Raw genomic sequence first — 90,105 nt, 5'->3', positions numbered from 1 at the left:
TCGATCCACTCGTTTGATGGCGTGTTTGGGATAGGCCTTGCCTGACATGAATCGGCCCAATCCTGTCAGCGTTAGACGACGCCCGCGCAGTAACGAACTGACACAACACATCAGTGTTTTTAGGCGACGAGAATGGACAGTGGGAAGTGCTTGAGCGAGCGCGCTGTGTAAGAATCGGATGGCCTGCATGGGATCGGGATCTTGTTTTTGTGTGGTGCAATACAAGCTGCCGACCCATGCAGGTCTCTTCAATTCCCAACTTCTTGATTTCTCGTAGGAAAAAGCGGGGATTTCTCAGGATCCGTCCCCTTACTGTTGTCCCTTACTGTTCCTAACCGCTAATGGCGTCGCTCATATGCCCCCCCAGATGATGTCGTAAATACCGAATCCTTTGTCGCTGGGGATGTCCTCCGCCTTTAGTCCTTCGATTTCCATGGTGACGAAGTGACCCGGCAGCTGGTGTGAGAAGAGTCTGGAGGCATGATCGTAAGCTGCCGGGAGAAATACGCTATGCACAATGGAATCATCCATTGCCCGTAATCTTAGCGCGACACGATCGCTGCCTTTGAGACCGCTGTATTTAAAAGAGACGCTCCGCGCTGCGCCGTTGAATGTAAAGCGCGTATGGGAAAAACAGACAACTAGCATATACGCATCTTCGTTACTTAGTCGTTGAACGCTTGTGTAGTAACCCCCATAGATATTATTTCGGATGGCGGTGACCGTTAATCCACTGTCGAAGGTCTTAGGAACACCGACCGCAAAGTTCTGTGGTTGAACACCAATCCAACGGTGGTGGCCCGAAACCTCGCGGGCTACGGTCAGGGAGCGGGCTGTCGAAGGCTGGTTCGAGCCATAGAGCGCTACGGCAGTGAAGCTGTGTACCGCCACGCTCAGACCCCGCACCTCCTTCTCCCAGATACCGGTTACCGGGTCGGCAGTGGCCTCACCCTTATCGGTGGCGCCGTCGAGAACCTGAACTTTCTGGCCCTTGCTGGCCGTACCGGTCAGCGTCACGCTGGTCTCGACTGTCGTGTCACCGTTGGGGATTTCGACCCCGCTCGGCGAGCCTTTTACTGAGGTGATGTTGGGCTTCTCATCCACCAGTGCCTTGACGGTGTACCGCCGCACGGAAAATCTCACCGCCTTACTTTCATCGGTCCCCTTGTCGAGAGCCGCCGTGAACCACAGCTCAAGGTCACTGCCATCGCCCAGGTCCTTGAGGTAGCTGTAAAGCACCGAAACATCGTAGTACCCCGCATTCAGCCAGGCTTGGTGCACGGCATTGGTCGGATGCCGCAACAGGGTTATGTTGTGTTCCCCTCCGATGGCGTTTTTGCCGCGCAGGTGCAGCCAGACCGGTTGACCAAACGCGATCAGTGGCCAGACCAGGCACCGCACCGTGGCGCCCGGCGTCAGGTTGGAGACGTCCAGTTCTGGTCCGTCGCCGTTGTTGGCGGCCTGAAGAATCTTGGGCGTTGGCAGACGGTCATCTTCATTCGAGATGGGCAGCACCGTCAGCACCAACGGCAACGACTGGGCAATCACCTTCCCGCCTCGAATCAGGTCCCAGCTCAACTCCGGCGCCTTGCCATGCCACAACCCCAAAAACACCACATCCAGAGTGAAGATGGCGAATGTCTGATCCAGCGACAGCTCCGGAAACTGGGGTGAGCCCGGTAATGGATTGCGCAACACCAGTTGCGCCTTGTCACCGGGCTGCGCCTCCGCGAAGTCGACGCGCACGTTGACACCTTGCTCGTGATCCAATGCATCGACGGGAATGGTGGCTGGAGCCAACAGCCTCGGCGCATCGATTTCAATCGTGTTTTCACCCACCACCAACGCCGTCGCCGTTTTCGAACGGCCCACCAAAGTGGCGCCATCGAACAATTCATACATCACCGTCACCGTGCGCCCGGCCAGAACCTTGTCGTTCGGCACCTCCAGCACACAGGTCTTTTTCTGCCCGAACTCGTCCGCCTCAACCGTTCCCGACACTCGCACAACCACATCCGCTTGCCCGGTCAAGGTGGCGGTGTAGACGGCGTTGACGGTGTAACCCACCTGAAAACGCGAATCGGCCGTCAGGATGACCAGCAACAGCGGATTCCCGCGCAGTTTTTCCAGGTCGATGAGGCTCAAGTCATCGCCGGGGTCGTTCAGCTGTTCGCGCAGTAACGCGGCCGGCAACAGGAGGCCCGCGAGGTCTTCATCCACCGTTTGCGTCGCCGACCACACCGCGTCCGTGTCCGGGGTGTTGCCAATCTGGTCGGTGCAGGTGCAGGAAAAATGGAGCTTGCCGCCCGGTCTTACCGCGCTTTGCAGGTAGGCGCGGGTCACGGTGAAACACACGGCGATCGGGTCCGCCGACCCCGGGTTTGGCGGCTGGGGCGCTTCATCCGGGCGAACCTGGTACGTCATGATTTCGCCATTGCACTTCAAGGTGATCGTGTCGTAGGCCCGGCAATACGGGTAAGACACCCACACCTGGGCGCTGACAAAGTCAGGGCCGACGCCGTTCTTGATGTCGTCAGCCAACCGCAGTTCAAGTTCGGAATGGCCGTCGATCTCTGGAAACCGGTCTTTTAGAGCGGGGCGGATCTTGTTGTAGAGCAGGGTCAGATTGGGCTCGGATTTTCCGACGTTCGAACTGCCGCGCGTGATGGTGTAAAACAGCTTGTTGATCTGGTCAGAATAAAGGCGGCCTTTCGGGATGCGCAGACTCGTTTTGGCGTTCACATCGGTAATGAACGCACTGCTCAGGAACGTGGCGTCCCCCACGAGCCATAGCCAAATGACGTCATCCAATTCGACCGTGCCTGCCAACGGCGGATCCACCACGGCCATCGCACCCTCGCCATCGGGGATCAAGTCATAACTTGCCAGGGGGAGGCCGACGTCCGCGTCGACGACCGGCTGGGTGGCGAGTAGCACCCAGGGCGGGTCCATCACGAGGACGCTGTTGTCGGGTGATTCGGGGGTAGTCATGGCTAAGGCTCCGGCACGATTGTGGGCGACTGGAGCAATCAAATAGCAGGACGGAAAATACGGCTACTGTCAGATCTGACAGTAGCGACGAATGGTCATCCGGCTGCCCCTCTCGATGTCTGACTGGGCGAAAGCGTGCAATTGCGCACAAGGTGCAGGTCGCGGAGCGGTTCAAGGTGCTACAGACATTCCTGCGAGAGCGATGTCATGCCCTGCCCCGATAATTCACTTTGCTCCGCACAGGCGTTCTGGTATTTGATTGAGACTTTCCCACCGGTAAAAGGATTTCGTCATGAGCTATCGCACGCTGGGTCATTCGGGTTTACAGGTCTCTACCCTGACGTTGGGCACCATGATGTTCGGCGAACAGACCAGCACCGAAGATTCCCTTCGGATCATCGACAAGGCCTGGGACCAGGGCATCAATTTCATCGACACCGCAGACGTGTACACCGGCGGCCGCTCCGAAGAGATCGTCGGCGAGGCGATCGCCGGTAACCGCCATGAATGGGTGCTGGCGACCAAGGTCGGTTTTGGCCCGGTGGACGGTGTGCCGAACCGCAGCGGTTTGAGTCGCAAGCATATTTTCAATGGCCTCGACGCCAGCCTGACGCGCTTGGGCACTGATTATCTCGACATCTATTACCTGCACCGCGAAGACCACAACACGCCGCTGGACGTGACGGTGTCGGCGATGGGCGATCTGATTCGTCAGGGCAAGGTTCGTTATTGGGGTTTGTCCAACTACCGTGGCTGGCGGATTGCCGAAGTGATTCGGGTGGCGGATCAATTGGGTGTTGATCGCCCGGTGATCAGTCAGCCGCTGTACAACATCGTCAACCGTCAGGCGGAAACCGAGCAGATCACCGCGGCGCAAAATTATGGCCTCGGCGTGGTGCCTTACAGCCCGTTGGCACGCGGCGTGCTCAGCGGCAAATATGCGCCGGACGTGAAACCCGATGCCAACAGCCGTGCCGGCCGCGCCGATAAGCGCATTCTGGAAACCGAGTGGCGGGTCGAATCGTTGCGCATTGCCCAGCAGATTCAGCGCTACACGCAGGAGCGTGGCGTGGGCATTGTCGAGTTTGCGATTGCCTGGGTGCTGAACAATGGCGCCGTCACTTCAGCCATTGTCGGGCCGCGCACCGAGGAACAGTGGGACGCGTATACCAAGGCGCAAGCGGTGAAAATTACAGCGGAGGATGAAGCGTTTATTGATTCGCTGGTGGTGCCTGGGCACTCGTCAACGCCGGGGTTTAATGACGTGAGCCATTTTGTGTCTGGCCGCAAATCCCGCACCAACTGAACAAACACATAACAAATGTGGGAGCGGGCTTGCTCGCGAAGGCGGTATGTCAGTCAACATCACTGTTGAAGATGAAATTGCCTTCGCGAGCAAGCCCGCTCCCACATTTGGACTGTGTTGATTGATCGGACAATATTTGATACGAAAACCACGTATCCTCTGCGCCCCGTTTCACCTTCAACCTCGCGAGGGCAGTTTGTCTAAAGGTATCGCTTTATCGATTTCAGCCTCGGTGCTGTTTGCCGTCATGTATTACTACACGTCGTTGCTCACACCCTTGAGCGGCGTGGAAATTTTCGGCTGGCGCATGCTGCTGACCGTGCCCTGCATGACCGTGTTCATGGTGGTGTCCGGTGAATGGAAGCGCGTGGTCGAGATCGTCCGGCGTGCCAAGGCGAATCCGAAATTGATCGCCGCGCTGATCGCCTCCTCTGCCCTGCTGGGCGTACAGCTCTGGCTGTTCATGTGGGCGCCGCTCAATGGCTACAGCCTGGACGTGTCGCTGGGGTATTTCCTGCTGCCATTGACGATGGTGCTGACCGGGCGCATCGCCTACGGCGAACGTCTGTCCTATCTGCAAAAAGTCGCCGTGGTACTGGCCATCCTCGGCGTGATCAATGAGGTGTATCAGGTCGGTGGTTTTTCCTGGGCGACCTTGCTGGTGTGCATCGGCTATCCGACCTATTTCATCGTGCGCAAGCGCCTGGCCTCGGACAACCTTGGCGGCCTGTGGCTGGACATGGCGTTGACGCTGCCGGTGGCGTTCTGGTTCGTGCAGAGTGGCGAGCAAGGCTTCGGCGTGTTCGATCAACACCCGTGGCTGTCGCTGTTGATCCCGATGCTGGGAGTGATCAGCGCCTCGGCGCTGGTGGTCTATATCATCGCCAGCCGCTTATTGCCGTTCAGTCTTTTCGGGTTGTTGAGTTACGTCGAGCCGGTGTTGTTGCTCGGTGTGGCGTTGCTGCTTGGGGAAAGCATCAAGCCTGGGGAATGGTTGACCTATATTCCGATCTGGTTGGCGGTGGTGGTGCTGGTGTTCGAAGGCTTCAAACACCTGATGCGACAGCGCCGCGCCTAAGCCTTACACAAAACAAATGTGGGAGCGGGCTTGCTCGCGAATGCGATCGTTCATTCAACATTAAAGTTGACTGATCCGACGCCTTCGCGAGCAAGCCCGCTCCCACATTGTTTAGCGGTGTGGCGGGTTACTCGGTAGCGAGCACGCCACGACGAACCTGATCCCGTTCGATCGATTCGAACAACGCCTTGAAGTTGCCTTCGCCAAAACCATCGTCGCCTTTACGCTGGATGAATTCGAAGAACACTGGCCCCATCAGGGTTTCGGAGAAGATCTGCAGCAGCAGACGCTTGTCGCCCGACTCCGACGAACCGTCCAGCAGAATGCCTCGCGCTTGCAGTTGATCAACCGGCTCGCCGTGGTTTGGCAAACGGCCTTCGAGCATTTCGTAATAGGTTTCCGGTGGCGCGGTCATGAAGCGCATGCCGATGCTTTTCAGGTGATCCCAGGTCTTGAGCAGGTCATCGGTCAGGAATGCAACGTGTTGAATGCCCTCGCCGTTGAACTGCATCAGGAACTCTTCGATCTGCCCGGCGCCCTTGGACGATTCTTCGTTCAGCGGGATTTTGATCATGCCGTCAGGCGCGGTCATGGCTTTGGAGGTCAGGCCGGTGTACTCGCCCTTGATGTCGAAGTAGCGAATCTCGCGGAAGTTGAACAGCTTCTCGTAGAAGTTGGCCCAGTAGGCCATGCGACCGCGATACACGTTGTGGGTCAGGTGGTCGATGATCTTCAGGCCGGCGCCGACCGGGTTGCGATCCACACCTTCGATGAACACGAAGTCGATGTCGTAGATCGAGCTGCCTTCACCGAAACGGTCGATCAGGTACAGCGGTGCGCCGCCAATGCCTTTGATCGCCGGCAGATTCAATTCCATCGGACCGGTTTCGATGTGGATCGGCTGGGCGCCGATTTCCAGTGCGCGCTTGTAGGCGAGCTGCGAATCCTTTACGCGGAACGCCATGCCGCACACCGACGGGCCGTGTTCGGCCGCGAAGTACGAAGCAACACTGTGTGGTTCGTTGTTGAGGATCAGGTTGATCGCGCCCTGGCGATACAGGTGCACGTCTTTGGAACGGTGGGTCGCCACCTTGGTGAAGCCCATGATCTCGAAGATCGGCTCCAGGGTGTTCGGGGTTGGCGATGCGAATTCGATGAACTCAAAGCCCATCAGGCCCATTGGGTTTTCGTATAAATCTGCCATTTTGGCGCCTCATCATGCTTTTAGAATTAACAGTTAAAAAGTGTTAGTTGCTAGCAATGCTGAGACCGGCGGGTGGCGCACAGGAGATGCCCCGCACGCTGCGGGCTAGGAAGTCACCGTAGATCAATTGAAACCCAAAACTCTTCATTGTCGACCCAAGGCTCTTGCGGGCGAGGCTTCTGCTGCCAGAAGACGTTTATTATTGTATGCGTAACCCGATTCTACACAGCGTAAATAGGTTTGTCCGCCTTCTGTATCAAATCCCCTTTCCCCCTACTCGCGCAAGGGGTTTATTGCAGAGGAAAATCCCCGCCAGAATCAGCACACCGCCAAGGCACATCGCCAGGGTCAATGGCTCGCCCAGCAACAGTGCGCCGAGGATGACGGCCGTCAGCGGGTTCAAGGCAATGAACACCCCTGAACGCGTCGCGCCGATCTGGCGGATACCGGCGTAATAACCGATGTAGGCCAGCGCCGAACCCAAAACGCCGAGGTACATCAGGCTCAGCCATTGATGCGGACCGAGGCTGATCAGCGCGCTGACACTCAGTTCACCGCGTACGGCACTGGTCGTCCAGAGCATCGCGGTACCCAGCAGAATCGAATAGGTCACCGTCTGCACCGGCCCCAAGGACTGATTCAGCTCTTTGGAGAACAGCGAATAAATGCCCCAGCCGAGCACGCAGCCAAAGATCAGCAAGTCACCGATCCAGGCATCGGCATTGCCGGCCAAAAGCTGCGGATTACGACTGGCAATCACCACGCTCGCCCCGGCAATGCAGATCGCGATGCCGAAGACTTTCGCCCGGCCCAAGCGCTCCTTGAAGATCAGCCATGAGGCGAGGCCGATCACTGCAGGGTTCAGCGCAACAATCAACGAGGCTCGCGAGGCGTTGATGTAATGCAGCCCATAAAAGAAGCACAGGTTATAAAAGAAGATCCCGAAGAACCCCAGCAGCGCCAACCGCAGCCATTGCTGCGGGTTCGGCCGGATCAACGGGATGCGGGCCAGCAGCAGGAACAGCAACAACGCCGCGCTGGCCAGCAAAAATCTGAGGCTGGCGGCGAACAGTGGACTGAGGCTGTCAGCCAGAAAACGTCCGGCAACGAATGTGCCGCCCCAGATCATGGTGACGGCGGCGAGTTTCAGATACACCGAGGTGTGCGAAGTCGTTGTTTGTGCAGACATTGTCATGGAGAGGCAAAGCCAGGCTAAGGAAGATGACGTATCATTCGACTAATGAACGATCATCGTAAAATGAGTAAAAGCTCATGACCCTGACCCAACTCGAGATTTTCTCGCTGGTCGCTGAGCTGCGCGGTTTCACGGCGGCTGCCAATCGCCTGGGAATTTCCCAGTCTGCGGTGTCTCACGCGCTCAAGTCGCTGGAACAGGAACTCGGCGTCGAACTGTTGCGGCGGCATCAGTCCCAGGTCGAACTGAGCGACATCGGCCAACAACTGTTGTTACGCGCCCGGGCGATGCTCGGGCTGGCCAACACCCTGCGCCAGGAAGCGGCCGATGCGCGCGGGATGAAGCGCGGCACGTTGCGCATCGGCTCGTTTGGCCCGACCTCGTCGATCCGCCTGTTGCCGCTGATCCTGCAGCACTTCCGCACGGCGCATCCGGGCATTGAAGTCCACATCGACGAAGGCCCGGATCGCCAGGTGATTCAATGGCTTGAAGAGCGGCGAATCGATATTGGCTTTGTGGTGCTGCCTGATGAGCGCTTCGACACCTTCGCGCTGCTGGAAGACCAGATGGTCGCCCTGCTTCCTGCCGAACACGCACTGGCGGATCGGGACAATCTGAGCTTGAGCGACTTGTGCAACGACCCGTTCGTGCTGACTGAGGCAGGCTCATCAGAGCTGGTGTCGCGGCTGTTCAGCGCCGCCCGCCTCATACCGAACATCCGCTACCGCTGCTCACAATTGCTCAGTACGCTGGACACGGTAAGCCGCGGCGATGCGTTGACGGTCGTGGCTGAAAGTGCGCTGCCCGACAACATCAACAGTCGCTATGTGAAAAAACCACTGTCGCCTCCCGTTATTCGCCAGGTCGGGCTGGCCGTGCTGGACCAGCGTCAGTCGTCACCCGCCACGCTGGCCTTTATCAAACTGGCGCTCGAACTGAACACCCGTTGAGCGGCATAAGCGCCAAGGGCCAACTATCATGGCCCCTACCTGAACTCTTTATGGGAGGCGTGTTGTCGTCCTGCCCGCAGTTGAGAGCCCTGTTTCTGTGTGAGAGATCTCGCGAATGCCATTGAGTGCCAAACGCCGTCGCCCGTTGCGCATCCGCATTATGGTGACCCTGCTGTGTGGATTGCTCCCGGTGATATTGGGCTTTGCCATTCTCTATATGCAGGCTGAACATGTTCTTCAGCAAAGCACGCGGGTGAGCGCGGAAGAAGCCCTGCACCAGTTCGAATTGATGCTGGACAACACGGCGCAATCCGCCATCGAGTTGCTGCCACTGGCCGGGCAAAACTGCAACGACGTCACGCTGGCCCTGCGCGAACAGGTTACTCGCCGCCCGTTTGTGCGCTCGGCCAGTCTGGTGTGGGACGGCAATCTCTATTGCAGTTCGTTGTTCGGCGAATATGAACAGAAGGTCAACCCTGGCGACTATGTAGACGGCAAGTTGTGGCTCATGCACGGCAACCCGGTCACTCCCGATACCGCGTTGCTGGTGTATCGCTTGAGTGAAGGAAAAAAGGCCGCGCTGACAACGCTGGACGGTTACCATTTGAGCAATGTGCTGCGTCTGATTGGTCACAAGACAATACTACTATTGCAAGTAGGCCCGAACTGGTTATCCGTCGACGGCAAAGTCCACGAAGGCGCCCTGCCCACTTTGCCCTTGGCCGAAAGTGAACTCACGTCCTCGCGCTATGCCTTTTCGGTCGTAGCCGGTTTCCCAGAGGGAGAAACCTGGCGCTACATGGCCAGCGAATACCCACCGCTGTTCAGCCTGCTGATTTTTTTTGGCGTGGCAGCGGGCGCCATCGGCCACGTTTTACAAAGACGTTCATGGTCGCCTAATCACGAAATGCAACGCGCCTTGGCGGCGCAAGAGTTTGTACCCTACTTTCAGCCAGTGGTGCATGGCGATACCCGGAAGTGGTCTGGCACTGAAGTGTTGATGCGCTGGAAACACCCCAAGGAAGGTCTGGTACGGCCTGATCTGTTTATCCCGTTCGCCGAAGATTCCGGGTTGATCGTGCCCATGACCCGCTCGTTGATGCGCCAGACTGCGCAGTTACTGGGACCTGTTTCGTCTGCGTTTGCCGGCCCCTTTCACATCGGCATCAATATCACCGCGAGCCACTGCAAGGACCTGGAACTGGTCAAGGACTGTCGCGAGTTTCTCAGTGCCTTCGCCCCCGGTTCTATTTACCTGGTACTGGAATTGACCGAGCGCGAACTGATCAAGCCCAGCGACATTACGCTTGAGTTGTTTCAACAGCTTCAGGCAATGGGCGTGATGATCGCGATAGACGACTTTGGCACCGGGCACTCCAGCCTGGTTTATCTGCGCCAGTTCAATGTGGACTTCCTGAAAATCGACCAGAGTTTCGTGGCCATGATCGGCATCGACGCCTTGTCGCGCCATATCCTGGACACCATCATCGAACTCTCGGTCAAGCTCGACCTGGGGATTGTTGCCGAAGGAGTGGAGACGCAAGAACAAAGTGACTATCTGACCGCCCACGGTGTGAACTTCCTGCAAGGTTATCTCTACGGTCGACCGATGCCCGGCGCAGAATTCATTAACGCATTAACCCACCATTAACTAATTGCATTAAGCGATGAGGCATCCAAATCGCGCACCAAATTGAATCAAAAGACTACCGTTGTTACATGAAGAAAACGTCAGGATTTACTCTTGGCCAATTAACCACTACAATTTTTCATACCTGTGCAAGATAGGCAGGTGAGCTACTATCACCGAGTCGCTTCAAGGCTCTTGGCTTATAGCTTTGTTTGCGGTTGGTATCAGCCAAACACACTATTGGAGTAAAGATATTGTCCAGACTCGCTGAATTTCGTGCAGCTGAAAAGGCCCTTCAGGAGCAGCTCAAGCAGCTGGAATCGCTGAAGAATGATGCCGGGCTCAAGAAAGAAATCGAATTCGAAGAAAAGCTCCAGGGGCTGATGAAAACCTACGGCAAGAGCCTGCGTGACATCATCGCCATCCTCGATCCGAACCCGGCAAAATCCGGTCTGCAACAAGCAAAAACGCCTAAAACCCGCCGCGCTCGCGTGGTCAAGGTCTATCAGAACCCGCACACCGGCGAACTGATTGAAACCAAGGGTGGTAACCACCGAGGCCTGAAGGCCTGGAAGGAACAATACGGTGCAGCCACTGTTGATTCCTGGTTGCGAGGCTAACAGCTTGCGGTTATAAAAAGCCCTGCCAATGCAGGGCTTTTTCATGGATACCTACTAAATGCAACGATCTGCCACGATCAACTCGCAACTTTCCGATTAACTTTGTGCTTAATGCCTTTGGGTATCTAAAAATGTCGGAAGCCAGCCAAATCTTCAGTCACGTAAAACCCCGACACTAAAGTTTCAAGCTGTTACGCAGCAGCTCGATTTCGTCCTGACTTGTCTTGTAAGCCTCGGCCTGTCCCGCGTAGGAAAGAACATAGGCTTTATCGGCATCCACTGCCCCCACCAATGTTTGCGACAGCACGTGTCGCCCGTTCTGGGTAATGGTGCAGGTTGTTTCCAGCGCCGACAGGCGGCTCAATGTCGCGGGATGTATTTTGTTGCAGACACTTTGATAGCCGCTTTGAAAGAAGTCTTTCTGCACCGCCTTGCGCATCTCAAGCAAAACGCCCTGCACATTCACTTGATGACCGCTCTCGACTTGAGTCATCGTCAACTCCATGACCATCACAGGCGTGCCGCTTTGATCGTTTTTGACCGCACGCTGACGGGAAACAGCCGGGTTCGCCCCTTCTTGCGCAAGGTTTTCGACTTCCCAACCACTGGGCCACGGCACTTGCGGCGCCTCTGCATGAGCGCTGGCCACTGCTGAAAAGACACCCAGCAGGACGAACATCGGCTTACAGAATCGAACCATTGCAATAAACACTCACGAATTGAACCGTAAAGTCTGAGCCTCGCCCGCCTGTCAGGCAATAGCAGACCGTTTGGGTTTGGTGATGTCAGAGCCCTTGCGTATCATTGTGACCATTCGTTAGCCCCACTTATTTTCCGGAGGGCCCATGAGCCTGCACGAATTGAACACCTTCCCAGGCGTCACCGCCCAACCTGACACCGCGACCCAGAAGTTCGTCTTCAACCACACCATGCTGCGGGTCAAGGACATCACCACGTCCCTGGATTTCTACACGCGCATCCTCGGTTTCTCACTGGTGGAAAAACGCGATTTCCCGGAAGCGGAATTCAGCCTGTATTTCCTCGCCCTGGTCGACAAGAACCAGATCCCGGCCGACGCCGCCGCTCGCACCGAGTGGATGAAGTCGATTCCCGGCATCCTCGAACTGACCCACAACCACGGCACCGAGAATGACCCTGACTTCGCCTATCACAACGGCAATACCGACCCGCGTGGTTTCGGTCATATCTGCATCTCCGTGCCGGACATCCGCGCGGCGTGCGAGCGTTTTGAAGCGCTGGGCTGCGACTTCCAGAAGCGCTTGAATGACGGGCGCATGAAGAGCCTGGCCTTCATCAAGGACCCGGATGCGTACTGGGTTGAAATCATCCAGCCTGCTCCGCTGTAAGCCCCACTACGAATCAAGTGTGGGAGCGGGCTTGCTCGCGAAAGCGGTGCGTCATTTGGCAAGGATTTTGACTGACACACCGCCTTCGCGAGCAAGCCCGCTCCCACATTTAATCTGTGTGAAGCACAAAAAACCCCATGATCACTCATGGGGTTTTGTGTTTTCAGCGTCAGCGTTTACGCCGGGGCCGAGGTCCGGATCAGGTGATCGAACGCGCTCAGCGAAGCCTTGGCGCCCTCGCCCACCGCAATCACGATCTGCTTGTACGGCACGGTGGTCACGTCACCGGCGGCAAATATGCCCGGCATCGAAGTTTCACCACGAGCATCGACGATGATCTCGCCACGTGGCGACAACTCGATGGTGCCCTTGAGCCAATCGGTGTTGGGCAGCAAACCGATCTGCACGAAGATGCCTTCGAGGTTGACCGTGTTGAACTCACCCGAATCGCGATCCTTATAGACCAGACCGGTCACCTTCTGGCCATCACCCTTCACTTCACTGGTCAGTGCGCTGGTAATGACAGTGACGTTCGGCAAGCTGAACAACTTGCGTTGCAACACCGCATCGGCGCGCAGCTTGCTGTCGAACTCCAGCAACGTGACGTGGCTGACGATACCGGCCAGGTCGATCGCCGCTTCAACACCGGAGTTACCGCCACCGATCACCGCCACACGCTTGCCCTTGAACAACGGGCCGTCACAGTGCGGGCAGAAACAGACGCCCTTGGCTTTGTATTCCTGCTCACCCGGCACGCCCATTTCACGCCAGCGCGCGCCAGTGGCAAGAATCAGCGCCTTGGTTTTCAGGGTGGCGCCGCTTTCGAAACGGACTTCGTGCAATTCGCCGGGATTCTTCGCCGGGATCAGCGCGGTGGCGCGTTGCAGGTTCATGATATCGACGTCGTACTGCTTGACGTGCTCTTCGAGAGCGCTGGCCAGTTTCGGCCCCTCGGTTTCCTGCACGGAGATAAAGTTTTCGATGGCCATGGTGTCGAGCACCTGCCCACCAAAACGCTCCGCCGCCACTCCGGTGCGAATGCCTTTACGTGCGGCGTAGATGGCCGCTGCTGCACCCGCTGGACCACCGCCGACGACCAATACATCGAAGGCTTCTTTGGCGCTGAGCTTTTCAGCTTGACGCTCGATGCCGCTGGTATCGAGCTTGGCGAGGATTTCTTCCAGGCCCATGCGGCCCTGGCCGAAGTTCACGCCGTTCAGGTAAACACTGGGCACCGCCATGATCTGGCGTTCATCGACTTCGGCCTGGAACAGCGCACCGTCAATGGCGACGTGGCGGATGTTGGGGTTCAACACGGCCATCAGGTTCAGCGCCTGGACCACGTCCGGGCAGTTCTGGCAAGACAGCGAGAAGTAAGTCTCGAAGCTGAATTCGCCTTTGAGTGAGCGAATCTGTTCGATCACTTCAACACTGGCCTTCGATGGGTGGCCGCCGACTTGCAGCAGCGCCAACACTAACGAAGTGAACTCGTGGCCCATCGGGAGGCCGGCAAAGCGCAGGCTGATGTCGGCGCCCGGGCGATTGATCGAGAACGATGGCTTGCGTGCATCATCACCGTTATCGAGCAAGGTAATTTGGGTGGAAAGACTCGCAACGTCTTTCAACAGGTCGAGCATTTCCCGGGATTTCGCACCGTCATCGAGGGAAGCAACGATCTCGATCGGCTGGGTGACCCGCTCCAGGTACGATTTCAACTGGGCTTTAAGATTGGCGTCCAACATACGGGCGATTTCCTTTCTGGTATTTCATGAAAAGCAGGCATAAAAAAACGCCCGAGCGAATCTCGCCCGGGCGTTTTTGAGGGCGGTTGCAGCTTACTGAGTAGGTGCGGCGTACCGCCCTGATGAAGCGCTCACAGACTTAGATCTTGCCGACCAGGTCCAGGGACGGAGCCAGAGTGGCCTCGCCTTCTTTCCACTTGGCCGGGCAAACCTGGCCTGGGTGAGCAGCGACGTACTGGGCAGCCTTGATCTTGCGCAGCAGTTCGGAAGCGTCACGGCCAACGCCGCCATCGTTCAGTTCAACGATTTTGATCTGACCTTCAGGGTTGATCACGAAGGTGCCACGGTCAGCCAGGCCTGCGTCTTCGATCAGCACGTCGAAGTTGCGGGAGATGGCGTGAGTCGGGTCGCCGATCATGGTGTACTGGATTTTGCCGATCGCTGGCGAAGTGTTGTGCCAGGCAGCGTGGGCAAAGTGGGTATCGGTGGAAACGCTGTAGATCTCGACGCCCAGTTTCTGGAACGCGTCGTAGTTGTCAGCCAGGTCTTCCAGTTCGGTCGGGCAAACGAAGGTGAAGTCAGCCGGGTAGAAGAAAACGACAGACCACTTGCCTTTCAGGTCAGCGTCCGACACTTTTACGAAGTCGCCATTTTTGAAGGCGTCAGCTTTGAATGGTTTAACGTGGCTGTTGATGATAGGCATCGATGACTCTCCGTCAGGGTTGAAAAGTTGGGTTAACAAGTTGATGGGGTGAATCCTACCCACTCGATCCCCGGATGGCTCATTGGCAAACCTCATGCTGCTGATTTGTTTTCGCTATTAGCCGACGGTATTAATAGAAGAAAACGTGATCTACAGCGCCAATGGCTTTTCCGCGAGCCGGGCCATACCCAGAAACGGGCTCGCTTCAACATAGCGCATAGCGGACTTCATATCCTTCCAGCCCACGTAACTCATCAACGACTTCAAGTCCCAACCACTCTGATGGGCCCAACTGGCAAAGCCACGGCGCAGGGAGTGACTGGTGTAGTGCTCGGCGGGAATGCCGGCACGCTCCAGGGCCTGGCGCAGTAGCGGGATGATGCTGTTGGCGTGTAACCCCTCCTCGCTCAAGTGCCCCCAGCGATCAATACCCCGGAACACCGGTCCGCGAACCAACGCAGCTTCGGTGATCCACTGGATGTAGGCGTTCACCGGGCATAGGCGCTGCAAAGCTGGGGTCTGGTAAGTCTTGCCGAGGTTCTCGCGGTCGCTCTTGGTTCGCGGCAAGTAGAGCGTGATGCCCGAACTGGCGATCGCTTGAACGTGCTCGATCTGAACACGGCACAGCTCATCACTGCGAAACCCGCGCCAAAACCCCAGGAGGATCAGCGCCATGTCGCGCCGAGCCCGCAAGAACGCAGGCTGATCCTGCATTGCCTTGGCTTCTGCCGCTTCCTTCTCCAGCCATGCGACCACTTGCTCCAGATGCTGCAGCTGCAGCGGTTCGGCCTGTTTTTCCTGAGCCGGGTGCAACGCACGAATCCCCTTGAAGACCTTGCGCACCACCGGCGCCTTGGTCGGATCGGGAAATCCCTGGCTGTTGTGCCACTGCGCCAGCGCCGACAAACGCAACTTCAGCGTGTTGATCGACAACGCACCTGCATACGCCACCAGATAGCGTGCGACGCTGTCGGCGGTGGCCGGCAGAAACCCGCCCCACGTGACTTCGAAATGCTCAATGGCAGCCCCGTAACTGCGCCGGGTGTTGTCGCGCGTGGCGGCCTGTAGGTATCGATCCAGCTCGGTCATCAGCTCAACTCTCTAAAACGTACCGCAATGGCGGGTGCAATCGCGCCGTGTGGCTCATCACGCGGGGTAATACCAGTATATCCCGCATGACAAACCGACATCATTTATCTTTATTTTTCAGATGGTACACTGCGTACTTTAGTGGCATGTACCACAGTACGAAATCGTAGGAGAACTCATGGCTCGTGGCGGCGTAAACAAAGCAGTGGTGCAAGCGGCACGGTTGGCGATCCTCGCCCGTGGCGAGAACCCAAGCATCGATGCAGTACGAATCGAAATGGGAAACACAGGCTCGAAAACCACGATTCATCGTTACCTGAAAGAACTGGATGATGGCCGTGAACGCGCCGAGCCTGTGGCAGAACCTATCGATGACGAACTGGCGGACCTGGTTTCACGCCTGGCCCAACGCCTGAAAGAGAAGGCCCAGGAACCTATCGACCAGGCACGCGAGCACTTCGACCAGCAGCGCAAAGCACTCGAAAGCCAGCTCACAGAGGCCCAGGAAGCCAATACCGAACTGCATCAGCAGTACGAGATGCAAAGCCTGGCGCTGACCCAGGAATCCGAATCATTGCAAGAAACCCGCTCCACGCTGCAAACCGAGCAAACCCGCAATGCCGGGCTGAATCAGGCGCTGGCCGGCTTCGAATTACGCTTGCAGGACAAGGACGAGCAGATTCGCTCACTGGAAGAAAAGCACCTGCACGCCCGCGAGGCCTTGGAGCACTACCGCAACGCCGTCAAGGAACAGCGCGAGCAGGAACAAAGCCGCCACGAAAGCCAGGTGCAGCAGATTCAGATGGAGTTACGCCAAGCGCAGCAAAGCGCGATGGTGCGTCAGGACGAGATCACTCAGTTGCACCGCGATAATGAGCGTTTGTTCACCGAAAACCGCGGTGCCCAGAGGGAGCTGAGCCTGTTGCAGGATCAACTCAAACACACCAATAGCCGGCAGGACCAACTGCTGGAACAGGTCAACCGCATCGACAGCGAACGCACCCTCCTCCAGGAACGCTTGCGCGTCGCCCTGCTGGAAAGTCAGTCGCTGAAACAGAGCGTCGACGAGCAGACGCAGGCTAACAAAGTACTGGAAATTGAATTGCTCAAGACTCAGGCGAGCCTCGATGAAAGCGTGCGCCTGGAGACTGCTGTTGTAACAGCGCCAGACGCAGCCAAGGACGATTAACCGGCGACAGGCGTACGCATGGTGACGAACTCTTCGGCGGCCGTCGGGTGCACGCCGATGGTTTCGTCGAAATCGCGCTTGGTCGCCCCTGCCTTCAAGGCAATCGCCAAGCCCTGCACGATCTCGCCGGCATCCGGCCCGACCATGTGGCAGCCCAACACCTTGTCGGTCTTGGCATCCACCACCAGCTTCATCAGCGTGCGCTCCTGACATTCAGTCAGGGTCAGCTTCATTGGTCGGAAGCGGCTTTCGTAGATCACCACCTCGTGGCCGGCTTCGCGAGCGTCTTCCTCGCTCAAACCAACGGTACCGATGTTCGGCAGGCTGAACACGGCGGTCGGGATCATCTTGTAATCCACCGGACGGTACTGCTCTGGCTTGAACAAGCGTCGTGCCACAGCCATGCCTTCGGCCAGGGCGACCGGCGTCAGTTGCACACGACCGATCACATCGCCGAGCGCCAGGATCGACGACTCAGCCGTCTGATACTGCTCATCGACCTCGACAAAGCCTTTCTTGTCGAGTTTGACGCCGGTGTTTTCCAGCCCGAGGTTATCGAGCATCGGACGCCGGCCAGTCGCGTAGAACACGCAATCCGCCTCCAGCTCGCGACCATCCTTGAGCGTCACCTTCAGGCTGCCATCAGGCTGCTTGTCGATACGTTCAATGTCGGAATTGAACTGCAGGTCCATGCCACGCTTGGTCAATTCTTCCTGCAAATGCTTGCGTACCGCACCATCGAAACCACGCAGGAACAACTCACCGCGATACAGCAACGTGGTTTGGGCGCCCAGCCCGTGGAAGATACCGGCGAATTCAACGGCAATGTAACCACCGCCCACTACCAGAACGCGCTTTGGCAGTTCCTTGAGGAAGAACGCCTGGTTCGAACTGATTGCATGCTCGTGCCCCGGGATTTCCGGGATCTGCGGCCAGCCACCGGTCGCTATCAGGATATTTTTAGCGGTGTGGCGTTCGCCATTGATCTCAACGGTGTGCGGATCGACGATTTTGGCGTGGCCTTCATGCAAGGTCACGCCGCTGTTGACCAGCAAGTTGCGGTAAATGCCGTTCAGGCGATTGATCTCACGGTCCTTGTTGGCGATCAGCGTGGCCCAATCAAACTGCGCCTCGCCCAGCATCCAGCCAAAACCGGACGACTGCTCGAAGTCTTCGGCGAAGTGCGCTCCGTAGACCAACAACTTCTTCGGCACACAGCCGACGTTGACACAAGTGCCGCCCAGATAGCGGCTCTCGGCCACGGCCACTTTTGCGCCAAAACCGGCGGAGAATCGCGCAGCTCGCACACCACCAGAACCGGCGCCAATCACATACAAATCAAAATCAAAGGCCATTTTCAATCTCCTCGGCAGGCAACCAGCATACCCGCAGGCGCTTATTGAGCAAGCTTCTACTGTTATACAGATGGACAACACAAACCGTTCGAGCCTTACGCTTTCGATCAATGGCATTCTGCCGGTTGAGCTTTTGGTAACCGCAGCGTGCGCCAGGCGATCAGAATCGCCATCAACGCCAGGCCGAAAGCGACCCACGAAACCAAAGCGATTCCACCTTCAAATGCACCTCCTGCCTGCTGCATCAATTGTTGTGCCTGATCACCCGCCAGACCTGACGCCACATGATGAGCACCAGACAGCGTCTCACTTGCAAGCGTCGTCTGAATGTCGCTCAAAAACGCCGGAAGATGCAGTTCTGCGCGGTAGCAGGCCGTGACCAGGCCGCCAAGCACGGTCGTTCCCAGCACCACGCCTACTTCATAAGCGGTTTCACTGATGGCGGAAGCGGCTCCCGCCTTTGCCGGTGGTGCTGCCGACAAGATCACGTCATTGGAAACCGTCGCAATAGCGCCTACGCCGATGTTCAGCAACGCGAACGCCGCTACCAACACCGCGAGGCTGCTGCCCATGCTGGCCACCAGCAAAAACGCCGCGCCGGCAAAGGCCATCAGCACCGGTATCAACACATGCACGGGTACCCGCTGTGCGACCGGCACGACTGCCATTCCGACCACGATCGCCATGATTTGCCCCGGCACCAACGCCAGACTCGCACTCAAGGGCGACATCTGAAGGACAATCTGCAAGAACTGAGTGGTGAAGAAAACGAAGCCGACGAGGAACGCAAGACTCATCAGGTTGATCAAAACAGACCCGCTGAAGGTGCCGTTGCGAAACAGGGTCATATCCATAAGGGGTACAGGAAGACGCAACTGCCGCCGCACGAACATCCAGCCCGCCAATGCACCGACCAAAAAGGTGCCCAGCACGACCCCGTCAACACCCTCGCTGGCGCCATGTTTGATACCGTAAACGATGCTACCCAGTGCGACCATCGACTGGAGAATGCTGATCGGATCCAGCGGGCCCGACGCATCACGCTGCGATTCCGGGAGCAATAGCGGCCCCAATACCAACAACGGGATCAGGACTGGTACCGCCAACAGAAAAATCGCGCCCCAATCAAAGAACTGCAGCAACACCCCACCCACCAAAGGCCCCAGTGCCGAACCGGCGGTCAACGTCGTTGCCCAGATCGCAACCGCCAGCCTGCGCTCTTCTCGATCTTCAAATACCGAACGTATCAATGCCAATGTGGAAGGCATCAGCATCGCACCGAAAACTCCCATACAAGCCCGCCCAATAATCAGCTGAATGGCCGTCTCGGAGTACGCGGTCAACACCGATACCACAGCAAACCCGAGCGACCCGATAAGCAACAATTTACGGTGCCCGACCCGATCACCCAGGCTACCCATCGACACCAGCAGCCCCGCGAGAACCAACGAATACGCGTCGATCATCCACAATTGTTGGCTGGCAGTCGGACGCAAGGCTTCCGCGATTTTAGGTAATGCGAAACCAAGCACGGTGTTATCAACCGTTACCAGCAGCACTGGCAACATCAATACGCCGAGGCTGAACCAGCGTCTTGATGCAGCTTTGCGGCGGGCAGACTCAATTGTTAAAACCATGGATTAAGGTCCTTATACAGAGGTAATTCCACGGGGCATTTTTCATGTCCCCGCGAAACGTTTTCCTACGGACTTCCCTGCCGTGTATGGATCAGTTCAGCAGTGAAAACACGTGCTGACAATCGACTGCCCCCGAATTCAAACGGCGGCCCAATGCATTTGAAACACCTTGGAGATCACAGCGAAACCCGTCGTAATCTTGGCTGCGAACACTCTCCGTCAAACGCTTCATTCCTTCCGCCAGTGCCTCACGCTGCTTGATGGCGTGGTCGTTTTCCAGCTGAATGTCCCAATAGACTTCGGGCGGATTCACCAGAACGCGAGACAATAATGCCATCATCGTGCGCATTGGCGGCGGCATCACTTCGAGCGCGCTTTCAAGATCCAGTGAGCACTTCGCCAGCGCCAGGCCGAAGCCAAGAATGGCGGCATGAGGCAATGCCTGACAAAGGGCCATCAGCTCGTCGTGGGCAACAGGCGTCATTCGCTTAATCTTTATTCCTGCACCGAGCAGGTATTGCTCGATAAAGGTTGAAGGCGAATCCTCCTCGTCCAGGCAAACAGCAACGGTACGCCCTTGAACAGAAAGCTTGGGCGAAAACATAGGGTTGATCCCGACAAAAGGCTGGCGGGATGAAGCATTCTTCAATGCTCGGTAAAAAGGCTCTTGAACAGAGCAGGTCGGAATAAATACTATCTTGTCCGAAACGGCCCCAAGCACCCATGGGATTGCCCGAATCGCGACACTTTCCGGCAGAGCAAAAACAATCGCCGTCGCCCCTTGAAAAATGTGCCCGGTATTGCTGAACGGGCTGGTGACATCGACCTCATGAAAACTACATTGCTGCTCTGGAGGCCTGCGATCCACAACGCGGACATTACATCCGTATTGGATAAGTATTCGGGTGATGAGGGACCCCACCAGCCCCGCTCCGCCCAACACGACTACCGTGTCATCCATCATGCTTCGCTCCCTGCGACAAAACTGTAATAAGGCACGCTTGCCTTGACCAATGTCTCTTCAAGTTCCTGCTGGGGATCTGAGTGCGCAACGATCGCACCACCGATGCCAAACGTCGCCTCGCCGTCTTGGAGAACAGCTGTGCGTATGACAATACTCAGCTCTGCCGCACCACTGAAAGATAACCAGCCCAACGCGCCAGAATAGATACCTCGTGCCGAGGATTCCAACACGTCAATAATTTCCATAGTGCGCTTCTTGGGTGCCCCGGTCATGGAGCCACCTGGAAAACAGGCGCGAATGGCCTCAAGCGTTGCCACTTCAGAGCGAAGGTGCCCGCGAACGGTGGAAACAAGTTGATGTACCGACGAGAAACTCTCGACCGAGAAAATTTCGGGAACATGTACGCTTCCCGGACGACACACCTGATTCAAATCGTGACGGACCAGATCGACGATCATCAGGTTCTCGGCTCTGTCCTTGGCTGAAACCAGAAGCTCATCGCGCAGCATCTGGTCTTCAGAAATCTGTTTGCTGCGCGGCCTCGTTCCTTTGATCGGCCGGGACTCGATCATTCCGCTGTCATCGATCCTGAGAAAAGTCTCCGGCGATGCACTGAGCACCGAGAACTGCGCAAATGAAAGATAGGCACCATAAGGTACCGGACTAGCCCGACGCATCCGCTTGTATGCACTCAACGGCGCACCGTCGTACGTCATTTTTGCCCGGTTGGTCAGGCAAATCTCATAAGACTCCCCATCAGTAATGTACTTCAAAGACCGGTTGATCTTGGTGATGTAATCATCCGGCCCATCTTCAAGCGATAGGCTCAATTGATCAACAGCACCTGGAACAAAGGCTCTGTCATGTAGCGCGGGCTTATCTTCAAGTTCAGTAACGTCGGGTAGAGTCGGCCAAACGGCCGCTTCTCCGGTGGCAGTGATCATGCACTGATAAGCTTTAGCTTCCTGATGATCAAAGACCAAAAAGTGCGGTGCAAACATAAATGCCGCATCCGGATAACCCGACCGATAGGCCTTATGCCCTCCCGTCAATCCTTTTAACTCATACCCCAGGTAACCGACGAAACCGCCCTTGAAACCGAACGGCAAGTACTGTGGAGTTGCGACCTGAACCGCTTCGAAAATCTGTGCAACCAGAGTGAAGAAGTCACCTTTGATGCTTTTTATGCCCCTGGGTCCTTCAAGCGCCAGGCATTCATCAGTGACATCGTACTCAAATCTGATGGCTCCATGAGTCACCCCACTGCCCATGATCGAGTAACGCGCATTCGGTCTATCCGATTTTTCGCTGTCGAGCCAGAAAGCGAAGCGGTCGCCTGCATAAAGAGATGAAAATACCGCCTGAGGATCCAGGTCCTCGGGGAGTTCACGGTAGGCGAGCTGCATATTCAGCTCGCCGCCCACTGCTACATAGGCGCTTTTTGACGATGCGCACTCTGCACCCGACTCCAGTCGGCGTCTCATACTCACATTGTGTTCAAGTGCCATGCGTATGAAGTTACTTAGCAACGCATGCCCATATTCCGAATGGATGGACTCCGGGTGGAATTGAACGCCCCAGATCGGTCTGGCAACGTGCTCGATTGCCATAACCACACCTTCGGACGTCCAGGCCGTACATTGAAGCTCTGCCGGCAGGCTCGTGCACATCAACGAGTGGTATCTAACCACCTCGAACTGCTCGGGCAAGTCGCGAAAAAGCCCTCTGCCTGAATGCGTGATGCGGCTGCGATAACCATGCACAGGACTGGGAGCATGCCCCACTGACCCGCCAAGAAATTGCGCAATACCCTGATGCCCCAGGCAGATGCCGAGTATCGGCACAGGAGAATGCAAAATGACGTTGCCACAGACACCAAAATCGTCCTCTTCAGCGGGATGTCCCGGTCCAGGCGACAGCACCACTGCATCATACTTTTCGATGCCGAGTTCGCTGTACGAAACAGAGTTTTTAACGATGTCTGCGCACACCCCCGTTACCTCGAACAGATATTGAGCAATGTTCTGGGTAAAGGAATCGAAGTTATCAATCAGCAGTATCTTCATGAGGAAAGGCCCCGGCTCAGACGCTGATTGATCAACAGGTCTTCCTGGGTACAGGTCTCCGCAATAATCAGCTTGAATATCGACTCGGTGTATTCCGGCCTTAGTCCTGAAGCCTGAGATCTGTCCTTAATCATTTCCAGCACATAGGAAATTCTCCCGGGCTGCATCATGGCAATACCATGTGCGGCTTTAAGCTCGGCAATACCCATGCACACCTTCATACGCTCCGAAAGCAGATCGACAACCTGCAGATTTATCGAGTCGAGCCTTTCTCGCAGCGGTTGCAAAATTTTTGACGCTCCTGCCTGTGATAACTGTCCATGTTGTTGCATTCATGCACCTCCATTAGCCAATTTCTGCAAGGTATTCGATAGTCAGACTTAAGCCGGCGCGCAGATAGTGGGTGTCCAAGTCCCATTTCTCGACAACGCTTGCAGGGCAGTCCCTAGCAACCTGATGTCTTGTTCACTGTGGTCGGCCGAAACTGCAAAACGCAGCATTGCCTTGCCTTTGGCGATGATTGGATAGAAAACCGGGAACAGCAGCATGCCTTGGTCCCGCAGGGCTCTCGCAGCCTGCAATCCGGCTTCCTCCGTTTCAAAGAAGGCTCCCCGAACTGGCGACTGGATACCTGCGTTGAGCAGTTGGTTGTCGGTAACCGCGTCTAAAAGGCTCACGTTTTTCCAGAGGCGCCGTTGCAGCACATCAATTTCTTCACTGAGATGAATTTGCGCAGAGGCAACGTTCGCCGCGAGCATCGGCAACATAATCGAATGGCCGAATATCAAAGGATTCGCAGATGTCTGAATGATCGCTACATCCTGTGGATCCGACATCACAACAAAACCACCCGCGCCGCCAAAGGCTTTGGAAAGTGACCCGGCCAAAATGACGTTTGGCGGCAACGAATGATCTACCGCAAAAAACGCATAACCCGCGCCATGTCGGCCGACAATCGAAATACCGTGCGCATCGTCTACATACAGATATCCCTGCGCAGACTCCAACTGCTGGGAAAGCTCGGCGATGGGCACCAAGCCACTCATCGAGCCAATGCCGTCAATCAAGAGCACTGGGGTTTCACCCCTATTCGCGCACCCTTTCAGCGTAACGGCCATCAACTCCGGGTCCGTCGACTCGACCCTGGAAACAGACCCGAATTGCTCCAGAATCCCCCTTAGAACCTGCATCGAAGCATGGGCGGTTTTATCCATCAGCCAATGCACTCTCTTTCTAACGGGATAACCTGACAGTGATCCACTGCCCAACAAGGGCAAAACACCTAGATGAACACTGCTGGTGGAGGTGAACACTGCAACCGCGCTACCTCTATAAACCTGGCCTAGCAGGTCCTCCAGTTGCGGCAGGTAAGCTGGACGCATCGCACTTCGAGAAGAAGACAGATGCAGTCCGCAAGTGTCGAGAGCCCGGTGCGCGGCATCGATCAGTGCAGGATGGGTTTCCAACCCCAAGTACGAACAGGACACAAATTCGGTGTACACACCTCCTTCTTGCAGGGTGAGTTTCTTGCCTACACGACTCGCAACGGTAAAACCTGTCAGCCCTTCCTCATAAGCGTTTGTCAGAGCACCGGTGGTGTTGCCACGACGAATACTCATCCAGTCTTGCTTGACTCGCACATCCATTGCTAAAGCTCCTGTCCAGAAATCACTGAGGTTTGCGGCCGATTGTCATTACCGAGCTGCCCGAGGCATCGGACTCGTTCTTGTCGATCACTGTTTGTATGTCAGTCAGGTCATTGCGCCTGAACAGTTCTCGCACCGCTTCGGCCTGATCTTCGCCGTGCTCCATGACCAACCAGCCATCGCGAACGAGTATCTGATCGGCGAGAGAAATAATCTGCCTGATCAGCTCAAGACCATCGGCCCCGGAGTAAACAGACGCTTGAGGATGATGCTCACCCCATTCAGGCAACAGCTCCTGAGCCTGCGGAACGTAGGGAGGATTAGCCACAATCAGGTCGATCTGATGAGTGAAATGCGCCAACGCCTGATCGTCGCGAATATCTGCCTGCAAGCAACTAGCCTGTACGCCCTTACAGGAAAGTCGATCGATGTTGCGTTTGAGGTACTGAACGGCTATCGGGTCAAACTCTACACAAGTGACGTTGAGATCAGGCCTGCGTCGCGCAATCGCCAGACCGATTGCGCCACTGCCCGCACACAGATCCAGCACCTTTGAGCCTGGCCGCAGCTCCGCACTGCTCTCAATCCATTTGTGAATGACCCTGCTGTGGGGACGCGGAATAAATACCCCGCTTCCGACTTCCAGTGGCATATCGTCAAAGTCGACCGTGCCGACGATATGCCCGAGCGGAATTCGGTTGCATCGCTCCTGGACGGCCAACATGAACTCTTCCAGCGCTCGCCCCTTATCCGCCCGCTCGATAAAGCGATCCACAAGGCAACTTAAGTCATCTTCGAGACTCCAGACTCCGGACTCTTGCAACATAGCCCGCGCCTGATTAATAGCGAGGTATTCGCGATCAGTAAGGCTCATGACCACTCCCGATAATACTGAGAGAGTCTATTCAGGATCGACTCGTAGAGATAAGAGAACGCCACTAATTCCGGTGGAGGACTAAACGCCGGGTGCAAACCATCTATCAACTGTTGATAGTTACGCGACAACCCCTCATCCAACAGCGGAAACCAATAAGGCTTTATATCCCAGCGATACTCATAGCCCGTCGCAAACATTTGCTGCACCGTTTCTTTTACAGTGGCTTCTCGAGTAAATCCGGTTAGCGGAGCGCGCACCGGCGTAAAAGGACTGAGATCAAGACCGATATGTTTCAGGCCGGTCAAGCAATCAGCTATATAGCTTGCCAATAATGGAGACTGATGTAACCCGTCCCGATAAGTGCCTGTTGCGAGCCAGAGCCCCTCTATGCCGCACTCACCAATCAATGGGAAACCGTCTGCGGGGATCGGCCTGTTACCAACCTGGATAGAAATGACGTCGGCGCCGTGAAGATCCAGACTCAACTGATCAACTGCGCAATCAAGCAAGAATTGTACGTCCGAAACCAGCGCATGTTTCTTCGGCTGCTCGGCGATAATATTGGTCGCGCCCAGGTATAAAATCCCATCGCCACGAGGGACGCAGTGCAGGCCACAGGCAAACGCACGGTTCGGCGTGCGAATGACTGAGCTAGGCAGCTCGCTCCCTTCCGGCATTTTCACCAGGATGGACACGCCATAGCCACTGAACAACGGTGGAATTTTCTTTACCACATCGTCGAAATGGCTCAGCAGATCCAGAGAATGGACGCCTGCGGCGACAATCACTTTACGGGCCCAGAGCACCTCCCCACTGCTCAACTCTACGCCCGTAGCTACACCACCCTCCGCCAGTACTCGCTGGGCATTCTCATTTTTCAGAGTGCCCCCTTCAGCGACAAAAGCTGCATCTAGTTTTTCCAGCAGCAAATGGGCGTTCACTGAATGTTCGTTCGGAATGTACAACCCTCGCAGGGGACGAACGAGATGATTGGGCTTGATCCACTCCATCTTGCGTGGATCAATGACTTCGTACGGTTCGCCGTACTCACTCAGGGTGTTTTCGATGGTGTCGTAGTTGACACTGTCAACTTCGTCCATGCCCGCCGTATTGAGCAGAACATGAGTCCCCATCGCGGTGAACAGGGATGTCGCGTTGCCAGAAGAAGTAGCCAGACGCTCTGCCCAAACTGGCCATAATTGCTGAGCCTGTCGATCCATATCCAGCTTCAGTCGGCCAAAGTCACTTGCCAGTAATCCGCTGGTGACCTCACCAAAACATCCGTTCATTGCACCGGCAGCCCTTGACGCTGCGTTTGCACGATCCGTTTCACCGACCCGACAGACATTTAAACCTCGCGATGACAATTCATACGCGATTGAACCGCCAACAGCGCCAGCACCTACAACAATGACGTCGAACTCCATGTCTTGACCTCAAGATATACATACGACCCAAGAGAATTTAATTCCCGCCTTTTAAAAACAAAACATTTCTATAATTTAGTTACATTGCTGTTCAACAGAGCATGTGTTTCATATTGTATCTTTGAAATACTTTCACACATTCAGCCAACCAAAAAGCAACGCAGACCAACAAAGACTGACACTAACTAATCGGTTAGCTCTCGTTACTCAGATCAAAAGTCTCGACGCAAAAAAATCAAAATAAAATTTTAAGTTACAAATAATCAAGAAATAATTAGCTATTAGCCACAACTGCCCTTAGATAGAAAAAATTGAAAATAATTTTCCTTTTTGCACAAACGCAAACGCCCCGAACAAGTCGGGGCGTTTGTTTTATGGCGTCACACGATTCGAACCGTGTGACGAACTTACAACCGGATCAAGCGCTATCAGTAAGCCTTGCCAGTCTTGTAGAAGTTCTCGAAGCAGAAGTTGGTCGCGTCGATGTAGCCTTCAGCGCCACCGCAGTCGAAACGCTTGCCTTTGAACTTGTAGGCCATCACACAGCCGTTCTGGGCTTGTTTCATCAGGGCGTCGGTGATCTGGATTTCACCACCCTTGCCTGGCTCGGTTTGTTCGATCAGGTCAAAGATATCCGGGGTCAGGATGTAGCGACCGATGATCGCCAGGTTCGACGGTGCATCTTCTGGCTTTGGTTTTTCGACCATGCTGTGAACGCGGTAGATATCGTCACGAATCATCTCACCGGCAATAACGCCGTACTTGTGAGTTTCTTGTGGGTCGACTTCCTGAATGGCGACGATCGAGCAGCGGAACTGCTTGTACAGCTTGACCATCTGGGTCAGAACGCCGTCACCTTCAAGGTTTACGCACAAGTCATCCGCCAGCACCACGGCGAACGGTTCGTCGCCGATCAGCGGCCGACCGGTCAGGATCGCGTGACCCAGGCCTTTCATTTCGGTCTGACGGGTGTAAGAGAACGAGCAGTTGTCGAGCAACTTGCGGATACCGACCAGGTATTTCTCTTTGTCGGTGCCCTTGATCTGGTTTTCCAGCTCGTAGCTGATGTCGAAGTGGTCTTCCAGGGCGCGCTTGCCGCGGCCTGTGACGATGGAAATTTCGGTCAAACCAGCGTCCAGAGCTTCTTCGACGCCGTACTGGATCAGTGGCTTGTTTACCACCGGCAGCATTTCTTTGGGCATGGCTTTAGTCGCTGGCAGGAAGCGAGTACCGTAACCGGCTGCTGGGAACAAGCATTTCTTGATCATATAAGTCCTTGAAAGGGCTGTGTGTACGAGTTTCGGCGCAGTCTAATCAGGCGGCGTGCACCTTACAATGCCCCGCGCTGGCTAACCGATGCCAACATAGAGAAATATTCTCGCGGATAGTTCCGCACATCGCTGCACAGATCCTTCGGCAGCTTCTAATTGATAGCAGATAACCCGGAACCTGCACTGGCGATCCGACCAGACATGCAATCGCACCACCATACGCCCATCAGCACTCTCTGGGTGCATTTGGCGCTATCATGGCGCAATTGAACAAGCCAACGAGGCAGATAGATGTCGGAAGCAAAAAGCGTCAACGGGTTCCTGATCAAACAGAAAGACGGCCAATGGTGGATAGAGAACTTCGGCGGCACCGAGACTATCACCGGACCGTTCTCTACCGAAGCAAAGGCGATTGAGGTCGCATCCGTATTGGAGCTTGAACACCCAGCACCCGCCAAACGCCGCGGTAAAGACAAGACTTGATCTGAACCGGTTTTTGACCAGGCCCTGCTTCGTGCAGGGCTTTTTTTGTGATTACACAAAAGGAAGTGGCCCTTCGCTATAACCTTTTAATGCAAGCGCTGTCACAGGCTTAACCTCCCTCATCCTGACGACGACAATGACATGACTAAATTTTTGCCTCTGATTGCAGTATTGGCCTTGAGCGGCTGTGCCACCTCGGAACCGGCTTATCTGAAAAACGGCGAACAGGGGCTGGCCATCGACTGCTCCGGTGAAGCCAACTCGTGGGCCACCTGCTACGAAAAAGCCGATGCCTCTTGCGCTGGCACCGGCTACCGGATCGTCGGGACCGATGGCACGCCGTCAACCAAGGAAAGCGACAAGACCCTTGGCGTCGACGTTGGCAACTTCAAGAACCGCAGCGTCGTGGTGGTCTGCAAGTAAGACCGACACTACATGTGAATTTCAGCAAATTTGATCCCGAGACCGCGCACGGTCTCGATCAAGTCGTCGAGACTACTGAAAGATTCGACTTCGTCGTTATCGTCCACCAGAAAATAACTGCGCCCGGCGCTTTTTTTGAAAAACACGATCCACTCCCCTGGATTCGCCGGATTCTGAATCACATGGGTGGCAGAGATGTGACCCTCTGCATGCCGCTCCCGAACCTGCTCTCGCTTCATGCCTGACTCCAGAAATGACAATGCCGTCAAAGCACAGCCTTGACGGCATCGATGTAGATTGTCGCCAGTGTATCAGCCGGAAATACAGGTATTCGCGGCTTTCTGCACATCCTTGGGGCGTACCGGCACATTGGACATGCGCTCATGCAGCTTGATGCTGCTGCCACTGGAGCGCTCTTCAATGTCAAACACGGCAGCCGGGGCCGACGAGAACTTCGCCGGAACGATCACGCGCACCCCGTCTTTGTGTGGCTCAACTTGCAAAGCTCCACGGCTATCGGCTAGTTGCTCAACCAGGCACTGGGCGTACTCATGGGGCTTCTTGCCTGAGATCACGTTCATGGTCGGCAGCGTCTCGTTGATCTCCGAAACGCTGGCGCAGCCACTCACGACCAACGCCAATGGCAGGACTAACACACCCCACTTCATACAAAACCTCCGATAAAGACCCTCGGACAGCACAAATGCTGATTTTCTCCGAGGCGCACCGCTTTTATCGCCCACAGAATTCCGAATAACTGTTTTTAATTGTCAAAGCGAACCCTGACGACCCGATAATAACCTGTCCGGGCTGATAAACTGCGCCAATCGCCCATGCTATCGTTTTGATTTTGTAGAAAAAGCCCTTCTGGAGGCGCCTCATGAAATTTATCCACCAGCGCGAGCACCTCAATGAAGACGACATCGTCGTCATCCAGTGCTCCCAAATGTGCAACATCCGCTTGATGAACGACGCCAACTTCCGCAGCTTCAAGAATGGTGGTCGTCACACCTACCACGGCGGCGCGTTCGATACTTTCCCGGCCCGGATTACCGCGCCGAGCACCGGTTTCTGGAACATCACCATCGACACGGTCAACCGCCGGCCGATCAGCGTGACCCGCAAGCCGACCCTGACTCACTCGATCAAGATCATTCGTCGCTCCAGCACGAAACTGAGCTGAGCAACGTCCGCACAGGAAACAAGGCAGGTATGACCGTGGCTCAAACGACCAAGTACGTCATCAAATACAAACTCAACGGCGAACGCCGCTTCGAGTTTGCCCAGCTTGAAAAAGGCACCGCCGAAGAAGCCAAGGCCGCGCTCGATGCCATTCATGGCCAGAGCGATGATGTCATTAGCGAAATCAGCGTCAGCAAAGCACTGTAACAGCCCCCGGAGCGACCACATGGATGTCTGCTCCCGTGCCTGAAGTTTGACCGCAAGCGCCGGAGTGTTCGCCCCGCCCTCGCTGCCTAGACTGGCCACCTCAACCTTGGGTTAAGGAGTCAGAACATGCTGGAGCAACAACTCGATCAGGATGGCTGCGCCATTATCAGATCGCTCCTGAGTACCGAAGCCTGCGACGAGATCAGCGCCTTTTACGCGCAAGCCGGGCTTTTTCGTTCACAGGTGATCATGGCTCGTCACGGCTTTGGCCGTGGCGAGTACAAGTACTTCAAATACCCTCTGCCGGATCCCGTCGCTCGATTACGCAACGAGCTCTACCCCGGGCTGGTGCCGATTGCCAATCGCTGGCACGAATGCATGGGCCTGCCAACGCGTTTTCCCGCCACGCACGAAGCCTTTTTGCAGCGCTGCCATGCCGCCGGTCAGGAACGCCCAACACCCTTGTTGCTGCAATATGGCCCGCAGGACTACAACTGCCTGCATCAGGATCTGTACGGCGAACACGTCTTCCCGCTGCAAGTGGCGATTCTTCTGTCAGAGCCCAATGAAGATTTTACCGGCGGTGAGTTCGTGCTGACCGAACAGCGTCCGCGCATGCAGTCACGCCCTCTGGTCATGGACCTGAAGAAAGGCGATGCCTTGATCTTTGCCGTCAGCCAGCGCCCGGTAAAAGGTGTTCGCGGGTATTACCGGGTGAACATGCGCCACGGCGTCAGTCGCCTGCACAGTGGAAAACGGCATACCCTTGGAATCATCTTTCACGATGCGTTATGAGCCATGAGCCCTTTCAACCTGGATTTGTTTGGCGACACGGAACCCGAACAGCCGCCCCGGCGCGAGCAAATCGGTGCGCAGGCCTGCGTCTTGCGCGGCTTTGCCCTGCCCTGGCTGGAATCTTTACTGACTGCACTTGAGGGGGTTTTGACGGTCGCGCCGTTTCGGCAGATGGTCACCCCCGGCGGCTTTACCATGTCGGTAACCCTGAGTAGTTGCGGCGCCCTGGGTTGGACGACCGACCGAAGCGGCTACAAATACACACACAATGACCCGCAGACCGGACAGCCCTGGCCGAGGATGCCTGACGTATTTTTCGAGCTGGCACAAGCGGCGGCACGCGAAGCGGGATTTGCGGATTTTGTTCCTGATTCCTGCCTCATCAACCGCTATGTCCCCGGCGCGAAGATGTCTTTGCACCAGGATAAAGACGAAGGTTCCTACGCAGCACCGATCGTTTCGGTATCGCTAGGGTTACCGGCGACGTTCCTGTTCGGCGGTTTTGAACGCAGTGATAAAAGCCAGCGTGTGCCGTTGTTGCATGGCGATATTGTGGTCTGGGGTGGTGTCGACCGTTTGCGCTATCACGGCGTATTGCCGATCAAGGATGGGCATCATCCGAGGCTGGGCGAACAACGCATCAACTTGACCTTTCGTACGGCCGGATGATGCATTCGAATTTGACCGCAAGACCCGGAGTGCCGCGTCCTTCCCGCCTGATTAATCTGAATGAAACGGGTCAATGGAACTACAGACATGACAACTCATTCGACTAAAACAGCTAACGAAATCGATCCTCGCTGGGCCGCCGTCGTAGCGCGCGATCCGGCCGCAGACGGGCTGTTTGTCTACGCGGTAAAAACCACCGGTATTTATTGTCGTCCGAGCAGCCTGGCGCGCCTGCCGAATCCGCAGAACGTCGAGTTTTTCGATACGCCGGAGCAAGCCCAGGCGGCGGGATATCGCCCCAGCAAGCGGGCGGCAAAAGACCAAAGTGATGTTGCCGCCCAACATACTGCCACCGTGGCCGCCGCCTGCCGGCACATCGAAACCGCCGAAAATCTGCCACCGCTCAATGAACTGGCGGACGCAGCGGGCCTCAGCAGCTTCCACTTTCACCGAGTGTTCAAAGCCGTCACCGGGCTAACCCCCAAGGGTTACGCCACCGCTCATCGCTCGCGCAAGGTGCGTGATCGTCTGGCGGATGGCGGCTCGGTCACCGACGCCTTGTACGACGCCGGTTTCAATTCCAACAGTCGTTTCTATGAAGCGGCGGATAACCTGCTCGGCATGAAGCCGGGCGACTATCGCGCTGCCGGGCAAAACAACGACATCCGCTTTGCCGTTGGCCAGTGCTCCCTGGGGGCCATTCTGGTAGCGCAAAGTGAACGCGGGGTGTGTGCGATTCTGCTGGGGGATGATCCGCATCAGCTGGTCTGCGATCTGCAGGACAAGTTTCGGCGTGCCAATCTGATCGGTGCCGATCATGAGTTCGAGCAGCTGATTGCCCAGGTCGTAGGGTTTATCGAAGCGCCCGCCCTTGGCCTGGATTTGCCACTGGACGTGCGCGGCACCGCATTCCAGGAACGCGTCTGGCAAGCCTTGCGCGAGATTCCCGCTGGCCGCACCGCGAGCTATGCCGAGATCGCCCAGCGCATCGGGTCGCCCAAGGCTGTGCGCGCCGTGGCCCAGGCGTGCGGCGCGAACAGTCTGGCGGTGGCGATCCCTTGCCACCGCGTGGTGCGTAGCGACGGCAATCTGTCGGGCTATCGCTGGGGGGTTGAGCGCAAGCGCCTGTTGCTGGAACGCGAGACGCGCTGATCAGCGATTGACATCGACCACCACGCGCCCGCGCAATTGCCCGGCGAGCAGGCGCGGCGCGGCTTCGATGGCTTCGCTCAAACCGATTTCATGACTGATCAGCGGCAGCAGCGCAAAGTCCAGATCCTTGGCCAGTCGATTCCAGGCCAGTACGCGTTTGGCTTTGGGCTGGGTCACGCTGTTGATCCCGGCCAAGGTCACGCCGCGCAGAATGAAGGGGGCGACTGACGCAGGGAAGTCCATGCCTTGGGCCAGACCACACGCGGCGACCGTGCCGTCGGCCTTGGTGCTGGCGCAGGCATTGGCCAATGTGTGGCTGCCGACCGAGTCAATGACCGCCGCCCAACGCTCCTTGGCCAGCGGTTTGCCAGGCTCGGATAAGGTGGCGCGGTCGATGATTTCACTGGCGCCCAGCTGTTTCAGGTAATCGTGTTCGGAGGTGCGGCCCGTGGAAGCGACGACGCGGTAGCCCAGCTTGCTCAGCAGCGCGATGGCGAAACTGCCGACACCGCCGTTGGCACCGGTGACCAGCACTTCGCCTTGATCCGGTGTCACACCATTATGCTCCAGCGCCAGAATACTCAGCATTGCCGTGTAGCCGGCGGTGCCGATGGCCATCGCTTGGGCGGCGGTAAATTCCTTTGGCAGGGGGATCAGCCAGTCACCCTTCAGGCGCGCCTTCTGCGCCAATCCACCCCAATGCCCTTCGCCCACGCCCCAGCCATTGAGGACGACTTGATCACCGGACTTGTAGTCCGGGTGATCGCTGGTTTCGACCGTGCCTGCCAGATCGATCCCCGGCACCATTGGGAATTTACGCACCACCGGGCTGCTGCCGGTGATTGCCAGGCCATCCTTGAAGTTCAGCGTGCTATACGCCACTCGAACCGTCACATCACCCTCGGGCAGTTGATCGTCATTGATCTCTTGCAGTGTGGCCCGATAACCGCTGTCGTCTTTGTCGATCAAAATACCCTTGAACATCGTCGCCTCTCAATTGAGTCAATCTGCTGGTGGAGCCCATGAAATACCACATGGAAACATCTCGCCATACAAGACTTTAAGCTAGGCGAGCCAAAAGTCGACTGGCCCTGCACCCGTGATAGCTGGTAAAAAAACGGCTCTACCGTCCCTGCCCTGTTTTGATGTCGGAGAACTATTCAAATGAGCCAATGGCCAGACACGCGCATTCTTGACCTGCTCGGGATCGAACTGCCAATCATCCAGGCCCCCATGGCCGGCGCCAATGGCTCGGCCATGGTCATCGCCGCGAGTAACGCCGGTGGACTGGGCTCGATGCCCGCTGCCTTGCTAAGCATCGAGCAATTGCGCGAAGAGCTGAAGACGATTCGCCAGCACAGCCAGCGTCCGTTCAACATCAACTATTTCTGCCATCAACCTCCGGCCCCGGATGAGCAACGCGCCCGGGACTGGAAGAACCTGCTGGAACCTTACTACCGGGAACTGGGCGCCGATTTCGATGCGCCGACTCCCGTTTCAAACCGAGCGCCGTTCGATGCCGCTGCCTGCGAGCTCATCGAAGAGTTTCGCCCTGAAGTGGTCAGTTTTCATTTCGGTCTGCCGGAAAAATCCCTGCTGGACCGGGTAAAAGCCACCGGTGCAAAAATTCTCTCCTCGGCCACCACAGTTGAAGAAGCCGTGTGGCTCGAACAACGTGGCTGTGACGCAATCATCGCCATGGGTTACGAGGCCGGTGGTCACCGCGGGATGTTCCTCAGTACCGATCTAAGCAGCCAGGTGGGGACGTTTGCCTTGGTGCCGCAGATTGTCGATGCGGTGAGCGTGCCGGTGATAGCCGCCGGCGGGATCAGTGATGCGCGTGGCGTTGCGGCGGCCTTCTTGTTAGGCGCTTCGGCAGTGCAGGTGGGCACGGCTTATTTGTTCACGCCGGAAGCCAAGGTCAGCACGTCTCACTACAAAGCCTTGCGCACGGCCAAAGAAAGCGAGACCGCCGTCACCAACCTTTTCACCGGCCGCCCGGCACGTGGCATTCTCAATCGGGTGATGCGTGAAATCGGCCCGATCAGCGATAAAGCGCCGAAATTCCCACTCGCCGGCGGTGCGCTGATGCCGTTGCGAGCCAAGGACGAAGCGGATTTCAGCAACCTCTGGGCCGGGCAGGCGTTCAGGCTGAGCGTTGAAATGACGACAGCAGAATTGACCCGACGCTTGGCGGATGAAGCACTGGCCAAGCTACTGCGTCGATAAGCCCAACCCCTGTAGCAACTGCGTCAGTTGCTACAGGTCCAGATGAAGGCATAAACCAACACATTCCGTTTGCAGGCATTCCGCTATATATTCAGCTATATAGCGTTTCGCCCCTTGCTGCATTTGCCTATGACGGAGCCGTTTCATGACCATTCGTGCCTCACGTTTTTCCCCTACTTGCCTCGCCAGCCTGATCGCCGTATTTGCTTTTAGCTCCGCTCACGCGAACGAAGTCCAGGTCGCTGTCGCCGCCAACTTCACGGCCCCTATCCAGGCCATCGCGACCGATTTCGAGAAAGACACCGGGCACAAACTGGTCGCGGCTTATGGCGCTACCGGCCAGTTCTATACCCAGATCAAGAATGGCGCGCCGTTCGAAGTGTTCCTCTCGGCCGACGACACCACACCGCAAAAACTTGAAACCGAAGGCGACACCGTCAAGGGCTCGCGCTTCACCTACGCCATAGGCACCCTCGCCTTGTGGTCGGCCAAAGAAGGCTACGTCGACGCCAAGGGCAAAGTGCTGAGCGACAACCAGTATCAGCATCTGTCCATTGCCAATCCCAAAGCCGCGCCTTACGGCCTGGCCGCGACTCAGGTTCTGGCCAAGCTGGGCCTGACCGACAAGGTCAAGGACAAGATCGTCGAAGGCCAGAACATTACCCAGGCCTATCAATTCGTCTCTACCGGCAATGCGGAACTTGGCTTCGTAGCCTTGTCGCAGATCTACAAAGACGGCAAAGTCACCGGCGGTTCCGCGTGGATCGTTCCAGCCGAGATGCATGATCCGATCAAACAAGACGCAGTGATCCTCAACAAAGGCAAGGACAACCCGGCCGCCAAGGCACTGGTTGAGTACCTCAAGGGTCCGAAAGCCGCCGCTGTTATCAAATCCTACGGTTACCAACTCTAAATGACGCTGACGAGTGCCGACTTCGCTGCCATCTGGCTGACCCTCAAACTGGCGTCCCTGACGACGGCCATCCTGTTGGTCATCGGCACTCCGATTGCGTTATGGCTGTCGCGCACCCGCTCCTGGTTGCGCGGCCCGGTCGGGGCAATCGTCGCCCTGCCCCTGGTCCTGCCGCCCACAGTGATTGGCTTTTACTTGTTGCTGGCCCTGGGGCCTCACGGCTTTGTCGGCCAGTTCACTCAATCACTGGGGTTCGGCACCCTGACATTCAGTTTTGCGGGGTTGGTCGTCGGTTCAGTGCTTTACTCAATGCCGTTTGTGATTCAACCGCTGCAAAACGCGTTTTCCGCCATCGGCACTCGCCCATTGGAAGTAGCCGCGACCTTGCGCGCCAATCCGTGGGACACCTTCTTCAGCGTGATCCTGCCGCTCGCACGACCGGGTTTTATCACAGCGGCGATTCTCGGCTTCGCCCACACCGTCGGCGAGTTCGGCGTGGTCTTGATGATCGGCGGCAACATCCCGGACAAGACGCGCGTGGTGTCGGTGCAGATCTACGATCACGTCGAAGCCATGGAATACGCCCAGGCCCATTGGCTGGCCGGGGCGATGCTGGTGTTCTCCTTTGCAGTGTTGCTGGCGCTCTACTCCAGCCGTAAAACCAAAACAGGCTGGAGCTGATCGATGATCGATATGCGCCTGAAACTGAGCTATTCGGGGTTCGCCCTGGACGTGGACCTGCAAGTGCCCGGTCGTGGCGTGACCGCGCTCTACGGACATTCGGGTTCGGGCAAGACCACCTGCCTGCGCTGCATCGCTGGTCTGGAGCGAGCCCAACAGGGTTTTATCCAGGTCAATGATGAAGTCTGGCAGGACAGCGAAAAGAAGATTTTCGTACCGCCGCATAAACGTGCGCTGGGTTATGTATTCCAGGAAGCCAGTCTGTTTGCGCATCTGTCGGTATTGGCGAATCTAGAATTCGGCATTAAGCGCATCCCGAAACAGCAGCGCCGGGTCGACATGGGCCATGCCACGGAACTGCTGGGGATTGGGCATCTGCTGGAACGTCATCCGCAGAACCTTTCCGGCGGCGAGCGGCAACGGGTCGGCATCGCCCGCGCGCTGCTCACCAGCCCGAAACTGCTGCTGATGGACGAACCACTGGCGGCGCTGGACAGTCAGCGTAAAAACGAGATCCTGCCTTACCTGCAACGCCTGCACGACGAGCTGGACATCCCCGTACTGTACGTCAGTCACTCCCAAGATGAGGTTGCGCGGCTGGCCGACCACATCGTCTTGCTCAGCGACGGCAAGGCTCTGGCCAGCGGCCCCATCGGCGAAACCCTCGCCCGTCTCGACCTGCCACTGGCGCTGGGCGATGACGCAGGGGTGGTGATCGAAGGCCATGTCAGCGCGTATGACGCCCACTATCAGTTGCTGACCTTGCAGTTGCCCGATACCGATCTGGGCATTCGCGTCGCCCATGCGCCCATGCCCCTGGGCCAGGCACTGCGTTGCAAGGTTCAAGCCCGCGATGTCAGCCTGAGCCTGCGCAGCGTCGAGCAAAGCAGCATCCTCAATCGCTTGCCGGTCACCGTGATCAGTGAAATCGGCGCCGACAACGCCGCCCATGTGCTGATCCGCCTGAACGCAGCCGGCACGCCATTGCTGTCGCGTATCACCCGCTACTCCCGGGACCAGTTGGGCGTGCATCCCGGCCAGCAACTCTGGGCACAAATCAAAGCGGTGGCGGTACTGGCCTAAGTCTTTTGGCACCAACGACAAATGTCTGCGGTCAATGGCTGTACTGACCCCTGATTTGTTGTCGAGGTTGACTCGCCATGTCCGATACCGCGCTGCCCGATGTTCTGCCACCCGACCTGCACTATGTCGATGACACGCAGCCCGGAATCAGCCGGAAGCTGCTGCATGGAAAATTTTGTTACTTTGATCCGGCGGGCCAGCGCATTACTGATCCGGACGAAATCAAACGCCTCAACGCCCTCGCTGTGCCGCCGGCCTATACGAATGTGTGGATTTGCGCCGACCCGTGCGGACATCTGCAAGCCACCGGTCGCGATGCTCGCGGTCGCAAGCAATATCGCTACCACGCACGCTGGCGTGAAGTGCGCGATGCCGACAAATACTCGCGCCTGCGCGACTTTGGCCTGGCGCTGCCGAAATTGCGCAAGCAGCTTGAAACGCTGTTGGACGCGCCCGGCTTCAGCCGAGACAAGGTCATGGCCACCGTCATTACTTTGCTCGATGCAACGCTGATCCGGGTCGGCAACACGCAGTACGCTCGCGACAACCGCTCATACGGCCTGACGACGTTGCGCAGCCGCCACGTTGAAGTCAACGGCAGCGCTATCCGCTTCCAGTTTCGCGGCAAGAGTGGCGTGGAGCACCAGATCACCGTGAGAGATCGACGCTTGGCTCGGATCATCAAGCGCTGCCAGGAAATCCCCGGACAAAACCTGTTTCAGTATCTGGATGAAAACGGCGAACGACACACCGTCAGTTCCGCCGACGTCAACGCCTATCTGCAAACGCTCACCGGGGCCAATTTCACGGCCAAGGATTACCGCACGTGGGCAGGCAGTGTGCTGGCGTTGTCAGTGTTGCGCGAATTGCAGTGGGAGCCTGAGTCGGATGCAAAACGCCAAGTAGTAGAGATGGTCAAGAACGTCGCCCGGCAATTAGGCAACACGCCTGCAGTGTGCCGTAAATGCTACATCCACCCCGCGGTACTCGACGCTTTTATGCTTGGTGCCCTGGCCGAGTTGCCTCGGCCAAGGTTGCGCAAAGGGCTCAGGTCAGAGGAAGTGGGGATGGCCATGTTCCTTGAGCGCATGATCGCCAGCGCTGAAGCGACGAACTGACCTGTCTATTTTTTGCACGATCACAAAGAACTTCTATAGTTGATCTGAATAAGAAATCAGCTGCGGTGACGCCATGGAAGACATTTTCGTTGTGAAGCGTTGCAACAAGATCATCATTCATGGCCGCCGGGCCGGCGAATCCGGTCACGCACCGCCCGACGCCGCCGTCTGGTACCGCATCACCGATACCCGCACGCAGGGTTTCATCGGTGACGGCTTTGATGCTGAAGCAGACGCCAGGCGGGAATGCCAACGGCTGAACGCCACATCGCAGGTGCTGGCCCGACAAGGCTGATGAACATTCACCTGTCTGCTGCGGGTCTATACTGAAAAAAAGCTGAAGGATCAGTGACCCCAACGGCAGAAAGCTCGCACCTGGCGGGCTTTTTTCCGCCATTTGCCAGGTTCTTCAACGGAGGTGTTTTCCATGTCCGAAAAAGAGTCCATCACCACGCTCCTCACCCTGCTCGACTCCCGGCAGGCTCGACTTGCTGCCGCCTGCAAGGAAATAGCCGACTGGGTCGATCATCAAGGGGGGCATCCGACAGCCCTCAGAATTCGTGATCGGCTGAACGACATCGAAAAAGACACGCCGCTGATTCGGAACACGCTGTCGTCGCTAAAACCTGTCGACCGGCCCCTCCCACGGTTCAGATGATTCGGGCCGGGCACGCGACGCGAGAACAGAGCCTGTTTCAGGACGCATGAACGGCGACTTAATCGTCACCGAGATTGTGCCTGTCTGAATATCCGCCGTTACACCACCCACCCGGCCTGGCGCTGGGCTTTTTTTGCGACATTTCTTTCACGTCGCATTCACAACGTACGCCCTACAGTGAGTCACTCCTTTGAAGAATTACCTTGGCCTGCCCGCATGCAGGCCTTTTTTTTGCCTGCCAGGCAGCTAGCGAACGCTGGCGTTTGCGAGGGGTCAAACAATCACACGTCGCGAAGGAGACGTTCCATGGTCACTCACTTCAAAGTCAGCGGGCATCTGGCCTGCGGTCACAAAGGCAGCAACCTCACGTCCACCCAAGAACTGAACCGCGTGAAATGCAGAAGCTGCCGGAACACCGATGCGTACCAGGAAGCGCGCAAGGCCCAGCGCAATGCGACACGCCGTGCCGCACGCAAGGCCAAGGGCACTCACACCGCCAATGACTGGCGCGCAGCCTGGACGGAACGGCTTACCGCCATGACGGGATTGCAAAGACTACCGCGTGGGTTTAGCGGCCAGCCTTTTGTCTAGCAGGCTCATTCGACAGCAGGGTCGACTTCGGTCGACCCACTGCTGATCAACACGTTAGCGGGCGCCATCACCTCGGCGAGCGACATACGCTTGAATGCTTCGAACAGTCGCCGCCCCTCTTCAGGCGCGCAGGTAATGGCCAGACGCATGGTCGCCTCTCCCAGTTGCCAGATCAGAAAAGCGGTATCTGCGACTTGCTGAGTATCACTGCCTGGAAACACCCGAAGCATCGCATCCGCCAGCAACCTCCCCGCCACTCGACTCTCTTCCAGCTCCAGCGCCAGCAGTTGTTTGTCAGCTTGCATCCCCGACCAGATGTCACGCATCACCGGCTCCGCCTGAGCGATGTCGTAATACTGCTCGAGCAGGTTTGAATAGGCCTCGCGTAATCCTTGAGCATCCTGGACCGCCTCCAAAGCCATTTCTATACACCGGCGACTCTCGGCGTTAAAGCGCTCGGCTAGCGTGCGGATCACCGAGCTCTTGTCAGGAAAATACTGATAAAGCGAGCCAATCGAAATCTCCGAGCGTTCGGCAATTTCACTCATCTTTAGCGAATCGCTGCCATTGGTCGCAATCAGCTTCGTCGCCACCGCCAGAATTCGCTCCTGCCGCTCGCGACTGCGCTGCTGCGTGGGATTGCGTCGGGCCGGTTCTGAAACCGTCTGCTCGCGCCCGGTGGTGGTTTTCTTCGGCACTGGTGGGGATCCCGATCAATAACATGACATGCACTCACCTTAGCACCGCCTATCAACACACCCAAGAGGGTGTAGCCGTACGTCGGTTTCCGTTCTTTCGTTGGTTGACGGTAGAACGTGAGCGTTTATCATCTTTTTAACGTGAGTATCACTCACATTAACCCCATGGAGATGAACGCGATGAAGACTTATCAAGACCGCATCCTCATTCTCGGTGCGACCGGTAAGACAGGGAGCAGGATTACTCAACGGCTAAAAACTGCGGGGTTGCCCGTGCGCCTGGGCTCTCGTGGCGCCAATCCACCTTTTGACTGGGAGGATCAAAGCACTTGGGAGGCAGCCCTTGATGGAGTCGCCGCCGTTTACATTTCCTACCAACCGGACCTCGCCGTTCCAGGTGCCGTCGAAACGATTCAGGCGTTTACCGACCTGGCCGTCAAAAGCGGCGTCGGCAAACTGGTGCTGCTGTCCGGGCGTGGAGAAGCTGAAGCGGAACAAGCCGAACGCGTCATACAGAACAGCGGCGTCGACTGGACCATCCTTCGCTGCAGTTGGTTTTTCCAGAACTTCAGTGAGGCGCATTTTCTCGAGCCGATACTTCAGGGGGACGTGGCACTTCCCGTCGGCAATATCGCCGAACCCTTTGTCGATGTGGAGGACATCGCCGAGATTGCTGTCCAGGCATTGACCCGGCCAGGACACTCCGGCCAGCTTTATGAACTGACAGGACCACGGGCGCTGACGTTTGCCGAGGCGGTCGATGAAATTGCTCGAGGGACCGGCCGCGACATCCGCTTCGTTGCGGTACCGCCAGACGCCTATAGAGAGGCGCTGGAACAGGCGCAGCTTCCAGCCGAGTTGATCAATCTGGTGCTGTATCTCTTCACAACGGTGCTCGACGGGCGCAATACCCTTGTCACCGATGGCGTCCAACGTGCACTTGGCCGCCCCGCTCGGGACTTTAGTGATTACGTTCGACGCACCGCGGATACGGGTGTTTGGGCGAATGAAGGTTGAGCTAAAAAACAACTCTAAAATTGCGCTTCAGAAACAAACAAGGGTTTGCATCAGCTTTCGCCCGCAAACCCTTGATTTTTAAGATGGTGCCCGAAGCCGGAATCGAACCGGCACGCCCTTACGAGCGGGGGATTTTAAGTCCCATGCGTCTACCAGTTTCGCCATTCGGGCGGTAGCGCGGTGAAGCAGTCTGAAGGCTGACAAATGACGACCTGGCAGTTCTGACGCTTGTGCAACAGAGGGGGAAATATATACACCCCGCCTCGGTGAAGCAAGTTCGCAGTTGACCTTTTCAAGACAAAATCTTGCAGGGCTGCGGAAATAAAAAAGCTCCGTAAATCATAGATCTACGGAGCTTGTTTATAGTGGAGGCCGAGGTCGGAATCGAACCGGCGTAGGTGGATTTGCAATCCACTGCATAACCATTTTGCTACTCGGCCTCAAACATTTGCTGTCAGTAGCACAACAACAAATGTGTTCAAACTTGGAGCGGGAAACGAGACTCGAACTCGCGACCCCGACCTTGGCAAGGTCGTGCTCTACCAACTGAGCTATTCCCGCGTCTTGGTGTGGCGCATTCTATAGAATCCAGAAGCCCCGTCAACCCCTTGATTCAAAAAAGTTTTATTTCTTTTCAACGTCGGTCTTCAGATGTGGCCAGGCAGCCCGCAAGTACTGGACCATGGACCACAATGTCAGGCCCGCAGACACCAGCAACAAGGCATAACCGATCAAGACCCAGAAGCTAAAGTCTGACGGATTGGCCAGCAGGATCACCAGCGCGAGCATTTGCGCGGCGGTTTTCCATTTACCCAGGTTCGACACCGCGACGTGAGCACGGGCGCCGAGTTCGGCCATCCATTCGCGTAATGCCGAGACGACAATTTCGCGACCGATGATGACGGCGGCCGGCAGCGTGAGCCACAGGTTGCCGTGTTCTTGCACCAGCAAGACCAGTGCGACAGCGACCATCAGCTTGTCAGCCACAGGATCGAGGAACGCCCCGAACGGAGTACTTTGCTCCAGGCGTCGGGCCAGATAACCATCCAGCCAGTCTGTAGCGGCAGCGAATGCGAAGACCGAGGCGGAGGCCACGTAGCTCCATTGGTAAGGCAGGTAGAACAGCAAAATGAAGATCGGGATGAGCAGGACGCGTAGAACGGTAATCAGATTAGGGATATTCATCGGCACAACTGGCTACGAGGTGAGGTGGCATTCTACTCGCTGTGCAGATTTGCATAAATCAACTCTGCGAGCTTTTTACTGATCCCGGGTGCTTTGGCGATCTCTTCGATGCTGGCACGAGACAGCTCCTGCAATCCACCAAAATGTTTCAATAAATCGCGACGCCGTGTCGGCCCGACGCCGGCAACACCCTCAAGCGTGGACGTGCGGCGGGTTTTGCCACGGCGAGCGCGGTGCCCGGTAATGGCGAAACGGTGAGCTTCGTCGCGTATTTGCTGAATCAAATGCAGCGCGGGGGAATCACCGCGCAAGGTGAACTCGTGGGCCGCGTCGTTGAGGTACAAGGTTTCGAAACCGGCCTTGCGCGTCGCCCCTTTGGCCACGCCCAACAGAATCAGGTCCGGCACCGCCAGCTCATTGAGTACGTCACGGGCCATGGACAGCTGACCTTTGCCGCCGTCCACCAATAGAATATCCGGCAGCTTGCCCTCGCCGTCCTTCAGCTTGCTGAAGCGACGGGTCAACGCCTGATGCATCGCGGCGTAGTCATCCCCCGGCGTCACGCCTTCGATGTTGTAGCGGCGATAATCGGATTTGATCGGGCCTTCCGGGCCAAACACCACGCAAGACGCTACGGTGGCTTCGCCGCTGGAATGGCTGATGTCGTAGCACTCCAGACGCTGCGGTGGTTCGTCCAGGTTCAAGACTTCCGCCAGTGCATCGAAACGTGCCGCGACGTGCTGACGGTTCGCCAGACGCGCAATCAAGGCCTGCTCGGCGTTGGTGACCGCCAGTTGCTGCCAGCGCGCTCGCGTGCCACGCACCCGATGACTGATGGTCAGTTCACGCCCGCGCAGCGCATCGATGGCTTCGATCAGCGTCGGGAAGTCTTCATGAACCACGTTGACGATCAGCTCACTCGGCAAGTCGCGCTCGGGGCTGGTGATGAAGTATTGGCCGAGAAACGCGGCCATGACTTCGGAAACGTCTTCGTCGATACCGGTTTGCGGGAAGAAGTTCTTGCTGCCCAGTACCCGGCCGCCGCGCACGCTGATCAAGTGAACACATGCACCGCCCGGATTGACGAAGGCGGCGATCACGTCGATATCGCCGGTGCCGCCCTCCATGCTTTGCTGGTCCTGGACTCGACGCAATAAGGAAATCTGATCGCGCAACTCGGCAGCGCGCTCGAACTCGAGGTTGATCGCCGCCTCTTCCATGCCTGCGGACAACTCATCCGTCAGCGCATTGCTGCGGCCCTCAAGGAACATCACCGAGTGGCGAACGTCTTCGGCATACACCTCGGGCTCGACCAAGCCCACACACGGCGCCTTGCATCGCTTGATCTGATATTGCAGGCAAGGTCGGGTGCGGTTCTTGTAATAGCTGTCTTCGCACTGGCGGACAAAAAAGGTCTTTTGCAAAAGACTCAGGCTTTCGCGAATCGCCCCGGCGCTCGGGTACGGACCAAAGTATTTGCCCTTGGCCTTCTTTGCACCGCGATGAATGCTCAAGCGCGGGAACTGGCCATCCGAGAGAAAGACGTAGGGGTACGATTTGTCATCGCGCAGCAGGATGTTGTACGGCGGGCGCCATTCCTTGATCAGCGTCTGCTCAAGCAGCAGGGCTTCGGTTTCGTTGGCAGTGATGGTGGTTTCGACCTGAGCGATACGCGCCACCAGCGCTGCGGTCTTGGGCGCCAGACCGGATTTGCGAAAGTAACTCGACAGGCGATTTTTCAGGTTCTTGGCTTTGCCTACATACAAAAGGCGCGCATCGCTGTCGAACATGCGATACACACCGGGGCGCCCACTGACCGTCGATAGAAAAGCGCTTGGATCGAAGACTTCAGTCATTGTCAGAGGCTGGCATCGACCATGCCGTGACGAACCGCCAACAGCGTCAGTTCGACATCACTGCTGATCGAAAGCTTTTCGAAAATGCGGTAACGGTAAGTGTTGACCGTTTTGGGCGACAGGCAGAGTTTGTCGGAAATGATCTGGACCTTCTGGCAGCCGACAATCATCAACGCGATCTGGATCTCGCGCTCGGACAACGCATCGAAGGGCGAGTCGTTGGTTGGCTGAAAGGACTTGATCGCCAGTTGCTGGGCGATCTGCGGGCTGATGTAGCGTTGACCGGCAAATACCAGGCGAATCGCCTGGACCATTTCCGGCAGCCCTGCGCCCTTGGTCAGATAGCCGGCGGCGCCAGCCTGCAACAACCGCGTCGGAAACGGATCTTCCTCACAGACGGTGACCGCGACGACTTTGATATCCGGATGACTGCGCAACAGTTTGCGCGTGGCTTCAAGACCACCGATGCCGGGCATCTTGACGTCCATCAACACCACATCGGGTTTCAACTCACGTGCTTTCAGCAGGGATTCTTCCCCTGATTCAGCCTGGCCGACTACTTGCAGGCCATCGATGTCAGCCAGCATTCGTGTAATGCCTGTACGAACGAGATCATGGTCATCGACTACTAGCACCCTAATCAAGCAGACACCTCGCGAATTGGTCTTATTGGGTTGCCGGACACCTTAGCAAAAAGCAACTGGCAGACCTAGCGGCAAGCGTCATATAAAAAGTATCAATACATCTTGAAAGGCTTGTCACCAGCGCGTTTCAGCGATGAAGCCTGTCGATATCACGCTGCATTCTCAGGAAACACTCATCCTGACCGACTACCTTCAGCCCTTTTCGTTCGTAAAGCTTTTTTGCCGGATTATTTTCAAAAACGGTAAGCCGTAACGCCGGACGTCGTTCCTTGCACGCGAACGCGAAGACTTGATCGATCACCCAACCACCTGCGCCCTGCTCTTGAAACGCTGCGAGCACATGCAGTTCGCGGATGTACAAGGCGTTCGCGTCGCGACTCAGGCTGACAAAGCCCAGCACCGCCTCATTGCGCACAATCATGCGGTTCTCGCGCCCCGCCCAGGCAACATCAAACGCCTCATCCAGCCAAAGCAGATCGTGCTGGATGTAATAGCGCAGCATGTTGTCGCAGGTCAGTTTCCGCGCGAAGTCGAGATCGGCGGATGACGCCTGACGCCATTCGAAACTCATTCAAGCCTCCGTAACGTCAACGACAGTGCCGGTCCAGCCATCCGCGTCGCGGCACGCCACCACTATTACGTTCCCCGTACCTGGTGCCGCAACAATCAACGAACCGTCCGACGCCCAGATGGCACTGCGCCCTGCAGTCTCCCAGCCTCCGGTCGCACCGCCGTGGTTGGCCATCAGCACCGTCATTGAGTGCGTGCCAGCGTAACCTTGCAGAAGCGCGGCGTCCGGGGCATAGCCGTTTTCCGTGATCAACACACCGGCGGCATACAGGTCGGCGCCCTGCTCCGCGGCAGTCGCGGCATGACTGGCGTGAGAAAAATCAGCACACACTGCCAACGCGACCGTATCGCCAGCAATCGCCAGCATCGATCCACCTGCGCCCGGTGCAAACGCCACCTCCTCGCCGGGGTGCAGATGCTGCTTGCTGTAGACCCCGAGCGAACCATCAGCCCCCAACACCAGCGCACCGATCAATACCGGCGTATCGTCCGACAGCCGAATAGGTATGCCGACCACACTGGTGACACCGACTTCCCGGGCGAAATCCCGCAACGGCTGCAATACCTCGGCATCCGGTGCGATGGCCAATTCGGCTGCCAAGCCCCGTTCATAGCCGGTCAACGACAATTCCGGAAAAACCAGCAACTGAACGCCCTGCTCCGCGGCAACCTGCATGAAGCGCTGATGCCGGACGATGTTGGCGGCGAGATCACCGGCGACCGAGATCGATTGAGCGGCGGCGATGGTCAATGGCGTCATGGTTCGTCCTTGTGACGTTAGAGGGTGGGAAAAACACAAAGTGTGTCATAAAGCAGCCGGCACTCAAGCGATAGAAAATGCCGTCGACGATCGATAGCATTTTCTGATTGAAACCGCGCACCGGCCTCGAGTAAGCTCGGCGCATTCATCGGAGACAGACCATGTTCAATACCCTCTCACCGCTTCCAACTGCCAGCGCTCAGCGTTCGGTGGCGGCTGCGCGGGTAAATGACGTTTGTGCTCCGGTCAGCTTTTATTTTGGGTATTGGTTTAGCCACTGGCGCGCCTGATACCCACACGGCGCCCACTTTAAACGGGTCGCCGCCAGAGTTTTCCAAACCCCCGGTCGGCCTCCCGACCGGGGGTTTTGTTTTTTCAGCCCCGAACACTTTTGCGACGCACCAGACACTTTGAGGATTCACGACATGAACTACGCCACTTATTACCGTTACGACAGTTTTACCGCCTGGCGATTTACCAGCCTCCGCTCGGGACAGCCTGCCGCCTCCGATCGGTCACCCACAGGTGGCAAGCACACACACGCAGCCAATCCGGCCAATTGTCGAACACCCCAGTAGGGCCGAGCGCGCGGGAACGAACCCGCCGCCAGCCCAGGAAGCCATGCCATGAACTCGTCCGTCTCTGCTCTGCCGCTGTCCACCTTGAACCCTGCGAATGAAGCGCTGACCCTGCGTCTGCCCAGCTCATTGCAACTCAAGCAGCAACTGCCCCTCAGCAACGCCCTGACCCGCCAAGTCGCCGCTCACCGCGACGCGGTCCGCGCAATCCTCAACGGTGAAGACTCCCGTTTGCTGGTGATCGTCGGTCCCTGCTCGATTCATGACCCCCAGTCCGCCCTTGAATACGCCGCCAACCTTGCCCGACTCGCCACCGACGTCAGCGATGAGATGCTGCTGGTGATGCGCGCCTACATCGAAAAACCGCGTACCACAGTCGGCTGGAAGGGCCTGGCCTACGATCCGCATCTGGATGGCAGCGATGACATGGCCGGCGGTTTGACGCTGTCCCGCGAGTTGATGCGCGAAATGCTCCACCTCGGCTTGCCGATTGCCACCGAACTGCTGCAACCCATGGCCGCCGGCTACTTTGACGACTTGCTGAGCTGGGTGGCGATTGGTGCCCGTACCACCGAATCGCAGATCCACCGGGAAATGGCCAGTGGCCTGGGCATGCCGGTCGGGTTCAAGAACGGCACTGATGGCGGCGTGACCGTGGCCAGCGACGCCATGCGTTCGGCCGCTCATCCGCACCGACATTTTGGCGTCGACAGCCAGGGGCATCCGGCAATCATCCAGACGCCTGGCAACCCCGACACGCACCTGGTGCTGCGCGGCGGACACCATGGGCCGAACTACGACCGCGACAGCGTAGGCCAGGTAAACCGCGATTTGACCCGACTGAAGATCCCGGCGCGGATCATGGTCGACTGCAGCCACGCCAACAGTGGCAAAGACCCGGCGCGGCAACCCACGGTGTTTAACGACGTGCTTGAACAACGCCTGCAAGGCGACCGTTCGCTAATCGGGATGATGATCGAGAGTCATCTGTTCGAAGGTTGCCAGCCGTTGAGTCCATCGCTGCGCTACGGCGTTTCGGTGACCGACGGCTGTCTTGGCTGGAGCGGTACAGAAGAATTGTTGCGCCAGGCCGCCGACCGGCTTCGAGCGCAGCGCGGGCAAATGCCAGTCAGCTAGCCTGACACTGAACCTGTGGCGAGGGAGCTTGCTCCCTTGCCACAAGATCACCAGCATAAGACTTCACTGACAGGCAAAACCGTTTCCCGAGTAGGCCATCGCAGGAAAACGCTCTGTTACAGATCAAAAGATGTCGAAACATTCAGAACAAGACCTCAACCACATTCGAACTTTCCTACCTTTTCTATACCTTTTTCATCAGCTTACAGCGGATTCTTCATACATCGCCCAAGCGCCGGGGTGCTTTAGAGTGAGCCCATCTGCACACCTCTGAACGACCGCGAAAAAGGAATCAACATGCTACGGAATGCAACTACCCAGTACCCTATCCTGCTGATCCACGGGCTCTTTGGCTTTGATCGCATCGGCAAAATCGAACTCTTCCATGACGTCAAGCAGTCCCTGCGAAGTGCGGGAGCCAGGGTGTTCATCCCGCACCTGTCGGCTACCCATAGCAACGAAGTACGTGGCGACCAGCTATTGGCACAAATCGAACGGGTGCTGGAAGGAACCGGCGCCAGCAAGGTCAACCTGATCGGCCATAGCCAGGGGGCATTGGCGGCACGCTATGCGGCGGCGATAGCACCCCATGCGGTGGCTTCGGTGACATCGGTCAGTGGCCCAAACCACGGCTCGGAACTGGCCGACTTCCTGCGCAAGGCGCTGACGCCCGGCCGTCTTCCAGAACATGTCGCGGCGACGGTGGCGACGCTGTTTGCTGATTTTGTGTCGTTACTCAGCGGCAACCAGTACTTACCGCAGAACGCTGTCGCCGCGCTCAATGCGCTGACCACCGAAGGCGTAGGGGCTTTCAACGACAAATACCCCCAAGGGTTGCCGAAGACCTGGGGCGGCAAGGGCCGAGAGGTGGTTAACGGCGTGCGTTATTACTCCTGGAGCGGCACGTTACAGGGAACGCTTCTCGACGAGGGCTTGAAAGCGCTCGATCCACTGCACGGATTCCTCCGTGCCTTCTCCCACTACTTCACCACTGAAGCGGAGCAGAATGACGGTTTAGTCGGACGCTACAGCTCCCACCTGGGAAAAGTCATCCGCTCCGACTATCCGCTGGATCACCTGAACAGCCTCGGTCATATCGGCGGTTTGAACCGAAAAGCCATAGATCCCGTGGCGTTGTATGTGCAGCATGCCGAGCGTCTGAGAAACGCGGGCCTATAATCTGTCCGGAACTTTGACGAGAAATAGACCACTGAATCCGGTAGGCTCCGCACTTTACTGAATATTGAAAGGAGAATTTTCCATGGCTAAAGCCACTGCCCGTCACATCCTGGTTGCCTCGGAAGCCAAGTGCAACGAACTCAAGGCCCAGATCGAAGGCGGCGCTGATTTCGCCGAAATCGCCAAAGCCAACTCCACCTGCCCATCCAGCCGTCAAGGCGGCGACCTGGGTTCGTTCGGTCCTGGCCAGATGGTCAAGGAATTTGACACCGTGGTGTTCAGCGCTCCAATCAACGTCGTACAAGGCCCAGTGAAAACCCAGTTCGGTTATCACTTGCTGGAAGTGACCAGTCGTCAGGACTGATCAATCCGCCAGGCTTTACGCATAACGGCCCGCCTTTTGGTGGGCCGTTGTGTTTCGAATACGTTTTTAGACTGGCGAGGGAGGCGCCGCTAGCGTACAAATTGTGCTTTTCGATCCTCCGGCTCTAAGGCTGATAATGCGACTGGCTTTCCCCACTTTATTGTTCACTGCCGTAGCGCTGTTGTTGGGCGCCGCCGGTGTGAATGCCGCACCGCAACAGGCGTTGACCGTGTACGGAGAAGCCGCGAAGTATCCCGCCGGTTTCAGTCATTTTGCTTATACCAACCCACAGGCGCCCAAGGGCGGAACAATGCGTCGCTCGGCGATTGAAATCGGCCATTTCGACCATATGCTGCCGTACATCGACAAGGGCATTGGCGTCACGCAAATCGACGGCTTGCTTTACTCGCCGCTGGCGCAGCGCTCACTGGACGAGCCCTACACCGTGTACGGCCTTGTCGCACAAAAAATGGAGCGCCCGGACGACGGTCTGTTTTTGCGGTTCTATCTCAACCCCAAGGCGCGCTTTGCCGACGGCACGCCGATCACCGCCGAAGACGTGCGCTACACCTACGACCTGCTGATGACCCAGGGCAGTCTGCGCTATCGGACCCAGTTCGCGGACGTCAAAGGTGTGGAAGTTGAATCGCCTCTGGTCGTGCGTTTCGATTTCAAAAGCAACGAAAACCGCACCCTGCCCCTCGACATCGCGACGCTACCGGTGTTTCCCGAACATTGGTGGAAGACCCGCGACTTCGCCAACGGTGGCGGGTACGAGGCGCCTTTGGGCAGCGGCCCTTATAAAGTCGGCAAAGTCGACTCCGGTCGCAGCATCACCTTCGAGCGCGACGCCAATTGGTGGGGCAAGGATTTACCGGTCAGCCGCGGCCTCTACAACTTCGATCACTTCAGTATCGAGTACTTCGGCGACACCGACGTCGCCCGCCAAGTGCTGCGTGGCGGCGCCTATGACTACAACCGCGAATTCTCCGCCACCGGCTATTCCATCGGCTACGAGAGTCCGGCCCTGAGCGATGGCCGCCTGCAAAAGGCACATCTGGCCCAAGACGCACCGCAACCGGCGCAAGGGTTTGTGTTCAATTTGCAGAACCCGATTTTCCAGGACCGCCGAGTGCGTCAGGCCTTGGCCATGCTCTGGGATTTCGAATGGAGCAACCGGCAGATGATGCGAGACATGTACATCCGCCAGCAGAGCTACTTTTCCAACACCGACCTGGCGGCGCGACAACTACCGGATGCGGCGGAGCTGGCCATTCTTGAGCCGTTGCGCGGGCAGATCCCCGACGAGGTGTTCACCCAGGTCTTCGAAGCACCGAAAACCGATGGCAGCGGTGTGATTCGCGACAAGCAGTTGCAAGCACTGGACCTGCTCGAACAGGCCGGATGGAAACCCGATGGCGATCAACTGGTCAACGCCGAGGGCGAGCCGCTGAGCTTTACTTTCCTGGTCAGTCAGAACGGCATGGACCGCTTGCTGTTGCCCTACAAGCGCACCCTGAAACAGATCGGCATCGACCTCAACATCCGCCGTATCGACTCCTCCCAGTACGTGAATCGCCTGATGAGTCGCGACTACGACATGATCGTCACCGGCTACCCGGTCACCACCTCTCCCGGTGGCGAACTGCTCAATTACTTCGGCTCGATCTCGGCCAACGATCCCGGCGCCAACAACTACATGGTGCTGAAGAATCCGGCGGTCGACACACTGATCACCGGCGTAATCCGCGCCACCACCCAGCCCGAGATGCTGCGCTACGCCCACGCGCTCGACCGGGTGTTGCAATGGAACTACTACTGGATTCCCAACTATTACCCGCCGGGCACCTCGACGGTCTGGTGGAACCGCTTCGGTCGACCCAACGAGCAGGCCAGTAATGACGAGGCCATCGAGAGCTGGTGGGAAATAAGCACCACGCCGCTAACCAACCAGCAAATGACCGCCGAGCAAATCAGCCGTGGCAAACCCGGAGGGCCGCATTAATGTGGGCTTACATACTGCGGCGTTTGCTGCTGATTATCCCGACGCTGGTGATCATTCTGTTGGTCAACTTCGTCATCGTCCAGGCAGCACCGGGCGGTCCGGTGGAACAGGCGATTGCGCACTTGCAAGGCATCGGCGGCGCGACAGTCGGCGGCGGTTCCGGCGAAACCATGCACGGCACCTCGCGCGCCAGCCGAGGCCTGGACCCGCAACTGATCAAAGACATCGAAAAACAATACGGCTTCGACAAACCCGCGCATGAACGCCTGTGGCTGATGCTCACCAGTTACGCCCGGCTCGACTTCGGCAAGAGCTTCTTTCGTGGCGCCACAGTCACCGACCTGATCCTCGAAAAAATGCCGGTGACCATTTCCCTCGGGCTGTGGGCGACCCTGATCACCTACCTGGTGTCGATTCCCCTGGGTATCCGCAAGGCCGTGCACCACGGCAGCCATTTCGACATCTGGAGCAGCACCGCGATCATCATCGGCTATGCCATGCCGGCGTTCCTGTTCGCCATGTTCCTGATCGTGGTCTTTGCCGGCGGCACTTCGTTGAACTGGTTCCCGGTGCGCGGGCTGGTCTCGGACAACTTCGATTCTCTGTCCACCGTGGGCAAAATCGCCGACTACTTCTGGCACCTCGTCTTGCCGGTCACGTCGCTGGTGATTGGCGGTTTCGCCACCCTGACCATCCTTACCAAAAACTCGTTCCTCAATGAAATCACCCGCCAATACGTGATCACCGCCCGGGCCAAAGGCATGAGCGAACGCCGGGTGCTGTATGGGCACGTGTTCCGCAATGCGATGTTGTTGGTGGTGTCGGGCATTCCGCAGGCATTCATCAGTGTGTTTTTCGCCGGGTCCTTGCTGATCGAAGTGATTTTCTCCCTCGATGGCCTCGGCCGCATGAGTTACGAAGCTGCCGTCTCGCGAGACTATCCGGTGGTGTTCGGCTCGCTGTTCATCTTCACGCTGTTCGGCCTGCTGATAAAACTTGTCGGCGACCTCTGCTACACCCTGGTCGACCCACGCATCGACTTCGCTGCGAGGAATGCCTGATGTTCAAGCTCTCGCCGTTGGGCCGTCGCCGTTTTGAACGTTTCAAGAAAAATCGTCGGGGCTGGTGGTCGCTGTGGTTATTCATTGGTCTGTTTGTGCTGACCCTGGGTGGCGAGTTGATCGCCAACGACAAACCGTTGGTGGTCAGTTATCAGGGCCAATGGTATTTCCCGGTGTTCAAACGCCACACCGAGCAGGCGTTCGGCGGGCAACTGCCGTTCCAGGCGGATTACCGCAGCGACTATGTACAGAAGCTGATTAGAAAAGACGGCGGCTGGATGCTGTTCCCGCCGATCCCGTTCAGTGACGACACGCCAAACTATGACCTCAACAAACCGGCACCGAGCCCGCCCTCGAATGTGAACTGGCTGGGCACCGACGATCAGGCCCGGGACGTATTGGCCCGGGTAATTTTCGGCGCGCGGGTGTCGATCCTGTTTGCGTTGATGCTGACCTTTGTCAGCGCCCTGATCGGCATTGCCGCCGGCGCCCTACAAGGCTATTACGGCGGCTGGGTCGACCTGATCGGCCAGCGCTTGCTGGAGGTCTGGTCCGGGCTGCCGGTGCTGTACCTGCTGATCATTCTGTCCGGGTTCGTCGAACCGAATTTCTGGTGGTTGCTGGGGATCATGGCACTGTTCACCTGGCTGGCGCTGGTCGACGTAGTGCGCGCCGAGTTCCTGCGCGGGCGCAACCTGGAATACGTCAAAGCCGCCCGGGCGCTGGGCCTGTCGGATAGCAAAGTGATCGTGCGGCACATTCTGCCGAACGCGATGAATGCGACCCTGAGTTACCTGCCGTTCATTCTGACCGGGGCGATTACCACCCTGACAGCCTTGGACTTTCTCGGTTTCGGCATGCCCGCCGGCAGTGCATCCCTGGGCGAACTGATCGGTCAGGGCAAGCAGAACCTGCAAGCGCCATGGCTGGGGCTGACGGCGTTTTTCACCCTGGCGCTGATTCTTTCTTTACTGGTGTTTATCGGCGAGGCATTACGTGATGCTTTCGATCCGAGATCCTGACGCGGACTGTTGATATGAGTACCAACCTGATCGAAATCCGCGACCTCAGCGTCGCCTTCAGCGGCGAAACCGTGGTGCGCAACCTGTGCCTGGATATCCGCCCTGGCGAATGCCTGGCGCTGGTTGGCGAGTCGGGCTCCGGGAAATCGGTGACGGCGCATTCGATCCTGCAATTGCTCCCCGAAATCGGCACCGAATCCACCGGCAGCATCCGTTATCGCGGCAAGGAACTGCTCGGCGCACCCGCCAACGTGTTGCGAGAATTGCGCGGCAACCGGATTGCGATGATTTTTCAGGAGCCGATGACCTCGCTCAACCCGCTGCACAGCATCGAAAAACAGATCGGCGAAACCCTGCTGTTGCACAAAGGCCTGACCGGCAAAGCCGCGCAAGCGCGGATCCTTGAATTGCTGCACCTGGTCGGCATTCAAAAGCCCAAGGAGCGGCTCAAGGCTTACCCCCATCAACTTTCGGGCGGCCAACGTCAGCGGGTGATGATCGCAATGGCCCTGGCCTGCGAGCCTGAGCTGCTGATCGCCGATGAACCGACCACCGCGCTGGACGTCACGGTGCAGCGCAAGATTCTGATCCTGCTCAAATCTCTGCAACAACGGCTCGGCATGTCACTGCTGCTGATCAGCCATGACCTCAATCTGGTGCGCAGCATTGCCCAGCGTGTGTGCGTGATGAAGGCCGGGGAGATCGTCGAGCAGGCCACGTGCGAAACGATCTTCACCGAACCGAAGCACCCTTATAGTCGCGTGCTGTTGAACGCCGAACCGGAAGGTGAAGCCCTGCCCCGAGATGAGCGCGAGAACGTGCTGGAAGTGGACAATCTGCGCGTGCAATTCCCCCTTAGCGGCGGCTTGTTTCAGCGCAAGACGTACCTCACCGCCGTGGACGGCATTAGCCTCAAGATTCAGCGCGGCAAGACGCTGGGCATCGTCGGTGAATCGGGCTCGGGCAAATCGACGCTCGGTCAGGCAATCCTGCGCTTGCTCGACTCCCAAGGCAGCATTCGCTTTCAAGGCGAAGCACTGGATGGCCTGACGCAAAAGCAACTGCGGCCGTGGCGCAAGAAAATGCAGGTGGTGTTCCAGGACCCTTATGGCAGCCTCAGCCCGCGAATGTCGGTGGCGCAGATCATCAGCGAAGGCCTTGAAGTGCATAGCCAACTAACAGATGAACAGTGCAAGGCTGAAGTGATTCGTGCGCTGGAGGAAGTCGGTCTCGACCCGCAAAGCCGTCATCGCTACCCGCACGAATTTTCCGGTGGCCAACGTCAGCGCATCGCCATCGCCCGGGCGCTGGTGCTGAAACCGGCGCTGATCCTGCTGGACGAGCCGACCTCGGCGCTGGACCGCACCGTGCAAAAACAAGTGGTCGCCCTGCTCCGCCAGCTTCAGGAAAAACACGGTCTGACGTATTTGTTTATCAGCCATGACCTGGCGGTGGTGCGTGCCCTGGCCCATGACATGATCGTGATCAAGGATGGCAAAGTGGTGGAAAGCGGTGCCAGCCATGAGGTGTTTGAATCGCCGCAGCATCCGTACACCAAAGAGCTGTTGGCGGCGGCGCATACGCGGTAGGCATAATCCGCGTCAGACAGCTAGACCGCATCATGGCCTTCGCGAGCAAGCCCGCTCCCACATTTGACCGAGTTATCCGGCCGAACGCGATGAAATGTGGGAGCGGGCTTGCTCGCGAAGAGGCCTGCACAGGCAATACACAATCAGGATCCTGCCCATGAACACCACCGAAAGCCTCAAGGATTACCAGCGTGTCCGCCTGCTGGCCATCCGCTCGCTGTTCGAGATCATCGAGCAGTCCAGCGAAGGCACGGTGATTGTCGACCGCGATGCCAACATCGTCTGGATGAACGAGCGCTATGCCCGGCGTTTCGGTCTGGAGTCGGCGGAAGTGGCAATCGGCAAGGCCTGCGAAAGCGTGATCCCCGGCAGCCTGTTGCGTGAAGTGGTGCGCACCGGACGCCCGATTTTGCTCGACATGCAGGACACCCCCAAAGAGCCGCTGGTGGTCATGCGCCTGCCGATCCACGACGATGCCGGCGTGGTCATTGGCGCGATTGGTTTTGCGCTGTTCGACGAATTGCGCAGCCTGTCGCCAATGCTCAAGCGCTACATGAGCATGCAGGAAGAATTGGCGTCCACCCGCTCGCTGCTGCGGGCGCGGCAGACCAAATACAACTTTGCCCACTTCATCGGCACCAGCGCCGCCAGCCTGGAAGTTAAACGGCGTGCCCGGCGCAGCGCCAGCGCCGAGTCGCCGGTGTTGCTGCTCGGTGAAACCGGCACCGGCAAGGAGCTGCTGGCCCAGGCGATTCACAGCGCTTCGCCGCGTGCGCACAAAGCCTTCGTCAGCATCAACAGCGCGGCGATTCCCGAATCGTTGCTGGAAGCGGAATTTTTTGGCACCGCCCCCGGCGCATTCACCGGCGCCGACCGCAAGGGTCGCGCCGGCAAGTTGAAGATCGCCCAGGGCGGCACCTTGTTTCTCGATGAAATCGGCGACATGCCGCTGCCGCTGCAAAGCAAACTGCTGCGGGTTTTACAGGAAAAAGAATTCGAACCGGTTGGCTCCAACGAAGTGATCCAGAGCGATGTGCGGGTGATCGCGGCCACTTCGACCGATCTCGAAGCTGCAATCAAACGCGGCGAGTTTCGTGCGGATTTGTATTACCGCCTGAACGTGTTGCCGATTCACGTGCCGCCGCTGCGTGATCGCCTCGACGACCTGCCGGCGCTCAGTGAAGCCATTCTGGAAGAACTACGCAGTCAGCATGAACTGAACCGCGAGGCGCTGGAGTTATTGGGGCAGCACGCGTGGCCGGGGAATATCCGCGAACTGCGCAACGTCCTCGAGCGGGCGGCATTGCTCAGTGATGATCTGGTGCTGGATGCAGACGAAATTCGTGCGGCGATAGGTACTTTCACGCCGGTCGAGCGCTCGACACCGCTGATAATTGAGCCGGTTGCGCATGAGACGTTTAGCCAGGCTCGGGAGCGGTTTGACCGGCAGTTGATTGAATCCGCCCTCGCGCAATGTGGGGGTAAGGTGATTGAAGCGGCGGCGCTACTGGGGTTGGGACGGTCGACTTTGTACAAGAAAATGGTGGCGTTGGGGATTGCCGAGTCTCCATAACGAGACATATATCTCCATTGTTAGATAGACCATCGCGAGCAGGCTCGCTCCTACAGTTTGACCGAGTCCCCCCTGAGAATGCGTTCCCCTGTAGGAGCGAGCCTGCTCGCGATAAGGCCCCCGCCATCACCAAACGTCTCAAAAAAGAGACAAATAATTAACAATCGCCTCGAATTTTCATAAATATCTTTATATTTCAACCGCTTAACTCTCTGGCACGAATCTCGCTAAAGCCCTCTCCCACAAAAGACCTACCCTACAAAAATAACAATCCAGGAGACACACCATGAGTGTGATCATTGCCTTGGCAGCCCTCGCGCTGTTGATGCTGGCTGCTTACCGTGGCTACAGCGTTATCCTTTTCGCCCCGATTGCCGCACTCGGCGCCGTCCTGCTCACCGACCCTTCCGCCGTCGCCCCCGCCTTCACCGGGGTGTTCATGGAAAAAATGGTCGGCTTCATCAAACTGTATTTCCCGGTGTTTCTGCTCGGTGCCGTGTTCGGCAAGCTGATCGAGTTGTCCGGCTTCTCGCGCTCCATCGTCGCCGCCGCCATTCGCCTGCTCGGCACGCGCCAAGCCATGCTGGTGATCGTGCTGGTGTGCGCGCTGCTCACTTACGGCGGCGTGTCGTTGTTTGTGGTGGTGTTCGCGGTCTATCCGTTTGCCGCTGAAATGTTCCGCCAGAGCAATATCCCCAAGCGCCTGATCCCGGCCACCATCGCTCTGGGCGCGTTCTCGTTCACCATGGACGCCCTGCCCGGCACCCCGCAAATCCAGAACATCATCCCCAGCACCTTCTTCAACACCACCGCCTGGGCGGCACCGTGGCTGGGTGTGATCGGTGCGATTTTCGTGTTTTGCGCCGGCATGCTGTTTCTTCAGCGCCAGCGCAACAAGGCTCAGCTTGCCGGTGAAGGTTATGGCACCGAACTGCGCAACGAGCCGGAAACCTCCGCCGACATCAAACTGCCCAACCCGTGGATCGCCCTGTCGCCGCTGCTGGCCGTGGGCATCATGAACCTGCTGTTCACCCAATGGATTCCGCAGTGGTACGGCAAGACCCACAGCCTAGCGCTGCCGGGCATGGCCACGCCAGTCACTACCGAGATCGCCAAGCTCACCGCGATTTGGGCGGTTCAGGCCGCGCTGCTGGTGGGCATCATCATGGTGCTGGTGTTTGGCTTCCAGGCGATTCGCAGCAAACTCGCCGAAGGCAGCAAAAGTGCGGTGAGTGGCGCGCTGCTCGCGGCGATGAACACCGCGTCTGAATACGGTTTTGGTGCGGTGATTGCTTCGCTGCCAGGCTTCCTGGTGCTGGCCGACTGGCTCAAGAGTATTCCCAACCCACTGGTCAACGAAGCCATTACCGTGACCTTGCTCGCGGGCATTACCGGTTCTGCGTCGGGCGGCATGAGCATCGCGCTGGCGGCCATGGCCAATGACTTCATCGCGGCGGCCCACGCGGCCAACATTCCGCTGGAAGTGCTGCACCGCGTGGCCGCGATGGCCAGCGGCGGCATGGACACCCTGCCGCACAACGGCGCGGTGATTACCTTGCTCGCCGTCACCGGCCTGACGCACCGCGAAGCCTATAAAGACATTTTCTGTATTACGCTGATCAAGACCCTCGCGGTCTTCGTGGTCATCGGCACTTTCTACGCCACTGGCATTGTGTGAGGTATTCATGACGACTCTTACAGGCAAGACCGCACTGGTCACCGGTTCCACCAGCGGCATCGGCCTGGGCATTGCGCTCAGCCTGGCCAAGGCCGGCGCCAACGTGGTGCTCAATGGTTTCGGCGATGCTTCCAAGGTGATTGCCGAGGTCCAGCAGTTCGGCGGCAAGGTCGGTCATCATCCGGCCGATGTCAGCGATCCGGCGCAGATCGCCGAGATGGTTGCCTACGCCGAGCGTGAATTCGGCGGCATCGACATTCTGGTCAACAACGCCGGCATCCAGCACGTGGCGTCGGTGGAGGAGTTTCCGGTGGAGCGCTGGGATTCGATCATCGCGATCAACCTGTCGTCGGTGTTTCACAGCACCCGCCTGTGCCTGCCGCGCATGCGTGCCAAAAATTGGGGGCGGATCATTAACATTGCCTCAGTGCACGGTCAGGTGGGTTCGGTGGGCAAAGCGGCGTACGTCGCGGCCAAGCATGGGGTGATCGGCTTGACCAAAGTGGTGGGCCTGGAAACCGCGACGACGCACGTGACGTGCAACGCGATCTGCCCGGGTTGGGTATTGACGCCGCTGGTGCAGAAGCAGATCGATGACCGCGCGGCGACCGGGATCGATCCGCAGCAGGCGCAGCATGATCTACTGGCCGAGAAGCAGCCGTCACTGGAGTTTGTCACCCCGCCGCAATTGGGTGAATTGGTGCTGTTTTTGTGCAGCGAGGCCGGTAGCCAGGTGCGTGGTGCGGCGTGGAATATTGATGGTGGGTGGTTGGCACAGTAACCCGCCCCCTGACCACAAAAGCCCATGTGTATGCAGATAGAACAAGAGGCAAACCATGTCCGACATCCTCTGGCAACCCAACGCCGAGTGCATCGCCAAGACGCGCATGGAGGCCTTTCGGCGTTCCATCAGTCAGCGCCATCACGTCCACGTCGATGACTACCCGGCCCTGCACCAATGGTCGATCGATCAACGCGAAGACTTCTGGCAGGCCATCGTCGATTTCTTCGACATTCGCTTTCACGACCAGCCTGACGCAGTGCTGGTCGAGGGCGCGCAAATGCCCAGCGCCCAGTGGTTTCCCGGCGCCACCCTGAACTTTGCCGAACACCTGCTGCGCCGCCGCGACGATGCCATCGCGGTGATTGCCATTGGCGAGAACGGCCAGCGCGAACACTTGACCTGGGCGGAGCTGGCCGAGCATGTGGCCGGGTTCCAGCACAGTCTGATCGCGGCCGGCGTCGGCCTCGGCGACCGCGTCGCCGCGTGCATGCCCAACACCTGGCAAACCCTGGTGGCCATGCTCGGCACCACCAGCCTGGGAGCGATCTGGTCGTGTTCGTCGCCGGATTTTGGCACCCAAGGGGTGATCGACCGTTTCGGCCAGATCGAGCCGAAAGTCCTGATCACCTGCGCCGGTTACCACTACGCTGGCAAGGACATCGACCAGACCGGCAAAATCAACGAAATTCTTCAACGCCTGCCGTCGCTGCAACAGTTGATCGTTGTGCCGTATGCACGACCGCAGGCGCACATCGTCGACTTTCATACCCACGCCAACGTGACGTTGTGGGAGGATTTCTACGACGCGGGCGGCGAGCCGGATTTCGTCCCCGTGCCCTTCGCGCATCCGCTGTACATCCTCTACTCCAGCGGCACCACCGGCGTGCCGAAATGCATCATCCACAGCACCGGCGGCGTGTTGCTGCAGCACGTCAAGGAGCATGGGCTGCATTGCGATCTCGGCGCCGGCGACCGTTTGTTCTACTACACCACCTGCGGCTGGATGATGTGGAACTGGCTGGTCTCGGCCCTCGCCGTCGGCAGCGCCGTGGTGCTGTACGACGGCTCGCCTTTTCATCCTGCCGCCGAACGTCTGATCGACTTGATAGACGATGAACAGGTCAGCGTCTTCGGCACCAGCCCCAAATACCTCGCGACCCTGGAAAGCAACGGCGTAAAACCACGCGAAAGCCATGACTTGAGCAGTTTGAAGACCTTGCTCTGCACCGGGTCCGCGCTGTCGCCCCAGAGTTACGACTATGTTTATCGCGACCTCAAGACTGACGTGTGCCTGGCGTCGATGTCCGGCGGCACGGACGTCGTGTCGTGCTTTGTGAACGGCAACCCGTTTCAACCGGTGCGTCGTGGCGAAATACAAGGCAAAAGCCTGGGCATGGCAGTCGAAGTGTGGAACGACGAAGGCCAACCGGTGATCGGTGAGAAAGGCGAACTGGTGTGTATTCGGAACTTCCCGGCGATGCCCATCGGTTTCTGGAATGATCCGCAGCAGGAAAAGCTGCACGCGTCGTATTTCAGCCAGTTCCCCGGTGTCTGGGCCCAGGGCGATTACGCTGAGCAACTGCCGCACGGCGCGATGATGATCCACGGGCGTTCGGACGCGGTGCTCAACCCCGGTGGCGTGCGCATCGGCACGGCGGAGATCTACCGTCAGGTGGAGAAAGTCCCGCAGGTGCTGGACAGCGTGGCCATTGGGCAACAATGGCAGGATGACGTGCGAGTGGTACTGTTTGTGCGCTTGCAGGACGGCGTTGAACTGGATGAAGCCTTGCAGCAGCAGATCCGCCAGGTCATCCGCGCCAACACCACGCCCCGGCATGTGCCGGCTAAGATTGTCGCGGTGACCGATATTCCACGGACCATCAGCGGCAAGGTTGTCGAACTGGCGGTGAGGAATGTGGTGCATGGGCAGAAAGTAAAGAATACCGATGCGCTGGCCAATCCCGAGGCACTGGAACAATTCCGCAACCGCCCCGAACTCCTTGAATGACATTGATCTAGTGTGGGAGCGGGCTTGCTCGCGAAAGCGGTGTGTCAGTCAGCACAATGTTTACTGATAAACCGCTTTCGCGAGCAAGCCCGCTCCCACATTTGGATTTTCGTCAGTCCATGAGGCCCCATTCACCTGAAGTGGACGCTGACGCATCCGCATGCAGCTTCAACCGCAACCGCAGATTGTTCACCGAATCCGCATGTCTCAACGCCTCCTCCTCACTGATCGCCCCTTCCACGACTAACGCATACAGCGCCCCGTCAAACGTCTGCATGCCCAATTCCGTGGACTTCTCCATGATGCCTTTCAACTCCGACAGCTCATTGCGCCGAATCAAATCACCAATGGTCGGCGTGCCCAGCATCACCTCCACCACCGCCCGGCGCTGACCGTCGCGGGTCGGCACCAGACGTTGGGAAACGAACGCCTTGAGGTTGTTGCCCAGGTCATGCAGCAGTTGCGTGTGACGTTCTTCGGGGAAAAAATTGATGATACGGTCCAGCGCCTGATGGGCGTTGTGGGCATGCAACGTGGAAATCACCAGATGACCGGTGTCGGCAAACGCCAGTGCGTGCTCCATGGTTTCGCGATCACGGATTTCGCCGATCAGCACCACGTCCGGCGCCTGGCGCAGGGTATTTTTCAATGCGGCATGAAAACTTCGGGTGTCGACCCCGACTTCGCGCTGGTTGATGATCGACTGCTTGTGCCGGTGGATGTACTCGATCGGGTCTTCAATGGTGACGATATGACCGCTGCTGTGTCGGTTGCGGTAATCGATCAACGCCGCCAGCGATGTCGACTTGCCCGAGTCGGTAGCGCCGACGAACAGCATCAAACCTTGTTTGAGCATCACGGTGTCCAGCAACACGGGCGGCAACTTGAGATCTTCAAAGCGCGGGATGTCGAGTTTGATATTGCGTATGACGATGGACACATCGTTGCGTTGCTTGAACACGTTGACCCGAAAGCGCCCGATTCCCGGCAGCGAGAGGGCCAGGTTCATTTCCAGCTCACGGTCGAACTCAAGACGCTGTTCGGCGTCCATGATATTCGCAGCAATCGCCGCCACTTCACCCGGTTTGAACGGCTGATCGCTCAGGGATTTAAGCGCGCCGTCGAACCGCGCGCTGGGCGGTGCGCCCGTCGACAGGTAAAGATCCGAGCCGTTACCGCTGGCCAGAGTTTTCAACAGTGCATCGATTTCCATGGCAAAAAGCACCCGCGAAGCATTCAATGAAAAAATAATGACCCAAAACGGGTCATCCAGCGTCTACTGCCCTACGAGGATAGTTGACGCCGCCACACCGACTTAAGCGCAGGACCACTTGATGAACGCATCACCCACCGGCAGCGATGCACAGGCCTTGATTGCCCGACTGGACTGGACACAGACCCCTTTGGGCGCTGCCGGCACATGGCCGCAAAGCCTGCGCACCGCCGTCGACATCGTGATTCACTCGCCGATGCCGATGCTGTTGCTGTGGGGGCCGCAGCTGACACAAATCTACAACGACGGCTTCGCCCTGCTCGCCGGCAGCAAACATCCACACGCTTTCGGACAGCCGACGCACCAGATATGGCCAGAACTCCAGGACTTTACCGACCCGATTTACAGCGCCGTCCTACAGGGTCAGGTGCGTACCTACAGCGAACAGCGCTTTACCCTGCAACGTGACGGTGAGGATTCCGACTTCTGGCTGGATTTGACCTACAGCCCGATCCGTGACGAAAGCGCCGAGGTGGCTGGCATTCTGGTCACGGCCATCGAAACCAACGAACGCCGGCGCATCGCCCTCGAACTGGAACAGCGCTCGGCGGCCAGCCTCAAGGCCCAGCGTGAAACCGAACAACGCCTGCAACTGGCCTTGGCGGCGACCGACGCGGTCGGCACCTGGGATTGGGACATTAGCGAAGACCAGTTCCTCGCGGACGCCCATTTCGCCCAGTTGCACGGCGTCGATCCGGCCAAGGCCAACCAGTTACCAATCAGTGAATACCTGCACGGCGTGCACCCGGAAGACCGGGCGATGATTACCCGCAGCATCAAGCACTGCATCACCCATGGCACAGAGTACGCCGAGGAATACCGCCTGCTGCAGCCCGATGGGCAGTTGCGCTGGGTGTTTGCCCGAGGGCGCTGCTACAAGGACCACCACGGCCGGCCGATGCGTTTTCTGGGTGCCGCGCTGGACCTGACCGAGCGCAAACGCACCGAACAGGCCTTGCGCCAGAGCCAGACCGAGCTGCAATTGATCATCAACGCGATGCCGATCCTGATCAGCTACGTCGATAGCGAAGAACGCTTCCGCCTGAACAATTCCGCCTACCTGGATTGGTATGGCCTGACTCCGCAGGAACTGTTTGGCAAAACCATTCGGGAGGTGCTGGGTGAAGAGGCCTATGCCTTGCGCGCAGAACACATTGGCGAGGCGCTCAAGGGCAAACTTTGTTGTTTCAGCATCAGCACGCCACACCGTGACGGCAGCCTGCGGCAGGCGTTGATGAACTACCTGCCGCGCCACGGTGCGGATGGCGCGGTGAATGGGTTCTACATTTTTGTGATCGACGAAACCGAGCGCAAACAGACCGAAGAAGCGCTGCGCAATCTCAACGAAACCCTGGAAGAGCGCGTCGCCGCCCGCACCCAGCAACTGGCTGAAGCCAATCAGCGTTTGCAAAACGAGATGGTCGAACGCGAGCGCGCCGAGGACGCCTTGCGCCATGCTCAGAAAATGGAAGCGGTCGGCCAGCTCACCGGCGGCATCGCCCATGACTTCAACAACATGCTCACCGGGATCATTGGCAGTCTTGACTTGATGCAGCGTTATATCGCCGACGGGCGCACCCACGAAATCGGCCGTTTTACCGAAGCCGCCGTGTCCTCGGCCAACCGCGCCGCCTCGTTGACCCATCGGCTGCTGGCGTTCTCCCGTCGCCAGTCACTGGATCGCAAACCGCTGAACGCCAATGAACTGGTGCGCTCACTGGAGGATCTGTTCAGCCGGACCAAGGGCGACCATATCGAACTCAAGCTGCAACTGGCCGATGAGGTCTGGCCGATCAGCACCGACGTCAGCCAGCTGGAAAACGCCTTGCTCAACCTGGTCATCAACGCCCGCGATGCGATGCCCGATGGCGGCCGACTGCTAATTGAAACGGCCAATGTTTACCTCGACGGCAGCGATATCACCACGCTGGAACCGGTCAAGGCCGGGGATTACGTGATGATTGCCGTCAGTGACAACGGCACCGGCATGACACCCTCGGTACTGGCCAAGGCATTTGACCCGTTCTTTACCACCAAACCCATCGGCCAGGGCACAGGGCTGGGGTTGTCAATGATCTACGGTTTCGCCCAGCAATCGGGTGGGCATGTCAGCCTGTTCAGTCTGCCGGGCAAGGGCACCAGCGTGCGCCTGTATTTGCCGCGCTTGCATGCCATGGAGGCGGAAGACGTGCTGTTGCCGGTCACGGGCGAGGCGCCGGCGGCGATTGCCGGTGAAACCGTGGTGCTGGTGGAGGACGATCCGGCGGTGCGCATGCTGGTGCTCGATTTGCTCAATGAGCTGGGTTACCACGCTCACGAAGCCGAAGACGCGAAGACCGCCCTGCCCTTGCTGGAATCGGATTTGCGTGTTGATTTGCTGGTGACTGATGTCGGCCTGCCTGGCATGAACGGCCGGCAACTGGCGGAGATCGCCCGCCAGCATCGCCCGGATCTCAAAGTGTTGTTCATGACCGGTTACGCGGAAACCGCCGCCGAACGCCAGGGCTTTCTGGAGGAAGGCATGGACATGGTGGCCAAGCCGTTTTCCATCGACCTGCTGGCCAACAAGATTCGCACGATGATCGGCCAACCCGAGTGAGTTGAGGCATAATCGCCCGCCCCGCTGTCAGCACGTTGCAAGGTACGCCCCATGAAAGCTCAAGCCCGCCATATTCTGGTGAAAACCTCGGAAGAAGCCGAGCAGCTCAAACAACGCATCGCCAAGGGCGAAGCCTTCGATGTGCTGGCCAAAAAGTACTCTACCTGCCCGTCCGGCAAGCGCGGAGGTGATTTGGGTGAAGTGCGGCCGGGGCAGATGGTCGGGGTGATTGATGCAGTGATTTTCAAGAAACCACTGCGGGTGGTGCATGGGCCGATCAAGAGCAAGTTCGGGTATCACCTGGTGCAGGTGTTTTACCGGGATTGAGTGGTTGGCTCACCAACATCCCTGGCTAGACTCTTACCTGTGGCGAGGGGGCTTGCCCCCGTTGGGTGGCGAAGCCGCCCCAAAATCTACCTGATGCACCGCGTGCGCAGGAATTGCGACTGCTGCGCAGCCGAACGGGGCGGTGCGGCGTTCCGACAAGCCCCCTCGCCACAGAAACTGCATTTTAATCTTTGGGGATCAGTGCACCGGGAACCTGAATCACCCGACTCGCCAACCGATGCCCCGCCTCAGCCGCTTCAACCGGGCTCCCGCCCTTGAGCCGACTGGCCAGGTACGCCGCACTGAACGAATCCCCCGCCGCCGTCGTATCCACCACGCGCTCGACCTTCTGCGCCGGCACTTCAAACGCCTCGCCGTCACAGCGAATCAGGCACGCGTTCGAACCGCGCTTGAGCACCACTTCCGGCGTACCGATCTGCTCGTAAGCGGCAAACACCGCCTCGCAACTGGAAAAATGAAACAGCGCCTGCTCGTCCTCAACCGTCAGCAACGCCAGGTCCACATACGGCAACACGATGCGATACGCCGCGCGCGCTTCCTCAACCGAAGCCCACAAGCGCGGCCGGTAGTTGTTGTCGAAAACGATCCGCGCATCTCGCTGGCGGGCTTCGATCAGGGTTTCCAGCAACTTTTCCCGACCTTGTACACCGAGCACCGCCAGGGTGATGCCACTGAAATACAGCACGTCGTAATCCGGTAACGCCGCCAGAATCGGCGCGGCCGCTGGGGTGGTGAAACAATCGCGCACGGCCGCTTCGTTGCGCCAGTAAAGGAAGCGGCGCTCGCCCGCGGCGTCGGTCTGGATGCAATACAAGCCGGGCAAACGTCCGGGTAAACGCTGGACCATGCCCAGGCCGATGTTTTCGCTGGCCCAGTTCTGGCACATCGCGTCGCTGAAACTGTCGTCGCCCAGTGCGGTGACGTAATCGACGATGCCGCTCGCGCCCAGTTCACGGGACAGGTAGACAGCGGTGTTCAGGGTGTCGCCGCCGAAGCTTTGTTGCAGGCTGCCGTCCGCGCGTTGTTGCAGCTCGATCATGCATTCGCCGATCAGGGCGATGCGCGGGGTGTTGGGGCCGAGGGTGTTGATGGTGTGCATTGTGTGGGGTCTCTGGTGTTTCTTTGTTTTCTGGGCGGCCGCCTTCGCGAGCAAGCCCGCTCCCACATTAGTCTTGTGAACTCCCGAGATTTAATGTGGGAGCGGGCTTGCTCGCGAAGGCCGCACCTCGGTCTCAAACCTTAGAAACAGGTTTCCATGGTTTCGATGACATTCATCTGATCATCAACCAGACACCCCGTACGCCACTTGTCGAACGTCAGGCACGGGTGCGAGGTACCGAACGAAATGATGTCGCCCACCCGCAACTCAACCCCCGACGCCACGGTCATGAACGCGTGCTGGTCCATTACCGCCGTCACCTTGCAGGCACTGACGTCATCGCCCTTTGCCGGCACCACACCGGCCTTGTAACGCAGCAACGGCACCGGCAAACCGGCGTCGTAGGCGACGTCACGCTTGCCCAGGGCAATCACTGCAAAACCCGGTTCCGGCATCGACTGCACGTGTGCCCAGACTTCCAGCGCCGGGCGCAGGCCTTCATTCAGATCGCTACGGCGGTCGAGCACACAGCATTGCGCTTCCTTGTAGATGCCATGGTCGTGGGCCACATAGCTGCCCGGGCGCAGCACGCTGAGGAAACGCCCGCTAGCGTTCTGTGCTTCGAACTCCTCGGCAATCAAGTCATACCAGGCCGACCCCGATGCGGTGATGATCGGCTTGGCAATCGCAAACGTGCCGCTGTCCTGCAACTGCACGGCCAAACGCACCAACGACCCGGCGAATGCGCGGATGCCGGTGACCGCATGATCACCATGGATCACGCCTTCATAACCTTCGATGCCGGTCAAAGCCAGCGCCGGTTGTGCGTTGATGGCTTTGGCCAGCGCGATGACTTCGTCTTCAGTGCGGCAGCCGCAGCGCCCGCCGACCACGCCATATTCGATCATCACGTTCAGGCGCACGCCGCGTGAGGCGAAGTAGGCGCCGAGGTCAGCGACGTTGTCCGGGTGATCGACCATGCAATGGAAATCGAACGTCGGGTCCGCCAGCAGATCGGCAATCAACGCCATATTTGGCGTACCAACCAATTGGTTGGCCATCAGCACCCGACGCACGCCATGGGCATACGCCGCACGGGTTTGCGTGGCGCTGGCCAGGGTGATGCCCCAGGCGCCAGCGTCCAGTTGGCGGCGAAACAAGGCCGGGGTCATGCTGGTTTTGCCGTGGGGCGCGAGTTCGGCGCCGCTGTTGCTGACAAAGTCCTGCATCCAGCGAATGTTGTGCTCCAGCGCTTCGCGGTGCAGCACCAGCGCCGGCAGGCTGACATCGCGGACCAGGTTGGCGCCGGTCTGGGCAAAACCCTTTTCCACGGCGGCAGTATTGTTGGCAGTAGACATGGTCGAACTCCTCACATTCGCGGCCGCAGGCAGCCGCACTTATTCGTTGATACGCCGGGCCAGGTTGTTGGCGTTGTCGATCAGCACTCGGCGATAGTCGTTGTAATGGGTCTTGGCATCGGCCCGTGGGGCCACGATGCACAGGGTCGCGATGGCCACGCCGCTGGGGTCTTTGACCGGGGCGGCGAAGCAATGGGTAAAGGTGTCAGCGACGCTATCGAAGGAGAAAAACCCATCGATGCCAGCCTGACGGATTTCCGCCAGAAACTGTTCCAGCGGCAGGCGTTCGCCGTTGGGCAGGATGAAATCGTCGTGGTCGATCAGGTCGACGATTTCCTCGTCACTCAAGTGCGCCAATAGCAGACGCCCGGACGCGGTCCAGGGAATCGGCGCGTTTTCGCCGATGTCCGAGGAAATGCGGAAGTGCCGCTCGCCCTCCTTCATCAGCGCCACGGTGTATTTGCGCCCATTGAGCAGGCACATCTGGGCGGTTTCGTGGGTCTGGCTGACGATCTCCTGCAAGGCGTGGTCGGCCTCGCGGGTCAGGTCGAAATGACGCAAATGCGCCTGCCCGAGGAAGTACAACTGACGGCCGAGGTAGACGTGACCGTCCTTGCCCACGGCTTCCAGGATGCGTCGCTCCAGCAGCGACGCGACCAGCTCGTAGACCGTGGATTTCGGGCTGCCGATGCCGCTGGCGATTTCATTCGGGCGCAGGGGTTTGCCGATTTCCTTGAGGAAATCGAGGATATCGAACGCCCGGTCCAGACCGCGAGCCCGGCGCTTGATGGTGTCTTCGGTCATGTCTGTGGTTCCCATACAAAGTGCCGGGAGTTTACCTAGAGTGCGATGCCGACTGTTAGGCCGCCATCGCGGGCAAGCCACGCTCCCACATTTGAAATGCATTCCCCTGTGGGAGCGTGGCTTGCCCGCGATGGGCGCGACTCGGGTCAGGCGTTTTTCTTGTACGCGATGCAGTCAATCTCGACCTTGCAGTCGACCATCATGTTCGCCTGCACGCAGGCACGGGCCGGAGCGTGTTCAGGTTTGAAGTACTCGGAGAAAACCTTGTTGAAACTCGTGAAGTCCCGCGGATCCTCCAGCCACACGCCAGCACGCACCACATCTTCCAGGCCATAACCGGCTTCTTGCAGAATCGCGATCAGATTTTTCATGGTCTGGTGGGTCTGTTCGACGATCCCGCCCGTAATGATCTCGCCATCCAGCGCCGGCACCTGCCCGGAAACGTGCAGCCAGCCATCGGCTTCAACGGCGCGGGCGAAAGGACGAGGCGTACCGCCAGCGGCGCTGCTGCCGGTGCCGTAACGAGTAATGCTCATGAGTGTTTCTCCTGATTGAATTCTGGAAAGTTAAAAGCGCGTATTTTTGAGAAACTCAGCCAGACGCGGTGATTGCGGGCGTTCGAACAGTTCCTTGGGTGGCCCCTGCTCTTCGATGCGCCCCTGATTCATGAATACGATCTTGTCCGAGACTTCGAAGGCAAAACGCATTTCGTGGGTGACCAGCAGCATGGTCATGCCTTCGTCGGCCAGGCCCTTGATCACGTTCAGCACTTCGCCGACCAGTTCCGGGTCGAGGGCCGAAGTGACTTCGTCAAACAGCATCAGGCTGGGGTTCATCGCAATCGCCCGGGCAATCGCCACGCGCTGCTGCTGACCGCCGGACAACTGACCGGGATAGTGATCGCGGCGCTCCAGCAAGCCAACGCGCTCCAGCCATTTTTCCGCCAGCGCCACGGCCTCGTCCTTGTGCAGTTTTTTCACCTTGAGCAAACCCAGGGTGACGTTCTGCAACGCGGTGAGGTGCGGGAAAAGGTTGAATTGCTGGAACGCCATGCCGGTCATTGCACGGTGCCGGGCGATGACTTTTTCCGGGTGGCGTATGCGTTTGCCGTCGACCTCGTCATAACCGATAGACTCGCCGTCGAGCATGATCTGCCCGCCCTGGAATTCTTCGAGCATGTTCACGCAGCGCAGCAAGGTGGTCTTGCCCGAGCCGCTGGAGCCGATCAGCGTGACGACGTTACCGCGCTGCATGCTCAGGTCGACGCCCTTGAGCACTTCGAGCTTGCCGTATTGTTTGTGCAGGCCGCGAATGTCCAGCAGGGCCTGACCGTTTTGAGCTGCTTTTACGTTAGAGAGCGAAGGTTGAGTCATGGCAAGGCCACCCGCTTTTCAATGTGCCGGCCGAGTAATTCGATGGCGTAGTTGATGACGAAAAACAGAAATCCGGCGAACAGGTAAAACTCCAGAGTCATGAAGGTCCGGGCGATGATCTGCTGCGTACTGAGCAGCAACTCGGCCACACCGATCACCGACAACAGCGTCGAGGCCTTGACGATCTCGGTCGACGAGTTGACCCAGGTTGGCAAAATCTGCCGCAATGCCTGAGGCAACAGCACGTAACCGAGGGATTGGTAAAACGTCAGGCCAATCGCCTTGCTCGCTTCCATCTGGCCACTGGGCAATGCTTGCAACGCACCGCGCACGATCTCGGCGACGTGGGAGCCGCAAAACAGTGTCAGCCCCAAGGCACCGGCCTGAAACGCACTGATCTGCCAACCCAGTGCCGGCGCCATATAGAAGCAGGCCAGCACCAATACAAACACTGGCGTGCCGCGAATCAGGTCGACGTAGAAGCGAAACGGCGCGCGCATCCAGAATTTGCCGTAGGTCAGCACCAGGCCGGTGACAATGCCGACCATCGTGCCCAGCAAAATCGCCAGCGCCGACACCTGCACACTGGTCAGGAAGCCTTGCCACAACACTTCGCGGGCAACCCATAACTCATGCAACCAACTGGGGGATTCGTACATGGGGGCTCCTATCGGCGAATCGCCAGACGCTGCTCGAGGTAACGCAGCATCATGGCAATGAGGTAACAGGCCGCTACATAGAGCGCCGTGGTCACCAGCCAGGTTTCAATCACCCGGTAGCTCTCGACATTGATCTTGCGCGCGTAGTAGGTAAGCTCCGGCACCGCGATTGCAGCGGCCAGCGAAGTGTCCTTGAACAGCGAAATGAAGTTATTCGACAAGGCCGGCAGCACATTGCGCAGCATCACCGGGACAGTGACGTACGCCTTGACCTGCCACTCGCCGAGACCGATAGCGAGTCCGGCTTCACGCTGGCCCTTGGGAATACTCAACAAACCGCCACGGAAAACCTCGGTCAGATACGCCCCGGCGTACAGCGACAGGGTGATGATGAACGACGGGATCTTGTCCAGACGAATGCCCAGGCTCGGCAAGGCAAAGTAGATCAACAGAATCAACACCAGAATCGGCGTATTACGGATCACCGTCACATACACCGACGCCAGCACCCGCAATGCGCGATGCTTCGAGAGCAAAGCAAACGCCATCATCAGGCCGATCACGCAGCCGATGGCGATCGACACCAGCGCCAGCTCAAGACCCAGGCCGAGCCCCGCCAGCAAGGTGTCGAAATCGCGCCACACGGCGGCAAAGTTCAACTGATAGTTCATGGTCAGCAGTACCTTGAGCGGGGGCGCGTTATCGGCGCCCCGCTCCTCATTTCACGATTGGAAACGTCGCGAGCGAAGGAAAGACAAGGCGAAAACTGGCGAGAAAGCGGAGTTGACGTCAGTCAATGAGCATTTCGAGCCGGTTTTCAACGCAGTATTTCCGAGCGCAGCAGTTTTCATTTGAATTCGACGGGGAAACCGATGGCTGGGGTAGGCAGATCGACACCGAACCATTGTTTAAAGGACGCCGCGTAGGTCGGGAACTCAACGCCGGTCATGGCTTCATGCAGCGTGGTGTTGACGAAGTTCAGCCAGTCCTGATCGCCGCGTTTAACCGCGCAAGCGTAGGTTTGCGGGCTCCAGGCGTAAGTCGGGCTGCGGTAGCGGCCAGGGTTCTGCACCATCAGGTATTTCACCGACGACTGATCGGTGGCGGCGGCATCGGCACGGCCGGAGTTCACTGCCTGATACATCAAGTCCACGCTGTCGTACTGATCGACCTTGGCCTTGGGCAGCGCCTGATGCACCAGCTCTTCGGCGTATACGTTCTGCAAGACCGCCACGGTCACGCTGTCGTTGGCCGCCTTGAGGTCTTCGATTTCCTTGTACTTGCTATTGGCCGGCAACAGCAGGCCGACGCCTTCGCGGTAGTAAGGCAGGGTGAACGCCACTTGCTGCGCACGACTGGCGGTCACGGTGATGAACTGGCAACTGATGTCGACCTTGTCCGTCAGCAAGTTGGGAATCCGCGCATCGGACGACTGCACCACAAACTCGACCTTGGTCGGATCGTTAAACAGCCCCTTTGCAATCATCCGCCCGATATCGATATCGAACCCCTGCAACTTGCCATCCGCTCCCTGGAAGTGCCATGGCGCATTGGTACTGCCTGTGCCCACGATCAATTTCCCACGGGCCAGCACGCTATCGAGCTTACTGTCCGCGGCCTGGGCCACGCCCATGGCAGCGGCGGTAGCCGCGAGAACAAAAACACACGCTTTTAACAAGGAAGGTCGGCGATGCATGGCAAGCACTCCAGGGTGATGTTTATTCCGCTATACCGGACGTTGGTATGTAACAACGGAATAGACAGCAGAAAGTGTGCCACAGGTTGTGGAGGGAATGGTGGGGAGATTGAAAAACGATTTGAATCAACGGGATGGGGAAAACGCAGGGGGATCTGTTACCAAACGCACGCGAGGGGAAGCGCTACCGTTGGCTACAGCGTGCGGGTATGTGGTTCACAACGGGGCCAATTGGTGAACAAAACCGTGCGGGGCATGAATTGGAAAACAGAAGGAAAGTAATTCAGAAAATCACATCAGCGTGAGGCCGCGTCTTTATAAACTTCACCGCGTTCTCTCTTCCCCACGGCGATTACCGTCACTACCAGGACCTCATCGATCACGCGGTATACCATTCGATACCCAGCGCTTTGTAGCTTGATTTTGTAAGCATTTTCCAAGCCCGCTGAGTCGGTCTGCGGGGACATGCGGGTTTGACAGTCGCTCCTGAAGTTTCTTCTTGAACTGATCCTTCAGACTTGCACCGAGCTTCTTCCATCCCCTCCAGGCTTTTTCGGAGAACTCCAACTCATAGGTCATCAATCGAAACCTTTATCGTCGGGTCGTTTTCCCGCTCTTTACAAAGGGCAATCAATTCCAGGTCTTCCAATCGATTCATCAGCGCTTCGTATTCTTTGGCCGGGACGCAATAGAAGGCCGGCTCATTACGGTTCAGGATTGCCACGGGCATGCCTCCACCGGCAGCGACAGTCCCCCATTGGGTTTTTCTTCAGTTCAGAGATGCTGGCTACCACCTGCGAAAGCACGATATGTGTCATGAACTCGTTCCTCAGAGTGCTTTTAGAAGTGCCAAAAATAGCACTCCAAAGCGTATCTGCCTCAATCCTTTCGGCATATAGGCCATGTTCATCCTGAGCAGGATGCTGCCTATGACTTTTCGCGCTGATTGTGTGCTCCAGGTTTTCACTCATCGACTTCAGCCCATCCCTTTTCAGTCCAATACCCGTCGACATTGACGGAGTAATAAAAAAGTAACACGCAACTCACTTCCAGATTTCCGTACTTCCTGTCAGTTCGATCTTGCGATACGGTAGGCCGCATCGTTTACAGCGTAAGAAAAGGCCACCTGTAATTTCTGACAGTAGACCCGCCCCCTCTCCCTCCTTTAACGTCGACAAACCTCGATGGTCGTTGTGAAAAGGAGTTGTTCAATGAGCTCGACAAGCCCCCTGGAATCGCTGGCCCCGGTCTACCGCAAGGCATTGAAAACATGGCGACCGGTTATCCTGTATTTCGGCAATGAACACTGCCCGGCCTGTGAATGGGCAGAACCGGTCTTTCGCGAAGTTGCCCAGCGCTATCGTCATCAGGCGAATATTTATGTGTTGAACACCGGTGAATCTCCCCGACACCCGAATGTTACCGGCACGCCGACTGTGTTGTTCTTCAAGGACGGAAAATTGCGGAAGAAGCTCAAGGGCATTGGCACCCGAGAGACGCTGGAGGAGTATTTCACCAAACATATTGGCAGGCTCAGGCCGCGATACGTGCCGCATAAACCGAGTCACGATCTGGCGTGGCTGCGCCAGACGTTGCGAAGGTTGTGTACAGTGCCTCGGGCCTTTGAGCGGTTGAGTTGTCGTGGTGGGTGTTAGGCCATGGCAGTGATGGTGCCTGGCTGGGCGCTATCGCTAGCAAGCTCGCTTCCACATTGGATCTCCAGTATTCACAAGACCCGTGTGGGAGCGAGCCTACTCGCGAAGAGGCCCTGATTCCCGGAAAAAATTAGCGGTCGACACACACCAGCAGCACCCGTGTCACCCGCCGCTCTTCAACCGCCACGACTGTCGTTCGCCAGCCCTGCCACTCCAGGCTGTCGCCGATCGCCGGCAATCGATCCAGCAGGCTAACCACCAACCCGGCCAGGGTCTGATAGTCCTCGGTTGGCTCAGCCACAAAACCGGTCCGCTGCCGAACCCGCGTCAGGTTCAACGCGCCGTTGACCAAAAACCCACCTTGCTCCTCCACCACATCCGGGCCTTCGATTTCGCTGGCGTCGGGCAATTCGCCGGCAATCGATTCGAGAATATCGGTCATGGTCAACACACCCACAAAGTCACCGAATTCATTGACCACGAACGCAATGTGCGTCGAGGCCTGGCGCATCTGTTCCAGCGCATTGAGGATCGAGTAGCTGTCCAGCAAGTTAACGGTCTTGCGCGCCAACTGCTCCAGATCCGGTTCGTTGCCGGCCAGGAATTCTTTCAGCAACTCTTTCTTGTGCACGAAGCCCAGCGGCTCGTCCACCGCGCCGTCACGGATCAACGGCAAGCGCGAGTAGGACGAATGCATCAGCCGTGTACGAATGGTCTGCGCATCATCGGCCAGGTCGATGTAATCAACGTCGGCACGCACGGTCATCAACGTGCGGATCGGCCGCTCGGCCAGTTGCAGCACGCCGCTGATCATCACCCGCTCACGGCGGTCGAACAGTGCTTCGCCCGGTGCTTCGCCATTGTCCAGCAGGTCAGCAACCTCCTCGCCGACTTCCTCCGCCGCCATGCTGCGACCGCCAAGCAAACGCAGCACCGCATGGGCCGTGCGCTCACGTATTGGCCGCAGTCCCTGCAGGGACTTCTTGCGGCGAGCGCGGGCAATCTGGTTGAACACTTCGATCAGGATCGAGAAACCGATGGCCGCATACAGATAACCTTTCGGAATGTGGAAACCCAAGCCTTCGGCCGTCAACGCAAAGCCGATCATCATCAAGAAGCCCAGACAGAGCATGATCACGGTCGGGTGCGCGTTGACGAAACGGGTCAACGGCTTGCTGGCAACGATCATCAGGCCGATGGAGATGATCACCGCGATCATCATTACCGCCAGTTCATCAACCATGCCCACAGCGGTAATCACTGCGTCGAGGGAGAACACCGCGTCGAGCACCACAATCTGCGCCACGATCGGCCAGAACATCGCGTACGCGGCGTTGGCAGAGCGCTGGCCGACATGACCTTCGAGTCGCTCGTGCAATTCCATGGTGGCCTTGAACAACAGGAACACACCACCGAACAACATGATCAGGTCGCGGCCGGAGAAGCTCTTGTCGAACACCTCGATCAGCGGCTGCGTCAAGGTGACCAGCCACGAAATACTCGCCAGCAGGCCCAGGCGCATGATCAGCGCCAACGACAAACCAATGATTCGCGCACGGTCGCGCTGCTCGGGCGGCAGTTTGTCCGCAAGGATGGCGATAAACACCAGGTTGTCGATGCCGAGCACCAGCTCCAGCACGATCAACGTCAACAAGCCCAGCCAGGCGGTGGGGTCAGCTAACCATTCCATAAAAACGTCTCGATCTCTTCAGTGAATTCAGAATGCCGGGCACGGCAAGGCGCGGCGCAGAGGCCGTGGGGTTGCAATGACAAGGTGTTTTGAATGACGAAAGACCGGGTGTTTCAAGCGCGCGCATTGGCGCGATGAGGAAGGATAACCGGGAGGCTCCAAGAGGGTGTTCATGCAAGTCCTGAAAGACAAAAGGACTTGAATCGTACAGGCGAAATCGACAAATCCTACAATCGAAATCATTTCAAGATTTGTAGGCAGCGATGCTGCAACACGCAAAAGTACATCATGGCCTGCGTGCATGCGAACGCAAAAAAACTTTCCCCTGAGCCTGGAATAAACCCTGACGGGGCTCGTCGTACTGCCACTGAAATCGTTCAGTAGCCACCACGAGAGCCCCGCCATGAAAAGTCTCCTGTCCGCGCTGTTTCTGATTACCCTGAGCGGCACCGCAGCCGCCGCGTCTGTCGCCACCGCCAGCCATTCGAACGTCGAGGACTACCGCTATTCGAAATCGCTGAACATTGCCAAGGTCGTCAACATCACCAGCGGCGATTATTGCGGCATCGGTCCACGGGAGATGACCTACGTCGACACGATGGGCGCCACTCACGTCCTGCGCTATCAGGCGTTCGGTGATTCGTGCATCGATCAGAACTGATGCTTGAGCGACGCCATCACCCGCTCGGCATTCGCCTCACAGGCTATCCCTTCGGGTCGCGCCTGAATGCCTTCAATCACTCCCAGCAACTTCGCTTTGCTCTGCGCCAGGTGAAGTTGCATTGCTTCAATCTGCTCGACCTTGCGCACCAGACCCGCCAACAATTCTTCGTGCTTGAACTCGCCCGTCACCGTGTCCGGTAACAACGACTTGAGCTCTTCGAGGCTGAACCCGGCTTGCTGCGCACACTGAATGATCATCAGCGTTTGCAGGACTTGTGCGGGATAGCGCCGGTAGCCGTTGGCCGAACGCTCTACCTGACGAATCAAACCCTGAGACTCGTAAAACCGAATGCGCGATGCATTCAACCCGCTCAACTGCGCCAATTCACCAATCTTCATCTCGGCCTCATTTGCCTGCTTGACATTAAAGTTAACTTTAAACTTAGCCTCTGCTCTTTCCTGATGAGGAGTCAAGCATGTCGCCCTTCCAAGCGTTGAATCTGCCCAACGGCCAGACCGTTGGCAATCGTATTGCCAAAGCCGCCATGGAAGAAAATCTCGCCGACACCGGGCAAGCACCGTCAGGCGCATTGTTTCAGCTGTATCAGGCCTGGGCCGAGGGCGAAGCGGGCCTGTTGCTGACCGGCAATGTGATGATCGATCGCCGCGCCATGACCGGCCCCGGCGGCGTGGTGCTGGAAGACGAACGCGATCTGGAACGCTTTCGTCAGTGGGCGACTATTGGCCGATCCGGTGGTGGGCAGTTCTGGATGCAGCTCAATCATCCCGGTCGCCAGACCATGGCAAACCTCGGTCAACAAGCCTGGGCGCCGTCGGCCGTGGCGCTGGACCTCGGAGGGTTTTCGAAGATGTTCGCCGAGCCGAAACCGATGTCCGAGGCCAATATCGCCGAGGTGATCACCCGCTTCGCCACCAGCGCGGCCCTAGCGGAAAAGGCCGGCTTCACCGGCGTGCAGATTCATGCGGCCCACGGTTACCTGATCAGCCAGTTCCTGTCGCCGTTGACCAATCGCCGCACCGACGGTTGGGGCGGATCACTGGAGAACCGCGCGCGTTTGTTACTGGAAGTCGTCAGCGCCGTTCGCAGTGCCGTCTCGCCGCAGTTTTGCGTGGCGGTGAAACTCAACTCCGCCGACTTCCAGCGTGGTGGTTTTGACGCCGACGATGCTCGCCAGGTGATTCAGTGGCTCAACGAGCAACACATCGACCTGCTCGAACTCTCCGGCGGCAGCTATGAAGCCCCGGCCATGCAAGGCGAAGCCCGCGACGGCCGCACATTGGCTCGGGAAGCCTACTTTCTGGAAATGGCCGGTGAACTCGCCAGCGTCGCAAGCATGCCGGTGATGGTGACGGGCGGCATTCGGCGCCTGGCCATCGTCGAACAGGTGCTCGACAGCGGCATCGCCATGGCCGGCATCGGCACGGCGCTGGCGGTTGAACCGCAGTTGGTCAAACACTGGCGCGAAGGTCGCAACAGCCATCCGCAACTGCCGCCGATTCTGTGGAAACGCAAACCCTTGGCCGCATTGGCGACCATGGCGGTGGTGAAGTTCCAGCTGCATCGATTGAGCCGCGGGCGCAAGCCTCGTCCACAGGTGTCAGCGGTGTGGGCGTTGATTCTCGACCAGTTGTACATTGGCAGGCGTACTCGGCAATACCGTCATGCGATGGGTAAATAAACGTAGACCGAGTTGCGCCCATCGCGAGCAAGCTCGCTCCCTCAGGTTTTGTGATCACTGAAGATCTACTGTGGGAGCGGGCTTGCTCGCGAAGGGGTCAGCACAGGCAACCAATAATTCAACCAGAAACCAGCTCATCAATGTGCCGATAATCCGCTTGTAACTCTGCGGCCATCTGCTTCGCCCGCCCCAATCGAATCGGCCCGCGTTCGATATCTATCAGCAGCCCGGGACAGTCCAGAACCGGCAGACTCGACCACTCCTTCAACCGACCATCGGTCAGCAACAACACACGCTGCTGCTCCGCCGGAAAGCGCTTCTGTCGAGCCGCCAACCATCGCCCCGCCTCACCCAGCGCCGCCAACACCGGCGTGCCACCGCTTGCGCCCAATCCATCCAGCCAGGTCCGCAAACCGCTGGACGCTTTCAAGCCTTGCACCTGCCATTTCGGCACGTTGCCGCTGGCCGTCATTAGCGCCAATCGCGCACGCTGGCGGTAGGCATCGTCGAATAGCTGCGCCAGTAAACCTTTGGCATCGCTCAACGCCTGATGACGGCGGGTCGAGGCGGAGGCATCGACGATCACCAGCCACAGTTCGTGGGCAGAGCGCGTGCGCAGATGGAATAGCACATCACTGCGCTGACGAGGCCGGCCGTTGAGCAAGGTGCCGGGCCAGTTGATCGAGCCGCTGCGAGCGGCGTGACGCTTGCCTTGCTTGCCGTTGTCCAGCCGTCCGGCGCGGGGTCTGGCATTCGCCCCCGCGTCAGATCGAGGGCGAATGCCTAGGGCTTTTTTGGCCAGCTCGGCACTTCACGGCGAGCGCCGACCGGCAGCGACTGGGCGGGCATTTCACCCCATTGGCCCTGGCCTTCGCTCGGGGCGGAATTTTGTGGGGATGGCGACTGACTATGCTGCGGCGCTGGCGGTGATTGCTCGCGGCGGCGATGGCGCAAGGCGAACTCGGCAACGGCGTCGATATCATCCTCGCTGATCGTGTTTGCACCGCGCCATGCAGCATGGGCGCGAGCGGCGCGTAACCAGACCAGGTCAGCACGCAAGCCATCGACGCCGGCGGCAAAGCAGCGCTCGGTGATCAGTGCCAAAGCCTGATCGTCGAGGGGGATACTCGCCAGCACGCTACGGGCCTTCTCGCACTGTTCGCGCAGCGACTGCTGCTGGTGTTCCCACTGCGCGCAAAAGCGCTGCGGATCGCTGTCGAAATCCAGGCGCCGACGGATGATCTGGCCTCGTTCGGTCGGTGCTGTGTGACCGCTGAGCGCGACGTTCAGGCCGAAGCGGTCGAGCAATTGTGGACGCAACTCGCCCTCTTCCGGGTTCATGGTGCCGATCAGCACAAACTTCGCCGAATGCCGATGGGAAATACCGTCGCGTTCGATCAGGTTAGTGCCGCTGGCAGCGACGTCGAGCAACAGGTCCACAAGGTGATCGGGCAGCAGGTTGACTTCATCGACATAGAGCACGCCGCCGTCAGCCTTGGCCAGGACGCCGGGTGAGAATTGCGCGCGACCGTCGCTCAGTGCGGCATCGAGGTCGAGGGTGCCGACCAGTCGTTCTTCGGTGGCGCCCAGCGGCAAGGTGACGAATTGACCGCTGGCCAGCAGGTCCGCGAGGCCCCGGGCCAAGGTGGATTTGGCCATGCCGCGCGGGCCTTCGATCAGCACGCCGCCGATTTTCGGATCGATGGCGGTCAGGTACAGAGCAAGCTTCAAGTCGTCGGCGCCGACCACGGCGGATAAGGGGAAATGCGGGGTGTCGGTCATCTTCAATACTCAGTCATGGTCGGTAAGTGCATCAGTGCAATTCACAGGCAAACCTCATACCTGTGGGAGCGATCATGCCCTCATGAATCTTCTTCTATATCCAGCAACAGGTTTTCCAGCGCCTCGCGGTATTCGCCCGGCGCCTTCCACATACCCCGCTGCTGCGCTTCGAGCATCCGTTCGGTCATGTCGCGCAAAGCGTGCGGATTGTGCTCGCGAACGAACTCGCGCGTCGCCGGGTCGAGCAAATAAGCGTCGGCCAGCAACGCGTACTGGTGATCGTCAATCAATTGCGTGGTGGCGTCGAACGCAAACAGGTTATCGACCGTCGCCGCCAGTTCAAACGCGCCTTTGTAGCCGTGACGCTTGACCCCGTCGATCCACTTTGGATTCGCCGCCCGGGAGCGGATCACCCGGTTCAGTTCTTCCTTCAAGGTACGAATCTTCGGCAAATCCGGCTGACTGTGATCGCCGTGGTAACTGGCCGCTGCTTCACCGCTGAGGCTTTCCACGGCAGCAAGCATGCCCCCCTGGAACTGGTAGTAATCGTTGGAATCGAGCAAGTCGTGCTCGCGATTGTCCTGGTTCTGCAGCACCGCTTGCACCTGACTCAGGCGTTGGGCGAATTGTTCGCGGGCAGCGGTGCCCTCGTCGGAACCGCCATAAGCATAGCCGCCCCAGTTCAGGTAAACCTCGGCCAGGTCGTCACGGCTTTGCCACAGACGCCCGTCGATGGCGCCCTGCACCCCGGCGCCATACGCACCGGGTTTGGCACCAAATATTCGCCAACCAGCCTGACGGCTCGCGGCGTCTTCATCCAGACCCGATTGCATCAGCGTTTCACGCTCGGCGCGCACTTTGGCGGCCAAGGGGTTGAGGTCGTCGGGTTCATCCAGCGCCGCGACCGCTTGCACCGCGGCGTCGAACAGGCGGATCAGGTTGGCGAAGGCATCACGGAAGAACCCGGAGACACGCAAGGTCACGTCCACGCGCGGGCGGTCGAGCAGGCTCAGCGGCAGGATTTCGAAATCGTCGACCCGCTGACTGCCCGTGGCCCAGACCGGACGAACGCCCATCAGCGCCATGGCTTGGGCGATGTCGTCGCCGCCGGTGCGCATGGTGGCGGTGCCCCAGACGGACAGGCCGAGCTGGCGCAGGTGATCGCCGTGGTCTTGCAGGTGCCGTTCGAGAATCAGGTTGGCGGATTGGAAGCCGATGCGCCACGCGGTGGTGGTCGGCAGGTTGCGCACATCAACCGAATAGAAGTTGCGCCCGGTCGGCAGCACGTCCAGACGACCGCGACTCGGTGCGCCGCTCGGGCCGGCGGGGACGAAGCGTCCGTTCAGGGCGTCGAGCAGGCCACGCATTTCGGCTGGGCCGCAGGCGTCAAGACGTGGGGCGACGACTTCGCGCAGGTTTTCAATGATCGAATTTACATCAGACCACACCGGTTCCTGTGGGAGCGGGCTTGCTCGCGAAGGCGTCGTGCCAGCCAACATTTCTGTTGCTGATATACCGTATTCGCGAGCAAGCCCGCTCCCACAAGGTTCGTTGAGTGTCAGCTGGATCAACTGAGTGGCGAACAACTCAAGGCGTTCGCGGGTATCACCAGCGGTGCGCCAGACTTCGTCACTGACAGTTTGCAGTTCAATGGGACGCGGACCGTTCCAGGGATCAGCAAGTGCGCAATCCAGCGGATCGAACCCCAACTCGAACGCCTTCGCCAACGCCCGCAGCAAACTCGATTGCGCGCCCCGCCCATCGCCACGAGGAATCCGCAGCAACGCGAGCAAGGTGTCGATGCGCAAGCGCCCGGTCGGTGACTCGCCAAAAATGTGCAGGCCATCGCGAATCTGCGATTCCTTCAAGTCGCACAAATACGTGTCCAGGCGCGGTAACCAGATCGCCGCATCGGCATCGCTGTCGAGTTTTTCGTCGAGTTGCAGCTCGCGATCGATGTGCGTGTCGCGCACCAGTTGCAGGATGTCGCGCTGCAATTCCCGGGCACGACGCGGATCGAGCAGTTGTGCTTCGTAATATTCGTCGGCAAGCAGTTCGAGGTTGCGCAGCGGCCCGTAGGTTTCAGCGCGGGTCAGCGGCGGCATCAGGTGGTCGATGATCACCGCTTGGGTACGACGCTTGGCCTGCGCGCCCTCGCCCGGATCGTTGACGATAAACGGATAGATGTTCGGCAGCGGCCCCAGCAATGCATCCGGCCAGCAGTTTTCCGAGAGCCCGACGCCTTTGCCCGGCAGCCATTCGAGGTTGCCGTGTTTGCCGACGTGGATCACACCGTGGGCGCCATAGGTGTTGCGCAGCCAGAAGTAGAACGCCAGATAACCGTGGGGTGGCACCAGGTCCGGGTCGTGATAGACCGCGCTCGGGTCCACCTGATAGCCGCGCGCCGGTTGAATGCCGACGAAGGTCAGGCCCAAGCGCAGACCGGCAATCATCATCCGTTCGCCACGGTACATCGGATCGTTTTCGGGTGTGCCCCAGCGTTCAAGCACGGCCTCGCGATTGGCCTCGGGCAAGGCGTCGAACATGCGCTGGTAGTCTTCGAGCGCGAGGCTTTGATGACACGGACGCTGATCGAGGGTATCGAGGTCGTTGCTGACGCCGCCAAGCAATTGCTGGATCAACGCGGTGCCGCTGTCCGGCAACTCGGCCGGCAACGGATAACCTTCTTGATGCAGCGCACGCAGGATGTTCAACGCAGCGGCTGGCGTGTCGAGGCCGACACCATTACCGATCCGCCCATCGCGGGTCGGGTAGTTGGCAAGAATCAGGGCGATGCGTTTTTCGCCGTTCGGCACCCGCGCCAGATCGATCCAGCGTCGCGCCAGTTCGGCGACGAAATCCATGCGTTCCGGTTGCGGGCGATAGCACACCACATCGGACTGACTGCGCTCGCTGCGCCATGCCAGGTCCTTGAAGCTGATCGGGCGGCTGATGATTCGCCCGTCCAGCTCCGGCAACGCGATGTGCATTGCCAGGTCGCGCGGGCCGAGACCCTGCTCGCTGGCACGCCAACCGGGTTCGTTGTCCTGGGCACAAATCGCCTGGATCACCGGAATATTGCGGCTAAACGGTCGCAGGTGCGGCGCTTCGGGGCTGGACTGGGCGAAACCGGTGGTGTTCAGAATCACCCCCGCCTCGACTTCATCCAGCCAATCCTCGACCACCGTCAGGCAGCCGGGCTCTTTCAAACTGGCCACGGCAATCGGCAAAGGGTTCAACCCGGCCGCTTGCAAACGCAGGCAGAAAACGTCGATGAAAGCAGTATTGGCCGCCTGCAGATGCGAGCGGTAAAACAGCACCGCCGCCACCGGTTGATCGGCTTGCCAGTCGGCTTGCCAATCGCTCAGTTCAGCGGGGCTTTTTTGTGGGTGGTAAATCGCTGTGCGCGGCAGGACTTGCGGCTCGGCCCAAGCGTAATCGCGGTCCAGCCAGCGAGTGGCGAGGCAGCGGAAAAAATCCAGGGCATTGCCCATGCCGCCCTGACGCAGAAACTGCCAGAGCCGATCACGGTCGCAGGCCTCGACGGTGCTGAGGTCGCTGAGTTCCGGGTCCGGACGATCATCGCCGGGCACCAGAATCAGCTGCACACCCCGTTCGGACAATTGCACCAACCGCTCGACGCCATAACGCCAATAGGCGATACCGCCGTGCAGCGAGATCAAAATCACCTTGGCGTGGCGCAGCACTTCATCGACATACAAATCGACTGAAGCATGATTCTGCACCTGCATCGGGTTGGCCAGGCGCACGCTCGGGTAGTCGTCGGGCAGTTGCTGCGCAGCTTCGGCGAGCAGCGCCAGGCTGGAATCGCCGCTGCACAGGATCACCAGCTCGGCGGGGGTTTGTCCAAGGTCGGCGATGTTGTCATCCGACACGAAACCGCCGGGCTGGGTCCTGAGCAGGTGCATGGCTTAAACGCTGAGCGCGGCGCGCAATTGCGCTTCGAGCTGGACGGCGTCCAGTTCCTGGCCGATCAGCACCAGGCGTGTGGTGCGCGCTTCTTCGGCGCCCCACTGACGGTCGAAGTGCTTGTCGAAGCGCGTGCCCACGCCCTGGATCAGCAAACGCATTGGTTTGTTCGGGATCGCGGCGAAACCTTTGATGCGCAAGATGCCGTGCTTGACCACCAGTTGGGTCAGCGCGTCCATCAGCAGGCTTTCGTCGGCTTGCGGCAGCTCGATGGAGATCGAGTCGAACGCGTCGTGGTCGTGATCATCTTCACCTTCATGGTGATGATCGTGATGGCTGTGACGGCTGTCGATGTGTTCTTCGGAACCGGCGCCGAGGCCGATCAACACGTCCAATGGCACGCGACCGCTGCTGGCTTCGATGACTTTCACCGCGGGCGGCAATTCTTCGGCGACTTCGAGGCGCACGCGGGCCAGGTCTTCAGGGCTGATCAGGTCGGCCTTGTTGAGGATCACCAGGTCGGCGCTGGCCAGTTGGTCGGCGAACAATTCGTGCAGCGGCGATTCATGGTCCAGGTTCGGGTCGAGTTTGCGCTGGGCATCGACTTGATCCGGGAAGGCAGCGAAGGTGCCGGCAGCGACGGCCGGGCTGTCGACCACGGTGATCACCGCATCAACGGTGCAGGCGCTGCGGATTTCCGGCCATTGGAAGGCCTGGACCAGCGGCTTGGGCAGGGCCAGGCCCGAGGTTTCGATGAGGATGTGATCGAGGTCACCGCGACGGGCCACCAGTTCGCGCATCACCGGGAAGAATTCTTCCTGGACGGTGCAGCACAGGCAGCCGTTGGCCAGTTCGTAGACGCGGCCGTTGGCTTCTTCTTCAGTGCAGCCGATGGAGCACTGCTTGAGAATTTCGCCGTCGATGCCCAGCTCGCCGAACTCGTTGACGATCACCGCAATGCGACGGCCCTGAGCGTTGTCAAGCATGTGCCGCAGCAAGGTGGTTTTGCCCGAGCCGAGGAAGCCGGTAACGATGGTGACGGGGAGTTTGGCCAGTGTTTTCATCGGATGCCCTTTGGCAAGGTGGCGGGCATACGGGACGACAACGGGCAACGCGGAGGCGCGTGCCTGAAGAGTTCGCCACCGGATCACCCCGCCCGGTTGAAAGTCAGAATCTGTGTCGAGGCAGGTCTCCTGGCTGACGGTGTGCCAAATACAGATTGGCATTCGCTGCGCCTTCCCGCGAACCCGTTGGACAGGGTTTGCAGTGGCGTGGCAACGAACATCACCGTTCACAGTTGCGGGGGCAGCCGCGGCATTGACCGCGTTCCCTTCTTAGCTTCGGCAAACGCCGAAGAACCTCGAAAGCGCAAGGCTACGCATCGCGCTGGGGCGGGTCAATGTTCACATGACATTGGCGGCGCGCCCTTCGCGAGCAAGCCCGCTCCCACATTCGACCGCATGCCTCTGAAGGAACTCGGTCAAATGTGGGAGCGGGCTTGCTCGCGAAAGGAGCGCCTCGGTCCCAAGTTGAGAACCCTTGCCAATTGACGCGAATCCCCCGCCCATGCTCTCCTACGCACTTTGTTACGGGTGCCCTTCACAGGGTGAAACGGGAAACCGGTGAATCATGTGCTTTACTCAAGGCCATGTCAGTCCGGTGCTGCCCCCGCAACGGTAAGCGAGCGAAGCATCAAATCCACTGTGCCAGCAGTTCGGCATGGGAAGGTGATGCTTGCAGGCCAAGGCGAAAGCCAACGCCCCTCGTGAGCCCGGAGACCGGCCCGCAACACAAAGTGACCGTTTCGATCACTGAACAACAAACCCGCGGTGGGCGGGCGCTGTTTGAACGCCTGCGTGCCCGGCTCGCAGGGGTTTTCCATGCGCTCTATTCACCCGCTGACAGACCAGAGGGATGCGCCATGTCGATCATCAGCAGCACCGGCCACACAACGTCCAGCACCACTTCTACCCTGACTCAACGCCTGACCGCCGCCATCTGCGCGTCGATCCTGGGTGCTAGCCTTGTGTATTTCGCCGGTTTCTCGCACATCGAAGCAGTGCACAACGCCGCGCACGATACCCGTCACAGCTCTGCGTTCCCGTGCCATTGAGAGTTGACGACATGATCAAGCGTATTGCGCAAACCGCAGGGTTCACCGGGCTACTGGCCGCCCTGCTGCTGACCCTGCTGCAAAGCTTCTGGGTCGCACCGCTGATTCTGCAGGCGGAAACCTACGAAAAGGCCGAGCCGGCGGTGGTTCAACCCCATGAACACACCGGCGGCGCCATGGCCGCACACACCCACGACCCCGAAGCCTGGGAGCCGCAAGACGGCTGGCAGCGCGTGCTGTCGACCACTGGCGGCAATCTGGTGGTGGCCGTTGGTTTCGCCCTGATGCTCGCCGGTCTCTACACCCTGCGTGCCCCCAACAGCACCGCTCAAGGCCTGCTGTGGGGTCTGGCCGGTTATGCGACGTTTGTCCTCGCACCGACCCTGGGCCTGCCACCTGAACTGCCGGGCACCGTTGCGGCGGATCTGGCGCAACGGCAGATCTGGTGGATCGGCACCGCTGCTTCCACCGCCGTCGGGATCGCGCTGATCGTGTTCAGCCATCACTGGCTGATGAAAGTGCTGGGCGTGGCAATTCTGGCCGTTCCGCACGTGATCGGCGCACCACAACCGGAAGTGCATTCGATGCTTGCACCGGAAGCCCTGGAAGCTCAATTCAAAATCGCTTCGCAGCTGACCAACGTGGCGTTCTGGCTGGCCTTGGGCCTGATCAGTGCCTGGTTGTTCCGCCGCAAAAGCGATGGCCAATACCCCGCATGACCGATGCCAGCACGGCGCCGACGCTAGTGGTCGGCCTGGGCTGCCAACGCGGCTGCCCCGCCAGCACGCTGCGGGCATTGCTTGATCAGGCATTGCAGGCTCATCAAATAGGGCTTCACGAAATAACGGCACTCGCCAGCATTGACCTGAAGCGCGATGAGCCTGGCCTGATTGAACTCGCGGAACAACTCGCACTGCCGTTGATGTTCTTCAACAGTGAACAATTGGCCGGATATTCCCCCAGACTCAGCCATCATTCGCAGATCGCGTTTGAACGCACCGGTTGCTACGGCGTCGCGGAAAGTGCCGCCCTGGCACTCGCCGAACAGCTGGCTCAGGCGCCGGCAAAACTACTGATCCCCCGACAAAAATATGCGCAAGCAACTCTGGCGTTGGCCGGCGCTGCGTAAAATCCCCGATAATCGCGCTTTCGATCATGAGCAATCTTCATCTGAAGTGTTGCCCAGCCCCTTTTTTCACAGGAAACGACGATGACCGTCTACTTCATTGGCGCAGGTCCCGGCGACCCGGAACTGATCACGGTCAAAGGCCAGCGATTGATTCGCACCTGCCCTGTGATCATCTATGCCGGCTCCCTAGTGCCGGCAGCCGTGTTGGAAGGCCATCGCGCCGATCAGGTGGTCAACAGCGCCGAATTGCACCTGGAACAGATCATAGATCTGATCAAAAACGCTCACGCAAACGGCCAGGACGTGGCGCGGGTGCACTCTGGTGATCCGAGTCTGTATGGCGCGATTGGCGAGCAGATTCGCTACCTGCGCGAGTTGGATATTCCGTTTGAAATCATTCCGGGCGTTACGGCGACGGCGGCGTGTGCGGCGCTTTTAGGCGCGGAGCTGACCTTGCCGGACATTTCACAGAGCGTGATTTTGACCCGCTACGCCGACAAAACCGCCATGCCGGCGGGCGAAGAACTGGGCAGCCTGGCGCAGCATGGGGCGACCATGGCCATTCATTTGGGTGTGAATCATCTGGAGAAAATCCTTGCTGAACTGCTGCCGCATTACGGCGCGGACTGTCCGATTGCGGTGATTCACCGGGCGACGTGGCCGGATCAGGATTGGGTGGTGGGGACGATTGAGGATATTGCCGGGAAGGTTGAAGCCAAAGGGTTTCGGCGCACGGCGTTGATTCTGGTGGGACGGGTGTTGGGGAGTGATCAATTTAGTGAGTCTTCGCTATATCGCGCGGGGCATGCGCATCTCTATCGCCCATAGGGCCTCTTCGCGAGCAAGCCCGCTCCCACATTGAATCCCCTGCGAATACACATGCTGTGTACGACAAAGATCAAATGTGGGAGCGGGCTTGCTCGCGAAGAGGCCGGTGAATTTCACCCATAAAAAAACGGCACTCACGGGTGCCGTTTTTTCATTTCGCAGCGAACACCTTAGTAGTAGGCGTTTTCTTTCTGCGTGTGGTCAGTCACGTCACGTACTCCCTTGAGCTCAGGAATGCGCTCAAGCAACGTGCGCTCGATGCCTTCCCTCAGGGTCACGTCTGCCTGGCCGCAGCCCTGGCAACCACCACCGAACTTCAGCACGGCAATGCCGTCTTCGACCACATCGATCAGGCTGACCTGACCGCCGTGGCTCGCCAGCCCCGGGTTGATCTCGGTTTGCAGGTAGTAGTTGATGCGCTCGTTGACCGGGCTGTCGGCGTTGACCATCGGTACTTTGGCGTTGGGCGCCCTGATGGTCAGCTGGCCGCCCATGCGGTCGGTGGCGTAGTCGACTACCGCGTCGTCCAGGAAGGCTTCGCTGAACGAGTCGATGTAAGCGGTGAAGCTTTTGAGCCCCAGCGCCGTGTCTTCAGGTTTTTCTTCGCCCGGCTTGCAGTAGGCAATGCAGGTTTCGGCGTACTGGGTGCCAGGCTGGGTGATAAAGACGCGGATGCCGATACCCGGGGTGTTCTGCTTGGAGAGCAGGTCAGCCAGGTAATCGTGGGCGGCGTCGGTAATGGTTATAGCGGTCATGGAAACTCCTCGCAGGCTTGGGCGCAGTTTACGCCAATCAACGCGCCGCACAAAGTCCTAGTATTTTTGTCGGGAAAGAAACACTGATCCCTTGTGGGAGCGGGCTTGCTCGCGAAGGCGTCAGATCAATCAACATATTTGCTGAATGTGACGCCCCCTTCGCGAGCAAGCCCGCTTGTGTCTTGCGCAGGAATTAGACTGGTGATGAGAGCGGTGAGTGGCAAGCTGAACGCCCGGAGTGCTTAAAGCACGTGTGGGAGCCCACGCTGCCATTCACCCCTCCACTCTGGTTATTGAGCCCGAACAGTTGAACGAGCCTACCTCGAACAGTTACAAGCGTGGAGCCCAGCCAGAGCGCTCTCACCTTTGAGTGTAAGAGGGTTTGGCTATGTTTTCCTGCGCAGGCATCGACGTTTCTAAAGACAACCTTGAAATCCGGATCAATCCGCAAG

At 58.3% G+C, this 90,105-nt stretch carries 84 protein-coding genes, 3 tRNA genes, 3 pseudogenes and 2 riboswitches; of the genes and pseudogenes, 43 read left to right on the top strand and 47 right to left on the bottom strand.

Features of this window, described 5'->3' with window-relative positions:
• Positions 1-252: pseudogene (locus tag EAH78_RS32505) on the bottom strand (hypothetical protein); the annotation flags it as partial.
• A gap of 99 nt (positions 253-351) precedes the next feature.
• Complete coding sequence (locus EAH78_RS32400; RefSeq protein WP_170219191.1) at positions 352-2,991, bottom strand: hypothetical protein; 2,640 nt, start codon at positions 2,989-2,991, stop codon at positions 352-354.
• A 292-nt stretch (positions 2,992-3,283) separates the two neighbouring features.
• On the opposite strand from EAH78_RS32400, the gene EAH78_RS30335 reads away from it, so the two are divergent.
• Positions 3,284-4,297 carry an aldo/keto reductase gene (locus EAH78_RS30335; RefSeq protein ID WP_140671837.1) on the top strand — a complete coding sequence of 338 codons (1,014 nt, stop codon included), beginning with the start codon at positions 3,284-3,286 and terminating at the stop codon, positions 4,295-4,297.
• A 196-nt stretch (positions 4,298-4,493) separates the two neighbouring features.
• Entirely contained in the window at positions 4,494-5,375 is an 882-nt protein-coding gene (rarD, locus tag EAH78_RS30330) for an EamA family transporter RarD (protein WP_140671835.1), read from the top strand.
• Between the two features lie 127 nt (positions 5,376-5,502).
• Here rarD and hppD read toward each other — a convergent pair whose 3' ends face one another.
• Both hppD and EAH78_RS30320 read right to left on the bottom strand, forming a co-directional pair.
• Positions 5,503-6,579, bottom strand: a complete 1,077-nt coding sequence (gene hppD, locus EAH78_RS30325) for a 4-hydroxyphenylpyruvate dioxygenase (protein WP_123431747.1) — start codon at positions 6,577-6,579, stop codon at positions 5,503-5,505.
• Between the two features lie 256 nt (positions 6,580-6,835).
• Positions 6,836-7,774 (bottom strand): DMT family transporter, encoded by a 939-nt coding sequence (locus EAH78_RS30320; protein WP_140671833.1) that lies wholly within the window; start codon positions 7,772-7,774, stop codon positions 6,836-6,838.
• A 77-nt stretch (positions 7,775-7,851) separates the two neighbouring features.
• Here EAH78_RS30320 and EAH78_RS30315 point away from each other — a divergent pair, with 77 nt between their 5' ends.
• From EAH78_RS30315 to EAH78_RS30305, 3 genes are all read left to right on the top strand, one after another.
• Positions 7,852-8,724 (top strand): LysR family transcriptional regulator, encoded by an 873-nt coding sequence (locus EAH78_RS30315; protein ID WP_140671831.1) that lies wholly within the window; start codon positions 7,852-7,854, stop codon positions 8,722-8,724.
• Between the two features lie 115 nt (positions 8,725-8,839).
• Entirely contained in the window at positions 8,840-10,375 is a 1,536-nt protein-coding gene (locus EAH78_RS30310; RefSeq protein WP_140671829.1) for an EAL domain-containing protein, read from the top strand.
• A 233-nt stretch (positions 10,376-10,608) separates the two neighbouring features.
• The gene (locus tag EAH78_RS30305; RefSeq protein ID WP_027922999.1) at positions 10,609-10,974 is read left to right on the top strand and encodes a histone-like nucleoid-structuring protein, MvaT/MvaU family; all 366 of its coding nucleotides are present in this window, start codon (positions 10,609-10,611) and stop codon (positions 10,972-10,974) included.
• A gap of 175 nt (positions 10,975-11,149) precedes the next feature.
• On the opposite strand, the gene EAH78_RS30300 is transcribed toward EAH78_RS30305, so the two are convergent.
• Positions 11,150-11,674 carry a DUF4946 domain-containing protein gene (locus EAH78_RS30300; protein ID WP_140671839.1) on the bottom strand — a complete coding sequence of 175 codons (525 nt, stop codon included), beginning with the start codon at positions 11,672-11,674 and terminating at the stop codon, positions 11,150-11,152.
• A 145-nt stretch (positions 11,675-11,819) separates the two neighbouring features.
• Here EAH78_RS30300 and gloA point away from each other — a divergent pair, with 145 nt between their 5' ends.
• Positions 11,820-12,341: a lactoylglutathione lyase gene (gloA, locus tag EAH78_RS30295; RefSeq protein ID WP_140671827.1), complete on the top strand. Its 522-nt coding sequence runs from the start codon at positions 11,820-11,822 to the stop codon at positions 12,339-12,341.
• A gap of 176 nt (positions 12,342-12,517) precedes the next feature.
• Here gloA and ahpF read toward each other — a convergent pair whose 3' ends face one another.
• From ahpF to EAH78_RS30280, 3 genes are all read right to left on the bottom strand, one after another.
• The gene (gene ahpF, locus EAH78_RS30290) at positions 12,518-14,083 is read right to left on the bottom strand and encodes an alkyl hydroperoxide reductase subunit F (protein ID WP_140671825.1); all 1,566 of its coding nucleotides are present in this window, start codon (positions 14,081-14,083) and stop codon (positions 12,518-12,520) included.
• 139 nt (positions 14,084-14,222) lie between these two features.
• Positions 14,223-14,786: an alkyl hydroperoxide reductase subunit C gene (gene ahpC / locus EAH78_RS30285; RefSeq protein ID WP_027922996.1), complete on the bottom strand. Its 564-nt coding sequence runs from the start codon at positions 14,784-14,786 to the stop codon at positions 14,223-14,225.
• Between the two features lie 150 nt (positions 14,787-14,936).
• On the bottom strand, positions 14,937-15,875 hold the full coding sequence (locus EAH78_RS30280) for a site-specific integrase (RefSeq protein ID WP_140671823.1): 939 nt from the start codon (positions 15,873-15,875) through the stop codon (positions 14,937-14,939).
• A 178-nt stretch (positions 15,876-16,053) separates the two neighbouring features.
• Between EAH78_RS30280 and EAH78_RS30275 the strand changes: the two genes are divergently transcribed.
• Positions 16,054-17,064, top strand: coding sequence for a DNA-binding protein (locus EAH78_RS30275; protein ID WP_140671821.1), 1,011 nt, complete (start codon positions 16,054-16,056; stop codon positions 17,062-17,064).
• Here EAH78_RS30275 and gorA read toward each other — a convergent pair.
• The 9 genes from gorA to galU form a co-directional block, all read right to left on the bottom strand.
• A complete protein-coding gene (gene gorA, locus EAH78_RS30270) occupies positions 17,061-18,419 on the bottom strand; it encodes a glutathione-disulfide reductase (RefSeq protein ID WP_140671819.1) in 1,359 nt (452 codons plus the stop codon). The genes EAH78_RS30275 and gorA overlap by 4 nt on opposite strands.
• Before the next feature lie 107 nt (positions 18,420-18,526).
• The gene (locus EAH78_RS30265) at positions 18,527-20,056 is read right to left on the bottom strand and encodes an MFS transporter (RefSeq protein ID WP_140671816.1); all 1,530 of its coding nucleotides are present in this window, start codon (positions 20,054-20,056) and stop codon (positions 18,527-18,529) included.
• Between the two features lie 91 nt (positions 20,057-20,147).
• A complete protein-coding gene (locus tag EAH78_RS30260; protein ID WP_140671814.1) occupies positions 20,148-21,020 on the bottom strand; it encodes a prephenate dehydrogenase dimerization domain-containing protein in 873 nt (290 codons plus the stop codon).
• Positions 21,017-23,086, bottom strand: a complete 2,070-nt coding sequence (pabB, locus tag EAH78_RS30255; RefSeq protein ID WP_140671812.1) for an aminodeoxychorismate synthase component I — start codon at positions 23,084-23,086, stop codon at positions 21,017-21,019. Before pabB ends, EAH78_RS30260 begins: the two co-directional genes overlap by 4 nt.
• Positions 23,083-23,418, bottom strand: a complete 336-nt coding sequence (locus tag EAH78_RS30250; protein WP_140671810.1) for a chorismate mutase — start codon at positions 23,416-23,418, stop codon at positions 23,083-23,085. The genes pabB and EAH78_RS30250 overlap by 4 nt, the downstream gene beginning before the upstream one ends.
• A 48-nt stretch (positions 23,419-23,466) precedes the next feature.
• The gene (locus EAH78_RS30245) at positions 23,467-24,732 is read right to left on the bottom strand and encodes an aminotransferase class I/II-fold pyridoxal phosphate-dependent enzyme (RefSeq protein WP_140671807.1); all 1,266 of its coding nucleotides are present in this window, start codon (positions 24,730-24,732) and stop codon (positions 23,467-23,469) included.
• 22 nt (positions 24,733-24,754) lie between these two features.
• Positions 24,755-25,606 carry a HemK/PrmC family methyltransferase gene (locus EAH78_RS30240; protein ID WP_140671805.1) on the bottom strand — a complete coding sequence of 284 codons (852 nt, stop codon included), beginning with the start codon at positions 25,604-25,606 and terminating at the stop codon, positions 24,755-24,757.
• A complete protein-coding gene (locus EAH78_RS30235) occupies positions 25,603-27,036 on the bottom strand; it encodes an NAD(P)/FAD-dependent oxidoreductase (RefSeq protein ID WP_140671803.1) in 1,434 nt (477 codons plus the stop codon). Before EAH78_RS30235 ends, EAH78_RS30240 begins: the two co-directional genes overlap by 4 nt.
• Before the next feature lie 428 nt (positions 27,037-27,464).
• A complete protein-coding gene (gene galU, locus EAH78_RS30230) occupies positions 27,465-28,304 on the bottom strand; it encodes a UTP--glucose-1-phosphate uridylyltransferase GalU (RefSeq protein WP_010460715.1) in 840 nt (279 codons plus the stop codon).
• A 294-nt stretch (positions 28,305-28,598) separates the two neighbouring features.
• Between galU and EAH78_RS30225 the strand changes: the two genes are divergently transcribed.
• Positions 28,599-28,790: a hypothetical protein gene (locus EAH78_RS30225; protein WP_140671801.1), complete on the top strand. Its 192-nt coding sequence runs from the start codon at positions 28,599-28,601 to the stop codon at positions 28,788-28,790.
• Positions 28,791-28,931: 141 nt separating this feature from the next.
• Complete coding sequence (locus EAH78_RS30220; protein ID WP_140671799.1) at positions 28,932-29,213, top strand: hypothetical protein; 282 nt, start codon at positions 28,932-28,934, stop codon at positions 29,211-29,213.
• Positions 29,214-29,221: 8 nt separating this feature from the next.
• Here the strand turns inward: EAH78_RS30220 and EAH78_RS30215 are convergent, their stop codons facing one another.
• Both EAH78_RS30215 and EAH78_RS30210 read right to left on the bottom strand, forming a co-directional pair.
• Complete coding sequence (locus EAH78_RS30215; protein ID WP_140671797.1) at positions 29,222-29,452, bottom strand: hypothetical protein; 231 nt, start codon at positions 29,450-29,452, stop codon at positions 29,222-29,224.
• A gap of 72 nt (positions 29,453-29,524) precedes the next feature.
• Positions 29,525-29,881, bottom strand: a complete 357-nt coding sequence (locus EAH78_RS30210) for a hypothetical protein (protein ID WP_140671795.1) — start codon at positions 29,879-29,881, stop codon at positions 29,525-29,527.
• Between the two features lie 212 nt (positions 29,882-30,093).
• Between EAH78_RS30210 and EAH78_RS30205 the strand changes: the two genes are divergently transcribed.
• The 5 genes from EAH78_RS30205 (at position 30,094) to ada (ending at position 33,218) form a co-directional block, all read left to right on the top strand.
• A complete protein-coding gene (locus EAH78_RS30205; protein ID WP_016984992.1) occupies positions 30,094-30,396 on the top strand; it encodes a DUF1883 domain-containing protein in 303 nt (100 codons plus the stop codon).
• A gap of 29 nt (positions 30,397-30,425) precedes the next feature.
• Complete coding sequence (locus tag EAH78_RS32215; RefSeq protein ID WP_161599713.1) at positions 30,426-30,602, top strand: hypothetical protein; 177 nt, start codon at positions 30,426-30,428, stop codon at positions 30,600-30,602.
• A 126-nt stretch (positions 30,603-30,728) separates the two neighbouring features.
• Positions 30,729-31,397 (top strand): 2OG-Fe(II) oxygenase, encoded by a 669-nt coding sequence (locus tag EAH78_RS30200; RefSeq protein WP_140671793.1) that lies wholly within the window; start codon positions 30,729-30,731, stop codon positions 31,395-31,397.
• A gap of 3 nt (positions 31,398-31,400) precedes the next feature.
• Positions 31,401-32,066, top strand: a complete 666-nt coding sequence (gene alkB, locus EAH78_RS30195; protein ID WP_140671791.1) for a DNA oxidative demethylase AlkB — start codon at positions 31,401-31,403, stop codon at positions 32,064-32,066.
• Between the two features lie 87 nt (positions 32,067-32,153).
• Positions 32,154-33,218, top strand: a complete 1,065-nt coding sequence (ada, locus tag EAH78_RS30190; protein ID WP_140671789.1) for a bifunctional DNA-binding transcriptional regulator/O6-methylguanine-DNA methyltransferase Ada — start codon at positions 32,154-32,156, stop codon at positions 33,216-33,218.
• On the opposite strand, the gene EAH78_RS30185 is transcribed toward ada, so the two are convergent.
• Complete coding sequence (locus tag EAH78_RS30185) at positions 33,219-34,202, bottom strand: MDR family oxidoreductase (protein WP_140671787.1); 984 nt, start codon at positions 34,200-34,202, stop codon at positions 33,219-33,221.
• A gap of 180 nt (positions 34,203-34,382) precedes the next feature.
• Here EAH78_RS30185 and EAH78_RS30180 point away from each other — a divergent pair, with 180 nt between their 5' ends.
• From EAH78_RS30180 to EAH78_RS30145, 8 genes are all read left to right on the top strand, one after another.
• Positions 34,383-35,447, top strand: a complete 1,065-nt coding sequence (locus EAH78_RS30180) for an NAD(P)H-dependent flavin oxidoreductase (RefSeq protein WP_140671784.1) — start codon at positions 34,383-34,385, stop codon at positions 35,445-35,447.
• Positions 35,448-35,592: 145 nt separating this feature from the next.
• Entirely contained in the window at positions 35,593-36,360 is a 768-nt protein-coding gene (modA, locus tag EAH78_RS30175) for a molybdate ABC transporter substrate-binding protein (protein ID WP_140671782.1), read from the top strand.
• Positions 36,361-37,041, top strand: coding sequence for a molybdate ABC transporter permease subunit (gene modB / locus EAH78_RS30170; protein ID WP_140671780.1), 681 nt, complete (start codon positions 36,361-36,363; stop codon positions 37,039-37,041).
• A 3-nt stretch (positions 37,042-37,044) separates the two neighbouring features.
• Positions 37,045-38,124, top strand: coding sequence for a molybdenum ABC transporter ATP-binding protein (gene modC, locus EAH78_RS30165; protein WP_140671778.1), 1,080 nt, complete (start codon positions 37,045-37,047; stop codon positions 38,122-38,124).
• A 77-nt stretch (positions 38,125-38,201) separates the two neighbouring features.
• Complete coding sequence (locus tag EAH78_RS30160) at positions 38,202-39,242, top strand: DNA topoisomerase IB (RefSeq protein WP_140671776.1); 1,041 nt, start codon at positions 38,202-38,204, stop codon at positions 39,240-39,242.
• 73 nt (positions 39,243-39,315) lie between these two features.
• Positions 39,316-39,537: a hypothetical protein gene (locus EAH78_RS30155; protein WP_140671774.1), complete on the top strand. Its 222-nt coding sequence runs from the start codon at positions 39,316-39,318 to the stop codon at positions 39,535-39,537.
• A gap of 132 nt (positions 39,538-39,669) precedes the next feature.
• A complete protein-coding gene (locus tag EAH78_RS30150) occupies positions 39,670-39,900 on the top strand; it encodes a hypothetical protein (protein ID WP_140671772.1) in 231 nt (76 codons plus the stop codon).
• 306 nt (positions 39,901-40,206) lie between these two features.
• A complete protein-coding gene (locus EAH78_RS30145) occupies positions 40,207-40,491 on the top strand; it encodes a hypothetical protein (protein WP_140671770.1) in 285 nt (94 codons plus the stop codon).
• A 5-nt stretch (positions 40,492-40,496) separates the two neighbouring features.
• On the opposite strand, the gene EAH78_RS30140 is transcribed toward EAH78_RS30145, so the two are convergent.
• Positions 40,497-41,189, bottom strand: a complete 693-nt coding sequence (locus tag EAH78_RS30140) for a TetR/AcrR family transcriptional regulator (RefSeq protein WP_140671767.1) — start codon at positions 41,187-41,189, stop codon at positions 40,497-40,499.
• Between the two features lie 180 nt (positions 41,190-41,369).
• Here EAH78_RS30140 and EAH78_RS30135 point away from each other — a divergent pair, with 180 nt between their 5' ends.
• Positions 41,370-42,206 carry an NAD(P)H-binding protein gene (locus EAH78_RS30135; protein WP_140671765.1) on the top strand — a complete coding sequence of 279 codons (837 nt, stop codon included), beginning with the start codon at positions 41,370-41,372 and terminating at the stop codon, positions 42,204-42,206.
• Positions 42,207-42,290: 84 nt separating this feature from the next.
• On the opposite strand, the gene EAH78_RS30130 is transcribed toward EAH78_RS30135, so the two are convergent.
• The 8 genes from EAH78_RS30130 to EAH78_RS30095 form a co-directional block, all read right to left on the bottom strand.
• Positions 42,291-42,377 (bottom strand) — tRNA-Leu (locus tag EAH78_RS30130).
• A gap of 195 nt (positions 42,378-42,572) precedes the next feature.
• Positions 42,573-42,646: transfer RNA gene (locus EAH78_RS30125), tRNA-Cys, on the bottom strand.
• A gap of 45 nt (positions 42,647-42,691) precedes the next feature.
• Positions 42,692-42,767: transfer RNA gene (locus tag EAH78_RS30120), tRNA-Gly, on the bottom strand.
• 63 nt (positions 42,768-42,830) lie between these two features.
• Positions 42,831-43,391 carry a CDP-diacylglycerol--glycerol-3-phosphate 3-phosphatidyltransferase gene (gene pgsA, locus EAH78_RS30115; protein ID WP_027923802.1) on the bottom strand — a complete coding sequence of 187 codons (561 nt, stop codon included), beginning with the start codon at positions 43,389-43,391 and terminating at the stop codon, positions 42,831-42,833.
• A gap of 32 nt (positions 43,392-43,423) precedes the next feature.
• A complete protein-coding gene (uvrC, locus tag EAH78_RS30110; RefSeq protein WP_140671763.1) occupies positions 43,424-45,247 on the bottom strand; it encodes an excinuclease ABC subunit UvrC in 1,824 nt (607 codons plus the stop codon).
• Between the two features lie 2 nt (positions 45,248-45,249).
• Complete coding sequence (gacA, locus tag EAH78_RS30105; RefSeq protein WP_008015884.1) at positions 45,250-45,891, bottom strand: response regulator transcription factor GacA; 642 nt, start codon at positions 45,889-45,891, stop codon at positions 45,250-45,252.
• Positions 45,892-46,018: 127 nt separating this feature from the next.
• Complete coding sequence (locus tag EAH78_RS30100; protein ID WP_140671762.1) at positions 46,019-46,462, bottom strand: GNAT family N-acetyltransferase; 444 nt, start codon at positions 46,460-46,462, stop codon at positions 46,019-46,021.
• Positions 46,463-47,221: a carbon-nitrogen hydrolase family protein gene (locus EAH78_RS30095; protein WP_140671759.1), complete on the bottom strand. Its 759-nt coding sequence runs from the start codon at positions 47,219-47,221 to the stop codon at positions 46,463-46,465. It lies immediately after the preceding gene.
• Positions 47,222-47,847: 626 nt separating this feature from the next.
• On the opposite strand from EAH78_RS30095, the gene EAH78_RS30090 reads away from it, so the two are divergent.
• From EAH78_RS30090 to EAH78_RS30040, 11 genes are all read left to right on the top strand, one after another.
• Positions 47,848-48,936 carry a 3-deoxy-7-phosphoheptulonate synthase gene (locus EAH78_RS30090; protein WP_140671757.1) on the top strand — a complete coding sequence of 363 codons (1,089 nt, stop codon included), beginning with the start codon at positions 47,848-47,850 and terminating at the stop codon, positions 48,934-48,936.
• Between the two features lie 297 nt (positions 48,937-49,233).
• Positions 49,234-50,115, top strand: a complete 882-nt coding sequence (locus EAH78_RS30085; protein WP_140671755.1) for a lipase family alpha/beta hydrolase — start codon at positions 49,234-49,236, stop codon at positions 50,113-50,115.
• 82 nt (positions 50,116-50,197) lie between these two features.
• The gene (locus EAH78_RS30080) at positions 50,198-50,479 is read left to right on the top strand and encodes a peptidylprolyl isomerase (protein WP_027923796.1); all 282 of its coding nucleotides are present in this window, start codon (positions 50,198-50,200) and stop codon (positions 50,477-50,479) included.
• A gap of 136 nt (positions 50,480-50,615) precedes the next feature.
• Positions 50,616-52,484, top strand: a complete 1,869-nt coding sequence (locus tag EAH78_RS30075) for an extracellular solute-binding protein (RefSeq protein ID WP_140671752.1) — start codon at positions 50,616-50,618, stop codon at positions 52,482-52,484.
• Positions 52,484-53,545 (top strand): microcin C ABC transporter permease YejB, encoded by a 1,062-nt coding sequence (locus EAH78_RS30070; RefSeq protein ID WP_059182860.1) that lies wholly within the window; start codon positions 52,484-52,486, stop codon positions 53,543-53,545. The genes EAH78_RS30075 and EAH78_RS30070 overlap by 1 nt, the downstream gene beginning before the upstream one ends.
• Positions 53,545-54,567, top strand: coding sequence for an ABC transporter permease (locus tag EAH78_RS30065; protein WP_140671750.1), 1,023 nt, complete (start codon positions 53,545-53,547; stop codon positions 54,565-54,567). The genes EAH78_RS30070 and EAH78_RS30065 overlap by 1 nt, the downstream gene beginning before the upstream one ends.
• A gap of 14 nt (positions 54,568-54,581) precedes the next feature.
• Positions 54,582-56,156, top strand: a complete 1,575-nt coding sequence (locus EAH78_RS30060; protein WP_140671748.1) for an ABC transporter ATP-binding protein — start codon at positions 54,582-54,584, stop codon at positions 56,154-56,156.
• 157 nt (positions 56,157-56,313) lie between these two features.
• Positions 56,314-57,729 carry a sigma-54 interaction domain-containing protein gene (locus EAH78_RS30055; RefSeq protein WP_140671746.1) on the top strand — a complete coding sequence of 472 codons (1,416 nt, stop codon included), beginning with the start codon at positions 56,314-56,316 and terminating at the stop codon, positions 57,727-57,729.
• Between the two features lie 286 nt (positions 57,730-58,015).
• A complete protein-coding gene (locus EAH78_RS30050) occupies positions 58,016-59,407 on the top strand; it encodes a GntP family permease (RefSeq protein WP_140671744.1) in 1,392 nt (463 codons plus the stop codon).
• Between the two features lie 7 nt (positions 59,408-59,414).
• On the top strand, positions 59,415-60,188 hold the full coding sequence (gene hbdH, locus EAH78_RS30045) for a 3-hydroxybutyrate dehydrogenase (protein ID WP_027923789.1): 774 nt from the start codon (positions 59,415-59,417) through the stop codon (positions 60,186-60,188).
• Between the two features lie 55 nt (positions 60,189-60,243).
• Positions 60,244-62,199, top strand: coding sequence for an acetoacetate--CoA ligase (locus EAH78_RS30040; RefSeq protein WP_140671742.1), 1,956 nt, complete (start codon positions 60,244-60,246; stop codon positions 62,197-62,199).
• Between the two features lie 112 nt (positions 62,200-62,311).
• On the opposite strand, the gene EAH78_RS30035 is transcribed toward EAH78_RS30040, so the two are convergent.
• Positions 62,312-63,412 (bottom strand): PilT/PilU family type 4a pilus ATPase, encoded by a 1,101-nt coding sequence (locus tag EAH78_RS30035; RefSeq protein WP_140671740.1) that lies wholly within the window; start codon positions 63,410-63,412, stop codon positions 62,312-62,314.
• Between the two features lie 121 nt (positions 63,413-63,533).
• Between EAH78_RS30035 and EAH78_RS30030 the strand changes: the two genes are divergently transcribed.
• Complete coding sequence (locus EAH78_RS30030) at positions 63,534-66,071, top strand: PAS domain-containing hybrid sensor histidine kinase/response regulator (protein WP_140671738.1); 2,538 nt, start codon at positions 63,534-63,536, stop codon at positions 66,069-66,071.
• Positions 66,072-66,122: 51 nt separating this feature from the next.
• A complete protein-coding gene (locus EAH78_RS30025) occupies positions 66,123-66,398 on the top strand; it encodes a peptidylprolyl isomerase (protein WP_007898282.1) in 276 nt (91 codons plus the stop codon).
• A 184-nt stretch (positions 66,399-66,582) separates the two neighbouring features.
• Here the strand turns inward: EAH78_RS30025 and EAH78_RS30015 are convergent, their stop codons facing one another.
• The 10 genes and pseudogenes from EAH78_RS30015 to EAH78_RS29965 form a co-directional block, all read right to left on the bottom strand.
• Entirely contained in the window at positions 66,583-67,518 is a 936-nt protein-coding gene (locus tag EAH78_RS30015; protein WP_140671735.1) for a sugar kinase, read from the bottom strand.
• 140 nt (positions 67,519-67,658) lie between these two features.
• A complete protein-coding gene (locus tag EAH78_RS30010) occupies positions 67,659-68,876 on the bottom strand; it encodes an amino acid deaminase (RefSeq protein ID WP_140671733.1) in 1,218 nt (405 codons plus the stop codon).
• 39 nt (positions 68,877-68,915) lie between these two features.
• Complete coding sequence (locus EAH78_RS30005; protein WP_140671731.1) at positions 68,916-69,680, bottom strand: IclR family transcriptional regulator; 765 nt, start codon at positions 69,678-69,680, stop codon at positions 68,916-68,918.
• 146 nt (positions 69,681-69,826) lie between these two features.
• Positions 69,827-70,216: a RidA family protein gene (locus EAH78_RS30000; protein ID WP_140671729.1), complete on the bottom strand. Its 390-nt coding sequence runs from the start codon at positions 70,214-70,216 to the stop codon at positions 69,827-69,829.
• Positions 70,217-70,246: 30 nt separating this feature from the next.
• On the bottom strand, positions 70,247-71,053 hold the full coding sequence (locus tag EAH78_RS29995; RefSeq protein ID WP_140671727.1) for an amino acid ABC transporter ATP-binding protein: 807 nt from the start codon (positions 71,051-71,053) through the stop codon (positions 70,247-70,249).
• Positions 71,050-71,712 (bottom strand): amino acid ABC transporter permease, encoded by a 663-nt coding sequence (locus EAH78_RS29990; RefSeq protein ID WP_140671725.1) that lies wholly within the window; start codon positions 71,710-71,712, stop codon positions 71,050-71,052. Before EAH78_RS29990 ends, EAH78_RS29995 begins: the two co-directional genes overlap by 4 nt.
• Before the next feature lie 8 nt (positions 71,713-71,720).
• The gene (locus EAH78_RS29985) at positions 71,721-72,383 is read right to left on the bottom strand and encodes an amino acid ABC transporter permease (RefSeq protein ID WP_008015908.1); all 663 of its coding nucleotides are present in this window, start codon (positions 72,381-72,383) and stop codon (positions 71,721-71,723) included.
• A gap of 176 nt (positions 72,384-72,559) precedes the next feature.
• A complete protein-coding gene (locus EAH78_RS29975; protein ID WP_027923780.1) occupies positions 72,560-73,408 on the bottom strand; it encodes a transporter substrate-binding domain-containing protein in 849 nt (282 codons plus the stop codon).
• Between the two features lie 296 nt (positions 73,409-73,704).
• Positions 73,705-73,987, bottom strand: a pseudogene (locus tag EAH78_RS29970) (type II toxin-antitoxin system RelE family toxin).
• A pseudogene (locus tag EAH78_RS29965) lies at positions 73,977-74,226 on the bottom strand (type II toxin-antitoxin system Phd/YefM family antitoxin). The pseudogenes EAH78_RS29970 and EAH78_RS29965 overlap by 11 nt, the downstream one beginning before the upstream one ends.
• Positions 74,227-74,619: 393 nt before the next feature.
• Between EAH78_RS29965 and EAH78_RS29960 the strand changes: the two are divergent.
• Positions 74,620-75,063 (top strand): thioredoxin family protein, encoded by a 444-nt coding sequence (locus tag EAH78_RS29960; protein WP_140671720.1) that lies wholly within the window; start codon positions 74,620-74,622, stop codon positions 75,061-75,063.
• 130 nt (positions 75,064-75,193) lie between these two features.
• Here EAH78_RS29960 and EAH78_RS29955 read toward each other — a convergent pair whose 3' ends face one another.
• Positions 75,194-76,753 (bottom strand): TerC family protein, encoded by a 1,560-nt coding sequence (locus EAH78_RS29955; RefSeq protein WP_140671717.1) that lies wholly within the window; start codon positions 76,751-76,753, stop codon positions 75,194-75,196.
• A gap of 403 nt (positions 76,754-77,156) precedes the next feature.
• Here EAH78_RS29955 and EAH78_RS29950 point away from each other — a divergent pair, with 403 nt between their 5' ends.
• The gene (locus EAH78_RS29950) at positions 77,157-77,414 is read left to right on the top strand and encodes a DUF2790 domain-containing protein (protein ID WP_140671714.1); all 258 of its coding nucleotides are present in this window, start codon (positions 77,157-77,159) and stop codon (positions 77,412-77,414) included.
• On the opposite strand, the gene EAH78_RS29945 is transcribed toward EAH78_RS29950, so the two are convergent.
• On the bottom strand, positions 77,405-77,815 hold the full coding sequence (locus EAH78_RS29945) for a MerR family transcriptional regulator (RefSeq protein ID WP_140671712.1): 411 nt from the start codon (positions 77,813-77,815) through the stop codon (positions 77,405-77,407). The genes EAH78_RS29950 and EAH78_RS29945 overlap by 10 nt on opposite strands.
• A gap of 77 nt (positions 77,816-77,892) precedes the next feature.
• On the opposite strand from EAH78_RS29945, the gene EAH78_RS29940 reads away from it, so the two are divergent.
• On the top strand, positions 77,893-79,116 hold the full coding sequence (locus EAH78_RS29940; protein WP_140671709.1) for an NADH:flavin oxidoreductase/NADH oxidase family protein: 1,224 nt from the start codon (positions 77,893-77,895) through the stop codon (positions 79,114-79,116).
• Between the two features lie 118 nt (positions 79,117-79,234).
• On the opposite strand, the gene EAH78_RS29935 is transcribed toward EAH78_RS29940, so the two are convergent.
• The 4 genes from EAH78_RS29935 to cobW form a co-directional block, all read right to left on the bottom strand.
• Complete coding sequence (locus tag EAH78_RS29935; RefSeq protein ID WP_170219190.1) at positions 79,235-79,780, bottom strand: vWA domain-containing protein; 546 nt, start codon at positions 79,778-79,780, stop codon at positions 79,235-79,237.
• A 119-nt stretch (positions 79,781-79,899) separates the two neighbouring features.
• Entirely contained in the window at positions 79,900-80,898 is a 999-nt protein-coding gene (locus tag EAH78_RS29930) for an ATP-binding protein (protein WP_140671704.1), read from the bottom strand.
• An 80-nt stretch (positions 80,899-80,978) separates the two neighbouring features.
• Positions 80,979-84,827 (bottom strand): cobaltochelatase subunit CobN, encoded by a 3,849-nt coding sequence (gene cobN / locus EAH78_RS29925; RefSeq protein WP_140671701.1) that lies wholly within the window; start codon positions 84,825-84,827, stop codon positions 80,979-80,981.
• A 3-nt stretch (positions 84,828-84,830) separates the two neighbouring features.
• Positions 84,831-85,892 (bottom strand): cobalamin biosynthesis protein CobW, encoded by a 1,062-nt coding sequence (gene cobW, locus EAH78_RS29920; protein WP_140671699.1) that lies wholly within the window; start codon positions 85,890-85,892, stop codon positions 84,831-84,833.
• Between the two features lie 102 nt (positions 85,893-85,994).
• Positions 85,995-86,206, bottom strand: a riboswitch (cobalamin riboswitch).
• A gap of 195 nt (positions 86,207-86,401) precedes the next feature.
• A riboswitch (cobalamin riboswitch) is annotated at positions 86,402-86,629 on the top strand.
• 120 nt (positions 86,630-86,749) lie between these two features.
• On the opposite strand from cobW, the gene EAH78_RS29915 reads away from it, so the two are divergent.
• The 4 genes from EAH78_RS29915 (at position 86,750) to cobM (ending at position 88,898) form a co-directional block, all read left to right on the top strand.
• The gene (locus tag EAH78_RS29915) at positions 86,750-86,941 is read left to right on the top strand and encodes a CbtB domain-containing protein (RefSeq protein ID WP_140671696.1); all 192 of its coding nucleotides are present in this window, start codon (positions 86,750-86,752) and stop codon (positions 86,939-86,941) included.
• 11 nt (positions 86,942-86,952) lie between these two features.
• Positions 86,953-87,660 carry a CbtA family protein gene (locus EAH78_RS29910; RefSeq protein ID WP_140671694.1) on the top strand — a complete coding sequence of 236 codons (708 nt, stop codon included), beginning with the start codon at positions 86,953-86,955 and terminating at the stop codon, positions 87,658-87,660.
• Positions 87,657-88,070, top strand: a complete 414-nt coding sequence (locus EAH78_RS29905) for a cobalamin biosynthesis protein (protein WP_140671692.1) — start codon at positions 87,657-87,659, stop codon at positions 88,068-88,070. The genes EAH78_RS29910 and EAH78_RS29905 overlap by 4 nt, the downstream gene beginning before the upstream one ends.
• 81 nt (positions 88,071-88,151) lie before the next feature.
• A complete protein-coding gene (gene cobM, locus EAH78_RS29900) occupies positions 88,152-88,898 on the top strand; it encodes a precorrin-4 C(11)-methyltransferase (protein WP_140671690.1) in 747 nt (248 codons plus the stop codon).
• 170 nt (positions 88,899-89,068) lie between these two features.
• Here the strand turns inward: cobM and nfuA are convergent, their stop codons facing one another.
• The gene (gene nfuA, locus EAH78_RS29895; RefSeq protein ID WP_140671688.1) at positions 89,069-89,653 is read right to left on the bottom strand and encodes a Fe-S biogenesis protein NfuA; all 585 of its coding nucleotides are present in this window, start codon (positions 89,651-89,653) and stop codon (positions 89,069-89,071) included.
• Positions 89,654-90,105: the final 452 nt, after the last annotated feature.

Origin of the sequence: Pseudomonas arsenicoxydans, assembly GCF_006438915.1 — a bacterium.
Lineage (GTDB): Bacteria > Pseudomonadota > Gammaproteobacteria > Pseudomonadales > Pseudomonadaceae > Aquipseudomonas > Aquipseudomonas arsenicoxydans_A.
The sequence above is the reverse complement of the archived record's forward strand: the minus strand, read 5'-3'. Positions and strand labels throughout refer to the sequence as shown.

What these genes read in the sequence shown, in the direction of transcription:
- EAH78_RS32400 (WP_170219191.1), bottom strand. Translation starts at nt 2,991, where the DNA reads ATGACTACCCCCGAATCACCCGACAACAGCGTCCTCGTGATGGACCCG.
- EAH78_RS30335 (WP_140671837.1), top strand. Translation starts at nt 3,284, where the DNA reads ATGAGCTATCGCACGCTGGGTCATTCGGGTTTACAGGTCTCTACCCTG.
- hppD (WP_123431747.1), bottom strand. Translation starts at nt 6,579, where the DNA reads ATGGCAGATTTATACGAAAACCCAATGGGCCTGATGGGCTTTGAGTTC.
- EAH78_RS30320 (WP_140671833.1), bottom strand. Translation starts at nt 7,774, where the DNA reads ATGACAATGTCTGCACAAACAACGACTTCGCACACCTCGGTGTATCTG.
- EAH78_RS30315 (WP_140671831.1), top strand. Translation starts at nt 7,852, where the DNA reads ATGACCCTGACCCAACTCGAGATTTTCTCGCTGGTCGCTGAGCTGCGC.
- EAH78_RS30310 (WP_140671829.1), top strand. Translation starts at nt 8,840, where the DNA reads ATGCCATTGAGTGCCAAACGCCGTCGCCCGTTGCGCATCCGCATTATG.
- EAH78_RS30300 (WP_140671839.1), bottom strand. Translation starts at nt 11,674, where the DNA reads ATGGTTCGATTCTGTAAGCCGATGTTCGTCCTGCTGGGTGTCTTTTCA.
- gloA (WP_140671827.1), top strand. Translation starts at nt 11,820, where the DNA reads ATGAGCCTGCACGAATTGAACACCTTCCCAGGCGTCACCGCCCAACCT.
- ahpF (WP_140671825.1), bottom strand. Translation starts at nt 14,083, where the DNA reads ATGTTGGACGCCAATCTTAAAGCCCAGTTGAAATCGTACCTGGAGCGG.
- ahpC (WP_027922996.1), bottom strand. Translation starts at nt 14,786, where the DNA reads ATGCCTATCATCAACAGCCACGTTAAACCATTCAAAGCTGACGCCTTC.
- EAH78_RS30280 (WP_140671823.1), bottom strand. Translation starts at nt 15,875, where the DNA reads ATGACCGAGCTGGATCGATACCTACAGGCCGCCACGCGCGACAACACC.
- EAH78_RS30275 (WP_140671821.1), top strand. Translation starts at nt 16,054, where the DNA reads ATGGCTCGTGGCGGCGTAAACAAAGCAGTGGTGCAAGCGGCACGGTTG.
- gorA (WP_140671819.1), bottom strand. Translation starts at nt 18,419, where the DNA reads ATGGCCTTTGATTTTGATTTGTATGTGATTGGCGCCGGTTCTGGTGGT.
- EAH78_RS30265 (WP_140671816.1), bottom strand. Translation starts at nt 20,056, where the DNA reads ATGGTTTTAACAATTGAGTCTGCCCGCCGCAAAGCTGCATCAAGACGC.
- EAH78_RS30260 (WP_140671814.1), bottom strand. Translation starts at nt 21,020, where the DNA reads ATGATGGATGACACGGTAGTCGTGTTGGGCGGAGCGGGGCTGGTGGGG.
- pabB (WP_140671812.1), bottom strand. Translation starts at nt 23,086, where the DNA reads ATGAAGATACTGCTGATTGATAACTTCGATTCCTTTACCCAGAACATT.
- EAH78_RS30250 (WP_140671810.1), bottom strand. Translation starts at nt 23,418, where the DNA reads ATGCAACAACATGGACAGTTATCACAGGCAGGAGCGTCAAAAATTTTG.
- EAH78_RS30245 (WP_140671807.1), bottom strand. Translation starts at nt 24,732, where the DNA reads ATGGATGTGCGAGTCAAGCAAGACTGGATGAGTATTCGTCGTGGCAAC.
- EAH78_RS30240 (WP_140671805.1), bottom strand. Translation starts at nt 25,606, where the DNA reads ATGAGCCTTACTGATCGCGAATACCTCGCTATTAATCAGGCGCGGGCT.
- EAH78_RS30235 (WP_140671803.1), bottom strand. Translation starts at nt 27,036, where the DNA reads ATGGAGTTCGACGTCATTGTTGTAGGTGCTGGCGCTGTTGGCGGTTCA.
- galU (WP_010460715.1), bottom strand. Translation starts at nt 28,304, where the DNA reads ATGATCAAGAAATGCTTGTTCCCAGCAGCCGGTTACGGTACTCGCTTC.
- EAH78_RS30225 (WP_140671801.1), top strand. Translation starts at nt 28,599, where the DNA reads ATGTCGGAAGCAAAAAGCGTCAACGGGTTCCTGATCAAACAGAAAGAC.
- EAH78_RS30220 (WP_140671799.1), top strand. Translation starts at nt 28,932, where the DNA reads ATGACTAAATTTTTGCCTCTGATTGCAGTATTGGCCTTGAGCGGCTGT.
- EAH78_RS30215 (WP_140671797.1), bottom strand. Translation starts at nt 29,452, where the DNA reads ATGAAGCGAGAGCAGGTTCGGGAGCGGCATGCAGAGGGTCACATCTCT.
- EAH78_RS30210 (WP_140671795.1), bottom strand. Translation starts at nt 29,881, where the DNA reads ATGAAGTGGGGTGTGTTAGTCCTGCCATTGGCGTTGGTCGTGAGTGGC.
- EAH78_RS30205 (WP_016984992.1), top strand. Translation starts at nt 30,094, where the DNA reads ATGAAATTTATCCACCAGCGCGAGCACCTCAATGAAGACGACATCGTC.
- EAH78_RS32215 (WP_161599713.1), top strand. Translation starts at nt 30,426, where the DNA reads ATGACCGTGGCTCAAACGACCAAGTACGTCATCAAATACAAACTCAAC.
- EAH78_RS30200 (WP_140671793.1), top strand. Translation starts at nt 30,729, where the DNA reads ATGCTGGAGCAACAACTCGATCAGGATGGCTGCGCCATTATCAGATCG.
- alkB (WP_140671791.1), top strand. Translation starts at nt 31,401, where the DNA reads ATGAGCCCTTTCAACCTGGATTTGTTTGGCGACACGGAACCCGAACAG.
- ada (WP_140671789.1), top strand. Translation starts at nt 32,154, where the DNA reads ATGACAACTCATTCGACTAAAACAGCTAACGAAATCGATCCTCGCTGG.
- EAH78_RS30185 (WP_140671787.1), bottom strand. Translation starts at nt 34,202, where the DNA reads ATGTTCAAGGGTATTTTGATCGACAAAGACGACAGCGGTTATCGGGCC.
- EAH78_RS30180 (WP_140671784.1), top strand. Translation starts at nt 34,383, where the DNA reads ATGAGCCAATGGCCAGACACGCGCATTCTTGACCTGCTCGGGATCGAA.
- modA (WP_140671782.1), top strand. Translation starts at nt 35,593, where the DNA reads ATGACCATTCGTGCCTCACGTTTTTCCCCTACTTGCCTCGCCAGCCTG.
- modB (WP_140671780.1), top strand. Translation starts at nt 36,361, where the DNA reads ATGACGCTGACGAGTGCCGACTTCGCTGCCATCTGGCTGACCCTCAAA.
- modC (WP_140671778.1), top strand. Translation starts at nt 37,045, where the DNA reads ATGATCGATATGCGCCTGAAACTGAGCTATTCGGGGTTCGCCCTGGAC.
- EAH78_RS30160 (WP_140671776.1), top strand. Translation starts at nt 38,202, where the DNA reads ATGTCCGATACCGCGCTGCCCGATGTTCTGCCACCCGACCTGCACTAT.
- EAH78_RS30155 (WP_140671774.1), top strand. Translation starts at nt 39,316, where the DNA reads ATGGAAGACATTTTCGTTGTGAAGCGTTGCAACAAGATCATCATTCAT.
- EAH78_RS30150 (WP_140671772.1), top strand. Translation starts at nt 39,670, where the DNA reads ATGTCCGAAAAAGAGTCCATCACCACGCTCCTCACCCTGCTCGACTCC.
- EAH78_RS30145 (WP_140671770.1), top strand. Translation starts at nt 40,207, where the DNA reads ATGGTCACTCACTTCAAAGTCAGCGGGCATCTGGCCTGCGGTCACAAA.
- EAH78_RS30135 (WP_140671765.1), top strand. Translation starts at nt 41,370, where the DNA reads ATGAAGACTTATCAAGACCGCATCCTCATTCTCGGTGCGACCGGTAAG.
- pgsA (WP_027923802.1), bottom strand. Translation starts at nt 43,391, where the DNA reads ATGAATATCCCTAATCTGATTACCGTTCTACGCGTCCTGCTCATCCCG.
- uvrC (WP_140671763.1), bottom strand. Translation starts at nt 45,247, where the DNA reads ATGACTGAAGTCTTCGATCCAAGCGCTTTTCTATCGACGGTCAGTGGG.
- EAH78_RS30100 (WP_140671762.1), bottom strand. Translation starts at nt 46,462, where the DNA reads ATGAGTTTCGAATGGCGTCAGGCGTCATCCGCCGATCTCGACTTCGCG.
- EAH78_RS30095 (WP_140671759.1), bottom strand. Translation starts at nt 47,221, where the DNA reads ATGACGCCATTGACCATCGCCGCCGCTCAATCGATCTCGGTCGCCGGT.
- EAH78_RS30090 (WP_140671757.1), top strand. Translation starts at nt 47,848, where the DNA reads ATGAACTCGTCCGTCTCTGCTCTGCCGCTGTCCACCTTGAACCCTGCG.
- EAH78_RS30085 (WP_140671755.1), top strand. Translation starts at nt 49,234, where the DNA reads ATGCTACGGAATGCAACTACCCAGTACCCTATCCTGCTGATCCACGGG.
- EAH78_RS30080 (WP_027923796.1), top strand. Translation starts at nt 50,198, where the DNA reads ATGGCTAAAGCCACTGCCCGTCACATCCTGGTTGCCTCGGAAGCCAAG.
- EAH78_RS30075 (WP_140671752.1), top strand. Translation starts at nt 50,616, where the DNA reads ATGCGACTGGCTTTCCCCACTTTATTGTTCACTGCCGTAGCGCTGTTG.
- EAH78_RS30070 (WP_059182860.1), top strand. Translation starts at nt 52,484, where the DNA reads ATGTGGGCTTACATACTGCGGCGTTTGCTGCTGATTATCCCGACGCTG.
- EAH78_RS30065 (WP_140671750.1), top strand. Translation starts at nt 53,545, where the DNA reads ATGTTCAAGCTCTCGCCGTTGGGCCGTCGCCGTTTTGAACGTTTCAAG.
- EAH78_RS30060 (WP_140671748.1), top strand. Translation starts at nt 54,582, where the DNA reads ATGAGTACCAACCTGATCGAAATCCGCGACCTCAGCGTCGCCTTCAGC.
- EAH78_RS30055 (WP_140671746.1), top strand. Translation starts at nt 56,314, where the DNA reads ATGAACACCACCGAAAGCCTCAAGGATTACCAGCGTGTCCGCCTGCTG.
- EAH78_RS30050 (WP_140671744.1), top strand. Translation starts at nt 58,016, where the DNA reads ATGAGTGTGATCATTGCCTTGGCAGCCCTCGCGCTGTTGATGCTGGCT.
- hbdH (WP_027923789.1), top strand. Translation starts at nt 59,415, where the DNA reads ATGACGACTCTTACAGGCAAGACCGCACTGGTCACCGGTTCCACCAGC.
- EAH78_RS30040 (WP_140671742.1), top strand. Translation starts at nt 60,244, where the DNA reads ATGTCCGACATCCTCTGGCAACCCAACGCCGAGTGCATCGCCAAGACG.
- EAH78_RS30035 (WP_140671740.1), bottom strand. Translation starts at nt 63,412, where the DNA reads ATGGAAATCGATGCACTGTTGAAAACTCTGGCCAGCGGTAACGGCTCG.
- EAH78_RS30030 (WP_140671738.1), top strand. Translation starts at nt 63,534, where the DNA reads ATGAACGCATCACCCACCGGCAGCGATGCACAGGCCTTGATTGCCCGA.
- EAH78_RS30025 (WP_007898282.1), top strand. Translation starts at nt 66,123, where the DNA reads ATGAAAGCTCAAGCCCGCCATATTCTGGTGAAAACCTCGGAAGAAGCC.
- EAH78_RS30015 (WP_140671735.1), bottom strand. Translation starts at nt 67,518, where the DNA reads ATGCACACCATCAACACCCTCGGCCCCAACACCCCGCGCATCGCCCTG.
- EAH78_RS30010 (WP_140671733.1), bottom strand. Translation starts at nt 68,876, where the DNA reads ATGTCTACTGCCAACAATACTGCCGCCGTGGAAAAGGGTTTTGCCCAG.
- EAH78_RS30005 (WP_140671731.1), bottom strand. Translation starts at nt 69,680, where the DNA reads ATGACCGAAGACACCATCAAGCGCCGGGCTCGCGGTCTGGACCGGGCG.
- EAH78_RS30000 (WP_140671729.1), bottom strand. Translation starts at nt 70,216, where the DNA reads ATGAGCATTACTCGTTACGGCACCGGCAGCAGCGCCGCTGGCGGTACG.
- EAH78_RS29995 (WP_140671727.1), bottom strand. Translation starts at nt 71,053, where the DNA reads ATGACTCAACCTTCGCTCTCTAACGTAAAAGCAGCTCAAAACGGTCAG.
- EAH78_RS29990 (WP_140671725.1), bottom strand. Translation starts at nt 71,712, where the DNA reads ATGTACGAATCCCCCAGTTGGTTGCATGAGTTATGGGTTGCCCGCGAA.
- EAH78_RS29985 (WP_008015908.1), bottom strand. Translation starts at nt 72,383, where the DNA reads ATGAACTATCAGTTGAACTTTGCCGCCGTGTGGCGCGATTTCGACACC.
- EAH78_RS29975 (WP_027923780.1), bottom strand. Translation starts at nt 73,408, where the DNA reads ATGCATCGCCGACCTTCCTTGTTAAAAGCGTGTGTTTTTGTTCTCGCG.
- EAH78_RS29960 (WP_140671720.1), top strand. Translation starts at nt 74,620, where the DNA reads ATGAGCTCGACAAGCCCCCTGGAATCGCTGGCCCCGGTCTACCGCAAG.
- EAH78_RS29955 (WP_140671717.1), bottom strand. Translation starts at nt 76,753, where the DNA reads ATGGAATGGTTAGCTGACCCCACCGCCTGGCTGGGCTTGTTGACGTTG.
- EAH78_RS29950 (WP_140671714.1), top strand. Translation starts at nt 77,157, where the DNA reads ATGAAAAGTCTCCTGTCCGCGCTGTTTCTGATTACCCTGAGCGGCACC.
- EAH78_RS29945 (WP_140671712.1), bottom strand. Translation starts at nt 77,815, where the DNA reads ATGAAGATTGGTGAATTGGCGCAGTTGAGCGGGTTGAATGCATCGCGC.
- EAH78_RS29940 (WP_140671709.1), top strand. Translation starts at nt 77,893, where the DNA reads ATGTCGCCCTTCCAAGCGTTGAATCTGCCCAACGGCCAGACCGTTGGC.
- EAH78_RS29930 (WP_140671704.1), bottom strand. Translation starts at nt 80,898, where the DNA reads ATGACCGACACCCCGCATTTCCCCTTATCCGCCGTGGTCGGCGCCGAC.
- cobN (WP_140671701.1), bottom strand. Translation starts at nt 84,827, where the DNA reads ATGCACCTGCTCAGGACCCAGCCCGGCGGTTTCGTGTCGGATGACAAC.
- cobW (WP_140671699.1), bottom strand. Translation starts at nt 85,892, where the DNA reads ATGAAAACACTGGCCAAACTCCCCGTCACCATCGTTACCGGCTTCCTC.
- EAH78_RS29915 (WP_140671696.1), top strand. Translation starts at nt 86,750, where the DNA reads ATGTCGATCATCAGCAGCACCGGCCACACAACGTCCAGCACCACTTCT.
- EAH78_RS29910 (WP_140671694.1), top strand. Translation starts at nt 86,953, where the DNA reads ATGATCAAGCGTATTGCGCAAACCGCAGGGTTCACCGGGCTACTGGCC.
- EAH78_RS29905 (WP_140671692.1), top strand. Translation starts at nt 87,657, where the DNA reads ATGACCGATGCCAGCACGGCGCCGACGCTAGTGGTCGGCCTGGGCTGC.
- cobM (WP_140671690.1), top strand. Translation starts at nt 88,152, where the DNA reads ATGACCGTCTACTTCATTGGCGCAGGTCCCGGCGACCCGGAACTGATC.
- nfuA (WP_140671688.1), bottom strand. Translation starts at nt 89,653, where the DNA reads ATGACCGCTATAACCATTACCGACGCCGCCCACGATTACCTGGCTGAC.